The following is a 115,343-nucleotide window of genomic DNA, read 5'->3' as shown; positions in this document are numbered from 1 at the left end:
GCCTGACGATAGGCTTCGACGGCCCGCGTGAAATCGCCGCGGCCATGGTGCAACGCCCCGATGTTCGAGAAGGCCTGCGCTGAGGGGCGGATGGCAATGGCCTGTTCGTAGTTCTCGAGCGCCAGGTCCACCTTCCCCACTGTCTGGTAGGCCGTGCCCAGTCGTTGGAAGCCGATGTAGTTATCGGGCTGCAGCTCGGTCGCCTTCTGAAAGGCGGCAATCGCGTCGTCGTAGCGTGCCGCCCCAAGAAGCATGAGGCCCATGGAACCATAAGTGCTCGAGGAGTTCGGCGTCAGCGCGAGCGCCTTCCGGTACTCCGCCACGGCCTCGTCGACCCGCCCCTGGCGTCCCAACACCTGCCCAAGTTGGCGGCGGGCGTCATCGTAATTGGGCTGCATCGCCAGCGCCCGGTGCAATTCCTCGATCGCTTCGTCTGGCCGGCCGCTCCCAGCGAGCGTGACGGCCAGCGTGTAACGGACCTCCGCACGATTCGGGTCGAGGCGCAGCGCCGTGAGTCCCGCCTCGGTGGCCTTCTGCGCCCACGACGGCTCGCGCGTGTCCACATACTGCGTCCAGAAGGCTTCGCCGAGGGCGGCTTGCGCGACGGCAAAGCGCGCGTCCAGCGCCAGCGCGCGGTTGAACGCGGTGACGGCGGCATCCAGGTTGCCCTTCACATCCCGGCGGTCGAGCAGGGCCCGCCCCTGCCAATAGGCATTGAGCGCCTCCGGACTGGTGGTGACCTGCGAATTCATGCGCCGACGCTCGGCCGCGGACACGCGCACGTCGAGCGCGGCCGTGAGCATCACCGCCAGGCGCGACTGCAGGTCAAAGATCTGATCGATGACGCCTTCGACGTTGTCGGCCCATGCCACCGAGCGGTCGGGCCTGACCAGGTTCAGCGAAACGCGCAGCCGCCCGCCCGACTCCTGCACGCTGCCCTCGACGAGGTAGGTCGCGCCCAGGTCACGCGCGAGCGCCGATGATTCCGGGGTGCGGCTGCGCGCCTGGGTCACCGAGGCCCGTGACAGCACGGTCACGGTCGGCAACGCCGCCAGGCTCGAGATCAGGCTTTCGGCGATGCCCGCCGCCAGGAAGTCTTTCGACCCGTCGCCGCTGATGTTCGCGAGCGGCAGCACCGCCACGACCGGCGGCGAGTCGGGCCGCTCGCTGCTCCGCCGCAGCGGGCCCCACACGCCGAGTGACACGAGCGCGGCGAGCACCAGGGCGGTCGCCAGCACGGGCACCACCACCCGGCGCTTCGACGCCGGCGCCGGCGCGGTTGTGCCCGGCGAGCCATCGATCGCCCTCAGCCGCGCCAGCACGTCGGCGGCCGAGGCCGGCCGCTCATCGCGCTCGCGCGACAGCAGCGAGGCCACGAGCCGCTGGAGTTCGCGCGGGACCAGGGCGCCGGTGGCCGACAGCGGCGGCGCGTCCTTGCCGAGTTTCGACGACGCCAGGGCGATCGGGTCGCTGCCCGTGAAGGGACGACGGCCGCTGATCATCTCGAACAACATGACGCCGAGCGCGTAAAGATCCGCGCGCTCGTCAACCGCGCCCGACACCATCTGCTCCGGCGCCGCGTACGCCGGCGTCCCGATCAAGCCGATGCCGGTGGCGGTGTGGCCGTCGCCGGTCTTCGTGGTGCCAATTGACAGGATGCGCGCGATGCCAAAATCGAGGACTTTGACCTGCCCGCCGGCGCCGGTGATGACGTTGGCGGGCTTGAGGTCCCGATGCACGACGCCGTGCGCGTGCGCCGCCACGAGCGCGCCGGCGATCTGGCAGGCGATGTCGATGGCGGCAGGCACCGGCAGCACGTCACGCGCGAGCCGCGCGGCCAGCGTTTCGCCCTCGACGTACTCGAACACGATCACGACGTGCCCGTCGTTTTCGAGCACGTCGTAGACGGCGGCAATGTGCGGATGGTTGAGGGCGGCGGCGGCGCGCGCCTCGCGCATCAACCGCGCCCGGGCGGGCGCATCGTCGTCGTCCGCGGGCCGGAGGGTCTTGAGGGCAACCTGGCGATGCAGGCGGGTGTCTTCGGCGAGCCAGACCGATCCCATGCCCCCTGATCCGAGGTGGCGCAGGATCTGGTACGGTCCAACGGCGCTGCCAATCTGCACGGGACTACGGGGATGAAGCAGCGCGAGGATAGCACCGAAACGCCACCGCGGCAGGACCCCTCCTCGGATGCCCTGCCACGGTGTGCAATTGCGTCGTTATCGCCGGATCGACCCTAGTTCCAGGGAATTTCGATCTCCGGATCTTCGGTGTAGCCGTTGGCGGTCACGTTGTACTTGTAGCGCCCGTCTTTCGCGCCCACGCAACTGACACGCGCGTTGCCGTTCTTGATCGGAATCGGGTGGCTGCCCCACGGTCCCCCGTTCGGCCACGAGATCTCCACGTCAACCGGATCATCCGACGCCAGATTCACCACTGTCCATTCAATGAAGCCAGGGCCCGCCGGCAACAACTGCGGCGAGGTCCGCACGCGCGGGCCGGCCGGCGTGTTGTAGAGGAAGATGGTGGCCGCCGCGGTGCGGTTGGACGCGGGGGCGGCCGCTCGGGCCGCGGTCGTCCTGGCCGCCGCCTTGCGGGCAGGAGCCTTCTTGCGCGCGGGCGCCTTCTTCTTCACGGGCGCCTTCCTGGCGCTCTTCTTCGCGGGCTTCTTCTTACTCATCGTTTCACCTCAGTTGGGGTTGAGACCATGGCCGCAAAACGCGGCATGGTTCGGAGCCTGGCAAAGTCTTCTTCATCGGCCACCGACCGTGGCGTCGCGCCCGCGGCGATGGCTTGCCCGATCGCGTCCAGTGCGTCACTGACGCGGCCGGCAAGGGCGTGGACGACACCGGCACGCTGGAACACCTGTTCGTCCTTCGGCGCCAGTTCCTGCGCCCGTCGCAGGCTCCGCATGGCCGCCGTATCATCGCCGGCCTTAGCTTGATAGACGGCCAGACGGGCGATTGCTCTCGCGTCGGCGGGACTGACCGACACCTCCGCCTCGGCGCGCGCGACCGCCTGCTGGTACGCGCGTTGCGCGTCCTCGCGGCGCCCCAGGTGCAAGTAGGCGTCACCGAGGTTGCGGTGGGTAATCGCACTCAAGGGGCGAATCAGGAGCGCGCCTTCGTAGGCGCTGGCGGCCTTCGCGTAATCGCCCAGGCCGTAATAGATCGTGCCCATGTTGGAAAACGTCTCGGCCCGCGGCTGGATGGCATTGGCCCGTTCGTAGAACTCGAGGGCGCGCTTCTGGTCGCCCATCTGCTGAGCGGTGCTGCCGGCGCGGGTCAGGTTGATCGACGAGCTCGGCGAGAGGGCGATGGCCTTCTCGAACGCCTCGAGCGCCTCGGGAAAGCGGGACGCGGTGTAGAGGGCCAGTCCCAGGTCGCTGAAGAGCGAGACGGAGCTGGGCCGAATGGCCATCAACTTCTTGAACTCGTCGAGGCCGCGTTCCACCTCGCCGCGCCGCACCGACACGGTGCCGTGCAGGCGGATGGCGTCCTCGTAGGTCGGCTGCAGTTGGAGGGCGCGCTCGAGTTCCGTGTTCGCCTCCTCGAACCGTCCGCCGCGGAACAGGGTCAGGGCCGCGATGTATCGCACGCTGGGACGGTCGGGCTCCAGCTGAATCGCGGTCCTGGTTGAGGCGATCGCCTTCTCCGCCCATGGCCTGTCGTTGGTCTGCGCGTACATCGCCCATTGGGCCTCGCCGAGGCCGGCATGGGCGAGGGCGAACTTCGGGTCGGCGGCCACCGCATCGCTCAGTTCCTTGATCGCCGCCTGGGTGCTGCCGGTCAGGTCTCGCCGGTCGAGGTGCGCCCTGCCCTTCCAGTAGGCGATCTGCGCCGGCTCGCTGGCGGTCGCCAGCGCCGCCGGCGCGGTGCGCGGTGCCGAGGGCCGCTGATCGGCAATCGCATCGCTCAACGCGGTGGCCAACTGCGACTGCAACGCAAACAGGTCGCTCATCGGGCCCTCAACGGTGTGCCCCCACGCCACCGACGCATCCGGGCGCTCGAGGTTCAGCGTCACGCGCAGGCGCTCGGCCACCGCCTGCACCGATCCGGTGACCAGGTAGCTGGCGTCGAGCGAGCGCACGAAGCTGGCGCGATCCGGATTCTGCTGACGGCTCTCCTCCACCGCCGAGCGTGAGAGCACGGTGACCTTCGGCACCGAGGCCAGGCTCGTGATCAGGCTCTCGGCCAGGCCGGCGCCCAGGTAGTCGTTGGACGCGTCGCCGCTCGAGTTGGTCAGCGGCAGCACCGCGACCACGGGCGCGTCGGGCCCGAGGGGCCGCGTGTTCCACTGCTGGCGAATCACCACCGCGGCGACCACCGCCAGCGTGAGGGCGGCCACCACCAGCGTGCTGGCCGGCACCCGCTGCCGCAGCAGCACCGTGCGCCGCGCCAGCGGCGACAGTTCCGTGTCGCGCAGCGGGCTCAACTCGACCAGCAGTTCTTCGCCATTCGCCGGGCGGCGCGCCGGCTCGCGCTCGAGCAGGCGCTGCACCAGGTCGGCGAGTTCCGGCGGCACCCACAGCCCGTTGCTGGTCGCCAGCGTCGGCGCGTCATCGCGCAGCACCGCGGTGACGAGCTGGATCGCGTCGTTGCCGGGAAACGGCCGGTGGCCGGCGATCATCTCGAACAGCATCACGCCGAGCGCGTACAGGTCGGCGCGCCCGTCCACATTGCGCGACAGGTACTGCTCGGGGGCGGCGTACCCCGGAGTGCCGACCAGACCGCCGCCGATGGTGCCCGGGACGTTTTGGGACATGTCGGCGCCGGCCGGTACCAGCCGCGCGATGCCGAAGTCCAGCACCTTGGCGCGGCCGTCGGGGCCCAGCACGACGTTCGACGGCTTCAGGTCGCGATGGATGATGCCTTGGGCATGCGCGGCCGCGAGCGCGTCGGCAAGTTGCCAGGTCACTTCAATCGCCTCGGCCACGGTCATCGGCCCGCGCTGCAGGCGGGCGGCCAGCGTATCGCCCTCGACGTACTCGAACACGACCACGACCTGGCCATCGACGTCGAGGACGTCGTGCACGGTGGCGATATGGGGATGATTGAGGGCGGCCGCGGCGCGGGCCTCGCGCATGAGGCGCTGGCGGCCTTCGGCGGTCTCCGCGTCGGCGCCCTTGACGGTCTTCAGGGCGACCTTGCGCTGCAGGCGGGTGTCTTCGGCCAGCCAGACGACACCCATGCCGCCAGCCCCTAGCTGGCGGACGATCTGGTAGGGTCCGACGGCTCGTCCGGGGTGCACGGCTCTGTTGGTCTCCGAGGGAAGGAGAATAGCACTACGAGCCGTCATTACGCGTGATCAGCCGGACGCTTCGCTGGTAGGTGAGGTAGGCCGTGGCCCACTGCAGCAGCACCGAGAGCCGGTTGCGGAAGCCAATCAGGAACATGATGTGCACGAACAGCCACATCATCCAGCCCATGAACCCGGAAGCCCGCAGGAACCCGAAGTCGGCAATCGCGTTAGCGCGGCCGATGGTGGCCATATTGCCGGGATCGAAATACCGGAACGGGCGCGTCGCTTCGCCGCGAATGAGACGGGCGATGTTGCGCGCCGCCTGCGTGCCCTGCTGCATCGCCACCTGCGCCACCCCGGGCAACGGCTTGCCCGTTTGATGAGAAAAGCTTGCGAGGTCGCCCGCCACGAACACGCCCGGGTGGCCGGGCGCCGACAGGTCCGGCTCGACGTTCACGCGTCCGGCGCGGTCGAGGGAAGGACCGAGGTCGCGGCCGATCGAGGCCGCCGCCACGCCGGCGGCCCACAGAATGGTGTGCGCGGCGATGCGCGCGCTGCCCATGGTGACGGCGCCGTCCTCCACCTGCGTCACGGCGGTGCCTTCGCGCACCTCGACGCCCAGCCGCACCAGGGCCCGCCGCGCTGACGCCCGCAGGCTCGCCGGAAACGCCGGGAGAATGGACGGACCGGCCTCAATCAGGATGATCCGGGCCGACGCCGGATCGATGGCGTGAAACTCCGATCGCAGCGCCTGCCTGGCGATTTCCGCCAGGGCGCCGGCCATCTCCACACCCGTCGGCCCTCCACCGATGATCACGAAGGTCAGCAGCAACCGCTGGCGCGCCGCGTCGTGCTCGCGCTCCGCTTCTTCGAACGCCAGCAACAGCCGCCGCCGGATCGCCAGTGCGTCATCCAGGGTCTTGAGGCCGGGCGCCGCACCGCGCCACTCGTCGTGGCCGAAGTAGGAATGGGTGGCGCCGGCGGCCACGATCAAATAGTCGTACGACACGGCGTCGCCCCCGTCCATCCAGACCTGGCGGGCGCCAGGGTCGATCCGCTCGACGGTGCCCAGCAACACGCGGAGGCGCGGCTGCGTGCGCAGGATCCAGCGGATCGGCGACGCGATATCGCCGGGCGACAGGCCGGCCGTGGCCACCTGGTACAGCAGCGGCTGGAACACATGGTGGTTGTGACGGTCGATGATCGTCACTTCGCAGTCCACCTGCTTGAGCTGCCGCGCGGCGGCGAGACCGGCAAAGCCGCCGCCGATGATCACCACTTGGGGCAAGCGAGCCATCTCACCTATTCTAAAGGGCATGGCGAAACCCGGCGCGGCTCCGACGGAATCCAACGTTCAAACCGCGTGTCCACTTGATTGTCCGGACGCCTGCACGCTTGACGTGACGCTGCGCGCCGGCCGCATCACCAAGATCGACGGCTCGAGAGACAACCACATCACCAACGGCTACATCTGCGCCAAGGTCCGGGGCTTCCACGAGCGCGTCTACGGCGACGACCGGCTGCTCTACCCCGCCGTGCGCCGCGGCGCCAAGGGCTCGGGACAGTTCAAGCGCGTGACGTGGGACGATGCCCTGGATTTGATCGCCGCGAAGGTGCGCGGCGCCCGCGAGGCCGGCGGCGCCGAGACGATCCTGCCGCTGTGCTACGGCGGCTCCAACGGCTTCCTGACGCAGGACTACGCCGACGCCATCCTGTTCCGGCGGCTCGGCACCTCGCGGCTGCTCCGCACCGTCTGCGCGGCGCCGACCGGCGCCGCCAACCTGGGCCTGTACGGCAAGATGGCGTCGGTCAGCTACGAAGACTATCCGTCAGCCAAGCTGATCATCATCTGGGGCGTGAACCCCGGCGTGTCGGGCATCCACCTGATGCCGTTCCTCAAGGACGCCCGCGACCAGGGCGCCTACGTGGTGGTGCTGGATCCGCGCGCGACCACCGTCGCGCGCCAGGCGGACCTGCACCTGGCGGTGCGGCCCGGCACGGACCTGCCCGTGGCGCTGGCCATTCACCGGTATCTCTTCGAAGAAGGCCTCGCCGACCAGGCTTTCCTCGATCAGCACACCAGCGGCGCCGCCGATCTGCGCGAGAAGGCCAGTCCCTGGACCTTCGAACGCGCGGCCGACGTGAGCGGCATCAACGCCGCGCAACTCCGCGGCCTGGCCGAGCGCTACGCGAAGACGTCCCCGGCGCTGGTCAAGTGCGGTTGGGGACTCGAACGCAACCGCAACGGCGGCAGCGCGGCCGCGGCGGTCCTGGCCCTGCCTTCGGTCGCCGGCAAGTTCGGCGTGCGCGGCGGCGGGTTTTCGATGAGCAACTCCGCCTCGTGGGACATCGACCGCACCTGGCTGGCCGACGCCGAGCCGGCCACGCGCGCGGTCAACATGAACAAGGTCGGCCGCATTCTCTCCGAACCGGAAGGCACGCCGGTCAACCTGCTGTTCGTCTATAACTGCAACCCGGTGGCGACCCTGCCCGACCAGCGGCGCGTGATCCAGGGGCTCGAGCGCGAGGATCTGTTCACCGTGGTCTTCGACCAGGTGATGACCGACACGGCGATCTACGCCGATGTCGTGCTCCCCGCCACGACCTTTCTCGAACACTACGATTTCGCGCGCGGCTATGGCCCCATCACGCTGCAGCTGGGCAAACCCGTGATCGACGCGGTCGGCGAATCGCGTCCCAACAGCGACGTGTTCCTCGATCTGTCCCGCCGGCTGGAGTTGTCGGTTGCGGGCGACCCCGACGACGATCTCGAATCGATGCTGGCGGTGCTCGGCCACCTGCCGGAGAAGGTCGGGAGCGATCTACGGGAAAACTGGACGGCCAGGCCGCCATACGACGGCCGCCCGGTCCAGTTCGTTGACGTGTTCCCGAAAACCCCGGACCGCAGGGTCGATCTCTTTCCACAAATCCTCGACCGGCAGGCCCCGATGGGTCTGTATGGCTACCAACCGGACCCCGCCACGACGGAATTCCCGCTCGCGCTGATCTCGCCTGCGAGCGAGCGCACGATCAGCTCCACGCTCGGCGAGCTGCCGCGGCCCGACGTGCGCCTCGAGATGCACCCCGACGATGCGGAGGCGCGCGGCGTGGGGGAAGGTGACACGCTCCGCGTCTGGAACGCGCTCGGTGAAGTGCGCATCAAGGCGCACCTCACGGCCCTGCTGCGGCCGGGCACCGTGGCCATGCCCAAGGGCCTGTGGCGCCGCAACACGGCGAACGGTTACACGTCGAACGCGCTGGTGCCGGATTCGCTGTCGGATTTAGGGGGCGGCGCGTGCTTCAACGACGCCCGGGTGCAGGTCGAGAAAAGCGAAACGTTGAAAGTGAAGAGCAGGAAGTGAGGAGTGCCGGCCAGGGGGTAGGTTGGCGCAGCACTGCTCTCTTCCCGGGAGTGGTTCTTACAAACGCTCCGGAGAACTACTCGACCGACGGCAACTTGCCCCGTCCACCGCGGCTGGCCTGACCGCCCTTGCGTCCAGCCCGACGCGCTTCATCGGCCGACCATTCGTGCGCCGTGCCCTTGGCGTGAGCGGCACGGCCACCCTTGCTGGCAATCTCGCGCTGCTTCTCTTGTGACATCGAGGCAAAACCCCGGCGTGCCTTTCGGATCTCAAACACTGTGACCTCCCATCGGTCGAGGACGCGTATACCTGCTTCCTTCCTAGCGAATAGCGTGCCAGCTCAACAGACTCAGAGATCGCATAAGATGTTATTTATCAGGTAGTTACATCGATACAATTAGAGACAAAATAGGGTCTAACCCATCCACGTGCATCAAATCACTACATATTGGGTAGATACTGCCGAGGATCAATACAATCCGATGATGTCCAAATCAAAGCTGGCGCTGGTGCTGGGGGTGGCTCTGCCGTTGATTGCGACCGCCGGCTTTTACAGCCCGCGGGGCCAGGCATTCACGAAGTACCTCGCCGAAAATCGGCGGTGCTGCCAGCTCCCGCTGAGCCGGGCGTTCGCGATCGCCCTTCAGGAGACGCTCGGCAACCAGCCGTACCCCTCGGAAATCGGGCAGGACAAGTGGGTGGCCGGAGCCATGTTCCCCGGCGTTGTCAACGGCGTGTTTCTCGACGTCGGGTCCGGTCACGGCCAGATCGGCTCGAACACCAGGGCGCTCGAGGATCTCGGGTGGACCGGCATTTGTGTGGATCCCTTCCCTACCGCCATGGAGGGACGCTCGTGCCAGATGTTCAAGGAAGTCGTCTCGAACGAGGCCGGCAAGACCGTGCTGTTTCATACCCATGAGGGGCTGGGCGGCATCGCCGACACGCTGGGCAAGTGGAAGGACGAGGCGGCAAAGGCCCCCACCGTGGAGATGACCACCGTGACGCTGGCCGAGGTGCTCGCGCGGGCGAAGGCTCCCGCCTTCATTCACTTCCTCAGCCTCGACATCGAAGGCGCGGAACTCGACGCGCTGCGCGGCATCCCCTTCGACCGCTACCGGTTTGGCGCGATGGCCATCGAACACAACGAAGAAGAACCGAAGCGGACCGACATCATCAGGTTCCTCGAGGCGCGGGGCTACCGGCGCGTCCACACCTACAAGCAGGATGACTTCTTCGCGCCGGTCTCGCCGAAGGGCTAAGATTCCGCGGCCGGCGGGCGCTCCATCCGGCGGGCCTTGAACACGTCGCAGTCTTCGCAGTTCCGCAGGTCGAACTCATAGCGCACGACAGGCCAATACATGGGGTGGGCGCAGTAGACGAGCTCGCCGTCAACGATGGTGTGCGAACCCAGGTCTTCGGGCAGTTCCGCGGTGCGCCGGCCGTACCAGCAACAGCGGTGACGTTCCTCGGGATCCACAGGGCCGATCATAGCCGGGAAGCAGGGCCGGAGTAAGATTGGAGCGGAGGCGCGAGCGATGAGTATGTGTGGAGGTCCGACCGGCCCGGCCAACGAGCAGGCCGGCAACAAGTCCGGCCGCATGGTCTTCTGCGTGAAGTTTCAGAAGGAACTGCCCGGCCTCGACAGGGTGCCATGGCCCGGAGAAGTCGGCCAGCGCATCTACGAGAACGTGTCGGCCCAGGCCTGGAAGCTCTGGGAGGATCGCCAGAAGATGATCCTCAACGAATACCGCCTCATGCCCTGGCAGAAAGAGGGACAGGAGCTGATCCTCAAGCACATGGAGGATTTCTTCTTCGGCGCCGGCTCGGCGCTTCCGCCCGACTTCGTGCCCCAGCAAAGCAAGTAGCCGCGCCGGGCGCGGCTAGCCCGGCAGCAGTTCGATCAACGGGTCGATCGTCACGCGCAGGCAGCCGTGCGCCGCCCGCACGGCCTGCTCCGCGGCCTGGGGCGTGGCCGCGTGGGCGAAGATGAAGCCCAGGTAGCTCGCCCCCTCCGGCAGCGCCAGCAATTGCTGGTCCGGCTTCGCCGTCACCCGCACGTCATCCACGCCGGCCACCTGCTTCGCCTCGTCCACACCGGTCACGCCGCGGAAGACACCGCTGCGCGGGATGGGGATCATCATCACCGCCGAGGCATCCGGCTCGCGGGTCCAGTCGCCGATCGGCTCGCCGATGGCGTGCCGCAGCAGCAACTGCCCGAGGCCAATCGCCGTCGCGCCGGGCCGCGTGAATCGCAGCGCCCGCGCGCAGAGGCCGCCGATCGGCCGCGCCGCCACTTCGAGCACGTAGACCCCCCGACTGTTGACCCGGCACTCGGCATGGACCGGACCGTGGTGCAAGCCGATGACCTTGGCGGCGCGCCTCACGACATCCTCGATCTGCCGCTCGATGCCGGCGCCGGCCCGCGACGGCGTGACGTAGACCGATTCCTCGAAGAACGGGCCCTCGAGGGGATCCGGCTTGTCGAAAATCGCCAGCGTATGAAAGACGCCGTGCTCCAAGATGCCCTCCAGCGCGTATTCGGCGCCAGGGATGTACGACTCGACCTGGATCACCTCGCCTTCGGGATCGCGCAGCTCGCGCACGTCGCTCGAGGCGAGCAGGCGTCGCACCCGGTCAAACGCCGTCACGAAGCTCAGCTCATCGTCGGCGCGAATCACGCCGCGGCTTCCCGATAACACCGTCGGTTTCACCACCGCGGGAAAGGTGACGCGAGACAGCACGGTCGCGGGATCCAGGCCGGACGACACCGCGAACCACTCCGGCACCGGAAAACCGCCGCTCTTGAGGCGCGCGCGCAGCAGCCGCTTGTCGCGGGCCACGCCCGCGGCGTCGGGCGGATGGCCGGGCAGTCCCAGCAGCCGCGTGAGGTAGGCCGCCAGCACGATGGGGCGGTCGCCCACCACCAGCACGCCCGACACCGGCCGCGATTCAAGGGCCTTGAGGATGGTGTCTACCGACCGCCACTCTTCGTGAAAGCGAATCGGAATGGCGCCATCGCGCCACGGGTCATCCAGTTGATCGCAGCGATCGGTGGCGTAGACGATCTCCACACCGAGCGCCGCCGCCGCGTCGCTGAACATCCGCGTCTGGTAGCCGGTGGTCGTCGCCAGCAACAGGACACGTCTGGGTTGGGAGGGAGGCCCCTCGGCGTTCATAACAGAGCCACCTGCTCTGCGCTGGGTTCCGCTCAACAGTACCAGGGCTCGTTCATGTAGGGGATGTCGGTCCGCGGACGTGGCAGAGTGCTTGGGTGCTTCGGTGCCGGAATGCTCGGGTGCGCAGATGCCAGCAAGCGTCGAATCCGGTCCATGGTCTCATGACGCGGGCGGTTGGTTTGCACACCAATGAGGTTCATCACGCCGGCCTGCAGCGCGTCCACGCGCGGGTCGCGATGACGCCAGGGGAACGTCAGCGACGCCCGATCGAACGGTCCGATCAGTTCGCGCACATCCGGCAACTCGAGCAGCCGCGATTGCGCGGTGACCAGCAGCCGGATGCCCCACTGCACCGGCGCCACGTTGTGGACCAGATCCAGTTCTTCCACCTGGTCCAGCAGATCCACATAGCCGTCGATCGTGGTCCAGGGTGTGAACGCGACGAACGTCGGCACCAGGGTCAGCCCGGCATCGCGGCAGAGGGCCGCCGCCGCGATGAAGTCGGCCCGCGTGTGGCCCTTCTCGAGCTTCGCCAGCACCTCGTCGTCCACCGACTCGACGGCGCTGGTCACGAACAGGCATCCCGTGCGCGCCAGCAGCGGCAACAACTCGCGATGCTGCAGCAGGTGCTCCACCTTGATGATGGCGTCGTAGGTGAGCGAGGCAAACTCGGCGTGCAGCGCTTCGACCAGCTTGCGGGCATGGGCGGGCCCGTTGAAGAAGTCCGGATCACCGAAGGTGATGTGGGCCGCGCCCTGCGCCACCTGCGCCCGCACGTCGGCGAGCACGACGTCCACCGGGACGACGCGAAACTGGCCATCGTAGACAGGCACAATCGGACAATGCCGGCACCGGTGCTTGCAGCCGCGGGTCGCGTCGGTCGCGCCCACCACCTTGCGCGTGCCATCCGGCATCTGCAGGCTCGCGTAGCGATCCAATGCCGGCAGGCCGGACCGGTCGGGCTGGATGAACTGCAAACGTGCCAAGCGCCCGTCGCCGCGGCCAGAGGCCGCTACAGCGAGGTCTCGCCGAAGCTCGCCCTGGTGTTCTGTGCGAGCGAAGGCGGATGCCACAGTGCCGGGTGCGAGCGAGGCGATGGCGGCCGCCACCAGATCGCTTTCGCTCTCAGGACCGAGCACTATCGACACACCATGCTCGCGCAAGAGCGCTTGGTTCAGCGGAGCATAAAGGCCATACGCGGCGATCGTGAGCGCCGGATTCAGGGCGCGCAGTCGCGCGATGACCGGGATGGCCAGCCGCGTGGCCGTGTGCATGGGCAGGTAGAACGCGGCGAGGCCGGCGTCGGCGACCGCGTCGGCCGCGAGCTTGTCGCGCGACAGGTCCACGCACGTCACCTCGAACCCGGCCCGCCTCAACCACGCTGCCGGCGAGGCCAGGCCAAACGGCTGGTGGCCGAGGTCGTAGGTGGAGATCAACAGGACCGGCACGGCGCATCCATTGTCCTCCAGTTGCGAGCCGGACTGCCGATTCCAGGATAGGTAGCGAGAGCGAACAACATGGCCATCCTGGCGATTCTCCTGGCGATAGTCTGTGCCGTGGCGGTCTACGACCTCCTCCAGCGGCGGCACGCCATCCTGCGCAATTTTCCGATCGTCGGTCACTTCCGGTATCTGCTGGAATCGGTCGGCCCTGAGCTGCGACAGTACATCGTGACGAGCAACACCGAAGAGCGGCCCTTCAGTCGCGACCAGCGGCGCTGGGTATATGCGTCGTCCAAGCTTCAGAACAACTATTTCGGATTCGGGTCCGATCGCGACCAGGAGTCGTCGCCCAACTACCTGATCGTCAAGCACTGCGCGTTTCCACAACAATCGCCACATCCGGGTGACGCCGACTTCGACCCCGCCTACCGGATTCCGTCCGCGAAGGTCCTCGGCGGCTTTCGCGGGCGGCCCAAGGCCTTCCGGCCCGAGTCGGTCGTGAACGTCTCGGGAATGAGCTTCGGCGCCCTGAGCGGTGCGGCCGTGGAGGCGCTCAACCGGGGGGCACGACTCGCCGGCTGCCTGCAGAACACCGGCGAGGGCGGCGTCTCACCTCACCACCTGCATGGCGGCGACTTGATCTATCAGATTGGCACGGGCTACTTCGGCTGCCGCGATCTGGACGGCCGGTTCAGCTTGCCGCGGCTCAAGGACCTCGTCGCCGCCACGCCGCAGATTCGCGCCATCGAGATCAAGTTGAGCCAGGGTGCGAAGCCGGGGATCGGCGGTGTGCTGCCGAAATCAAAACTCACGGCCGACATCGCGCGCATTCGCGGCGTCGATCCCACGCGGGACTGCATCAGCCCGGCCGCCCACACCGCGTTTCGTGATGCCTCGTCCCTGCTCGACTTTGTCGAGCAGGTCGCCGGCGAGACGGGCCTGCCGGTCGGCATCAAGTCGGCGGTGGGCGACATCGAGTTCTGGCGGGACCTGGCGCGCCACATGTCGGGACATCGCGCGGTCGACTTCATCACGATCGATGGCGGCGAAGGCGGCACCGGCGCCGCTCCGCTCGTGTTTGCCGATCGCGTGGGGCTCCCGTTCAAGGTCGGCTTCAGCCGCGTGCAACACGTGTTTACGGAGCGAGGCCTCCACGACAACATCGTGTTCATCGGGTCTGGAAAACTGGGCTTCCCCGAAACGGCCCTCATGGCCTTCGCGCTCGGGTGCGACTTGATCAACGCCGGCCGTGAAGCGCTGCTGTCGATCGGCTGCATCCAGGCCTTGCGGTGCCACACCAATCACTGCCCGACGGGCGTGGCCACGCAGAACCCGTGGCTCAGCCGCGGCCTGGTCCCCGAACTGAAAGCGGTTCGCCTGGCCAACTACATGGTGTCGTTTCGCAAGGAACTGCTGGCCCTTAGTCATGCCTGCGGTGCGCGGCATCCCTCACACGTCACCGCGGACCAACTCGAAGTCATCGACGATCGCTTCGGCGGGCGTTCGGTGGCCGAACTGCTCGGCGGACGCGGGCGCGGCATCCCGGCCGAACACCGCCGGCTCTCGCCTTACGCCGACCAGCGCCGGGCGAGCTGACCCTGGCCGCGGGCCAGGGACTTGACCGGCCCGCCGCTACTGCCGCGCGGCCGGCGCGCCCATGAGCGGACGCAATGATGGGACCAGCGCCAGCAGCACCAGCCCCAAGACAATCGCGGACGCCGCGACGACGCCAAACAACGTGGGCAGCGCGAGCGACTCGTAGAGTCCGGAGACACGGCCGCCGATGAAGTTGCCGACCGAGGTGGCGAGGAACCACACGCCCATCATCAGGCCGGCAATGCGCGCCGGCGCCAGGGTGGTCATGGCGCTCAATCCCACCGGGCTCAGCACCAGTTCGCCGATCGTGTGCAGGAAATAGGTGGCGGTCAGCCACATCGGGCTGACCAGCGCGCCCTGCTCGGCCATGCGGGCAGGAATCACGAGGATCAGGAATCCGGCGCCGACGAAGATCAAGCCGAACGCAAACTTCGTCGGGCTGATGGGCTCCTTGCCGGTCGACGCCAGCTTGATCCACAGCCATGCCAGGACCGGCGCGAACGCGAAGATGAATAACGAGTTCATCGACTGGAACCAGCTGCTGGGGTACGCCATGCCGAACACTTCATTCCGCGTGCTGCGGTCGGCAAACAGGTTGAGGGTCGAACCGGCCTGTTCGAACACCGACCAGAACAGCGACGCCGCGAAGAACAGCACGGTGATCACGTAGAGGCGCTTCTTCTCTTCCGGCGTCCACCCGCCCGAGAACATCAACCAGCCGAAGAAGCCCACGACGACGAGCAACAGGAAGACACCGGCCGCATCGCTCACCTGCGTGGCCGACACGTTGACGAGGCCCGCGTAAACCGCCAGCACGATCAGTACGACGAACGCGGCGCTGCCGCCGACCCAGGTTTGCACCTGGCGCTTCCACTGCGCTGCGATGGCCGGGGTTGGCGCCGGCGCCGGCGCGATGCCGGCATCGCCGAGGTTCTTGCTGCCCATCACGTACTGGATCACGCCGATCAGCATGCCGAACCCGGCCGCGGCGAAGCCCAGGTGCCAGCTCACCTGCTGGCCGAGGTAGCCGCAAACCAGCGGCGCCAGGAACGCGCCGAGGTTGATCCCCATGTAGAAGATCGAGAATCCCGCGTCGCGGCGAATGTCGGCGGCGCCGTAGAGCTTGCCGACAATGACGCTGACGTTGCCCTTGAGCAGGCCCGTGCCAATCACGATCAGGAACAAGCCCAGGTAGAAGGTCGCCAGCGACGGCACCGCCATGCTGAAGTGCCCGGCGGCGATGATGATGCCGCCATACAGCACCGCGCGGCGGGGACCGATCAGCCGGTCCGCAATCCACCCGCCCGGCATCGTCGCCAGGTAGACCATCGACGTGTACAAGCCATAGATGGCACCGCCTTGCGCGGCGTCAAAGCCCAGACCGCCGGCCGTGAGTGGCGCGGTCATGTACAACAGCAGCAGCGCGCGCATGCCGTAGTAACTGAAGCGCTCCCACATCTCGGTGAAGAACAACGTCGAGAGCCCCCGGGGATGGCCGAAGAACGCGCGGTCGTGGGCGGTCGGTGTGCTCATGCGAAGCGTATTCTACCCTTCGGCCGTTGTATTCTGCGTAGCGAGTGGCCCTCGAGCATTACCGGAAGAAGCGGGATTTCACCAAGTCGCCGGAACCGGCCGGCGCGCCATCGCCGAAAAAGAAAAAGGCCGGCGCCCCGCTGTTCTTCTGCGTCCAGAAGCACCTCGCCTCTCACCTGCATTACGACCTGCGCCTGGAATGGAACGGCGTGCTGCTGTCATGGGCCGTGCCCAAAGGGCCGTCGATCGACTCGCGCGACAAGCGGCTGGCGATGCACGTGGAAGACCACCCGATCGAATACGGCACCTTCGAGGGCGTGATCCCCGAAGGCTATGGCGCCGGCATCGTCATGCTGTGGGACGTCGGCACCTGGGAACCGGAGGTGGACGTCGATGAAGCCTTCCGCAAGGGCGACCTGAAGTTTCGCCTGAACGGCTACAAGCTCAAGGGGTCGTGGGTGCTGGTCAAGACGCGCGGCTTCGGTGGCGCGCCGAACAGCTGGCTGCTGATCAAGCACAAGGACGAGTGGTCCGGTCCGATCGATATTGCCGAGTTCGCGCCGCTGAGCGTGAAGACTCCGCATGCGGACTTCGCGGAAATCCTGCAGGGCCGCACGCCGGACCTCTGGCTGAGCAACGCGCCGGCGAAGACCGGCGACACCGGTCAGATGTTCGCCAGGATTATCGAACGGGCCTTGACGATGAAGGCGCCGGCCAGGGCGCCAGGGGCCAAGGGCGCCACGGCGCCAAAGAAGAAGGCCGCCAAGGCCACCGCCAGGAAGCGACGCCGCTAACGCTTCGGCGCAAACTCCGCAAACCAGTTCTGCACCACGGTAATCCGCGGGCGGAGCTTGCCGCGGTCGACATCGCGCACCAGGAGGAACTGCCCGCCATCGGGCGACGGGGCATAGCCCTGCGACAAGTGACCGCGCGCCACCGATTCGGAAAACAGCGTGACCGGCTTGCCCGGCTGTCCTGACGGGTCGATGGTGACGGCCTGCAGATTCCCGGTGCCGTCGAGATAGAACAGCTCCCCGCCGCGCGGGTTCCAGCGCACTTCGGCGCCGGCGCCCGTCGACACCTGCCAGCGCCGCCGCGGCACCGGGTAGTCGGCAACATACACTTCCGGCTTGCCGGACTCGGCCGACGAATACGCGACAAAGTGTCCATCGGGAGACACGCGAGGGCCGAAGTCGAAGGCGGGCGTCTGCCGGATGAGCGTGGCCGGCGACGAGCCATCCGCCGGTGCGGTCCACAGATCGGTGCGCGTGTTGGGATCCAGGAGCAGATACGCCAGGTGCAATCCGTCCGGCGCGTAGTCCGGCTGGCTCGCGCCAGGAATGACCACCGCGGGTTCTCCGCCGCCGTCGGCGCTCACCACGCACACGCCGCCGTCGCGCCCCGTCGCGCCACAGCTATACGCAATCCGGCGGCCTTTCGGATCCCATGCCGGGTCGCCGCGCACGCCGGTGGAGGTCAACTGGGTCGCCGACCCGCGGCTCACATCCACCACGAACAAGTCGTCGCCGACGCCACTCGGGGCGACCATCACCACGCGGTCACCGGCCGGCGACAGCGCCGGATGGCGCATGCCCGCCCGCGGGTCGCCCACGTTCGACCGAATCTGCCCGGTGCGGTCCACGAAGCTCAATTGCACGCGGCCCCAGGTTTCGTCGGTCACGTAGACCAGGGTGCCATCGTCGGCGACGCTGGGCCGCAAGCCGCCGGCCGCCACCAGGAACGGCTCGCCGCGCTGCAGCAGCGTCCGCGGCTCCACCGGCACGCCCCACACGCCGGGGCTGTTGCCGACGCGCTGATACACCAGGTGCCCGTCGCTCGAGAACGCGGCATGCCGGATGACTTGCGCGACCGGCCCGAACAGGACCTCCCGGCTCGTCCCGTCCACACGATCGATCGAGAACTGGCTGTTCGTGTAGTGCGTGATGATCATCGGCCGGCCGCCGGCCATGGTGGCGTCGTGATAGTCACGCACGCCCGGCTCGATATCGATCACCATCGCTGGATCGCCGCCCTCGGCCGGCACCTTCCACATGCCGCCGTTGCCGGTCGTGTAATACAGCACGCCGTCGTCCGACCAGGCGATGCCGCCGGCTTCGGCAAACCCGCCCGGCACGGCGGCGACGCGAACCGCGGCGCCGCCGGAGATCGGCGACTTGCGCAGTTCCGCGCCGACGGCGTACGCCACCCACGAGCTGTCGGGCGACCAGCTCGGCGCCGCGGCCTTCTCGGTGCCGTCGAGGGCCCGCGATGCCAGCTCGCTCAGATCGCGCACCCACAGGCGGCCGGACGCGGGATAGACAATGCGGCGACCATCGGGCGAAATCACGACGCCGGCGCCCGGCCCCGACTCCGCCGTGAACGTACCGGGCTGGTCACCAAGTCCGTCCACCTGCACTTCGAACTTCCGCAGCGGCCCCGCCTCGCGGCCGCGCGCGAAGTAGAGCACCGTGCCGGCCAGGAGGAGGGCCGTCACGATCGGAATGGCGAAGAGCAGCGCCCGGCCCAGGTTCCGGCGCCGCGCCGTCGCCACGGCGCCGACAAACGCGCTGTTGGTGGCGCCGTAGTCGAAGCTCGCATCCCCCAGGTCGCGCAGGCGCTGCCGGATGTCGCGTTGCAGGCACCGCTCGAGCAGCGCACGCAACCCCGGCGGCGTGTCGGCCGGCAGCTTGCTCCAGTCTGGTGTGGAACTGAGGATGGCGACCACGGTGTCGGCGGGCGTGGGGCCGTAGAAGGCGCGCGTGCCGGTCAGCATCTCGTAGACCGTGCAGCCGAACGCCCAGATGTCGGTGCGGCGATCCATTTCCATCCCGCGGGCCTGCTCGGGACTCATGTACGGCGCCGTGCCCATGATCGATCCGGTGGTGGTCACCGACTGCAGGTTCTGCGTGCTCGGGTTGTCGTCCACGACGATGGCCTTGGCGAGGCCGAAGTCGAGGACCTTCACCGCGCCGTCCGGCCGGAGGTGGATGTTGGCGGGCTTGAGGTCGCGATGCACGATGCCGCGATCGTGCGCGGCGCACAGCGCCTCGGCCACCTGCTTCGCAATGCGGACCACTTCGGCCGGCGGGATGGCCCCTTCAAACAGCCGCACGGCCAGCGTCTGGCCCTCGATCAGCTCCATCACGATCGCGGGTGTGCCCTGCCAGTCTTCGATGCCGTGGATGGTGGCGATGGACGGATGGTTGAGCGAGGCCAGCAGCCGCGCTTCACGCTCGATGCGTGCGAGCAGGACCGGATCCTCCGAGACGCGGTGCGCCAGGATCTTGATCGCGACGTCGCGCCCGAGCCGCGTATCGTGCGCCCGATACACTTCGCCCATCCCGCCGATCCCCAGCAGGCCGACAATCTCGTAGGTCCCGATCCGCGTGCCGCGAGGAAGGGCCAAGCTACTTCCGATAGTCGAGCGCCGGCTTGCGGTCCGCCAGCCGGGTCGTGTACTTGAAGTTCGGACCGCGGCGCTTGTCGAACTCCTCGCGTGCCTTCACCAGATGCGCCGGATCGGAGAACAGGTCCATGGCCATCAGGCTCATCGACTTCGCCGCCACCATCATCCCCTTGACGCCAATCGACATGCCGCCGGCGGCGACCGCCTGCCAGCTGTGCGCGGGCGTGCCGGGGACCCACGTCGCCGCGGTCAGCTGCACGGTGGGCACGCGCCAGCTGACATCACCAAGGTCGGTGGAGGCGCTACCGATGCCCGCTTCCGGCGCGAACACCGAATTGGCACTGTCGATCGGCGGCAGCTCGCCGTCGAGGGTCTTGCGGATGCCTTCGGCAAACTGGCGTTCCACCGGCGTGTACTCGTAGCCGCCGACCTTGCGGAGGTTCTCCTGCATGAGACCGACGAGATAGCTGTTCGGCAGCACGTTCCACACCGCGCCGGTCAGCTCCAGTTCCATGGTGGTCCCCGTCCCCAGCGCGGCGCCGCGGGCGGCGTTGGTGATGCGTTCCCACAGGCCTTCGAGCACCCGCATGTCGTTGTGGCGGGCGTAGTAGTAGGACTCGGCGAAATCGGGCACCACGTTGGGCGCGCGGCCGCCGTTGGTGATAACGTAGTGGATGCGCGCGTCGGAGGGCACATGCTCGCGCATCAGGTTGACCATGGCGTTCATCGCCTCCACCGCGTCGAGGGCCGAACGCCCGCGATCGGGCGCGGTCGAGGCGTGCGCGGAGATGCCGCGGAACCGGAACTTGCCGGTGATGTTGGCCAGCGTGCTCGACGCGCTCGAGGCATTGCGATCGCCCGGATGCATCGTCACCACCGCGTCGACGTCGTCGAAGAGGCCGGCGCGGAGCATGTAGACCTTGCCGGCGCCGCCTTCCTCGGCCGGCGTGCCATAGAAGCGTAGGGTGCCCGAGCGCTTGTTGGCGCTCAGCCATTCCTTCACGGCAATCGCCGACGCGGTGGCGGCGGTGCCGAACAGGTGGTGGCCGCAGCCGTGGCCGGCACCGTCGGCGACCAGCGCATGGCGGTCAGCCTCGGCGGCCTGCGACAGGCCCGGCAGCGCGTCGAACTCGCCGATGATGCCAATGACCGGCTTGCCCGAGCCCCAGGTGGCGGTGAAGGCAGTGGGAATCTCGGCGACGCCGGCGTTCACCGTGAAGCCGGCGGCCTTCAACTGCTCCTGCAGGAGGACGCTGCTCCTGGTTTCCTGATAGCCCACTTCCGCGAACGACCAGATCTTGAGCGCGACGTCGCGATAGGCCGCGCCCTTCGCGTCGATCGAGGCGAGCACGGCGTTGGCGTCCATGGTCTGCGCCGGCGCGGCGGCCGCGGTCATGGCGATCAGGAGCGCCGCGACCATTCCGGTTTTCAACTGTGAATTCATCATGACAGCAGTCTCCGTGACAACACCGACCACACCGCGTACGACAGCCGCTGCCGATCGTGGCGCGCCATTTCCGATCGCCAGAAATCCCCGACCACCACTTCCGTGCCCGGCGGCGGCGCACCCACGGCGAGCGGATGCTTGTGCTCGGCCGCATAGCGGGCCAGGCCTTCGGCGGACGGCCGGCCGTCGTTGGCGATCACGACGTCCACGGGCCGGCCGATGGTGCGGCTGACCCACGACACGGCGTCGGCGGCCGTGAAGCCCTGCATCCCCTGCCCTTCGGTCAGCAGGTTGGTGACCACCACGATGGGGCCCTTGACGTCGGCGAGCGCGTCGGCGACGCCGTCAACCAGCAGCGTGGGCAGCAGGCTGGTAAAGAAGCTGCCGGGGCCAATCACCACCGCGTCGAACGTGCCGATGGCCGCCTTGACGCCGGGATGGATGCGCGCCGGCGGCTCGAGCCAGACGCGCGTCACGTGATGGCCGCGGGCGTGGCCGGCGTCCACTTCCACTTCCCCGCGCGTCACCTCGCCGTCGGCATACTCGGCGCACAGCGTGGCCTGTTCCACACTCACCGGCCAGACGAAGCCGCGGCAGCCGAGCAAGGCGCGCAAGCCGTCCACGGCCGCCAGGAAGTCGCCGCTGTAGCGCTCCATCATCGACAGCAGCAGGTTGCCGCCGGTGTGGCCGCCGAGCCGCGCGTGTTCGAGCGTCGGCAGGCGTGCCAGCAGCACGCGGCGCGCTTCGCCTTCGTTGCGCGACAGCGCGAGCGCGCACCGCAGCACGTCGCCGGGCGGCAACACGCCCAACTCGTCGCGCAGCTGGCCGGAGCTGCCTCCCGAGTCGAACATGGTGACCACGGCATTCAGGCGCAGCCAGGGATTGCGTTTGAGCCCGCCGAGCAGGCTCGGCAGGCCGGTGCCGCCGCCAAAACATCCCAGATTGATCTCGCGAAGGCGCATATTCGAACAGCTGACCCGGAAGAGTCGTATTCTACAAGAGATGGACAGTTCGCACGGCGGACCACTCGCCGCCACCCTTCACGATCTTCAACTCATCTTCGGCGACCGCCTGACGGCGTTTGTGGCCTACGGCCACCAGCCCGAGGGGCCGGCGCCGAGCGTGGCGCTCGTGCGCACGCTTACCGCCGACGACTTGACGGCCTGCGCGGCGCGCGCCGCCTCCTGGCACCGCGCCGGCAGCGCCACGCCGCTCCTGCTCACGAAAGATGAGTTCGCCGGCTCGCTCGACGCGTTTCCGATCGAGTACGGCGAAATCATCGAGACCCACCAGGCACTCTTCGGCGTCGATCCGTTTGCCGGGTTGTCGATTCGTCCCGACGACCTGAGGCGGGCGTGCGAGGTGCAGGTGAAGAGCCACCTGCTGCACCTCCGCGAGAACTTCGTCGAGTGCGGCGGACGGCCGTCGCGGGTGGCGTCACTCGTCACCGACGCGGCGCCGGCGTTTGCCGTGCTGCTCCGCCGCATCGCGCAACTCGACGGACACGCGGCGGCCAGCGCCGCCGATCTCGGCGCCTTCGCCGGACGGCGGCCCCAGCTCGATCCCCGCGTGGTCGGAGATGTGCTGGCGCTGGCGTCGGGGGCCTCCGCATCGGGTGTCGATCCGGCGCGGCTCTTCCCCGGCTATCTCGCCGCCGTGGAGCAACTGTCGCACTTCATCGACACCTGGAAGCTGTCGTGATCACGCTCGCCTCGAAGGGCTTGCCGCGCCGAAGCCCTGGGCGAAGGCGGGCGGCCTTCGGCCGCCTGTGTCTCGGCTTGTGCCTGTGCCTGAGCGCGAACGTGGCGCGCGCGCAAACCGCGCCGCCCGAGCTCACCGCGGCGGTCAACGATTTCGCCAACACGATCGACGCCGGCAGCGAGCGTGAGATCGAAGCGCTGATCCGGCAGCTGCAATCGGCCACCGGCGACGTGATGGTGGTGACGACCGTCAAGACCTATCAACCCTGGGCGGATCTCAAGACGTACGCCGTCGAGATGTTCGAGAACGGCGGCAAGGGCATTGGCACGAAGGGCAAAGACAACGGCGTGCTGATCGTGCTCGCCCTCGAGGATCGCCAGGTCTGGATCGAAACCGGCTACGGGCTCGAGGGCTTCATCACCGACGGGTTCGCCGGCGAAACCAGCCGCGGCATGGTGCCGTTCTTCCGCGAAGGCGACTACGGCCGGGGACTCCTGGCCGGCGCCCAGAGGGTCGCCCAACGGGTGGCCCAAGGCCGTAACGTCAACCTCGACATCGCGCCCATCGCGGCGCCGCAGGTGGAGCCGCGCGGCAGCCGCACCCGGTTTCCGATCGGATTGATCGTCATCCTGTTGATCATCTTCCTCAACATGATGAACGGCGGCGGCCGCGGACGGGGCCTCCGGCGCGGCAGCCACTGGATCAGCGGCGTGGGACCGTTCGGCGGCGGGTTCGGCGGCGGTGGCAGCTGGGGTGGATCAGGCGGGTTTGGCGGTGGATTCGGCGGCGGCCGCTCCGGCGGCGGCGGTGGTGGCGCCGGCTGGTAACTCGGTGACGATGTAGCCTCCGGCTTTAGCCGGAGCACAGTGGAATCTGATAGAAAGGTAGCTATGAAGAGTCTCAAGCGAATGCTCGTGGTTGTGGCCCTCGTGAGTGCGGCTGTCGCGACGTCGGGCTGTTCGTACAACAAGTTCGTCAGCCAGGAGGAGGCCATCAAGACGCAGTGGTCCCAGGTGGAAAACCAGCTCCAGCGGCGAAACGACCTCATTCCCAACCTGGTCGAGGCCACCAAGGGCTTTGCCCAGCAGGAACGGGACGTCTTCCAGTCGATCGCCGACTCGCGCGCGAAGCTGGCCGGCGCCACCACCCCCGAGGCGAAGATGGCGGCGGCCAACGAGCAGACCTCGGCCCTCGCCCGCCTGCTAGTGGTCGTGGAGAACTACCCCGTGCTCAAGTCCGACGCCACCTTTGCCCGGCTGATGGACGAGCTCGCCGGCACCGAAAACCGGATTGCCGTGGAGCGCATGCGTTACAACGAGACCATCCAGGCGTACAACACCGCCCGCCGGCAGTTCCCGGCCAACATCACGGCTGGCATTTTCGGGTTCAAGGGCGACTACAAGCTGTTCGAGGCCCCGGAATCGGCCAAAGTGGCGCCGAAAGTGGACTTTACGAAGAAACCGTAACCGGGTCGGCCCCCTCTTGGACTGGCGGCTCGGGGCCAAACCCGGCCGCCGGTTCCAACCCTTCCGTCTCCCCTATCATCCAAACCAGTGCCGGTGAACGACGTCGTCCTTGCTACCCAAGGGGATACGGCGGCTTTCGAACGGGTCTACCGGGCCCATATGCCGCGGATTTTCAATCTCGCGCGGCGCATGGCCGGTCCCGACGCAGCCGACGAGCTGACGCAGGACGTGTTTGTCCGCGCGTGGCAGAAGCTCGCCCTCTTTCGCGGTGAGTCGTCTTTCGCCACGTGGCTTCACCGGCTGGCGGTGAACGTGATCATCGAGCGGTTCCGGACGCTCGGCACGGCCCGCCAGCGGTTCCTCGCCGACGGCGAGGCGGTGCTGGAGGTGGCGCCCGCGGCGCGCACCAAGCACCTGGACCTGAGCATGGACTTGCAGGCGGCCATCGAGCAGCTGCCGCACGGCGCCCGCACGGTGTTCGTGCTGCACGACGTCGAAGGCTACCGCCACGAAGAGATCGGCGAGATCCTCGGCGTAGCGCCGGGGACGTCGAAGTCGCAGTTGCACCGCGCGCGCCAGACGCTGCGCGGGTTGTTGTCGAAGAAGCGGGGATAGGTCCGGCTAAAGCCGGACGCCACATGTAGCATCCGCCTTTAGGCGGATTAGGGCCGGAAGAAACGCTATGACGGAACAACGACAGTTCGGGGAAGGCGACCACGAGCCGCTCGCGGCCGACGACGTCCTGTCGCAGGCGATCGGGCAGTGGCGCGACGAGCAGCCGGCGCGCGACCTGTGGCCGGGCGTCGCCACGAGGCTCGAGGTGCGGACGGCGCCGCGCCGCGGGCAGATCTCCTTTACCCTGCCGCAGCTCGCCATGGCCGCCTCGCTGTTGATCGCCGTGGCCTCGGGCGTCACGTGGCTCGCGGTGCGCCAGCCGGCGGCACCGGCCGACACCCAGCGAATGGTGGTGGCCGAGAGTGAAGCGATCGGCGAAGTGGAAGGCGATGTCGTGAATGCCAATTTCGCCGACGCCCAGTTCAACGCCGCGGTGACCGACCTCGAACAGATCCTTCACGAAGAACGGGACCGCCTCGACCCCCGCACCGTGCTCGTGATCGAACGCAACTTGAAGACCATTGATGCTGCGATCCAGGAAGCGCGGATGGCGCTCGACCACGACCCGGCAAACCCCTATCTGAATTCCCATTTGGCCGACGCGCGGCGGCGAAAGCTCGACTTGCTGCGTCATGCCACGACCCTCGCGTCCGCTGGAGGAGACTGACCGATGACCCGATTGCTTCTGACCGCTGCGCTCGCACTGACGTGCAGCGCCCCGTCGCTCGCGCAGCCGCGCGAATCGGCGCCCGACGGCCAACAGCCGATCCAGGCCCGCCCCGGCGGCCCGGAGACCAACCCGAAGACCGACCAGACCATCGACGTGGTCAAGGGCACGCGCCTCGTGCTCAGCAACAACGCCGGTGAGGTGGTCGTGCGCTCGTGGGACCAGGACAAGGTCCGCATCCAGGCCACGCACGGCGCCCGCGAGACCGTGACCGCGGAAACCACCGACATGACGTTGCGCGTCCGCACGCAACGACAGGCGCGTGGCCCCATGCCGGGCCTCGCCGACTTCCAGATCACCGTGCCGCGCTGGATGGCCGTGAACTTGTCGGGCACGTATCTCGATGCGACCATCGAAGGGACGGCGGCCGAAGTCACGGTCGAAACCGTACATGGCAACGCCCGCATCACCGGCGGCACCGGCTCCGTCACGGTGCGGTCGGTTGAAGGCGTCATCACCATCGACAAGGCCAGCGGCCGCGTGCAGGCGACCACCGTCAACGAAGGCATTCGCGTCACCAACGTGACCGGCGAGATCACCGCGGAAACCACCAACGGCGACATCGTCATCGACAACGCGCAGACCTCGAACCTCGAGGCGTCAACGGTCAACGGCGACGTCACGTTCAACGGCACCATCCGCGACAACGGCGTCTATCGCCTGACCACGCACGGCGGCGACATCCGCGTCGGCCTGGGCGGCGCCACCAACGCCACCATCTTCGTCCGCACCTTCCAGGGCGACTTCTCCGCCGACTTCCCCATCCAGTTGCCCGACGGGCAGAACCCGCGCAGCGGCAGCAAGCGCTTCAACTTCACGCTCGGCAACGGCAGCGCGCGCATTGAGACCCAGTCGTTCAACGGCGATATCATCCTCGCCCGCAAGGCGATCGTGAGCAAAGACGACGAGCGTCAGCGTCGCCGCATGGGCATTCGGCCGGCTCCGCCCGCGCCACCGGCACCACAGGCTGCGCCGGCACCTGCGCCGGCGCCCAAGCCCAAGCCGCCAGCTTGGGATGACTTCGATTTCGACTTCGACTTCGAGCAGTTCGAGGCTGGTGTTGAAGCCTTCGGCCAGCAGTTCGAAACCACATTTGAAGAATCCTTCGGCGAGGACTTCGCCAAGGACTTCGAAGCGACCTTCGAAAAAAATTTCGAGAAGAACTTCGGCAAGGCGTTCAAGGACAAGGGTCCGGCCAAGCCAAAGCAGTAGGACGCACTAGAATGCCGGGATGCCGCTGATTGACACGCTGCTTCCCGAGTTCGACCGCGAGATGGGCCAGACCCGCAAGGTGCTGGACCGCGTGCCGGATGGCCAGTTCGAGTGGCGCCCGCACCCCACCAGCATGACGCTGGGCCGGCTCGCCGAACACCTCGCCGAGTTTCCGCTCTGGGCCACCATGACGATGACCCAGAGCGAACTCGACGTGCTGACGCCGCGGCCGGCCGACCATCAGTCTCCGGCGACGCGGGCCGCCGTGCTGGCGATGTTCGACGGCAACCTCAAGTCCGGCCGCCCCAACCTGGTCAACAAGACCGACGCCGAATTCGACGCGCCCTGGACGCTCAAGGCCGGCGGCAAGGAAGTGTTCACCATGCCGAAGGCGTCGGTGATGCGTGCCTTCGTGCTCAACCACATGGTCCACCACCGCGGCCAGATGACGGTGTACCTGCGGATGCTGGGCGTGCCGATCCCGTCCATTTACGGGCCATCTGGCGACGAGCGGCCGCAGATTTAGGACAGCCACAGATTCGACGCAGATTATTCACAGATTCTAGAAAGGCTTTTTTGTTCTGTGCCTAATCTGCGTCCAATCCGTGGCTGTTTTGGGTGTAATCTGCGGCGCATGACTGCACCAGTATCCCGCCGAGATTTCGCCCGTCTATTTGCCATTGGTGGCTCCGCGGCCCTGTTCGCCGACCCGGTCTGGGCGAAGACGGCGCCACAAGCGCCGGCCTTTGCGCCCGGCGGCGCGGCCGGCGGTGAAGCGTTCTGGAAATCGGTGCGCGAGCAGTTCGTGATGCCGCCGGACCTCGGCGTGCTGAACGCCGCCAACCTCTGCCCCTCGTCGCGGCCCGTGCTCGAAGCGCTGCGGCGCGAGACCGACAGCGTCGATCGCGACCCGTCGGGACAGAACCGCGCGCGGCTGACCGGCGAGAAAGAGAACACGCGCAAGGCGCTCGCCGCGTTCCTGCGCGTCACCCCCGAAGAGATCGTCATCACGCGCAACACCAGCGAGGCCAACAACATGGTCTCGAGCGGCCTGGATCTCAAGGCCGGCGACGAAGTGATCGTGTTTCACGACAACCACCCGAGCAACCTCGTGGCGTGGCAGGAAAAAGCCAAGCGCTTCGGCTTCACCGTCGTCGAGATTGCGCAGAAGAATCCCCACCCGGGGATGGAGTACTACGTGGACGCCTACAAGAAGGCGATCACCGCGAAGACGAAGATCCTGACCTTCACGCATCTCACCAGCACGGTCGGCGACCTGTTTTCGGCGAAGGAACTCTGCGCGCTGGCCAGGGAGCACGGCGTGCTGTCGCTGGTGGACGGCGCCCAGACCTTCGGCCTGCTCGACGTCAACCTCGCCGACATCTCGCCCGACTTCTACACGGGCAGCGCCCACAAGTGGCCGTGCGGCGCGCGCGAGTGCGGCGTGCTCTACATCAATGCGCGGGCACAGAAACAGATCTGGCCGTCGATCTACAGCGCCTATCCCGGCGCCGTGGGCATCTCGAAGACGTTCGAGAGCTTCGGACAACGAGACGAGGCGACCATGATCGCGCTGCGCGAGGCCCTGGAGTTCCAGACCAAGGTCGGCCGCGCCGCCATCGAACAGCGGTCACGGGCACTCGCGAATCAGTTGATTGAAGGATTGTCAAAGCTGCCGGACGTGAAGGTGTGGACGTCGCCCAACCCGGTGCTGAACGCCGCGGTGGTGTCGTTCCTGCCCGGCTCCCTCAACGCCCAGAAGCTGGGCCAGGTGCTCTACGAGAAAGACAAGATTGGCACCGCGGGTCGCGGCGGCGCCGACCGCGGCGGCCTGCGCGCTTCGCCCCACTTCTACAACTCGCCTCAGGAGGTCGATCGGCTGGTGAGCGCGGTGGCGCGGTACCTGAAGTCCGGCGTCTAAGGTTCTTAGTTCTTTCTTAGTTCCTGACTCTGCAGTTGCGTCGGGCGGTCGGATTGCGTAACCTTTCGGTCGACCCTTCTCTACTGGAGGCCCCCCTTATGCTTCGTCGGCCGAACTGCGCTCGGTTCCTGCCCGCTTTCATACTCACACTCACCCTCGCATCGCCCGCCCTCGCGCAGAGAGGGCGCGACGACGAGCGGCGGCCGCAAGGCCCGTCGGCGGCGCCTGCGCCCACGGCAGTCTGCGTGGCACGGGCGACCGGCTTCGTGCGGTTCATCAGCGGCAACGACACCTGCCGCCCGAACGAGATCCGCGTCTCGATGGACGCGTTCACAGGACCGCAAGGCCCGCCTGGGCCGATGGGACCGGCGGGACCCGTTGGGTCCCAAGGGCCCGCAGGGGCGACCGGGGCCATTGGACCTCAGGGCGCGAGCGGCGCCGACGGCGCCCCCGGACCGCAAGGACCGGCAGGGCCGCAGGGTCCGGCCGGCGCGGATGGACGGGATGGCGCACCGGGAGCGCAAGGTTCAGCGGGACCGGCGGGACCCGTTGGGTCCCAAGGACCCGCGGGGGCGACCGGGGCCATTGGACCTCAGGGCGCGAGCGGCGCCGACGGCGCACCGGGACCGCAGGGACCGGCAGGGTCGCCGGGACCGACTGGCGCTCCAGGCGTGAACGGCCAGAATGGCGCGCAAGGACCGCAAGGTCCGGCCGGACCTGCAGGACCAACCGGACCTGCCGGCCCACAGGGCCCCGGTGGCGCTGCGGCGGCCGTCCGCTTGGCGACGGTGGCCGAGTGTCCGACCGGCGGCATCGTCGTCTCTGACGGAACCTCGGCGGTCCCGGTCTGCAATGGCGGGCAAGGACCCGCGGGCGCCGTGGGCGCAACCGGCGCGCCCGGTTCCGCCGGTGCGACGGGCGCAACCGGCCCGGCGGGCCCCATGGGTCCGCAGGGCCCGGCGGGTCCGGCCGGTGGCGGCGCCCCTCTCGATGAGAACGCGGCGATGGCCGCGGTGTCGAACCTCCGCGTCAACATCGACGGACTGCCGAGCTTCCGGCCCAACGCTGTTTCGCGACTCGGCTTCAACGTGGCCGTCAGTTCCCTCGGACACATAGGGAGTATCGGGCAGACTTCATTTCCCCAAATCACGATGATGCTGGGCAGCGACGCGCCCATATCGGACCTGCGCAACCTCTGGAACAACATCCTGAATGGAAGCTTCGCTCCGCTGCTGGTCACCGTGACGGTCCAGGCACGCGACCCCGTCAAGGGTGCATTCGTCGACATGGTGAACTTCCAGATGACCGGTGCCCTGCTCACGCAGTTCTCCGACGGGTCGCTCGCACCGGCCTCGCTTGTGCTCCAACCCAACAACATCCAGATCAGCCGGATTAACTCCACGCCGAGCCTGTATGGTTTGATCGACCTCCCCGTCCAGCCCTCGCCGACCCTCCAACTCGCCGGCGCGCCGGAGGTGTTGGGGCTGCACTCGTTCAGCGGCGGCGGCTCGCAACTGCAGGTGGTGGAAGGCCCGGCCCCAGACGGCGGGACCGCCTATTATCCAGGCGGCATCGGGATCGCGGATTTCTCGCTCGTGGCGGTGGCGACAATACAGAGCGGGCTCAAATTCGTCACCGACGTGCAGAACTTCGACGCGCTGGAACAGTGGCTGAGTCTCCTGGCCGCGCAGCAGGGGTTGGAAAAGAACCTGACGTTGACCACCGTCGTCAGCGGCAAGCCCACCGCGGTGACGACATACGAGTACTGCGTGCCTGTCCGAGTGAGCCTGATCAACCCGCTGCTGGTGGACCAGGATGGGATGGTGCCCTACGTCTACAGCCTGACCCTCCGGCCCCAGTCGGTGCGGGTGCAGTAAAGCCGGCAAATAGAACAGGAGGCCAGAAGATCGGCTTCTGGCCTCCTGGAGTCCTGTCAGCGTTCGTTACTGCCGCAGCGTTGGGTACTTGATGCCCAACTGCTCGAGGTAGGTCCCGAACTTCGTCGGGTCGTAGTAATACTTCTTCATCTCCTCGCGGTACTTCTCCAAGATCGCCTTGTTCAGGTGCGTCGGCGCCGGCGTGTCCCTGGTGATGAACGGGATGTACTTCACGTCCTTGGTCTGCACGTCGTTGAAGTAGGCCCAGGCCTGCTTCACCAGTTCAGGCTTGGTCAGCAGATCCAACACGGTCATCGCCTGCGCCTTGGCACCGGCGACCACGCCCTTGTGGGCGATGGGCGTCGCGCTGGCGATGCCGCTCGACCAGTTGTGGCCGGGCAGGCCGGGGATGTTCGCCGGGTAGCTCAGCGTGATGGCCGGCATGTTCCACGAGATGTCGCCGATGTCGTCGGAGCCGCCGCCGTTGTTGTCTTCGAGCGCCACCGGCTTGCCCAGCTCACCGAGCTTCACCGCGAGGCCGTTCTGCGTGGCATTGCCAAGTTCCTTCTGCAGTCCCTTCGCCAGCGCCTGATCCTGCTCGCTCCAGGCCGGCAGGCCCACGGCCTGGATGTTCGCCCACATCGTCTCGGCGACGACCTTGTTCATGTGGCGCGGATACGCCGTGCCGAGGATGCGCGAGGTGACCTTGGTGTTGGTCATCAGGGCCGCGCCTTCCGCCATCTTGTTGCCGATCTCGACCAGTTCCTTGATGTGCGGCTGATCGATCTCGCGGAAGTAGAACCAGATGCTGGCGTTGCGCGGGACCACGTTCGGCTGGTCGCCGCCGTTGGTGATAATCGAATGCGAGCGCTGCGACAGGCGCAGGTGCTCGCGGCGGTACTGCCAGCCCACGCTCATCAACTCGACCGCGTCGAGCGCCGAGCGGCCGCGCCACGGGGCGCTGGCGCTGTGCGCCGTCTCGCCCTCGAACGTGTACTCGATCGAGACGAGGCCGGTGCCGCCCTGCTGGCCCCAGCTCGTGCTGAGATTGGCGCCGACGTGGGTGAAGAGGTTGACGTCCACGTCCTTGAACATGCCGTCCCGGACGAACCACGCCTTCGACGCCACCAGCTCTTCGGCGACGCCCGGCCACAGCATGATGGTGCCGGGCAGTTTGTCGCGCTCCATGATCTTCTTCACGGCGATGGCGGCGATGATGTTGAGCGGCATGCCGGTGTTGTGGCCTTCGCCATGCCCGGGCGCGCCTTCGATGATCGGGTCGTGATACGCCACGCCCGGCTTCTGCGACGACTGCGGAATGCCGTCGATGTCGGAGCCGAGCGCGATCACCGGCTTGCCGGATCCATAGGTCGCCACCCACGCCGTCGGCATCCCCGACTGGCCGCGCGTGACCTTGAAGCCGAACTTCTCGAGCTGCGCGGTGAGGTACTTCGAGGTCTCGACTTCCTGCATGCCCAGCTCGCCGAAGCTGAAGACGGAATCGACCATCTCCTGCGCCAGCTTGGCCATCTCGTCAACGCCCTTGACCGCTTCCTTTTTGTACTCGGCCAGCTTGGCTGTGTCTTGAGCAGCTGCCGGAATCGTGCCCAGCAGCATCATGAGGGTGACCACTATCGAACGTCGCGTACGCGTCATGAACTCTCCGTGATTCTTGATGCACGAAAAAAGGAGACCAAGAGGTCAGGAGCATCTTGATCAAGGCTCCTGACCTCTTGTTCTCCTGATCTCCTGTTTGTCTTCTACTGACGGACCGTCGGGTACTTGATGCCGAGCTGTTCCAGGTAGGTCCCGAATTTGGTCGGGTCGTAGTAGTACTTCTTCATCTCGTCGCGGTACTTGGCGAGGATGTTGGCGTTCAGGTGCGTCGGCGGCGGCGTGTCTTTCCTGAGGAACGGGATGTACTTCACGTCCTTGGTCTGGACGGTGTTGAAGTAGTCCCACGCCTGCTTCACCAGTTCCGGCCGCGTCAGCAGGTCCAGCACGGTCATGGCCTGCACCTTGGCGCCGGCGACCACGCCCTTGTGGGCAATCGGCGTCGCGCTGGCGATCGCGCTCGACCAGTTGTGGCCCGGCAGCCCGGGGATGTTGGCCGGGTAGCGCAGCGTCACCGTCGGGTAATTCCACGACACGTCGCCGATGTCGTCGGAGCCGCCGCCCATGTTCTCGCGATCGGGATTGGGCACGCCCAGGTTGCCGAGCTTGGTCGGCAGCCCCTCGATCGTGGCGTTGCCCAGTTCCTTCTGCAGCGCCTTGGCCAGCGTCTGGTCAGCCTCGCTCCAGGCCGGCAAGCCAACCGTCTTGATGTTTTCGTACATCGTTTCGGCGACCGTCTTGTTCATGTGCTGCGGGTAGGCCGTGCCGAGAATGCGGGACGACCACTTGGTGTTGGTCATCAGCGCCGCGCCCTCCGCCACCTTGTCGCCGATCTCCCACAGCTCCTTGATGTGCGGCTGGTCGGTTTCGCGGAAGTAGAACCAGATGCTGGCGTTGCGCGGGACCACGTTGGGCTGGTCGCCGCCGTTGGTGACGACCGCGTGCGAACGCTGCGACAGGCGGAGGTGTTCACGCCGGTACTGCCAGCCCACGCTCATCAACTCGACGGCGTCGAGCGCCGAGCGGCCGCGCCAGGGCGCACCGGCGCTGTGCGCGGTCTCGCCTTCGAAGGTGTACTCCACCGACACCATGCCGTTGCCGCCGCCTTCGCCCCACGACACGCCGAGGTTGTTGCCGACGTGGCTGAAGAGGACCACGTCCACGTCCTTGAAGATGCCGTCGCGGACGTACCAGGCCTTCGACGCCAGCTGCTCCTCCGCCACACCGGGCCACAACATGAGAGTGCCCGGCAGCTTGTCGCGCTCCATGATCCGCTTCACCGCGATCGCGGCAATGATGTTCATCGGCATGCCGGTGTTGTGGCCTTCGCCATGACCGGGCGCGCCGGCGATGATCGGATCCGGGTAGGCCACGCCGGGCTTCTGCGACGCCTGCGGGATGCCATCGATGTCGGAGCCCATGGCAATCACCGGCTTGCCGGAGCCGTAGGTGGCCACCCAGGCGGTGGGCATGCCGGCGACCCCGCGCTGGATCTTGAAGCCGAACTTCTCGAGCTGCCCGGTCAGGTAGCGCGAGGTTTCGACCTCCTGCATGCCCAGCTCGCCGAAGCTGAACACCGAGTCCACCATCTCCTGGGCGAGCTTCGCCATCTCGTCGACGCCCTTGACCGCTTCGGTCTTGTAGCCCGACAGCTTCGCGTTGGTCTGGGCCGCCGCGGGCGCGCCGGCCATCACCACCGATAAGCCCACCATCACACACACATGCTTCAAATTCATTGCAACTCCTCCACCGCGCCAAGTGAATGACGGCACTCAGTTTAGCCGCAGATTACACAGATTACACGGATACCGAGGCACCAACGGCAGCCCGGCGGCGGAGCCGCCGACGATGGCCCGTGGCCACGGCTCACAAGCCGCATCGACCGTCTGCTGAGCGGCTTGCGAGCCGCGGCCGCGGGCCATCGCTTCGCGCGCGCAAAGCGCGCGCCGGCTGCCGTTCTCGTCTGCGTTATCGGCGTCATCTGTGGCCCTGGATTACTTGAACATCGGCGTCACCCCCAGGTTGAACATGATGAAGGCGTAGATGTCGGCGGTCGCCTCGATCTGCTTGGTGACGTTGCTGGCGCCGTGGCCCGACCTGGTGTCGATGCGAATCAGCACCGGCCGATCGGCGCTGGCGTGCTTCTGCAGCGTCGCCGCATACTTGAAGGAGTGCGCCGGCACGACGCGATCGTCGTGATCCGCGGTGGTCACCAGCGTCGCCGGGTAGTTGCCGCCCGGCTTGATGTTGTGCAGCGGCGAGTAGGCGAACAGGGCCGTGAACTCGCCGGCGTTGTCGCTCGAGCCGTAATCGGCAATCCAGTTCCAGCCAATCGTGAACTTGTGAAACCGCAGCATGTCCATGACGCCGACTTGTGGAATGGCCACGCGGAAGAGATCGGGCCGCTGGTTGATGACGGCGCCCACCAGCAGGCCGCCGTTGGAGCCGCCCTGCGCCGCCAGCTTCGCCGGCGACGTGTATTTGTTCGCGATCAACCACTCGGCGGCGGCGATGAAGTCGTCGAACACGTTCTGCTTCTTCAGCTTGGTGCCGGCATCGTGCCAGGCTTCACCGTATTCGCTGCCGCCGCGCATGTTCACGCTGGCATAAACGAAGCCCTGCTCGAGCAGCGCGATGCGCAGCGAGTTGAAGCCCGGCGTGGTCGCGATGTTGAAGCCGCCGTAGCCGTACATCAGCGTGGGGTTGCTGCCGTCGAGCACCAGCCCCTTCTTGTGAACGAGAAACATCGGCACCTTCGCGCCGTCCTTGCTCGTCACAAACACCTGCTTGGTGTCGTACTGGTTCACGTCGAGGCCAGGAATCTCGGGCGCGCGGAACAGCGCGCTCTTCCGCGCCGCCACGTCGTAGCGGAAGATCGACGTCGGATACGTGAACGACTGGAACGTGTAGAACAGCGAGGTGTCGTCCATGTTGCCGGCGAAGCCGCTGGCGCTGCCGAGGCCGGGCAGGTCGATCTCGTTTTCGAGCGCGCCTTCGAGGTTGTGCACGTAGGCCTTCGACGCCACGTCCTTCATGTAGGTAACAATCACCTTGCCGGCGGCGACGCGCACGGTGTCGATGGTGTCGGACTTGGGCGCGATGATGGTCTTCCAGTTGGCCGGCGCGGGATTGGCGGGGTCGATCCGGACCACGCGGCCGTTCGGCGCCTGGTTGTCGGTGAAGACGATCAGCTCGCCGCGGACGCTTTCGAGCACGCTGTAGGTGTCGTCGCCAATGTCAGGAATGAGCGGCGTGAACTTCGCGCCCGGCTTTGACAGGTCCTGCACGAACACGGCGTTGCCCTGCTTGCCGGTGCCGCGGTCCGAGAGGTCGAGCACCGCGAAACGCTCGTCCTCGGTCGTGTCGAGCGTGTGGAACCGCTGCGGGTTCTTCGGATCGCTGAACACCAGCTCGTCGGCCGACTGCGGCGTGCCGATGCGGTGGTAGTAGACCTGGTGGTTCTCGTTGATCGACGACAGCTCCTTTCCCTTCTCGGGCTGCGGATAGCGGCTGTAGTAGAACCCGTTGCCGCGCCAGGCGATGCTCGAGACCTTGACCCATTCCACCTTGTCGCCGAGCGTCTTGCGCGTCGACAGGTCCATCACGTTGTATTCCTGCCAGTCCGAGCCGCTGCGCGACACGCCGTAGACCGCGAGCTTCGCATCCCTCGAGGGCGCAAACCCAGCGAGGCGGACCGTGCCATCGGCCGACCAGGTGTTCGGGTCGATCAGCACCTCGGGCGCACCGGTGAGGCCCTTCTGGATGTAGAGCACGCTCTGGTTCTGCAGGCCGTCGTTCTTCGAGAAGAAGTAGTACTCGCCCTTGCGCGACGGCGAGCTGAACTTGGCGTAGTTGTAGAGCGCGTTGAGCCGCTTGGTGAGCGCCGCGCGATAGGGAATCGTGTCGAGATAGGCGAAGGTGACCTTGTTCTGCGCCTCGACCCACGCGGCAGTCTCGGCGGAGGTGTCATCTTCGAGCCAGCGATACGGGTCGGGCACCTTCGTGCCGTGGTAGGTGTCAACGTGATCCACCGCGCGGGTCACGGGATATTGGAGGCCCTGTCCGGCCGCCGTTGACGACAGCGCCAGTACGCTCAAGGCAATGCGCAAAGGGGTCTTCATGGGCGCATTATGCCAAAATTGGAGACATCGCCTCTTACACCCCACTTCCGCGCTGGGCCGGCGGGCACAAGATGACGCTCTACGCGTGGGCGCGCCGCCGGACCTTTCCGGCACTCGCCGCCGCCGAGTCTCGCTACTTCGACGTCGCCCCGGACGCCCGCGTGCTGGCCCACTGCAACTGGCAGCCGGACCGCGCCTCGGCGCCGACCCTGCTGGCGCTGCACGGCCTGGAAGGGTCGAGCGAGGCCCATTACATGCGCGGCCTCGCCGACAAGGCCTTCGCCGCCGGCTTCAACGTGGTCCGGCTGAATCAGCGCAACTGCGGCGGCACCGAACACCTGTCGCGCGGGCTCTACCACTCGGGCCTGACCGCTGATCCGCTGTTCGTCCTGCGGGAACTGCGCGATCGTGACGGCCTGTCGCGCTTTGCCGTCGCCGGGTATTCACTCGGCGGCAACATCACTATGAAGCTCGCCGGCGAGCTGGGCGCCGCGGAGTTTCCGGAGGTGCGGGCATTCGCCGCGGTGTCGCCGGTGATCGAACTGGAAGCCTGCATGCAGTCGATCGAGCGGGGTGAGAACCGCATCTACGAGTGGAACTTCTGCCGCAACCTGCAGGGCCGCATGCGGCGCAAGGGCCGGGCGCACCCCGGCCTGTTCGAGCTGTCTGGATTGTGGAAGGTGTGGTCGATCCGGGCGTTCGACGACCGCTACACGGCGCCGCACCACGGGTTCGCGGGGGCGTCCGACTACTACCACCGCGCCAGCGCCATGCGGGTCATCGATCAGGTGGCCCGGCCGGCCCTGATTCTCAGCGCCGCGGACGACCCGTTCGTGCCGCCGCACATCTTCGACGCCCCGGCGGTCCGGAACAATCCCCACATCACCACCGTAGTGACCTCCCATGGGGGCCACTGCGCCTTTGTCGAGCAGGCAAACGGTTATGATGGCTACTTCGCGGAACGAACCGTTGTGGACTTTTTGAGGAACCAACTATGAATGCTCTTCGAATCGCCGTCGCGAGTGTCACGCTCCTGCTGATCGCCGCCGCGGCCCACGCCCAGAACGCCGCCGTCGGCGCGTGGGACATCACCACCATTTCGCCCGAAGGCGAGTTCCAGTCGGTGCTCGAAGTCCGGGAAGAAGCCGGCAAGCTGGTGGCCGTCGGCAAGAGTCCGCAGGGCGAACGCCCGTACGACAGCGTGGCCGTCGAAGGCTCCAAGATCACGCTCGTGATCACCATCGCCTACAACGGCTCGCCCATGGTGATTACCTACATGGGCAAGATCGACAAGACCAAGATGGAAGGCGAAGCCGACTACGGCGGCCTCGCAACCGGCACCTGGTCGGCGGTTGCGCGCAAGTAGCTGACGGGTAGCTGAGGTCTGGCGCATGCGGCCTAATCCCGGCAGCGGGGTGGGCCGATACGCCTACCATGATGGCACCCAGCTCAGCCGAGGCGACACCCGCCTCCCTGCCGGGCGAAGAGGTGCAATCCTATGAAGAACCGGACGCCCCCGTCCTGGAACTCCCGCCCACCGGCGAGGAGCTAGCGCTCGATTGGCAACCGGAGTTGGATTCCGCGCTCGAAGCCATCGACTCGTGCCTTCCCGTCAAACGCCGGCGCTCGACCGATCCGCCCGGCACGCCGCCCTTCCCTCGCCGCGAAATCAGCGTGCTGACCTTCACGCCGGAGATCCTGGATGCGCTGGCGTCCCGGGTCGCGGACAAACTGAAGGCCGTTGCCCCGGCGGCGCGCCCGGCCGCTGAGGCCCCGCGAATGAAGTCCGGCGCGGTCATCTCGATCCGTTACCGGTGGCCGCTGTTCTCGCTGCCGTTCACCCGCCGCAGCCGGCGCTCTAGGGCGCGAGGGTAGCCTTGTATTCGGGCGCCTTGCGCGCCCGTGTCGCCTGCTCGAGCGCGTAACCGAACCCGATCAACTCACCCTCGCTGTAGGCCGGCCCCATGAACGTCACGCCGAGCGGCAGGCCCTGGCTGTCGCCAATCGGTACGGTCAGGCTGGGCGTGCCGGCGACCGCCGACATGCCGTAGCCCGCGCCCACGAAGTGATCGCCCAGCACGTGATCCGTCGGCCACGCCGGCGACAGGCTGGGGGCAATCAGGGCGTCGAGCTTGTCCTTGGCGAGCGCGGCCAGCAGACCATCCTTCCCCGCCAGCCGGCGCGCCTCGGCGCGCGCCTTCTTGTAGGCCGCGTCGCTCAACGGGCCCTTGGCCTGCGCCTGTTCGAAGATCTCCTGCCCGAAGAACGGCATCGCTTTAGGGGCGTTCGCCTTGTTCCACGCGATTAACGCCTCGAGCGACGACTGCGGCGAGCCGCTCTTCTTCAAGTAGGCGTTGAGCCCATCCTTGAATTCGTAGAGCAGCACGCTGAACTCGGGGTCGTTCCAGGCGTTGTAGGTGGCGATCTTGACGTCGATCACCTCCGCGCCCGCGGCCTTCAGCGCGTCGATGGCCCTGGTCATGGAGGCGTCCACGTCCGGGTGATACCCCATCGCCTGCCGCACCACGCCAAAGCGCTTGCCCTTCACCGCATCGGCCTTCAGGAAGGTCGTGTAGTCCGCGGCGATCCTGCCCTCCGCAGCGGGACCCGACGGGTCCGTCACGTCCACCGCGGCCATGCCGTTAAGCATCAGCGCCACGTCAGACACCGTTCTCGCCATCGGCCCCGCCGTGTCTTGTGAAACCGAAATTGGAATGATGCCGTTGCGGCTGACCAGGCCCACCGTTGGCTTGAGGCCGGCGATGCCGTTCACCGACGCCGGGCAGATGATGCTGCCGTCGGTCTCGGTGCCGACGCCAATCGCGCCGAGGCTCGCGGCAATTGCCGCACCCGTCCCCGAGCTCGAACCGCAGGGGTTGCGATCCAGCACGTACGGGTTCTTCGTTTGTCCGCCCCTCGAGCTCCAGCCGGACGACGACCGCGTCGAGCGGAAATTGGCCCACTCACTGAGGTTGGTCTTGCCGAGAATCACCGCGCCCGACGCCCGCAGGCGCGCGACCAGGAAGGCATCGTTCGCGGGCTTGTTGTCGGCCAGCGCCAGCGAGCCGGCGGAGTTCACCATGCCGGCGGCGTCGATGTTGTCCTTCAGCAGCACCGGAATGCCGTGGAGCGGACCACGGATCGTGCCGGCCTTGCGCTCGGCGTCGCGCGCCGTCGCTTCGGCCACGGCCTGCGGGTTGATCTCGATCACGGCGGCCAACGCCGGGCCCGCGTCATCCACCTTCGCAATGCGATCGAGATACGCCTGGGTCAGCGCGAGCGAGGTGAGCTCGCCGGACGCCATTCGTGCCTTGGCATCGGTCGCGCTCAACTCGACGACGTCGAGTGTGGGAACAGGGGGAGGCGTGGTTGTTGGTGGAGTTGACGAGCAACCAGCCAGCACCACCACGCCCGCAATCAACCATCGATTCATCATTCAACCATCCCTAAATTACGAAGCATCTGTTGTCCGAACGCCGCTCCCTTGCCTTCATCCTCGTGCTTGAAATACACGAACACATCGGAGCAGGTGGCATCCAGTTGTTTGGCGGTCTCGGTCCACCGCGCGATGTCGGCATCGCCGTAGCCTTCGTCGCGCAGGCGGAGGTAGGCGTAGTTGGCGGTGGCGACGGCCGGGGTTTGCCGCGCTTCGCTGTCGGCGATGCACAGAGCGATGTTGCGCGCCGTGAGCGCGGCGTAGACCTCGTCATCCAGCCACGACGCGTGGCGGAACTCGAAGGCGGCCGTGGTCCTGGGCGGCAGCAGCGACAGGAATTCCGACAGCAGCCCGATGTCCTTCTTCAAGTTCGGCGGCAACTGGAACAGGAGCGCCGCCAGGCGCGGCCCGAGCTCGCCGGCCACCGACACGAACGCGCGCAGCGCATCCGCCACGTCCGCGGCGCGCAGGCGCTTGTCGTGGGTGATGCGCTTCGGCGCCTTCAGCGTGAACCGGAACCCGGCCGGCACTTGCGCCGCCCAGCCGTTGACGATCTTCGACGTCGGCATGCGGTAGAACGTGTAGTTGATCTCGACCGTGCGGAACTTGCTGGCGTAGAACGGCAACATCTTCGATGCGGCCAGGTCCGCCGGATAGAAACTGCCCTTCCACTCCGGGTAGTTGTAGCCGCTGGTCCCGACGAGAATCATGCGCGGTACGCTACCACGCGACCATCGCGTCTTCGAAGAGCCGGCTCAACTCCTCGGGGCCGGCCGGGCGCGGCGACAGCTTCGTGACGCGGTGTTGCGGCAGCGTGCCGGCGACGAGGTCCGGGATGTCCGAGGTGGTGTAGCCGAGCGCCGCCAGCCCGTTCGGCGTCTTCAGCCGCTGCATGAACCACGTGATGCGATCGGCAAGAATGCGCCCCGCATCGTCCGCCTTCGCCCGCGAGACATCGACGCCCAGCGCCTCGGCGGCTTGCAGGTGGCGGGCCGGCGTGGAGGGCGCGGTAAAGCGAAACACCGCGGGGGCGTTGAGGATCACCGAGAAGCCGTGCGGCACCAGCGGATGATCCGCGGCGTAGCCGGCGGCGTGGTAGCTCTTGACGCGGCCCGACACCGGGTACGACATGCCGTGCGGCAGGTGCACGCCGGCGTTGCCAAACCCCACGCCGGCGTACGACGCCGCCAGCAGCATGTTGGCCCGCGCTTCGTCATCCGACGGGTCCTCGACCGCCCGGACGATGAACTCCGAGACCATGCGCAGGGCCTGCAGCGACCAGATATCGCTGATCGGATTCGACCCTTGGTACGCGGGCCGCAGCGCCGGCCGCTCGGGCAGCGGCCGGCCGGTGAACGGCAACGCCGTGAACGACTCGATGGCGTGGCTGAGGATGTCGAGGCCCGTTGACGCCGCCACCTCCGGCGGCATCGTCCTGGTGTTGTCCGGATCGAGCAGGCCCAGCGTGGGCTTCAACCGGCGGCTCGCGATGCCGGTCTTGGCGTGCATGCGGCTGAGGTCGAAAATGGTGACGCCGGTGGTTTCGCTGCCCGTGCCCGCGGTGGTGGGGATCGCGATCAGCGGCTTCAACGGCCCCGGCACCGGGAGGCCCTTGCCGATCGGCGGATTCACGTAGTCGAGAAAGTCGGCGGGCGGATACGTCGTGTAGAGGTTGACCGCCTTCGCGGTGTCGATCGTGGATCCGCCGCCCACGGCGACAATGGCGTCGAACGGCTGCCGCCGGGCGAAGGCAATCGCGTCCAGGAACGACTCGTCGCTCGGTTCGATGCGGACCCGGTCGTAGAGCACGAATGGAATGCGATTGGCGTCGAGCGACTCCAACACCGTTCGCACCGGGGCCAGGACGCGCAGGACCGGGTCGGTGATCACGAGCACGTTGGTGACGCCCAGTTCGGCAAGGTCCGCGCCCACCTCGCGCGTGACACCGGCGCCGAACCGGACGGCCGACGCCGCCATCTCGAATGCAAAGTCGTTGGCCATGAAACGAACGGGAGACTATCACTTAAGATGGTCGGGATGCATCGATGGGTGTCCGTCCTCCTCGCCGGCCTGGTGGCCGCGGCCGGCTGCAGCCGCGCCCCGGAAGTGCGCAGCTATCAACTGCAGGGGCAGGTCCTCGCCGTCAAGCCCGAGACCAACGAGATCCTGGTCAAGCACGGCGATATCGCCGGCTTCATGCCGGCGATGACCATGCCGTACACAGTCAAGGATCCCGCGCTGCTGAAGGACCGCGTGCCGGGCGACCTGATTACCGCCACCCTGCAGGTGGCGCCGGACCTCGCCTGGCTGTCGGCCATCACCAAGACCGGTTCGGCGCCGCTGCCCGACGATGCGCCGACGAAGATCCCTGCGGCCGCCGGGGTGCACCTGCTCGCGGCCGGCGATGAGGTTCCCGGCACGACGCTGGTCGATCAGAATGACCAACCACTGGCGCTGTCGGCGTGGCGCGGCTCGGCGGTGGTCGTCACGTTCATCTACACGCGCTGCCCCCTGCCGCAGTTTTGCCCGCTGATGGACAAGCGCTTCGCGGAGATCCAGTCGCTGGCCGGCGCCGACGCCGCCCTGCGCGGCAAGGTGCGGCTGCTGTCGATCAGCTTCGACCCGGCGACCGATCGGGCGGCGGTCCTGCGCGCGCATGCGGCCAAGGCCGGCGCCGATCCCGCGGTGTGGCGGTTCGCCACGGCACCGGAAGAGATCGTGGATCGCCTGGCGGCCACGTTCGGCGTCAACGTCATCCGCGAGACCGACGGCACCATCACGCACAACCTGCGGACCGCCGTGATCGATCCGCGCGGCCGCATCGTCTCCATCCACGACAGCAACGCGTGGTCGGCGTCCACCATTGTCGATGAACTCAAGGCTGCCGTTCGCGCGCGCTGAACGCGCCCTAATCGCGCGGCTGAACACCCCCGCGAAGGTCCAACGCTGGCTCAACGCGCTGCGCTACAACACCGAGCAGCACGGCGAGACCCTGCGGACCTTTCGCCCGGTCGCGCGCCTGAAGACGGCGCATTGCCTCGAGGCCGCGCTGTTCGCGGCCGTCGTGCTCGAGCAGCACGGCTATCCCCCGCTGGTGATGAGCCTCGAGTCGCAAGACTGGCTCGATCACGTCATCTTCGTCTACCGGCACAACGGGAAATGGGGATCGGTGGCGCGGTCGCGGGACCCGGGACTGCACGGGCGCAAGCCGCAGTTCGCGTCGCCGCGCGCCCTGGCCCGGAGCTACATCGATCCGTACGTGGACTTCACCGGGCGGGTCAAAGGCTTCGGTGTGGCCAACCTGGCGGAGGCGCTGCCCCACTACGACTGGCGGCTGTCGAACAGGAACGTGTGGAAGGTCGAGCAACTGCTGATCGACTGGCCGCACAAGAAGCTGAAGAGCTCGATCCACCGCTATCGGCAGTTGCTGCGCCGCTATCGCGCCTACCGGAAGGCGAACGACGACCGCAAGCCGATCTACTACCGCGGCCGGGAAAAGTGGAAACCCATTCCAGACGCCTTCCGCTAGTCCAGATCGAAGCCGCGAAGTGGCTTCGTGGCGGGCTCCTTCTTCGCTTCTTTCAACGCCTCTTCGAAGCGCTTCGAGAGCGCGTCGCCCTTGTTCTTCTCGGCCTCGAAGGATTGGGCAAAAAGGGCGTCGCGCCTGGCGGCCTGCTCGGCGAGGATGCGGTGCGCGTTGTCGAGTTCCGGCCGATTGGGATTCGGCGGCGAATCGTGGCTGACAATGCGGCCGAGGTTGAGATCCACGGTCAGGACCGCTCCGCAGCACGGGCAGGTCAGTTCGCGTTCGCTCTCAAGCTTGGCCATGGCTACAGCTTACAACTAGGATGGACGTGATGACAGACGACGAGCCCAAGCGGACGCGGACGGTGCGTGTGGCCACCTACAACATCCACCGCGGCCGCGGGCTCGACGGGCGGACCCGCCTCGAGCGCATCGCCGGCGTGCTCGCCGGCATTGACGCCGACATCATCGCGCTCCAGGAAGTGGTGGGCGCGAGCCCGCTGAAGGCGGGACAGGCGGCGGAACTGGGTGCGGCGCTGGGCATGGGCTGGGTGATGGCGCCGACGCGCCACCTGCGGACGGCGCTCTTCGGCAACGTCGTGCTCACCCGCTTCCCTGTGCGCCATCACGTGCAGTACGACCTGACGTGGAAGACCTGCGAGCATCGCGGCGTCCAGCGCGTGGACGTCGCCCTCGAAGACGACACGCTGCACTTCTACAACGTGCACCTCGGCACATCGCTGATGGAGCGCCGGGCTCAGGCGGCGCGGCTCGCGACGCTGGTCCACGACCGCCGGGTGATGGGCCCGAAGATCGTGCTCGGCGACTTCAACGAGTGGGCGCGCGGCATCGCCAAAGACGTGCTGGCCGAGCGGCTCCAGAGCATCGACCTCAGCAAACACCTCAGCCGCCGGCGCACCTATCCGGGCTTCTTCCCCATCCTTCACCTCGACCACATCTACTACGAAGGTAAGGTGGACGTGCTCAAGGTCACCCTGCCGAGGGATCGACTGGCGCTGATGGCGTCGGATCACCTGCCCCTGGTCGCCGACCTCAGCATCGGTTTCGACTGAAAACGGCCCATTTTCTGCCTACTTGACAACTGATATCTATGTGATATCAAATTGCAATCGTCAAGGAGGACCCGTGTCCATCATTCGCGAACGCGCTCACAACGGCCTGCCCGGTCTGCCCGTGCTCTTCGTCCTGATCCTGGCCGACGCCGGCCTGATCTGGATGCTCGCCATGAACATCCGCTCCGAGTCGGCACCCGAGATTGTCGCTGCCGCCGTCGGTCTGGCCCTGGTCACCTTCATGTCGGCCGGCCTGTTCATGGTCAACCCGAACGAAGGCAAGGTGCTGCAGCTCTTCGGCGCCTATAAAGGCACCGCCAAGGAGCAGGGCCTGCGCTGGGCCAACCCGTTCCTCGCCAAGAAGAAGGTCTCGCTGCGCGTGCGCAACTTCGAGAGCTCGCACTTGAAGGTGAACGACATCGACGGCAACCCCATCGAGATCGCAGCCGTCGTCGTGTGGAAGGTGTTCGAGACCGCGGAAGCGGTCTTCGAAGTGGACGACTACGAGCACTTCGTGAAGGTGCAGAGCGAAGCGGCGCTGCGCAACCTGGCGACCAGTTATTCCTACGACGCGCACGACGATGCGCAGGTGTCGCTGCGCGGGCATACCGGCGCGGTGGCGGATCATCTCAAGCGCGAGATTGGCGACCGGCTCGTCAAGGCCGGCGTGGAAGTGATCGAGGCGCGCATCAGCCACCTGGCCTACGCCCCGGAGATCGCCGCGGCCATGCTGCAGCGCCAGCAGGCGGGCGCCATCATCGCCGCGCGGCAGAAGATCGTGGAAGGCGCCGTCGGCATGGTGGAAATGGCGCTCGACATGCTATCGAAGAAGTCGATCATCCAGCTGGACGAGGATCGCAAGGCGGCGATGGTCAGCAACCTGCTGGTCGTGCTGTGCGGCGATCGCAACACGCAGCCGGTGATCAACACGGGCACCATCTATCAGTAAGAACCGTGGCTGAACGGAAAGCGTTTCTCCTTCGTGTCGACCCTGCCCTGCTGGAAGCCGTCCAGCGCTGGGCGAACGACGATCTGCGGAGCCTCAACGGGCAGATCGAGTTCCTCCTGCGCCGCGCGGTCCAGCAGGCAGGCCGCATCAAGGAGCCGGGCGAAGAGCCCGACCCGCCGAAGGGCTGATCCAGCCGCTCGACCCCCCAAACCGCCCGCACGTCCGTTTCCGGCGAACGCGCACCGGTTTTTGCGCGTCTTTACCTATTGTTCGCAAATGATTTGAATTTCGCCTTTTGTTCGCATAGCATCGAGCGTTCCAGGCTTGTCGATCCGCGTGCGACCCGTTCGACGTGTTTTCAAGGGACCCGAATCCGTGGCTGATCCAATCGACGACTTGTCTGCCTTGCGCATCGAGCGCGAGCCCCTGAACACGACCGGCGGCGGCTGGGTGAAATGGGTCGTGCTGTTGCTGGTGCTGGGCGCCGCCGGTGGCGGCGCCTGGTACTGGCTCACCCGCGAGCGGCCCATCGAAGTGGAAGTGGTCGCCGTGACGGAACGGGCGGCCGGCACGCAGGCATCGGTGCTGAACGCGTCGGGCTACGTCACCGCCCGGCGGCGCGCCACGGTCTCGTCGAAGGTCACCGGCAAGGTGATCGAGGTCAACGTCGAGGAAGGCATGGCCGTGCGCGAGGGCCAGGTACTCGCCCGCCTGGACGATTCGACGCTGCGCGCCTCGATCGCGCTCGCCCGCGCGCAGTTGGAGGCGGCGCGACAGGCGGTTCCCGAAATCGACGTGCGGCTCGCCGAGGCGCGGGTCAACCTGCGCCGGCAGGATCAACTCATGAAGGACGGCCTGACCACGCCGTCGGCCATCGACCAGGCGCAGGCCGAGGTCAACTCCCTGATCGCGCGCCTGGCGTCGATGCGCGAGCAGATCAACGTCGCCCACAGCCAGGTGGCCCTGCAGCAGACCGCGATCGACGACATGGTGATCCGCGCGCCGTTCAGCGGCGTTGCCATCTCGAAGGATGCGCAACCGGGCGAGATGGTCTCGCCGGTGTCGGCCGGCGGCGGCTTCACGCGCACCGGCATCAGCACCATAGTTGACATGCGGTCGCTCGAGATCGAGGTAGACGTCAACGAGAGCTACATCAACCGCGTCAGTGCGGGCCAGCCGGTGTCGGCGGTGCTCGACGCTTATCCCGACTGGCAGATCCCGGCGAAGGTGATCGCGGTGGTGCCCACGGCGGATCGGCAGAAGGCGACGGTGCTGGTCCGCATTGGCTTCAACGCGCTCGACCCGCGCATCCTGCCCGACATGGGCGTCAAGGTCACGTTCCTCCGCGAGGCCGATGCCGCGGCGCCGGTGGCGCAGGCCATGACGCTGGTGCCCAAGGGCGCGGTGAAGGCCGACAACGGCGCCAGCTACGTGTATCTGGTGCAGCAAGACACAGTCGAGCGGCGCGCCATCAAGACCGGCGGCACCGACGGCGACCGCCTCGAAGTGACGGCCGGCCTCAAGGGCGGCGACCGCGTCGTGGTGTCACCGCCGGCGGAGCTCGCCGAGGGCGTCAAGATCATCGTCAAACGGTAGTGCCAGAAGGCCGGCACTTCAGTGCCGGCCGTGAGGGAGCAGCGTCATGGATTCACTCGTCACAGTCAGCGGCGTGCACAAGTACTTCACACGGGGAAGCGAACGCATCGACGTGCTGAAGGGCGTGAACCTCGAGATTCCGAAGGGCGACTTCCTCGCGCTGATGGGACCGTCAGGCTCGGGCAAGACGTCGCTGCTCAACCTCATGGGCGGGCTCGACCAGCCGTCGGCCGGCACGATCGAGGTCGGCGGCACCAACATCGCCGCGCTGTCGGGGGGCATGCTCTCGAAATGGCGGGCCAACAACATCGGCTTCGTCTTCCAGTTGTACAACCTGCTGCCGGTGCTGACCGCGGAACGCAACGTCGACCTGCCGCTGCTGCTGACCAGGCTGTCGAAGGCCGAGCGCAAGAAGCGGGTGGACATCGCGCTCAAGGTGGTGGGCCTCACCGATCGCGCCAAGCACTATCCGCGTCAGCTGTCGGGCGGCCAGGAACAGCGCGTCGGCATTGCCCGGGCCATTGTCACCGACCCGACGTTGCTGCTCGCCGACGAGCCGACCGGCGACCTCGACCGCAAGTCCGGCGATGAAATTCTGGACCTGCTGCAGGCGCTCAACCGCGACCACGGCAAGACCATCGTGATGGTCACCCACGACCCGCGGGCCGCCGAGCGCGCCAAGCGCACGCTGCACCTCGAGAAGGGCGTGCTGATGGAAGGAGTGCACGCATGAAGTTCCTGCCGCTCCTCTGGAGCAGCCTGTGGCGGAAGAAGATCCGCACCATCTTCACGCTGCTCTCGATCTTCGTGGCCTTCCTGCTGTTCGGCCTGCTGATGACCATCCGGACGGCCTTCACGTTCGGCGTCGACATCGCCGGGCTCGATCGGCTGGTGTTGATCCACAAGGTCAGCCTGATCATGCCGCTGCCGGTCTCGTACCTCGACCGCCTGAAGGCGACGGAGGGCGTGACGCTGGCGACGCACCAGTCGTGGTTCGGCGGCGTCTACCAGGACCCGGCCAACTTCTTCGCGCAGATGGTCGTCGAGCCGGAACCGTTCATGCAGATGTATCCGGAATTCACGATCTCGCCGGAACACCGGGCGGCGTGGCTCGCCGACCGCCAGGGCGCCATTGTCGGCATCGATCTGGCGAAGCGCTTCGGGTGGAAGGTGGGCGACCGCATTCCCATCCTGGGCACGATCTGGCAGCCGAAGGAAGGCCAGATCTGGGAGTTCAACATCGCCGGGACCTACGACGGCGGGCCCGGCGTGGACAAGACGCAGTTCTTCTTCCGCTACGACTACCTCGACGAGAACCGCCGCGGCGGCGAAGGCCTCGTCGGCTGGTACGTGGTCAGGATTGACGACGCCGGCAAGGCGCAGCAGATGGCGTCGACGTTCGACTCGATGTTCGCCAACTCGTCGGCCGAAACCAAGACCACCACCGAGAAGGGCTTCGTGGAAGGCTTCGCCAAGCAGGTCGGCGACATCGGCAGCATCATGATCGCGATCACGATCGCGGTGCTCTTCACCATGATCCTGGTGGCCGCCAACACCATGGCGCAGTCGGTGCGCGAGCGGACCAGCGAGGTCGGCGTGCTCAAGACGCTCGGCTTCTCCAATGCCTCGATCCTGGTGCTGGTGCTGGGTGAATCCCTGCTGATCGCGGTGCTCGGCGGCGGGCTCGGATTGCTGGCGTCGTGGCTGTTCGTGCAGCAGGGCGACCCGACCAACGGCATGCTGCCGGTGTTCATCCTGCCGGCGCGCGACCTCGTGACGGGGGCCGCGCTCATTCTCGTGCTCGGCGTGCTCGCCGGTCTGCTGCCGGCGGTGAATGCCATGCAACTGAAGATCACCGACGCCTTGAGGAGGGCCTGACGTGTTCAACTGGATCAGCCAGACCATCGCCGTCACCGCCCTCAACCTCCGCACCGTCCCGCAGCGCCTCGGCTCGTCCGGGGTCGCCATTGTCGGCATTGCCGGCGTGGTGGTGGTGCTGGTGTCGGTGCTGTCGATCGCCGCGGGCTTCACGGCGGCCATGCAGGGCTCCGGATCGCCGACGCGCGCGCTGGTGATGCGCAGCGGCGCCGACAGCGAGATGACCAGCGGCCTGTCGGGCCCCGAAGTGGACATCATCAAGCAGGCGCCCGGCCTGCGGCGCGACGGCCAGACGGCGATCGCCTCGGCCGAGCTCTACGTGATCATCGACTTCCCCAAGAAGTCCACGAACACCTCGGCGAACGTGCCGATGCGCGGCGTCGACCGCACCGCGCTGCAGGTGCGCAACGAGGTGTCGATCATCGAAGGACGCATGCTGGAGTTCGGCACCAACGAGGTGGTGGTCGGCCGCGGCGCCAGCGGCCAGTTCGCCGGCCTCACCGTGGGCAACACGCTGCAGTCGGGACAGAACACCTGGAAGGTAGTCGGCGTGTTCGAGGCCGGCGGCGGCGTCAGCGAAACGGAAGTGTGGTGCGATGCGCGCGTGCTGCAGGGCGCCTATCGCCGCGGCAACAGCTACCAGGTGGTGCTGGCGCAGCTCGACTCGAGCGACAGCTTCAACACCTTCCGCGACTGGCTGACCGCCAACCCGCAGGTCAACGTGCAAGTGCGGCGGGAGGCGGACTACTACGCGCAGCAGTCGCGCGCCCTCAGCAGCCTGATCCAGGGCGTCGGCTTCGGCATTGCGGCGCTGATGGGCATCGGCGCCGTGTTCGGCGCCATCCTGACGATGTACACGGCGGTGTCCACGCGCTCGAGGGAAATCGCGACGCTGCGCGCGCTCGGCTTCAACACCACCTCGGTGGTGGTCTCCGTGCTCGCCGAGTCACTGGCACTGGCGGCGATCGGCGGCGTCATTGGCGGCGTGGGCGCCTACCTGGCGTTCAACGGCTACCAGACCTCGACCATGAACTTCTCCACCTTCAGCCAGGTGGCATTTGCCTTCCAGGTAACACCCCGGTTGCTGGTTATGGGTCTGGTCTATGCCCTGGCCATGGGGTTGATCGGCGGCCTGTTCCCCGCCGTGCGCGCGGCGCGCCTGCCAATTCCCACCGCATTACGCGAGTTGTAGGTCAATTCCGGGCGTCGTCTTGATGAGGCGGCGCCCGGGTCCGCTTCTTGCAGTCTCATGCGGCATGAGACTGCAGCACCTCGGCCTGATCGGCGCGCTGACCCTTGCGATGCTCCCCTCGCCCGCGCAAGCGCAGCCTGAATTCATCAAGGACAACGTCACCAAGCTGGTCCGCAAGATCGGCGTGCACGCCAACGTCAGCGTGCGCGAACCGCTCGACAGCGACGTCACCAAGGGGACGACGTTCGGCGGGTCGATTGGGCTCAGTCCCGGTCGCACCAACGGCTGGCGCTACCCATTTGCGTTCACGACGTTCAGCGAGGACCTGCACGCGCCGGGCGGGGAGGAGTTTGCGACCTTCAAGTCGCGAGCCATCTTGGCCGGCATCGGTTACGGATGGCATTTTGGCAGGTTGAGCACCGGCCTCTCGTTGCAGGCCGGCTGGGGGTTCAATCACGGCACCTTGATCGGCAACCCGGCGCGCGCGTTTGGCTCGGCGGACGGACCGTCGTCAATCCACGTCCAGAACGCACCGCTGCTGCGGCCGCAGCTGAAGTTCGAGTACTTCCTGACGCCCAAGTTCACGCTGCGGACCTCAGCGGACTACATGTTCCTGAGGCCGTCGATTTCGGTGGTGACGCCGGATGGGGCGCAGGCAGACCGCTGGCACACCAGCAACTTCCACGCGAATTTTGGGATTGGGTTCTACCCGTTCCGGAAGTGACAGATGTCCGCCTAAAGGCGGACGCCACATTGCCTGAAGGCGGGCGCCAGAATAGCGGACGCCACAATGTAGCGTCCGGCTTTAGCCGGACCTAGCTCTCTTCTTCGAACTCTTCTTCGCCCGGAGGGCCGAGGCGCGTGGACGGGCGCAGGGCCTCGCGGTAGTCGTACAACGGGAGGCCCGACACGTGGCGCGGATTCATGCAGCCGGTGGACTTCGTCTCGAGCATGACGAGCACCGGGCTGCCGGCGGAGCCGTCACGAAACCCGAGCTGGCACCCGCAAGCGAGACGAGCGTGCGCGAATCCCTTCAACATGATGCGGTGATCATACTACCGACGCGGACAAACCAAAAGGTCTGTCCCCACCGCTACATCAACGCGACAATTTCTTTTTCAAACACCGACTTGGGCGCAATGCCCAGGTGCTTGCGGCAGACCAGGCCGTCCTTGCTGATGAGGAACGACGCGGGGATGCCCCAGATCGGCCCGTAGGCGTCCTGCACGTCTTCACGCCCTTCGCCCAGCAGGATGGGATAGTTCATCTTGTATTCGGCGGCGAACGCCTTGGCCTTGTCGGCGGGATCGTCAACCGAGAACCCGACAATCACGAGGTTGTCCTTGTACTTTTCCTGCAGCTCGACGAAGCCCGGAATTTCCGCCTTGCAGGGGCCGCACCACGTCGCCCAGAAGTTCAACAGCACCACCTTCCCCTTGTAGGACGCGAGCGACACGGGCTGGCCCTCGAGGTCCTTCAGGGTGAAGTCGAAATTTGCCGGCTTGGCGTTGGCCATGCACGCATCGGTGCCGGCCGACGCGGTGGTGTCGTGCGACGCCGCCGGGGTCACGTCGCTGGCCAGTGTGGCGGCCGGCTCCGACGCCGCGCCCTGTTGCCACACGAACGGGATGCTGATCGCCAGGAGGGCCACTGCCGTGGCGCCGATCGCCACGAGCCGCATCTTGGACGCAGGGGCGGTGGTGGCCGCCGGAGCAACGTCCTGGGAACTGTCGGTCGAGCCGTCGTGCTGATCCATCTGGCTATCTTGCCTCATTCTGGAGGTAGGACGCCACGTGAGCCAGCCCGGCCTTGGTACCCGCGCCGACACGAGCATGTAGGTACGATCGCCCCTTGTCGGCCGTCGGCCAGAAAACATGGAGAATCCGGGCAGACTTTGGAGAAAACTCCCGGGTGAGCCCGTTTATTCCCGGCGGGCGCGTGAGGACGGAGTGAACCCCGTCCCTGGATCGTCGCGTCCCAAGTATAGGACGAAGGACGACGGCTCGCTTCTTGCTCTGCGGAACGCGGGCCCCGCCGTCGCCAAGGCTACGGCGTGGCAAGCCGTTGATTGCGGCCTTCGTCAGAGGATCGGTAAGATGCACCAAGGAGAGACTATGCGCACCCCGCAGCGGAAAGCCTTGACGCCCTTGGCCCTGGCCCTATGTTCCATCCTGGCCGTCGCCACCGTGGCGGAGGCGCAAACCGGCTATGTCCCGTACTTCGGGAAGAACCAGATCCGCTACGACAAGTTCGACTGGCACACCTACCAGACCGAGCATTTCGAGATCTACTACTACCCCGAGATCGAGCCGCACCTGGAGCGCATTGCCGGCTACGCCGAAAGCGCGTATCAGCACGTCAGCTCCGAGCTGAAGCACGACCTCTCGATGAAGCTGCCGCTGATCCTGTTCTCGACGGCCAGCGAGTTCTGGCAGCAGAACGTGATTCCGGGCGCGGCGCAGGAAGGCGTCGGCGCCTTCGCCGAACCGGGCCGCTACCGCATGGTGATGCCGATCGACGAGCCGCCCGATCTGCTCTACCGCCTGATCGTCCACGAGCTCACCCACCAGTTCCAGTTCGACATCATTCCCACCGGCCTGATTCGCCGCAACATGCCGCTGTGGACCATGGAGGGCATGTCGGACTACATGACCGGCTACTGGCGTCCGCTCGACATCATGACCGTGCGCGACGCGGCGGTATCGGACATCGTTCCGAAGATGAGCGAGATGCAGGACTACGGCGGGTTCAGCAACCCGCGCCTCATCTACAACCTCGGTCACGCCGCCTTCGAGTTCATGGAATCGAAGTGGGGCAAGGAAGGCGTGCGCGCTTACGTCTTCGCCCTGCGCCGCTCGGTGATCGGCGGCAGCGACGACGCCTACCAGGAAGCGTTCCAGATTACGCCCGAGGAATGGGACCAGCAGTTCGACCGCTACCTGAAGGAGCGCTTCAAGCCGTTCCGCGACAAGGAACGGCCGGCCGACTACGGCCGTGACCTCGCGCCGGATCCGCGCAAGGGCAAGTTCTCGAACGTGCTGTCGATCGAGCCGTCGCCGTCGGGCGACCTGATCGCCGGCATGACCGGTAACGGCCGCGATCGCGAGTACGACATCGTGCTGATTTCCGCCAAGGACGGCGCGGTGATCCGCAACCTCACCGGCGGCTTCGACCAGAGCATGGGCTTCGAGTACCTGGCCACGCCCGGCGGGCGCTGGAACTCGGTGCCGTGGATGTCGTGGTCCCCGTCGGGCGATCGGATCGCCTACTTCGTGCGCACCGAGAAGGACCGCTCGCTGATCGTGCAGAACGTGGTGTCGCGCAAGATCGAAGTGCGCGTGCCGCTCACCACGATTGACGCGCCCGAGTCGCCGGACTTCTCGCCCGACGGCAAGCTGATCGTGTTCTCCGGCATGCGCGACAGCCAGGCCGATATCTTCACGATCAACCTCGACACCAGGGAGATCGTCAACCTCACGAAAGACCCGTTTGCCAACTACGCGCCGACCTGGGCGCCCGACGGCCGGTCGCTGGTCTACCTCGTGCGGGTGAGCGGCAACGAGAAACTCTTCCGCATGGACGCCAGCGGCGCCAACAAGGTCCAGCTGACCTTCGGCACGCACGACGAGAGCGGCGCCCAGTTCCTCGACGCCAACACGCTGGTCTTCGCCTCGACGGCGGTGAACCCGGCCGAGCCGATCGAGCCGGACGTGGCCAAGAACGGCCAGATCTACAACCTGTGGACGCTCGACCTCAAGACCAACGAGTTGAAGCAGTACACGGACGCGCTGGCCGGCAACCTGTCGCCGGTGGTGCTGCGCGACGGCGCCAACAACAAGCTGGCGTTTGTCACTTACTTCAAGGGTGAATACGGCCTGCACATCCTCGAACGCAAGGACGAGATCACGAAGGTGGCGACCGCCGACTTCGGTTCGCCCGGCCCGATCGTGGACTTTCAGGCGCCGCTCAGCCACACGCTGGTGGCCGACAACAAGAAGAAAAAGGGCAAGTTCGAGAAGCTGTTTCTCGAAGGCCGGCCGCCGGTCAGCCTGGGCGTGACCAGCGGCGGCGACGTGTTCGGCGGCACGCAGGTGGTGTTCACGGACGTGCTCGGCGACCAGCAGTTCAACCTGTTCGTGTCGTCGGTGTCGCAGTACCGCACCATGCAGTTCACCTGGGTGAACATGGAGCGGCGGCTGCAGTGGGCGGTGCAGGGCTTCAACACCACGCAGTTCTACTACGGGCAGCTCGAAGGCGTCTTCTACGACCCGGCCTTCAGCGGCCTGATCGATCGGGACCTGGCCACCGCGACCCGCACCATGCAGGGCGGCACCATGTTCGCGATCTACCCCTTCAACCGCTACCGCCGCGTCGAGCTGTTCGGCGGGTTCAGCCGCTACCAGGAGCGCTACAACGACCCGAACCTCGAGGCCTACTCGAACCAGTACCAGCAGCAGCAGTTCGGCCGCTCGCTCTTCAACAACGGCAACATGGTGCCGGTCGGCGCGGCGTTCGTACAGGAAACGACGATCTTCCGCGAGTTCGGGCCGCTGTCGGGCAGCACCATGCGCCTGTCCTACGAAATCGCGCCGAAGATCGGCAACTCGCTGTCGCGCCAGACCCTCGACGGCGACGCCCGCAAGTACTTCCGCCTGGGCGCCACCGGCCTGCTCGCCTTGCGGGCGCGCGGCTTCAAGAGCTGGGGCAGCAACCCCGACTACACCTACTTCGGCGGCAACTCGGAACTGCGCGGCTACGAGTACCTGCAGTTTGTCGGGCAGAACGCGTTCTTCACCAACGCCGAGCTCCGCTTCCCGCTGATTGAAGCCATGGCGACGCCGATCGGCGTACTGGGCGGCGTGCGTGCCACCCTGTTCGCCGGCCTCGGCGGCGCCAGCTTCGGCGACACGCCCTTCAAGGTGTTCAGCCGCGAGACCACGACCGAACGGCCGGTGGTGGACTACGACGATAACGACCTGCCGATCTACGGCGCGCCGGTCACCATCTCCGGCAACCGCCTGATCGACGCGCGGGCCTCGTACGGCATCAGCCTGGCGACCTTCGCACTCGGCTTCCCCGTCCACTTCGACTGGTCGTGGAAGACCCTGATGAACCAGCAATGGGAAGACGTGGTCTTTGCGCAGCAGGGCGGCAGTGAAGCCTTCCGCAAGGTCAAGTTCTCACTCTGGATTGGTTACGATTGGTAAAGCCAAAGCGCTGGCAGGACTCGACGGCTGAAACCGTCCAGGTCGTCCTGCCCAACGACTCCAACCCGCTCGGGTTCATCCTGGGCGGGACGGTGATGCACCTGATCGACATCACCGGGGCGATTGCCTGCCACCGGCACACCAACACGCTCGCCTTGACGGCGGGCGTGGACGGCCTCGAGTTCATCCACCCCATTAAGGTCGGTGACCTGATCCTGCTCAAGTCGCGCGTCACCTGCGCGTTCAGCACGTCGCTCGAAGTGGAAGTGGAGGTCTTCTCGGAGGAGATTGAGACCGGCACGCGTAAGCTGACCAGCCGCGCCTACCTGACGTTCGTGTCGATCGACAAGAACGGCAAGGCGCAGAAGGTGCCGCCGCTGCTGGCGGAAACGCCGGACGACGAGGAACGGGTCCGGCAGGCGCACGAGCGGCGCGCCGACCGGCTCCGCCGGAAAACCGAACGCGGCACCCCGTAAGAAGCGGCACCCCATGAAGGGGTGCCCGACGAGAGCCGGTTAGTTCATCGCCTTGGTCATGCGCAGCTCGCTCCGGTCCAGATCGAGCGAGACGCGATACGGGCTGAGGAACTTGTGGCCGACGATGCCGCCCACCTGGAAGCCGAGCAGCACGCTCGGCGCCCGCAGGTTCAGCACCACCACCGCAAAGTTATTGAAGGCGATGTCCTGGAACTTCAGGTTCACGCCCGGCATCAGGAACGCCTCGCGGTCCCACCCCGACGTGCCATACACGCGCAGCGCAATCTTGCGCGGCATCGCCTGGTTGATCTCGTCGGCAGTCGCCGTGCTGATGGAAATCACCTCGCCGCCGGTGTCCACCACGAAGTAGGTGGGGCGGGTCTGGTTGATCATGCCGCGCACCATCGACAGGCGATGGTGGCGCATGGGCAGCGTGAACTCCGACCGTTCGTCGGGCAGGTGGCGGCCCAGCGACAGCTTGTGGGTCGCGTAGTCGATGGTCGTCGACAGCCCGAGGCCGAGCGGCGAGAAACTCTCGGTCTCCCGCTTGGGAATGCCGCGCAGCGCCGGCGCCTTGATCAGCGCGGGCACGTTGCTCAGCTTGAGCGTGCCGATCTCCAGCGTATCGAGCCGGCCCAGCTGCAGGCCGCGCAGGCCCACTTCGCCGACGCCGGCGCTCAGCGTGTAGGTGATGGGACGCACGCCGCCGCTGGAGGCGGTCTGGCGGGAAATGGTCGTCAGTTCGGAGCCGGTGTCGAGCACGAAGTCCTGCAGGCGTCCGCCGTTGACCTTGGCCTTGACGATCACCTTTTCGTCCACGATCCGGAAGTCCACGGTGTGCAGGCCCGCGGCCGCGGTCTCGTCCATGGCGATGGGTTCGCGCTCGCCGAACGAGCGCAGGAAGCGAATCTGCGATCGCGACCACGACGCCTTGTCGCTGCGATCCTTGTTGGGGAGCAGGTTGACGTAGTTGCCGTAGGCGGCCGCCGCCTGCTCGTAGCGCCGCATGCGCTCGAAGATGGCGCCGACGGTGTGATGCACTTCTTCGTCGCGGGGCGCCAGCCTGAGGGCGGCCTGCGCTTCGTTGAGCGCTTCGTCCAGCTTGTTCTGCGAGGCCAGCGCCCGGGCCAGGCCGTGATGGCCGCGCGACAGTTCCGGGGACAGCGCCAGCGCGTCCTTGAATTCCTCGTGCGCCTCGTCGAAGAGGCCGGCCGACCACATCGCGTCGGCGTGGACGGTCAGGACCTCGGGGTCGGTGGGCGCCTGCTGCTTGAGGGTTTGCGCTTCTTTCTGCGCGTCGAGAAACTCGCCGAGCCGCAGCGAGGACTTGACCACGCCGATCCGCGCCTGCAGGGCGATCGACTTGCTGTCGGCGCCCACCGCCTTGCGGAACGCCTCGAGCGCCTCACGATAGCGCGTCTCTTCGAACAGCAGCGTGCCCAGCTGAAACTGGAGTACGGCATCGTCTCCGGGCGCGCGCCCCTGAACACCCGAAACCAGCGCCGCGAGCACCGCCGCGGCCACCCACGCCATGCGAGGTCGAATCGGCATAGACCCTCTTCCACAGCATCGCTTGTCGGCAGGCGACGCGGCAAAATCACGAGATCACAAGATGCTCACCCCGGGGGCGCAACCGGGGAGTCAGAGCCCGATTCTAAATGCAAATCCCGGCCGGGCCGCCCTTTATTTCTGGAAGTGCTTGGCGTTGATCTCGATGTAGGTCTTCCACTTTTCCGGCACCTCGTCCAGGGCGAAAATCGCCTCGACTGGGCAGGCCGGGACGCACGCGCCGCAATCGATGCACTCGTCGGGGTGAATGTAGAGCTGGGTCTCGGCCTCGAAATCGCCCTCGTCCTTGCGCGGGTGGATGCAGTCCACCGGACACACGTCAACGCAGGCCGAGTCCTTCGTGCCGATGCAGGGTTCCGTGATGATGTAAGCCATTTCTGATCCTTGTAGGTGAAGAGTGCTGAGTTAAGAGTTGAGAACTACGCGGTGCTCTCCAGCGCGCTGGGGGGCACGTGGCCGAGTCGCATCGAGATGCGGCGCGCCAGGTCCCAGGCGCCGCGGTGGTGTTCGGTCAGAATGGGCCGGTCGTCGGCGCCGTGGCCGAAAACGCCCACGCGGGCGACTTCATGTCCGGTGTAGTCCCTCACCGGCGCGCAGGTGCAGAACAGCCGCTGCAGGGCGTCGGGCTCCATCGGCGGCGGTCCCATGCGCACGACCGTCGCTTCGGGCCGGGTCAGTTCGGCGGATGCCGCGAGCCGCAGGCAACTGAGCCGGCGCGTCGCCTGCCGCGGTGAAAAGTAGATGGCGCAGTGCCCCGGCATCTCTTTGCCGTACACGGTGCGCATGGCCACTTCGTCCGGGCCCGTGCTCCACACGTACGTCACTTCCCCGCTGGCGGGAATGGCGATGAACCCGCGATACGGCGTGCGCAGCACGTACTCCCGCATGATCGGGTAGGCGTGCAGCCGCAGTTCCGACTGTCCGAGCGACCGAAAGCTCAGGTCGAGCATTTTCAGCGTGAGCCCGTAGCGCTGGGTCTCGTCATCCTGGCGCACGTAGCCGCGACGCTTCAGGACGCCAAGCAGGCGATGCACGGTGGATGCGGGCTGGCGGAGGGCACGAGCGAGGTCCGAGAGGTTCATGCCGCGCGGCACGCCGCTCAACACTTCGCAGACTTCGAGCGCCTTGTCGATGGAGGTGAGGGCGCCGGCCGACCGAGGGGATGGCTCTGGAGTTGATTCCACTATGCGGAACGACGTTTCAGATAATTGACTGTACCGCTCACCCCCTTCCCTGTCAAGGCGTTACAGGCATACGATGAACGTCCGCATCGTGCCGAATTCCCTGATTGGCCAGACCCTCGGGCACTACCGCATCGTGGACCAGCTTGGCGCTGGTGGCATGGGCGTCGTGTACCGCGCACAGGACCTCAAGCTTGGCCGCCAGGTGGCGCTCAAGGTGCTGCCGGCCGCAAGCAGCGACAACGAAGAGGCCATCGAGCGCTTCAAGCGAGAGGCGCGCACCGCCTCATCGCTGAACCACCCGAACATCTGCACGATCTACGGCTTCGACGAACACGAAGGCCAGCTCTATCTCGTCATGGAGCTGCTGGACGGCGAGCCGCTCGATCACCGCCTGTCGGGCAAGCCGCTCGACCTGCGGCTGATGCTCGACATCGCCACGCAGGTCGCCGACGCGCTCGACGCGGCGCACACCGAAGGCATCCTGCACCGCGACGTGAAGCCGGCCAACATCTTCATCACGCGGCGGGGCTCGGTGAAGGTGCTCGACTTCGGCCTCGCCAAGCTGTCGCCCGAATATCGCCGCTCGGCGCGGCGCCTCGACGCCGCCAACGAAACGCGCGTGCCCGAACACTTCACGAGCGTTGCCGGCACCACGGTCGGCACCATCGCCTACATGTCGCCGGAACAGGCGCGCGGTGATGACGTGGATCCGCGGACCGACCTCTTCTCGTTCGGCGTCGTGCTGTACGAGATGGCCACCGGGAAGCAGAGCTTCCCCGGCCACACCACCGCGGTGGTGTTCGACGGCATCCTCAATCGCGACCCGGCGCCGCCAAGCACGCTCAACGCCTCGGTGCCCGGCGAGCTCGATCGCATTGTCTCAAAGGCGCTCGAAAAGGACCGGTCGCTGCGCTACCAGACCGCCGCCGACCTCGGCGCCGATCTCAAGCGGCTGCGCCGCGATTCCGGCTCGCGGCAGATCACGGTGTCGGCGGCCGTCGCGTCGAGCAATCCGGATGCGCCGACCGTCGTGCTCCCGTCGGGGACGACGCAAGTCGCCTCGGGATCCGGCGCGCCGCCGGTGATCCCATCCGCCGCCGGCATGGCCCCGGCCTCCGCATCGGTCCCGCCGGCGGCGTTGCAGTCGGGCGTGAGCAAGCCCTGGGTCTTCGGCGCCGGCATGGGCGTGGTCATCATCGCGGCCATTGCCGCCGGCCTCGGCGCGTATTTCGCCAGCCGCAGCGGCGTCGCGACCGAAACTACGCAGCAAGCGGCCGCACCGGCGCCCGATGCCTCGTCCGCGGCGGGCACACCCGCCGCTCCGCCACCGGCAACGCCAGCGGCCGCGGCGCCTGATCCCTCCGCCAAGGCGCCGGCTCCGGCCAGTGGGACTGCGGCGAAGCCGGCCGGTCCCGCGGCATCAACCGCCAAACCGGCGGCCAAGCCGGCGACGGCGGCCACGGCACCCGCGCCGGCCGCCTCTCGCGACGCCGAGGCCATGCAGCGGCTGGAAGTGGCCCGCGCCAAGGCCGCCAACAACCTGAACGACCAGGCGCTCGCCGACCTCAAGCAGATCATCGTGGACTATCCCGGCTCACGCGCCGGCGCCGAGGCCTCGCTGCTGGCGGCGGAGCTCCACGAGAAGACCGGCCGCCTCGACGATGCGATGGCGGCGTTGGTGGAGTTCGAGAGCCGCTTCGCCGGGGACCGGCGGGCCGCCGACAGCAAGCTGCGCCGATCGCAAATGCTCAGCCGCCAGCGCCAGCCTCGCGCGCAGATCCAGTCGCGCGAGCTGCTCGCGGAAGTCGCGCGCGACTTTCCCGGAACCCCGCAAGCCAACCTGGCGCTGCAGACGAAGTTGCGGATCGAGACCGAGCGGAAGGATCTGCGCGAGATCGATCCGGTCATCAAGATCGAGGTGCCGGCGGTCATGGTGACGCTGCGAACCGTGATCGAGCAGTTTCCGGATACGCCGCAGTCGATGGCGGCGCGCAACCGGCTGGCCGCGATGCTCGGCGGCATGAACCGGCACCAGGATGCCGCGCACGTGCTCGAGGACCTGGCCGCGCACTTCCCCGACAATCCGATGGACGTGTGGTTCCGCCTCGGCGAGATCTACGAACGCCGGCTGAACGACCCGGTCAAGGCCAAGGAGACGTATGCGAAGGTGCCGCAAGGCTCGGCGCGCTACGCCGAGGCCCAGCGCCGGCTGAATCGCCGGTAGCCTCCCGCCGCCTACGGGCTGCGGATGTCGATCGTGCCGGTGACGACATCGAGCGAAATCACCGGCTCACCCTTCCCGAGCGTCGCCTCGCCCCACCGCGGGCCCCACGTGTCTTTCATCGTCAGCGGGATGGCCGACGTGATGGTGCCGTTCAGCGCGAGCGCCATGATCCGCGCATCGGCCGGGCGTTCGCTGAGCCGCAGGCGCACCGCGCCGTTGAAGGCGCGGGCCCGCAACAGCCCTCCGGGCAACAGCCGGGCGGCGGTGATTGTGATCGGCCCAATGCCGGTGTCGAGCCGGAGCGTGCCCGATACGTCGGTGGCGTCGATGGGGCCCCGGCGCAGATCGGCGGTGAGGCTGCCGCGGAAGCTGTTGATCGCGATGCGGCCTTCCATCACCCGCACCATGTCGATCAACGCCGCACGGGGCACGCGCAGCACGATGTCCACGCGCAGCGACGGGTCGGTCCCACCGTCGGCCTGCACGGCTCGGATCACCAGGCGTGACGGCCCGTCGTCAATCTCGATCGGCAATCGTGCCTGATGCGCGGGCGTGGGGACCCGCCGTTCGATGGTGATTTCAGCCTCGGGTTTGTCCCAGCCGTCGATGCGCACGGAGCCCACCGTCGCTTCGATGGCGATCGCGCGCCCCTCGGGCAGCGGCACGGTGCGGGTCTGTCGGTCCGTCGTCTCAGCCAGGGCGGCCAGCAGCGGGATCAACAGGGCGAACCACACCCGGGCATTATACTTTCGGGGTGTTGAGAGGCTTGAGGCTTGGGGCTTGGGGCTTGCGGGCCCGGGGCCTCGTGGGCGTCGGCGCCGGTCTGATCGCGATCGTGTTTGCGGAGCCAGCGGCGGCGCAACTGCTGCCCGAGCAACCGCTCTCGATCGCGGGCGGGCGCGTCGTGATCGGCGCGGAAATCACCGGGACGTTTGCACCGGACGATCCCGGCTTCTACAACTACACGAGTTACGAATTCAGCGCGCTCCGCAACTTCCGGCTGGGCGTGTCGGCCGAGCTGCGCGCGAACGACTACGTGCAAGTGCTCGGCGAGGTCCGGCTCGATCAGGGCCATCTCTTCGAAGCATATGGGCTGTTCGTGCGGGTGCGGCCGTGGCCACGGCGGCGCTTCGATCTGCAGGCCGGGCGCATCCCGCCGACCTTCGGCGCCATGACGAGGAGCGCCTACGGCAGCGGCAACATCCTGATCGGCCAGCCGCTGGCGTATCAGTACCTCGCCTCGATCCGGCCCGACGCGTTGCCGTCCAACAGCGACGACCTGCTGCGGATGCGGGGGCGCGGCTGGCTCTCGAACTTCCCGGTCGGCAACGCCGCGGCCGGTCCCGGCCTGCCAATGGTCAACACCAGCCGCTGGGACACGGGGGTGCAGGCCCACGGCGTGTTCAGCCTGTTCGAGTGGACCGGCGCCGTGAGCACGGGCTCGCTGTCGGATCCGCGGGTGCGTGACAACAACAGTGGCCGGCAACTGGCGGGCCGGCTGGTCGCGCGCCCGCACGCGTCGATGGTGCTCGGCGCCTCCGCGTCGAGGGGCGCGTGGCTCAGTCGAACCCTCGAAACGGAAGTGCCCAGCGCCGCGGACGTGCCTCATGCGCGGCAAGTGGCCTTCGGCGGTGATGCCGAGTATTCCGCCGGGCGCGTCCTGGTTCGCGGCGAGGTCATTCGCTCGACGTGGGACATGCCGCGCGTGACCACGCCGGCCATCGGCGATGCGCTGGTCGCCACGTCGGTGCTGGTCGAAGGCCGCTACAAGGTGATGCCGGGGTTCTACCTGGCGGCCCGCGGTGACCGCATCGACTACAGCGAGATCCTCGGGTCGCGCCTTCGCAATACCTGGGATGCCGACACCTGGCGCCTCGAGGCCGGCGCCGGCTACTCGGTGACGCGCAACATCATGCTCAAGGGCGCGTGGCAGCGAAACCGCCGGGACGGCGGCCGCGTCCGCCACGATGACCTGGTCGCCGCGCAGGTGCTCTATTGGTTCTGAGGGCGCGCGACCTTCGGCCGCGCGTGGGGCTCGGGCCTGCGGCCCTCGTAGGGGTCGGCCGCTTTCGCGGCCTCCTGGGGGTCGCGCCTTCAGCGCTCCTGGGGGTGCTCCTCCTTTTCCCCACCCACCCCACGAGCGCCGTGGGCGCGAGCCCAACGAGGGGCGCAGCCCCGAGTCCTATGCCGGCGCAAGCCTCGCCCGCCGGCACCGGCATCCGCGGCCGCCTCGACATCCGGCGCCTGGCACGGCCCGCCGAGCGGCGGCCCGACGTCGCCTCTCCGGGCGCGCCGGGGCCGCGTGATGTCGCCGACCTGCGCCGCGGAGTCGTCTACCTGGAGTCGGCGCCGCGCGCGGCGTTTGACGAGCGCGAGCCGGGCCGGGCGGTGATGGACCAGCGCAACGAGCGCTTCGTGCCCCACGTCCTGGCCGTGATGGTCGGCACCCTCGTGGACTTTCCCAACAACGATCGCACGTACCACAACGTCTTTTCGTTGTCGCGGGCGCGGCGCTTCGACCTGGGCCGCTACGCCGCGGGCAAGTCCAAGGCGGTCCGCATGGACCGCCCCGGCGTGGTCCGCGTCTTCTGCGACATCCACTCGCACATGAACGCGTTCGTGCTGGTCTTCAATCACCCCTTCTTCGACGTGACCGAAGATGACGGCCGCTACGTCCTGCCCGCGGTACCCGCCGGCACCTACTCGGTGGTCGGGTGGTACGAGGGCGAGCCGCGCCTCACGCGCTCGGTCGTGGTGCCGGCCTCCGGATGGGCCGAGGCCGATCTGGTGGTGCCGTGATGCGCGTGCTGGGCTCGATCACCAATCGCATCTTCCTGGCCAGCGCGCTGCTGGCCATGCTGTCGATCGGCGCCGCGGTCTATTTCGTCAGCGCGCGCATGACCAGCCAGACGGAAGCCGAGCTGCAGCGCGACCTCACCGAGGCGGCGACGCTGGTGGACGAGCAACGGCGCACGCAGTTCGAGAATGTCAGCCGCACCGCGCGGCTGATCGCCGACCTTCCCAAGTTCAAGGCCGTGGTCGAAATTGGCGACCGGCCGACGCTGCAACCGATCGCCGCCGACTACCGGCTGCAGGCCGGCGCCGACCTGTTGATGGTCAGCGGTCCCCACGGCGAGCTGCTCGGCCTGGCCGGCGAACCGGCCACGCAGCCCGCCTCGGCGTCGGCGGCCGATCTCAAGCTGGCCCTCGAAGGCAAGGTGACGCCGGCGTTCTGGCAACATCCGAGTGGCGTCCTGGAAGTGGTCAGCGTGCCGGTCACGCTCGGCCTCGAACGCCCGGAGGTGCTCGGGGTGCTGAGCATCGGCTACCTGCTCGACGACCGGCGCGCGGCCCAGTTCAAGGCGCTGACCGGCGCCGACATCGCGTTCGCCATGGGCGGCGCGGTCCGCGCCTCGACCCTGGGGCCGGCATCGCGCGAGGCCCTGGCGGCCCTGCTGGCGGGGTCGCACCCCGGGCGCATCGTGATCGGCACCGAGGAGTACGTGGCGCTCACGCAGCCGCTGGGCCCCGGCGGCGCGCCGCGGGACCCCGCGGCCATCGTGCTGCGCTCGCGCAGCGAGCGCCTGCGGTCGCTCGGCGCCATCCAGGCCGCCCTCGCCGGCATCGCCCTGGGCGCCACGCTGCTCGCCATTGTCGTCAGCTACGGCGTGGCGCGCACCATTTCCCGACCGCTCGCCACCATCACCGATCACATGCGCCAGATCGCGGCGACCGGCGACCTCACCCGCAAGATCCCCACCCGGCGGCAGGGCGGCTGGGATGACGACGATGCGCACATGCTGGCGACGACGTTCAACCTGCTGACGGACTCGATCGTCCGGTTCCAGCGCGAGGCCGGTCAGCGCGAGCGGCTGTCGTCGCTCGGCCGGCTCTCCACCGTCATCGCCCACGAGGTCCGCAATCCGCTGATGATCATCAAGGGCGCGCTGCGCACGCTCGCGCGTGACGGCGCCACGGCCGCCGACGTGCGCGATGCGGCGACCGACATCGACGGCGAGATCGACCGCCTCAACCGGCTGGTCAACGATGTGCTCGACGTGGCGCGGCCGATCCGCTTCGACCCGGCGCCCACCGACGTCAACCGGGTCTGCCGCGACGCGGCGGCCGCCGTCGCCGCCGGCCAGGGCCAGCCGGTCGCCCTCGAGCTCGGCGCCGGCTTGCCGGAACTGGTCACCGACGGTGAACGCCTCCGCACCGTGCTGATCAACCTCCTGGCCAATGCCCAGCATGCCGTGGAAGACACGCCGGGCGCCGCCGTCGGGCTGCTCACGCGCGCCACCGGCGACCGCCGCATCGCCATCACCATCCGTGACAACGGCAAGGGCATCGCCGACGAGGACCTGCCCCGCATCTTCGACCCGTACTTCACGACACGGCGCGCCGGCACCGGCCTCGGCCTGGCCATCGCCAAGAACATCGTTGACGGCCTCGGCGGCGCCATCACCGTCGCGACCCGGGCCGGCGAGGGCACCGAGTTTCGGGTCGAACTCGGCGACGCCCCGGCACGAAGTGAAGGCTGACGCGCGGACGCGGTAGGCTATACAACAGACATGGCCGGCAGCATCCTCCTCGCCGACGACGAAGCAAAGATCCTCAAGACCCTCGGCCGCGCCCTGCGGGACGAGGGTTACGAAGTGACCACGGCGTCGAATGCGCGCGAGGCCGCGCGCTGCCTGAGCGAGCGCGCGTTCGACCTGCTGATCATCGACTTCCTGATGCCGGACCGCACCGGCCTCGACGTAATCCGCGAGCTGGCGGCGTCCACGCCGGAGGCCGAGCGCCCGGCCATCGTGATGATGACCGCGCACGGCAGCATCGAAAGCGCGGTCGAAGCCATGAAACTGGGCGCCCGCGACTACCTGCAGAAGCCCTTCGACGTGGACGAGCTGCTGGTGCTGACCCGCCGCGCCCTCGAGGATCAGCGCGCCCGCACCGGCCTGCGCTACCTGCTCAGCGAGCGCGACGCGGAGTTCGATCACTACGGGATCATCGGGCGCAGCCGGCCGATTCGCGACGTCATCACCCGCGCCGAGATGGTCGCCGAATCCAAGAGCACCGTGCTCGTCACCGGCGAGACCGGCACCGGCAAGGAGCTGGTCGCGCGCGCCATTCACGCCCGCAGCGCGCAGCGCAACATGCCGATGATCAAGGTCAACTGCGCGGCCATCCCCGAGACGCTGCTGGAGTCGGAGCTGTTCGGGCACGTTCGCGGCGCCTTCACCGGCGCCACCTTCACCAAGAAGGGCCGCTTCGCGCTGGCCGAAGGCGGCACCATCTTCCTCGACGAGATCGGCACCATCACGCTGTCGGTCCAGGCCAAGCTGTTGCGCGTCCTGCAGGACCGCGAGTTCGAGCCGCTCGGCGCCGAGCGCACGCAGCGGGTGGACGTCCGCGTGATCGCCGCCACCAATCGCGACCTCCGCCAGCTGGTGTCGGAGGGACGGTTCCTCGAGGACTTGTTCTATCGGCTGAACGTGATCCCGATCGAGATGCCCCCGTTGCGGGAACGGCCGGAGGACATTCCCCTCCTCGTTGACCACTTCGTGCGGCGGTTTGCCGAACGGACCGGGAAGAAGATCGAAGGTGTGGACGAGAAGGCGATGGCGGAGCTCGCCGGCTACGGCTGGCCGGGCAACGTGCGCGAACTGGAGAACACCATCGAGCGCGCCGTCGTCCTCGCCACCAGCACCCGGCTGACGAGCCAATCGGTGTGGCTGATGAGCGCCACCGCGACACCGGCGACGGCGGCGGTCCCGTCCCTCAAGCTCCACCAGAATCTCGAGTGGGCGGAACGGGAAACCATGCGGCGGGCCCTGGAGCAGGCGCGAGGGGTCAAGAAGGACGCCGCCGAGCTGATGGGCATCAGCCAGCGCGCCCTCAGCCACTACCTGGCGAAGCATCGCCTCGAAGGCTGAGCGCCTTACGTCGACCGTAAGCGCTTACGCCGCACGACGGCCCCGGACCACGTTTTGGCCGCTGAGACCCAGCATGGCCCTATGAAGCGCCCCGCCGCCGAGTCGGCATCAGCCTTGCTATAGGTCAAGTCAGGTGACCGCCCTCACGACATTTATTGCAGATTCAGTTGCCGCGGCGGGGACGGCGCTCCTGTTGGGTATGGCAGTGATGCCACCGGCCCAACAGGACCCCGCCGCGGCTTCTGCGCCACGGATCATCGAAGTGGTGGCGAAGAAGTTCGCGTTCGAGCCGGCCCGCATCGAGGTGACCGAAGGCGAGCACATCCGGCTGGTCGTAACCTCGGCCGACGGCGTCCACGGAGTCGCGATCAAGAAGTTCAAGGTCGAAAAGACCGTCCCGCGCGGCGGCACCGCCGTGACAATCGACTTCTTCGCCTTGGCCCCTGGCGAGTTCCCCATCCTCTGTTCCGAATACTGCGGCAAAGGCCACGACGACATGCAGGGCCTGCTCGTAGTCACGACGCGAAAATAAACCCAGGAGAAGGCCATCCATCCATGATTCCGTACCGGCACATCGCGCTGTTTGCCGTCCTCACCATCGGCCTCGCACCTTCGATTGCCTGCGACGAACCCCTGCGGGACGTCGCCGGGCCGACACCGAACCTGCAACCCACGCTCTCGAGCATCCAGCGTGAGATCTTCAGCGCCAGCGACGGCAGCGGCCGCCTGCCCTGTACGCAATGCCACACCTCCGTTGGCCGCACGCCGAGCGGAGGCCTCAACCTCGTCGAGGGGCAGGCCCACCAATCGCTCGTCGGACAGGCCAGCCGCACGAAGGCCGGTGCGATACTGGTGGTACCGGGCGATCCGGAGGGCAGCTACCTGCTCAAGAAACTGGAGGGCGCGCCGGACATCGCCGGCGTGCGCATGCCCCGGAGCAACGGACCGTACCTGACGTCCGGACAGATCAGTATCATTCGCCGCTGGATTCAGCTCGGCGCGAAGAACGACTAGGAGACGCTGTGAGAATCCTTCGACTGTTCATGCTGTGGTTGGGATTTGCCATGGTGGCCGCCGCGCCGGCCCTGGCCCAGACGCCTCCGGGGACACCCCCGGCGGCCGGCGCCCAGGAAGACGATCCGGACCAGGATCCCAACAAGGCGCAGCCCGACTTCGGCCTCGCGACGCTGGCGACCAACTTGCGGCTGCCGCGCCACAAGATGGCATTCCGGATGACGCATCGATTCGCCCGTCCGCTCGGCCAGGGCGACCTGTCGGATCTGGTCGATGATTTCTTCGGGTTCGACTCAGGCGCGCTGATCGGCCTGGAAGTCCGCTACGGCCTGGTGCGAGGCGGACAGATTGGCATCTACCGCACTTCCGATCGCACGATCCAGTTCTTCGGTCAGTACGAACTCAAATCGCAGAGGAACTTTCCCGTGGGCGTCAGCGTCCTCGCCACCGCCGAAGGGACCGACAACTTCCGCGACAGTTACTCGCCGGGAATCGCCGCCGTGATTTCACGCGAGATTGGTGACCGCGCGGCGCTGTACGTGCAGCCGGCCTGGGTCAACAACTCCAATCCGCAGCCGGCCGAGTTGGTTGACGACAACGACACCACCATGGTCGGCCTGGGAGCGCGCGTACGCGTGCGCAAGTCGACGTACCTGGTGTTGGAGGCCACGCCACGGGTGGCCGGCCACGATCCCGGAGCCACCCTGGTGTCGTTCGGCATCGAGCAGCAAGCGGGCGGACACCTGTTCCAGATCAACTTCTCGAACGGGGTTGGAACGACGCTGGCCAACGTCGCACGGGGCGGCAGTTCACACGATGACTGGTATATTGGATTCAATCTGTCGCGGAAGTTCTACTAGGAGTTCACGCAGTATGAAGCAGTCGATCTGGGCCGGAGTGGGCGTGGCCGTGTTGGTCGCCGCCTCAGTGGCAGCTTGCGGTGGTGGCAGTTCGTCGACCCCCACCACCCCGACCGCCACCACCCCGACGCCGACCACACCAACTACCGGTACGCCGAGCGATACGGCCACCATCACTATCGGCGCGAACGGCGCCGTGAGCCCGGCCAGCGTGACGATTGCGCGCGGCGGCCGCGTCACCATCGTGAACAACGACAGCCGCGCCCATGACATGTCGTCCAACCCGCACCCTGAACATACGCAGTGCGTCGAGATCAACCAGATCGGGTTCCTGACGGCGGGACAGCAGCGGACCTCGGGCAACTTCAACACCGCCCGGAGCTGCGGGTTTCACGACCACAACCTGCCCGACAACGCGGGCCTGAAGGGCACGATCATCATTCAGTAGTCGTAAACGCCCTTGCCGGCCTTGCGGCCCAGCCGTCCGTCGCGGACGTGCTGCTCGAGCAGGGGGCAGGGGCGGAACTTCTCGCCGAGCGTCCGGTGCAGGTACTGCAGGATGCTCAGGCGGGTGTCGAGCCCCACCAGGTCCACCAGTTCGAACGGCCCCATCGGGTGGTTCAACCCGAGCTTCAGCGCCTTGTCGATGTCGCGCGCGCTGGCCACGCCTTCCTGCAGCATGTAGAACGCTTCGTTGCCGATCATCGCGTTGATGCGCGAGGTGACGAAGCCCGGTGACTCCCTGACCAGCACCGTCTCCTTCCCCATCTTCGCCGACACCGCTTCCATCACCGCGATCGTCTCGGGCGTGGTCTCGAGCGCCTTCACCACTTCGATCAGCTTCATGCGATGCACGGGGTTGAAGAAGTGCATGCCGCCCATGCGGCCGGGGTTGGCCAGCACCGCGGCCATCTCGGTGATGCTGAGCGCCGAGGTGTTCGAGGCCAGCACGGCGTGGGCCGGCGCCGCCGCTTCCACCTCGCGGAAGAGCGCCAGCTTGAGGTCGATCTTCTCCGGCGCCGCCTCGATCACGATGTCGGCGTCGCGCACGGCGTCAGCGACGACGGTGCACGACCGGAGGCGCGCGCGCATTGACGCCGCCTCATCAGCCGTGACCTTGCCCAACTCGACGCCCTTCTGGATCACGGCGTCGATCGCGGCCTTGCCCTTGTCCAACTGCGCCGGCGAGACATCGTAGAGCGCCGTGGCGTAGCCGGCGGCCATCGCCGCATGCGCAATGCCGTGGCCCATCGTCCCGGCGCCGAGAACCGCAACCGTCTTAACGTCCATCGCAGTCCGGCTTTCGCTTCTCGGTGATGGTGGCTATGCCGTCGAAAGTTCGATACGAGATCTTGTTTGCGTCCATGCTTCGGTCCGACAGGCCTTTCGCAGAAGGATCTCTGTGCCTCTGTGGCCCGTTCGTGATCAGGCCTCCGTCCGAACGTACTCGAAGTCGATCGGCTGCCGGTTGATGCCACGCTGCGGCGGCGCGATGTAGTTGGCGAACTGGCCCGGCTTGTAGACCGGGGTGGCCTGGATGCTGTGGAGGAACTGCTTGTCCTCGGGCGAGGGCAGCCACTCGTACTTCTTGCGCTCCCACTCTTCGGTGGTCAGCGGGTTGCCGTAGGGGTCGAAGTGCTTGCCGGCATAGACACCCACCTTGCGGTGGAACTTGCGCGACGGCAGCACGATGCGGTCCGACATGCCGTGCGCCTCGAGCACGCGCTTGTTCCAGCGATCGACGCCGGCCTGGCAGTCGCCGACGTACCAGTCGCGCAGCACCTCGTTCAGCGCGTTGCGCATCGGCACCTCCTCGCGGATGATGCGGCCGCTGTCGTCCATCATGTCGAGCACGTACATGTTGGCCGCCAGCACGTGGTCGTCGTCGAACTTGTCTTCTTCGGCGCGGCCCTTGAGGCCGTTCGAGAAATAGGCGGCGGCGTTGCTCGACACTTCGCTGCCGTGCAGGTCGAGGCTCTGGCTGAACCAGAAGTTGACGAACTTCTGGATGAGCGGCAGGTCGATGCCGCCGGCCCGGCGGACGTCGCCGGAGAAGCCGGACTCGCGCAGCAACTGGCAGGTGCGCTCGAGGATGCGGGCGATGCCGGTCTCGCCGACGAACATGTGGTGCGCCTCTTCGGTCAGCATGAAGCGCGTGGTGCGCGACAGCGGATCCAGCGAGCTTTCCGACAGCGACAGCAGCTGCGACTTGCCGTCGCGATCGGTGAACATCGTGAAGGCGAAGAAGTCGAGCCAGGTGTCGATCGGCTCGTTGAATGCCTCGAGCATGCGCGGGGTGTCGTCGTTGCCGCTGCGGCGCTCGAGCAGCGCTTCCGCTTCCTCGCGGCCGTCGCGGCCGAAGTGCGAGTGCAGCAGGTAGACCATCGCCCAGAGGTGACGGCCTTCCTCGACGTTCACCTGGAACAGGTTGCGCAGGTCGTAGAGGCTCGGGCAGTGCGCGCCGAGCGACCGCTGCTGCTCCACGCTCGCGGGCTCAGTGTCGCCCTGGATGACGATCAGCCGGCGGAGCTGGTTGCGGAACTCGCCCGGCACTTCCTGCCAGACCGGCTGGCCCTTGAAGTCGCCAAAGCCAATGCGGCGATCGTGCGTCGGCTCGGCCAGGAAGATGCCCCAGCGGTATTCGGGCAGCTTGACGTAGTCGAAGTGCGCCCAGCCCGCGGCGTCGACGCTGACGGCGGTGCGGAGGTAGACCTGGTGGCTGTCCTGGAACCCGGGCGGCCCCATGTCGCGCCACCAATCGAGGTAGGCCGGCTGCCAGTGCTCGAGCGCGCGCAGCAGCCGCTTGTTGTCGGACAGGTTGACGTTATTGGGAATGCGTTCGGCGGAAATCATGGACGCGCCCTCGTGACTAGATCTGCGTAATCTGCGAAATCTGCGTAATCTGCGGCCCTGGCCTTCGGCGTCATCTGCGGCCTACGTCCGCTTGAAGTCGAAAGTCGGCCGGCCTTCGCGGCCGTAGGTCATCAGCGCGCCGCGCTCACCCACCGCGTTGGGCCGCTGGAAAATCCAGTTCTGCCAGGCGGTGAGGCGCCCGAAGATCTTGGTCTCCATCGTTTCCGGTCCGGCGAAGCGCAGGTTGGCCTCCATGCCGGTCAGCGCGTCGGGCGAGAACGCCGCCCGTGCCTCGAGCGCCATGCGCACCTCGTCGTCCCAGTCGATGTCGTCGGGGGCCGAGAACACGAGACCGGCCGCCAGCGCTTCCTGCGCGTCGAACGGGCCGTCGTGCGAGAGCGCCGTGCCCACGGAGTCGGGCTCGCCAAGGAACCGCACCTGCAGGCGCGTGATGCCGTTGCTCATCGGATAGGCGCCGCCGTTCATCACCGACAGTGCGATGGAGTTCGGCTCGTCGGGATGGTCGAGCATGTAGACGCGATCGGCGGCGAGCGCGAGCTCGAAGAGCGTGCCGGCAAACGCGTTGCCCGGCTCGATCAGCGCGAAGAAGCTGCGCGAGGTCAGGTCCACGCGCTTCAGCGTGCGGCGAATCAGGCTGACGATCTCGCGCACGAGCCAGTGGGACTTGTGGGCGTCGAGCGAGGCGTCCACCGCGAGCACCGCCTTCGGGTCGCCCGTGGCGCGCAGCACCACGGTCCCGATCTCCGGCTCGTTGAGCCGCAGCCGCAGCAGCGCGTCGTCCAGTTCGCGGAACGCGCGGATGGCCCACGACTGATCGCCGGCGGCCAGGAATTCATCCGGCGTGGCGGGCTGGGGCGAGTCCGGCGCGGCGATGGTCAGCGCGCACCGCCGCTTGGCGCGATCGATCACCACCTTCACATACTTGTACTGGATAGTGTCGCCGTCGATCGACGGGTTGAGCGGGCCGAGCGTGACGCCGGGGCCCGCCTGCGGCCGGTCGGATTGCGCCGCCAGCTCGTTCGCGCGCCTGGCGACGGCCTCCTGGAACTTGCTGGTGGGATACACCGCGTCGACAAAGCGGCCTTCCACGGCGCGCTTGCCGCGCACGCCTTCGACCAGCGTGCTGAAGTCGTCGGCGAGGTCGCGCCGCACCTTGCGCTTGTCAACGACGCGGGTCAGCCCGCCGGTGCCGGGCAGCACGCCCAGGAGCGGGGTTTCCGGCAGCCCCACCGACGCGCTGCCGTCGTCCACGAGCAGGATCTCATCGCAGGCCAGCGCCAGCTCGTAGCCGCCGCCGGCGCAAATGCCGTTCACGGCGGCCATGAACTTGATGCCGCTGTGGGCGCTCATGTCTTCCATGCCCAGCCGCGTCTCGTTGGTGAACTTGCAGAAGTTCACCTTGAAGGCGTGGCTCGAGGTGCCGAGCATGAAGATGTTGGCGCCGGCGCAGAAGATGCGCGGCTTGAGGCTGGTGAGCACAACCGCGTGGACCTCGGGGTGTTCGAAGCGCAGCCGCTGGAGCACGTCGGCCAACTCGATGTCGACGCCGAGGTCGTACGAATTGAGCTTGAGCTTGTAATCGTTGGGCCGCATGCCGCGGTCTTCGTTCACATCCATGGCGAGCGTCGCGACATTGCCGTCCACGGTCAGCTTCCAGTGCTGGTATTGCGCGGGAGAGGTCTCAAAGGTCACAGACGGGGCCGTCACGGTGTGTTCCACCAGGGCAGTTTACTACGTCCTTAAACGCTCGTTCAAATCGGAAAAACGGAAGCTCGATCGGTTCGACCTGGGCGGGCGGCGGCGGCCCTGCCGCCTGGTTCGCCGGCAGTTCAGTGAGGTAACGGCACCTCGGCGGGAATCTCGACCTCTGTCGAGACGATGGTGAGGTCCACGGCCGTCGACAGGTCGACGACCTGAGGGGGTATCAGCTCACCTGCGGCATTCACGACGACGCGGATGATGGGCGATATCACATCCCCCAATTGCACCTCCTGGACCAGGCCGCCACGGCCGTCGGAGAGCCGGACCGGGGTGCCGGGTGGATACGGGGCTACCGACGACTGAAAGACACTGACCACCTCGCGGTCGAAATCTCGATCGGCGCGGTCCACCACGAAGTCGTAGGCCTCGCGCAGCGGCATGGCCTTGCGGTAGTGCCGATCCGAGGTCAGCGCATCGAACACATCCGCCACGGCCGCGATCCGGGCGAACAAATGAATGGCGGTCCCAGCCAAGCCGTCGGGATACCCGTTACCGAGCCACCGTTCGTGGTGTGATCGCACGACGGCGCGCGAGAGGAGACTGATGCCGTCGGCCTTTGAGAGAATCTCGAAGCCCAGCGTTGGGTGAGCCCGCATTGCGGTCCACTCTTCGCCTGTCAGGGGCCCTGGTTTTCGGAGGATCTCCGGGGGCACGGCCAGCTTGCCGATGTCGTGCAACAGTAGGCCGACCCCGAGTTCCAACAGGCGGTCCTCGATGCCGTCGAAGCGCCGGTGGCCATCGCCATCGGTCCATCCGTACTTCCGCATCACCCGCGAGCCCAGCACGAGGCCGAGGGTGGTTACGGCAAGCGAATGCTTGAGCGTGTAGGAATCGGCGTTGGCGAGGTCGCTGAGCGCGAGCGCCGAGTGGACATTCTGCTCCACGTCCCCGACGATCAGTTCAGCCACCCCCCGCATGTCCCGGACGGTGTCTCTCGATAACGTGCCTCCGGTCGCCAGCGTCTCGGATGCCTCTCGAAGCGCGTCGGCAATCGCTCCCCGCGCCTTCTGCTTGGTGGCCTCGGCTACCATCTCGATCGGCTCGATGCCCGCCGACAGCCCGTCATCGATCCAGACCGCGGTAATCCCCGATCGCACGAGGGACCGCTTATAGCCGTCCGATACCCGGATTCCCGCCCGCAGCAGCGGCAGCGCCTCAGGTCGGGCGAAGATGTCCCGGCCCAGCCGGTCGCCGGCTCGCAGTTCCTCAATGCGTACCAGTCTCATCGAGCCTTGACGAACACGACTCTGCGGATGGTCACGCCTGGCACAGCGGTAGACGCCACAATGAGCTAATCGACCCGTCGCGGCAGACCTTCAGGACTCCGCCGGTGGATGCCACGTGCGGGGCCTACCACATCCCTAAACGCTCGTTCAAATGTATGCTATAACCAGCTTGTCCCCTATGGCCAAGTCAGCCTCGGCGTCGGACCGCCGGACGGAAATCCTTAAGAGCGCCGCCGCCGCGTTCCGCCGGCGCGGCTATCACGGCGCGAGCGTTGACGAAATTGCGTCGGCGCTGGAAATGACCAAGGGCAATCTCTACTACTACTTCAAGAACAAGGAAGAGATTCTCTTCGCCTGCCACGATTACTCGCTGGACCTGCTGCTCACGCTGATGGCCGACGTGCAGGCGGAAACGTCCAGCCCGGACGCCAAGCTGCGCAAGCTGGTGCTCGCCTTCGTGCACCTGATCCTCGACGAACTCCACGGCACCGCCCTCACCCTCGACCCGGAAGCGCTGTCGCCGGTGCTCTTCAAGCGCGTGATCGTCAAGCGCGACCAGTTCGACCAGGGCGTGCGCGCGATCATTCAGCAGGGCATCGACGAGGGGCTGTTCAAGCCCGGCGACCCCAAGCTCATCGAGTTCGCGATGATGGGCGCCATCAACTGGATTCCGAAGTGGTTCGCTCCCGAAGGCCCGGCGACGTCCGATCAGATCGGCGACGCCTTTGTCGACTACCTGGTCGGCGGCCTTCTCAAGAAATAGTCCGGATTTCGCCCTGCTCTATCACGCTGGCGGAATCGCCTCCATCAGGATGCCGACCGCCTTGCGCAGCGCGCGGCCGCCCGGCGCCACGCCCTTGTAGTGCCCCAGCCGGACGATCGCGAGCTGGTGCGACGGGATCATCAGCACCGTCTGGCCACCGACACCCGACATATAGAAGGCTTCCTTCGGCGCGGGGAACGTGCTGTCGCCGTTGATCCAGAACAGACCGCCGTAGATCGGGCGCTGGTCGGCTTCCCAGGCGGGCGCGAGCGTGCGCACGAACCTGGCGTAGCCTTCCGGCAGGATCCGCTCGCCGTTCCACACGCCGTCCTGCAGATACAGGTTGGCAATGCGCGCCCAGTCGCGACCCGAGCCCAGTTCGTAGCCGTGCGTAAGGAAGTTGCCGTACGGATCGGTGTCCATCACCATCGTGCGGATGCCGAGCCGGTCGAACAGCGCCCGCTGCGGGAAGGAATGGTAGTCCTCCTTGCGCTTCTCCACCGCCAGGCGGATCAGGTAGTTGGTCAGCACCGGATCGGTGTTCCGATACCGACCGACCGTATTCGGCGGCCACTGCAGGGGACGCGTCGCGGCGTACTTGTACGAATCAATGCTGCCCGTATAGAGGTAAAGGTGATCGGGATACGGCCCGTTCTCGTCGTAGTCCGGATCCAGCGGCGCGCGGATGCGAAGCCCGCTCGACATGTGGAGGATGTCCATGATGCGGATCTTCGCGCGCGGATCGCCGGGCGCCTGCCACTCGGGAATGGGAGCCGGCTGTTCGAGCGTGTAGACGCCCTGCTTGATCAGCACACCCATCAGCGTGCCGCTGAGGCTCTTCCCCATCGACCAGCTCTCGAGCGGCGTGGCCGGCGTGATGTTGTCGCCGTAGCGTTCGGCGATGATACGCCCCTTGTAGGTGACGACGAAGGCGGCGGTCATGCCGGCTGGGTCGAAGGCCGCGTCAACGGCCTGCTGCACCCTGACCATGTCGACCCCGGCGGGCGCAGCGCCAGTCGGCATCACGTCGCCCATCGGCCAGGGCTGCGTCTTCGGGTCGGGCAGCGCGCTCTTGACGATGGACGGCGTGAAGAACACGTCGGTCTTGCCAATCGGGAGCGTGACGCATCCCTGGCTGCCGACCTGTTTCGCAACCCGCACGGTGCCGTTTGGCATGGTCACTTCGACCGTTCGCCTCGCGCGATCGACCTTCGGCGTGCCGAGCTTCGCGCGCTCGGCGTACGGCGCGGTGAAGTAGCCGACGTTCTCGGCGGCAAACGCCGGATCGAGACCGCTCACGAAGACGGCCGAACACATGATCTTCGCGTAGCCAGAAGCATAGTGTTCCAGCGGGTCTCCCGGCGGCGGCACGTAGGGCGTGTTCAACTCGAGCGACTTGGCGCGGGCCACCAGCAACTGCCGCGCATCAGTCGGCGTCTGCGCGATGGCGGCAACCGCCGACACGGCAATGCCAAGGAGGACGGCCCATGTCTTTGTCATGAGGCCGCATTATAAGACCAGACGCCGCATCCTACTGGGCGGTTTCGCCCGGCTTCAGCTTCAACACCTCAATCCCCGACCCCGCCAGGTGCTGCTCGAGTTGTTCCGGCGTGCCGGTGAGCAGCGGGAACGTCGCGTAGTGCATCGGCACCACCTGTTTCACACCGAGCCATTTCGCGGCGATGGCGGCGGTGTCGGGCCCCATCGTGAAGCGATCGCCTATCGGCAGGAACGCGATGTCAGGCTGGTAGAGCTCGCCGATCATCTTCATGTCGCCGAACAGCGAGGTGTCGCCGGCGAAATAGATGGTCTGTCCGTTCTCGAGCTTGACGATGAAGCCGCCCGGCTCGCCCAGGTAGACGATGCCGTTGTCGTCGAAGCTGCTGCTGTGCCGCGCATCGGTCATGGTGACGCGCAGGCCCTTCACGGTAATCGTGCCGCCCTTGTTCATGGGCTCCATGTTCTGGACGCCCTTGCTGCCCAGCCACGAATAGATCTCCCAGTTGCCGACAACCGTGGCGCCGGTGGACTTGGCCATGGCGGCGGCATCGGTGATGTGGTCGCTGTGGCCGTGGGAGACCAGGATCAGGTCGGCCTTCTTCGGCCGCGCCGATTCCGGAAACGACGGATTGCCGGTGTACCAGGGGTCAAACAGCAGTTCCTTGCCCCCAGGCGTGCGGATGCGGAACGACGAGTGCCCCAACCACGTGATTGCCAGGTTTGCCATCGGGAAACTGTAACCTGTCCACCTTTCAGTTACACTGGAAAGGAGATGATCGAAGCGCCGTTACATTTCGTGAAGCCGGCCGCCGCCGCTGACGCTGCGGCGCCCAAGCGCGAGCCGAAGCCGGAATGGCTCAAGGTCCGGGCGCCGGGGTCGGAGAACTACCTTCGCCTGCGCGGCATCATGCGCGACCTCAAGCTCAACACGGTCTGCGAAGACGCGCACTGCCCCAACATCGGCGAGTGCTGGCACCACGGCACGGCGACCTTCATGATCCTCGGCGACGTCTGCACGCGCGCCTGCACCTACTGCGCGGTGGCGCACGGCAAGCCCGCCACCCTCGACATCGACGAGCCGCGGCGCGTCGGCGAGGCCGTCGAGCAGATGAACCTGAAGTACGCGGTGATCACCTCGGTCGATCGCGACGACCAGCCCGACGGCGGCGCCGGCATCTTCGCGGACACCATCCGCGAGATCAAGCAGCGCCTGCCCGAGTGCCGCGTCGAAGTGCTGATCCCCGACTTCAAGGGCGAGGCCGGCCCGCTCGAAATCGTGCTCAACGCGAAGCCCGACATCCTCAACCACAACACCGAGACCGTGCCGCGCCTGTATCGGGCCGTGCGCTCGGGCGGCAAGTACGCGCGCACGCTCGCACTGCTCGACCGCGCCCGGCACTTCGCGCCCGGCATCCCGACCAAGACCGGGATGATGATGGGGCTCGGCGAGGAACACGAGGAAGTGGTCCAGGTCTTCAAGGATCTCCGCAATGTCGGCGTCTCGATCCTCACGCTTGGGCAGTACCTGCGGCCGTCGAACGACCACGCCGTGATGACGCGGTATTACCACCCGGACGAGTTCCGGGAACTCAAGCGCATTGCGCTCGGCCTCGGGTTCGTCCACGTCGAAGCCGGCCCGCTGGTCCGCAGTTCGTATCACGCGCACGAACAGGCTGACGCCGCTACCGCTGCTCTCGCTCGCTAGTTAAGTCGGCCGTTACGGCCCCGTCGGGTATTGCCGCCCCGTCAAGAGGTGTCGCCCCGACAAGAGGGTTCCCTCCCGTCAGGCTCCTAGCAGGAAACGCACTTGTGATTGTTGATGGCGCCCAGGCTCTCGAGCAACTTGATGGTTTCCGGATACGGCTGCGTCCGCTGCACCGGCCCATTGGCGACATCGATCGTCGTCTGCCCCGCTCGATTGATCTTCTTCACATCCGCGCCCTTTGACACGAGGTAGCGCACCATCTCGGTGTCGCCTCGCGCCGCCGCGTTGTGCACGGTGGTGTTGCCGTCCTGATCGACAACATTCACATCGAGGCCGAGTTCCTCGACGAGGTACTTCACCGCCGGCAGCATGCCGCTCGGCGAATGATGGTGCGAGTTCCCGGCAAAGCCCATGGCGTAGCCCGGTCCCGCGGCGGCCAGCAGAGGCGACGCACCGGGACCACCGATCGGGACCACCGGCAGGCCGGACTTGTCGGTGCCCGCAGCCGGATCCTCAGGCCCCCGGCGCGAGAACAGCTTGATGGTGGGGATGAGCGGATCGGCGCCATACGACACCAGCAGCTTCATAGCCGCCACGTCCGCGGCATAGGCGGCGCGCCAGAACGGGGTCGCTCCCACTTCGTCCACGCCGGACTGATCGAAGTTGTAGCCGGAGTACCACACCTTTCGACGCACGCGGACATTGGGATCGGCGCCCTTGTCGAGCAACAGCTTCATCACATCCAAGTAGCCGCGCGACTGCTGCAGGTGAGCGCGCGGCTGGGGGTACGCCGCAATCGGCGCCCACTGCACGTTGAGCGTGGCGTAGAGCGGCGACACGCCGGCATCGCTCACCAAGTTCGGGTTGGCGCCCTTGTCCACGAGGTAGGCCGCGACATCGAAGTGCCCGTTGATGAGCGCGACCAGCAATGGCGTCGCCCGGTCGCCGGGACTGGGTGCATTCACATCGACCCCGCCTTCGGCCAGCGCGCGCACCGCGTTGGCGCTGCCCTGCCGGACGGCGAAGTGCAACGCGGTGAGCCCGCCCTGCGCGCCAATCAACTCGTTGTAACGATAGCCGCGCGTGACGCCGGGCACGTCCACGCGTGGCGCCGGGCCCCCGGCCGCTGGACCGCGACCTTCGCCATCGATCGGCGCGGTGAGCGCCTTCAGGTCCACCACGGTCGACGCCATTTTCGCGTCGGCGCCCTTGGCCAGCAAAAGGCGGACGACGTCGGCGCGGTCGAGGCCGGCGGCCACCATCAGCGCGGTTTGCCCGTAGGTCTTCTCCTTGGCGTTGATGTCGGCGCCCACTTCGACCAGGCGCGTCACCGTTTCGGTGTTGCCGGACCGCGCCGCCAGCATCAGCGGCGTCGCCCCCGTCGTCGTCGTGAGATTCGGCTCGGAGCCCGCGACAATCAACGCGGCGGCCACTCGCGCCTGCCCGCCCTGGGTGGCGAGGTGCAGCGCGGTGATGCCGCCCAGGCGCGTGGTGGCGCGCACGTTGGCCCCGGCCGCCAGCAGCATCTGGGTCATCGCCACGTCGCCGTTGGTCGCGGCCCAGTGGAGGGCGGTCATGCCGTCGCCTTGCGCGGCGTTGACGTCGGCGCCCTGCTTGAGGAGGGCCTTCACCGTGGCGGCATCACCGCTCTTGGCGGCGTCAGCAACGGTGGTATCGGCGTGGAGGCCGACCGCGAGGGCCAACGCGATACAGCCGGTCGCAACGGTCCGCCTAAAGGCGGACGCCACATTGAGCGTCTGCCCAAGCCCCAAGCCCCAGGCCCCAAGCCCCTTCTTCATGACTTCACCGCGTTCACGTCGAGGGCGGCGGTGCTGTCGCCGAACTGGTTGAGGTCAACGCCGAGGCCGCGCAGCGCCGTCAGCATGGCGTTGGCCATCGGCGTGCCGTCTTCGGCGCGGACGTGACGGTTGCCCTTGAGGGCGCCACCGGCGTGGCCGGCGAAGAACAGCGGGCAGCGCTTGTGGTTGTGGAGGTTCGAGTTGCCCATCGCCGACCCGTAGATCACGAGCGAGTTGTCGAGCACGTTGCCGTCGCCGTCGGGAATGCGCTTCAGCTTCTCGAGCAGGTACGGCACCAAGCCGACGTGATACGTGTTGATCTTCTGGAAGTCGGTGATGCGCTCGTCGCGATCGAGGTGGTGCGAACCGGTGTGGAACGCGGCCGTCGAGCCGCTGCCGGGGAAGACCCGATTCGACACGTCGCGGCTGAACTTGAACGAGAAGATGCGCGTGGTGTCGGCGGCGAAGGCCACCGCCTGCAGGTCGAACATCAGCTTGACGTGCTCTTCGAACGAATCCGGAACGCCGACCGGCGCCCCTGGCAGCTCCCGAGGCTCGCCGGTCTTGTTGGCGCTCTCCACCTTCTGGATGCGCCGCTCGATCTCGCGCACGTCCTCCAGGTAATCCGCGAGGCGGGCGCGATCGGCGGGACCCAGGCGGCGCCGCAGGTCGGCCACCGATTCCGACACCCAGTCGAGGATGCTCTGGTCGTCGCGACGACGGGCGCGGCGCGCTTCGGGGGTGGCGCCCACGCCGAACAGCTGATCGAACACCGCGCGGGGATCGCGAATCATCGGCAGCGGATCGGTGGGCGACGCCCAGCTGATGGTGTCGGTGTAGACGCAGGAGTAGTTGTAGGAGCAGCCGCCGGCCTGATCGACGTTCTCGATGCACAACTGCATCGACGGGATCGGCGTGGCCTGGCCGGACGTCTGCGCGTAGATCTGATCGAACGAGGTGCCGGCGAACACGTCGGAGCCCTGTGTCTGCTTCGGCTTCGACTGGGTCAGGAACACCGCGGCGGTGCGGAAGTGATCGGCGCCAATCTCGGGCGCCGCGAAGGCCTCGGCGTTGCGCGCGTCGGTGTTGCTGACAATCGTCAGGTAATCGCGATAGGGCTCGAGCGACTTCATCGCCGTCGGGCTGAGGTCAAAGGCGCTGCCCGTGTCCGCGGGCGCCCACATGTTCTTCTTGATGCCGAAGGTGGTGCTGCCGGCGGCGCCGTGCACCATCTCCATGGCGATCAGCCGGACCGGACGCTTGCCGGCCTGGGCGAACGCGGTGCCGGCCGGGGTCATGGCCTCGAGGAACGGCAGGGCGACGCTGGCGCCCATGCCTTTGAGGACGGCGCGACGGGACAAGTGCTGCTTGGTAATGAACATGATTATTCCTGCCGTGCCTGAGCGGAAGCCGGGGCCATCGTCGTGGTTGAAGGTTCCGAGGCTTGCGCGCGGGCCATCTGGAACGCACTCGACTGGATGACGCCGTTCACAAACGCGCTCATCCGGTAGTTCTGCGCCTCGGCGGCGCGAATGACCTTGCGCACGGCCGGCATGTCGGCGGCTTCGATGCGGCGGCCCAGCGCGTAGGTCATGAAGCTGCGCGTGAAACTGAGAAGGAACGCGTCCTTGTGACGCAACACCGCAGCACGCAAGCCGGCGGGGCCGTCGATTTTGGTGCCATCGAAGAGGACGCCCGAGGCATCCACGACCGCGCCGCCGTCTTTCACGCGCCATTTGCCGGTGGCGTCGAAGGGCTCGAGCGCGAGGCCGAGTGGGTCGATCACGCGGTGGCACGAGGTGCAGGCCGGGTTGCTGCGGTGCTGCTCCATCCGCTGGCGCACCGACAGCGCCGCGCCCGTGTCGGTGGTGCCCTTGGTCTCTTCGAGAGCCGGCACGTTGGGCGGCGGTGGTGGCGGCGGCGACCCGAGCAGCACTTCCATCACCCACTTGCCGCGCATGACCGGCGAGGTGCGATCGGCGATGGAGGTGAGCGTGAGCACGCTGCCGTGGCCCAGAATGCCGCGGCGTTCCTCGGGCACGGGCACGCGGCGGAAGGCCGGGCCGGTGACGTTGGGGATGCCGTAGTGGCGCGCCACACGCTCGTTGGCGAACGTGTAGTCGGCGGTCAGCAGCTCGAACAGGCTGCGATCCTCGCGGACCAGGCTGTCGAAGAACAGCTCGGTCTCTTTCTTGAGCGCGAGGGACAGCGTCCGGTCGGAATACGGATACAGGATCGGATCCGGTATCACGCGTTCCAGATCCTGCAGACGCAGCCACTGCGCGGCGAACCTGGTCGCCAGCGCATCCGCGCGCGGTGACGCCAGCATGCGGCGCGCCTGCTTCGTCAAGGCACCCGGCAGGCTGAGGCCGCCACGGCCGGCCAGCTTCAGCAGTTCGGAATCGGGACCGGTCCCCCACAGGAAGAACGACAGCCGCGAGGCCAATTCGTAGTCGGCAAGCCGATAGTTGCTGGTGGCCAGGCGCGCCGGCTGCTCTTCCACCCGGAGCAGGAACTGCGGGCTGGCGAGCACGGCTTCGAGCGCCTTCGTGATCCCGAACTCGAAGTTCTTCTCCTTGCGGCCGCGGGCATAGAACGACAGCAGCCGTACCAGGTCCTTCTCAGCCACCGGTCTCCGGAACGCGTGCGTGGCGAGGCCGCGCACGATCTGCGCGGCGCAGACGTCTTCATCGGCCGCCGACATCGGCCGGCACGTGAACACCTGGCGCCGGCTCGGCGTATCCGACACGCCGGTCACCTTGTGCGGCCCGACGACACTCAGGCTACGCAAGTGCGGCAGCGTGGTGATGCCAAAGGCGGTGCCGATCTCGGTATCCGCCATCGTGTGATCGATCGGCGCGATCAGGTCGTTGATCAGGCCTTCGTAGCGCTGAATGAACGCCGCGGTCACGCGATGCGGGCCGGCCTTGACACTGAGCGGCGCGGTCTTGACGGTGAGGCCGGTCTTCTCCTCGCTCATCTTCGGGTCGATGGTGAACACCGCGAGCCGGGCACCGTCCAGCGACACTTCGATCTGCTCACCGGTGACCGTGTTGCCAAACAGGAACCCGAGCGGCTCAGCGAAAAAGTCGAGGCTGAACACGTACTCGCCGTCCGCCGGGAAGATGTGCTCCACTGAAATGCCGCCGCGCGTGCCGGGCGGCGCGCCGTCCACACGTTCCATCTGCGACGCGGTCTTGGGCAGCTTGAAGGTGGCCTGGGTCGCGGTGCTCTCAGGGTCGCCGATGGCGAGCATGGCGATGCGGCTGGCGGCGCGCAGGTAGCCTTCCATCAAGGTCGGCGAGAAGGTCTGCACGTCGGCGACGTTGTCGAAGCCGTCGCTGATGGTGTCGGCGGGCAGGAACGCGGTGACGTCGACGTCGAGGCCGAGCAGGTATTTGATCTCGCGCGCGTACTCGGCGCGGTTCAGGCGCTGGAAGGGACGCCAGCCGGGATTCGGATCCGCGGCGGCGATGGCATCCATCCGCGACTCGAGCGCGCCCACCAACTGCGCCATCACGGCGTCCGCCGGCCGCTTGGCGCCGCTCGGCGGCATCATGCCGGCGCGCAGCTTGTGAATCATCTTCTCGGTGACGTCGCGGTGATCGGAGGCCCGCTTGGTGTCCCACCCCGCCAGTGACAGCCCGCCGGCCTTGCCGCGCTCGCTATGGCAGGTCGCGCAGTATTGCGACACCACCTCGACCTGCGTCGTTGCCGGCATGGCCACGGCGTGCGACGCGGCGGGCGTCGGGATGGGCTTTGCGGGGGTCTGTTCCCGGGCGGCCAGGGGCAGCGCGAGGAGACACACCAATATCGGAATCGAGAGAAGGCGCTTCACTGCCGCAGGAGTATAGGACGTTTAAGGTGCCTAGGGGTGCCTAGGGGTGCCTGAGGTGCCTAGGGTGCGGAATTCCTCTTGACTTACTTCATGTAAGATCGATAATCACTGCCGTGAGCGAGATACTGCCAAAGTTTTCGACCACCGAACGCCTGATTGTCGAACTGCTGGCCCACCAAGGCGAGTTGTTCGGCCTGCAAATGGTTGAGCAATCCGGCGGCCAGCTGAAGCGCGGCACGGTCTATGTGACGCTCGGCCGGATGCACGAAAAGGGCTACCTCGAGTCGCGCCAGGAGGCCATGCCCGAAGGCGCCATCGGCCTGCCCCGACGGCTCTATCGCCCCACCGGGTTGGCCATGCGCGTGCTGGCCGCCTGGCAGGCGGCCGAGTCGTCTTTCGCGGCCAACGCAGAGCCGCAGGGAATCTGATGATGCCTGGTAGCCGACAGCTCGCGTTCGCGCGCCTCTGGTTCTCGCCAACGGTCGTCGCGAACGTGTTTGAGCCACTAGTGGCTGACTGGCAACGCGAGTGGCACGATAGCCCGGCGCCACGCCGTCCCTGGGCCACAGCTCGAGGCCTGGCGGCATTCGTTTGCGCGGCGATTGTCTCAAGCCCGCACCTGGTCAGCACTCCTGCGCCGTCTACCGTCACGGATCGCGTGGTGAGGAGGATTGCCGGCATCACGCTCACGATCGCAGTCATCCTGGCCATTCAAATGTCGATGCAGATCGACAATGTCTGGTCGCTCGGACTGCTGAATCTCGCAATCTTGCCCTCGACCATGACGTCGGTGTTCCCGTTCGCGATGGTCGCGGCTGTCGACGCCATTCGCCGCTACGAACCACTTCCCGAACACGTGCAACGGGCCACCGCGCTCAAGCTCGGCATAGTGGCCTTCGCGTTGATGATGCTTTTCTGTGGCTGGGTCGTTCCGGCGTCGAACCAGGTCTGGCGCGTGGCGGTTGCGAGGGAAGGGCGCCATGGCTACCCCGCGCCTGGCCTCCGTGAGCTTTCCACTTCCGCGCTCATCGCCGATCCGTCGAGGGCGTCTGCGGCGACGCGTTTCAACCGCGCGGGTTATGTCCGCAAGGAGCTGAACCAGCGCGCCGTGCTGGCGATACTGCCAGTGCTCCTGTTGTGGCTGCGATGGGTCGGGCTCGAGCGGCCGCGTAACCACCGTTACTCGCCTGTGCCGGCCAGCGTCGCGACCATCGCCGCTTACGCCGCATTCTACGGCCTCTTTTTTTCGGGACTCAGTTTCGAGAACCGGCTTGATTTGCTGCCGGGCACCGGACTCTGGCTGCCGGTTGTCGGATTCGGAACGATGGGCCTCCTTCAGCAATCGCGGTCAAGACGACTCGAGGCGCGGGCGTGACGCGCCTGCTCGCACTTGCGACGTGGCTGTGCGGTGAATCCTCAGGACGGCAGGTCTTCGAGCCGCTGCTCGCGGATTGGGACCGCGAACTTCGCCACGCGCATTCATCCTCTGCTCGCGCGGCGGTCATCGCGCGCGGCTCTCTCGCGTTCATGTTGACGGTGGCGAGCTGCGGACTGCGGCACGCGCTCACGGAGGACACCGGTATGTGGAAGTACAGCCTGCTCGCGTTGGCCACGGCGATGGGCCTGGGCATTGCGTCCGAGATGGCCATCGTCAATGCGCGCGCGACCGGCGCCGACTTTCCGGCAGACGTGTTGCTGGAACTCGCCCTGCGCAGCGCAGTCGTCACCGCGTTCGCGACGGCGTTGCTGCCCGCCCTGTTCCTGTTGCGGCGTGACGCGCGAGTCACCGGCCGAACGGCCACGCTCTGGCTGGCAGCCGGAGCGCTCTTCACCGCAGCGGCGATCGTCGTGCTACCAAGCCCCGATGGCTATCAGCTCACCGCAGAACAGAACGAGCGGATGTACCAGAGATCCCTCGCCAACGATCGTGCCGGCCGCTACCAATATCCTGGCTCCGTCTACCGGCACCTTCGCGAGCCATCAACCCCAGAGACCCGCCGAGCCAGCTACGAGAAGTTCCTCACGTGGGCCGAGACCCAACGGGTCGATCACCCGGAGCCCACACCGTGGCAGCGCCTGCTGCGATCGAGCTTGCCGATGCTCGCGGTGCTGTTCGGGATCATCGGCTGGAACCTGGCCGGCGTGCTCCGGCCCACCGTGATGCGCGCGTTCGTGTGGTGGGGTGTCGCGTGGTTCGCGATGCTAGCCATGGATGGCCGCATCGCCTCGATCTTCAGGGTAGCGAACTTCCGGCGGCCGGCGTGGTGGGTGCTGCCGCTGATGACCGGGCTTGCTGCGCTCGCTGTTACGATCGCAAGCACCCGCCGGCACCGCGGCACCAACCCCTTAGGCACCCCAGGCACTCTTCGCACCCAAGGCACCGGCTGGTTTCTAAACTTTCCGTTTAGGTTTATAAACGTGCGTCGCCTGGCCGAAGAACATCTCGGCCGCCTCCATCACCGTCTCCGACAGCGTCGGATGCGGGTGGATGGTGAGCTTCACGTCTGACGCGGTGGCGCCCATCTCGATCGCCAGCACGCCCTCGGCGATCAACTCGCCCGCGCCCGATCCGACGATGCCGACGCCGAGAATGCGCTCGGTCTCCGGCTCGATCAGGAGCTTGGTCATGCCGTCGGTGCGATCGATGGCAATCGCGCGGCCTGAGGCCGGCCACGGGAACTTGGCCACGTCCACCTTGATGCCCTGCTTCTCGGCATCGGCTTCCGTGAGGCCCGCCCACGCGATTTCCGGATCAGTGAAGACGACCGCGGGAATCGCCGCGGGTTCGAACACCGCCTTGTGGCCCTCGATGGCCTCCACGGCGACGCGCGCCTCGTGCGACGCCTTGTGCGCGAGCATCGGCTCGCCCGCCACGTCGCCGATGGCGAAGATGGTCGGCTCGGCGGTGCGGCGCTGGCCGTCGGTCTCGATGAAGCCCTTGGCGTCAACCTTGACCTTGGTCTTGTTCAGGCCCGCGATAGTGGCATTCGGACGCCGGCCAATCGACACCAGCACGTAATCGTAGGTGGCTTCCTTCGGCGCGCCCTCGCCTTCGAACGAGACCGTGACCGCGTCCTTCGACGCCTTCATCGACGTCACCTTGGTCGAGACCATCACCTTGTCGTAGATCTTCTCGATGCGCTGCGACAGGAACTTCACCAGGTCGCGGTCGGCGCCGGGCAGCAGCCCGGGCGTCATCTCGACCACCGACACCCTGGTGCCGAGCGCCGCGTAGACCGAGCCCAGCTCCAACCCGATGTAGCCGCCGCCGACGACGAGCATGGTCTTCGGGATTTCCGGCAGGTCCAGCGCGGTGGTCGAATCCAGCACGCGCGGCGAGTCGATCGACAGCGACGGGATCTTCGTCGGCGTCGAGCCGGTCGCCACGATCATGTAGTCAACGGTGATGGTCTCTTCCCCGCCATCCGCCTTCTTCACCTGGATGGTCTTGGCATCGACAATCGACGCCCAGCCCTGGACGTAGTTCACCTTGCGAAACTTCGACACCTGGCCGGTGCCGCTGGTCAGCTTCTCGACGACGCGGTTCTTGTAGTCGCGGAGCTTGTTGACGTCAATCTTCGGCGCGCCGAAGTCGATGCCCCAGTCCGTGGCGTGCTTCGCCTCGTCCAGCACCTTGGCGACGTGCAGCAGCGCCTTGGACGGAATGCAGCCGCGGTACAGGCACACGCCGCCCGGGTTCTTCTCGTTGTCGATGAGGGTGACTCGCAGACCCAGGTCCGCGGCGTAAAACGCTGCGGCGTAGCCTCCCGGCCCGGCGCCGATTACTGCAACGTGATGCGCCACGGTCAACCCCTGAGAGCCAGCGTGAAGGGATTCTCGAGCGCTTCGGCGACCCAGCGCAGGAAGCGAATGGCGTCCGCGCCATCGATCAAGCGGTGATCGTAGCTGAGCGAGAGCGGCAGCATCTGCCGGGGCTCGAACGTCGTGCCGTTCCACACCGGCTCGAGCACGCCGCGCGAGATGCCGAGAATCGCGACCTCGGGCCAGTTGATGATCGGCGTGAACGACGTGCCGCCAATGCCGCCCAGGTTCGAGATCGACATCGAGCCGCCCGACATGTCGTCGAGCGTCAGCTTGCGCGCCTTCGCCTTGTCGGCGAGCTGGTTGATCTCCACCGACAACTCGATCAGGTTCTTCTGATCGGCGTTGCGGATCACCGGCACCAGCAGGCCGTTCTCGGTGTCCACGGCAATGCCGACGTTGATGTACTTCTTGTAGACAATCGCCTCACCCGCCGCGTCCACCGACGCGTTGAACTGCGGGAACGCCTTGAGGGCGGTGGCAATCACCTTGGCGGCGACGGCGGTGACCGTGAGGTTGCCGCCGGCCTTCTCGGCCTCGCCACGGTACTTCTTGCGCATCTGCTCGAGGCCGGTGATGTCGGCCTTGTCGAACTGGGTGACGTGCGGGATGGTGTTCCACGCGTGGCTCAGGTGCTCCGCCGTCTTGCGGCGAATGCCCGACATGGCCTTGCGCTCGACCTCGCCCCACTTGGAGAAGTCCGGCAGCGCCGGACCGGAACCCGCGGGACGGGCCGCCGCGGCCGCCTGGCCGCCGCTACCGAAGCTGTTCATCACCCGCTTCGCGAATTCCTTGACGTCGTCCTGGGTAATACGTCCACCAGGACCGGTGCCCGTGACCTGGCTCACGTCGACGCCGATCTCGCGCGCGAGACGCCGGACCGATGGCGCGGCCGGTGCCGACGTCAGCACTGATGCGGCCGCCGGTGCCGGCGCCGCAACCGGCGCGGGGGCCGGACGGCCCGCGGCGATATCAACCACCTTCGGCCGGTCCGCGGCCACGGGTGCAGCCGGGACTTCGGGTGCAACAGGTGCAGCAGGTGCCGCACTCGATGCACCTGCCGAGGCCCCGTTCTCCATGATGAGAACGACCTGGCCCGGTTTCAGCTTGTCGCCGGCCTTGGCGCGAATTTCCTTCACCGTGCCGGCCACGTCGGATGGCACTTCGATGGTCGCCTTGTCGGTTTCGAGTTCGACCACCGGCTGATCGACTTTGATGGTGTCGCCGACCTTGACCAGCACCTTGAGGACGTCGCCCTGGGCGACGCCGTCACCGAGATTCGGGAGAATAAAATCGGCCACGTTTAGCTCACCGCCGGGTTCGACTTCTCGGCGTCGATGCCGAGGTCCTTGATCGCCTGAGCCACGACCTTCGGCTCGATCTGCTTGTCTTCCATCAACGAGTGCAGGGTCGCCAGCACGATGAAGCGTGCGTCCACTTCGAAGAAGTTGCGGAGCGCGGCGCGGGAGTCGCTGCGGCCGAAGCCGTCGGTGCCGAGCGCCTGCAGCGGCCGCGGCAGCCAGCGGTCGATCGCGTCCGGCAGCGTCTTGAGGTAATCGGAGGCGGCCACGAACACGCCGGGCGCGTCCTTGGTGACCCGGGTGACGTACGGCACGCGCGGCGCCTCGGTCGGGTGCAGGCGGTTCCAGCGGTCGCAGGCGTGACCGTCGCGATAGAGGTTCACGTAGCTGGTGACGCTCCACACGTCGGCGCCGACGTTGTACTTCTCCTCGAGAATCTTCTGCGCCTCGAGTGCCTGCAGCAGGATGGTGCCGCTGCCGAACAACTGCGCGCGCAGCTTGGCCTTCGGCTTGCTGGTCGGCTTGCAGACGTACATCCCCTTGAGGATGCCTTCCTGCACGCCTTCCGGCATCACCGGGTGCTGGTACTGCTCGTTCATCACGGTCAGGTAATAGAACACGTCTTCCTGATCGTGATACATGCGCTTGATGCCGTCTTCGATGATCACCGCCAGCTCGTAGGCGAAGGCGGGATCGTACGACTGGCAGGTCGGCACCGGCAGCGCCAGCACGTGGCTCTGGCCGTCTTCGTGCTGCAGGCCTTCGCCGTTGAGCGTGGTGCGGCCGGCGGTGCCGCCCACCACGAAGCCCTTCATCCGCATGTCGGCGCCGGCCCAGATCAGGTCGCCGACGCGCTGGAAGCCGAACATCGAATAGAAGATGAAGAACGGGATCATGTTGATCCCGTGCGTCGCGTAGGAGGTGCCCGCGGCGATGAACGACGACATCGCGCCGGCCTCGTTGATGCCCTCTTCGAGGATCTGGCCGTCGGCGGCTTCCTTGTAATACAGCAGCGTGTCGCGGTCCACCGGCTCGTAGAGCTGGCCGCTGTGCGCGTAGATGCCGACCTGGCGGAACAGCGCTTCCATGCCGAACGTGCGCGCCTCGTCCGGGACAATCGGCACCACGAACTTGCCGATGTGCTCGTCCTTGAGGAGCTTCGACAGCATCTTCACGAACACCATGGTCGTCGAGGCCGTGCGATCGCCGGTGCCCTGGTGGAACTCGTCGAAGGCATCGCCTAACTCGGTCTGCATCGGTGCGGTGCGGACCACCCGCTTCGGCACCGAACCGTGCAGCGCCGCGCGGCGCTCCTGGATGTACTTCATCTCGACGCTGTCGGGCGCCGGACGGTAGAACGGCGCGTCCTTGACGTCGTCATCCGAAATCGGGATGCCGAAGCGAGTGCGGAACGCCTTGATTTCCTCGTCGTTGAGCTTCTTCTGCTGGTGGGTGACGTTCTTGCCTTCGCCGGACTCGCCGACGCCGTAGCCCTTGATGGTGCGGGCGAGCACCAGCGTCGGCATGCCCTTGGTTTCGGTGGCGCGCTTGAACGCGTTGAACACCTTCTCCGGGTCGTGGCCGCCGAGCGTGAGCTTCTTGAGCTGCTCATCCGAGAGGTGCTTGACCATCTCGAGCAGCCGCGGGTCGGCGCCCCAGAAATGCTTGCGGACGTAGCCGCCTGATTCGACGGCGTACTTCTGATACTCGCCATCGACGATCTCGCCCATGCGCTTGACGAGCAGGTTGTCGGTGTCTTTCTCGAGCAGGGCGTCCCATTCCGAGCCCCAGATGCACTTGACGACGTTCCAGCCAGCGCCACGGAAAATGGCCTCGAGTTCCTGGATGATCTGGCCGTTGCCGCGCACCGGGCCGTCGAGCCGCTGCAGGTTGCAGTTGATCACGAAGATCAGGTTGTCGAGTTTCTCGCGCGACGCGAGCGTGATGGCGCCGAGCGACTCGGGTTCATCGGTTTCGCCGTCGCCGAGGAACGCCCACACCTTGGCGTCGGTCTTCGGCTTGAGGCCGCGGTCTTCCAGGTAGCGGGTGAAGCGGGCCTGGTAGATGGCCATGATCGGGCCGAGGCCCATCGACACCGTCGGGAACTCCCAGAAGTCGGGCATCAGCCACGGGTGCGGATACGACGACAGGCCGCCGCCCGTGGCAAACTCGCGGCGGAAGTTCACCAGCTGCTCGTTCGAGAGCCGGCCCTCGAGGAAGGCGCGGGCGTAAATACCCGGCGAGCCGTGGCCCTGGAAGAACACCACGTCGCCTTCGTTGCCATTGTCGCGACCGCGGAAGAAGTGGTTATAGGCCACCTCGTAGAGTGTCGCGGACGAGGCGAAGGTCGAGATGTGACCGCCAATGCCGTCTTCGACGCGATTGGCGCGCACCACCATGGCCATGGCGTTCCAGCGAACGAGGCTCTTGATGCGGCGCTCGATCTCGCGGCTGCCCGGGTACGGGACCTGCTCGTCGGCGTTGATGGTGTTGATGTACGGCGTGTTGGCCGTGAAAGGGAGGCGGACACCCGACTTCTGGGCATGAATGCCAAGCTCGCGAAGCAGGCTGCCGACGCGGGCCGGGCCGCCGTGCTTCATTACGTCGTCCAGCGAATCAAGCCACTCCCGGGTTTCGAGGGCTTCGAGCTGGGCGGCATCGGTAGGAGCGGTATTTCTCATGGCCGACTATTACCTTCCTTATAGGAGCGAACTTTCCCGTCGTTTGGATAACCGGACCATTTTACCGGGATTGGGGGGGAAATGAAAGCGGCGAGCCGGGCTAGACGGCTTGTAACATGCTGCAACGCATACACATGAGCCATTCTCGCGGTAATCGCCCCCTTGTTCTGTCGGCCGTTCGGACCGCCATCATTAGCTGCGACCGCTGCCCACGCCTGCGGACCTATTGCCAGGAGGTCGGCCGGGTGAAGCGGGCCGCCTACCGCCAGGACACCTATTGGGCCCGCCCGGTGCCCGGGTTTGGCGACCCCATGGCCCGCATCCTGGTGCTGGGCCTGGCGCCGGCGGCCCACGGCGCCAACCGCACAGGGCGGGTCTTCACCGGGGACGGCACCGGCGGATCCGGCGACTTCCTGATGGCGGCCCTGCAGCGCGCCGGCTTCGCCAACCGCGCCACGTCGCAACGCGCGGACGATGGGCTGGTGTTGGAGGATGTCTACATCGCGGCGGCCGTGCGGTGCGCGCCGCCGGCCAACAAGCCGTTACCGGAGGAAGTGGACCAGTGCCTCGATCACCTCGTGAACGAGGTCGCGGCGTTGCCCAATCTCGAGATCGTCGTGGCGCTCGGCAGGATCGCCTGGGAGGCTTGGATGAAGCTGCTGGTGCGACGCGGCGATGCTCTTCCCCGCCCGCGACCGGCCTTCGCGCACGGCGCGACCTGGAGCAATGACGGGTTGACGCTGGTGGGGATGTACCATCCGTCCAGGCAGAACACCAATACCGGAACCGTGACGCCGTCGATGTACGACACCGTCCTTCGCAAGGTCAGAGGTAGAATTTCCGCTCAATGAAGACGCCGCGACTCCGAATCGCCATCGCGGCCGCCTTCTTCGTCTACGTCCTGCTGATTCGGACCTACGACATCACCAGCACCTTCCTGATGCTGGGCGATCAGATTCGCGACTGGACGGTGGCACTGAGTAACTGGCGGGACTTGCCGCTCACCGGCCCTCCCAGCCTGGCCGGCGGGCACACGCTGGGGCCGATCTTCTACTGGCTGCTCTGGCTCGGCCGCGTGATCATCGGTCCCTTCACCGACAACCTCCCCCACACCGGCGGCATCATCGTGGCGGTGCTGCAGACCGCGGGCGACACCTGCCTGCTGTTCGTCCTGCTGCAGCGCCTGCCAATGGCCCTGGCGCTGGCGACGTCACTGTTCGTGGTGTCGGCGCCGTTCGACCTCGGGCTGTCGGCGGTGATCTGGAACCCGCCGGTCGCCGCCGCGCTGGCCAAGATGGCCATGGCGCTGGTGCTCACCCTCGGCAAGGAGCCGGCGCGCTGGCGCATCGCCGTCACGGCGGCGGTCGCCTGGATGGCGCTGCAGGCGCACTCCACCGGCGCCTTTGTCGGCGTCCCGATCCTGGCGGCGCTCGTGGCGATGCCGCTCGCCGGCCGGCAGTGGCGCCGCGCGCTCGAGGCCGCGGCGCTGGTGATGGCGGTGGTGGCCGCGCTGCAACTGCCCTACCTGGTGGCGCAGATCCGCGATCTCGGCACGCCGCTCGCGCCGACCGTTGTCATCGACAGCTTCACCCAGGCGTCGTCGGTCAACGTGCTCAAGAGCTATTCCATGGTCGTCGACACGACCGGCGATCTGCTGGTGCGCCAGATGGGCGCGTGGACGTTCCGGTGGCCGACGCTGGCCGTCATGATCGTCGTGCTGGCGCGCTGGCGACGCGACATCCCGCTGGTCGCGGTGTCGGTGGGATGCCTGGCGACGGCGGTCGTGCTCTTCGCGACCTGGACGCGGCCGTACGACAGCTACTGGTTCCTGACGCTGACCACGTCGATGGCCCTCGCCTACAGCCTCGCGATCGCGGCGCTGCCGTGGCCGAGGGTGGTGCAGGGCATCGGCCTGGTGCTGCTCGCCGGCGTGCTGGTGCTGCAGCCGGCGCGGATTGCCCAATCGAAGCTGACGTTCAAGTACCCGGAGTATCGAGCGATGCTGATTGGTTCGAAGAGCCTGGCGGCGCAGGCGCCGGTGTTGCGCGATATCCGCGTCACGTTCGCGGTGCACCCGTCGATGGACAAGTACTTCATCTACACGATCCTCGGCGGCCGCATCGACCCGGCCGCGCCCCACCGGGGGTTCATCGAGCCGGACGGCCGCGTCAGGATCGAGTAGGCACTTCGCGAATCGCCTTGGGGCCGCCCTCCAGTCCCGTCAGGGACATCGCCACGAGATTGGCCACCGCCACGGCAAACGTCTGCTCGTCGTAGGTCCACCGTCGCACACCGCCGGTGTGCTCGCAGCAGATGACGCCGAACACCCCGCCTCCCAGCCGGATGACGGCGTCCATCATCGAGGTAATGCCCAGCGGCGTCAGGTAGCCCGGCGAGAACTCCGCCGTGCGCGGGTCGCGGTGCGCATCGTCGGCCGCCAACACGTCCGCCTCGGTGAGCGCCTGGAAGTACGGCGGGTTGTCCGCCGTTGAGAGTTCGCTACCGGACGAATGGCGATTGGCCTCGCGCTCGTACAAGTCGAGACAGCGAATCCCCGTCTTCGGCCCCGTGAAACGCCAGATGCTCACGCGCTCCACGTCCAGTGTGCGGGCCGCGACCTCAGTCAGTTGCTGGATTGCCCGGGTCAGGGATTCATCGTCCTTGGGCGGCGCGCTGGTGGCCAGTTGGATCAGCGCGTTGCGCTGGCGTTGATAGCGTTGGTCCTCGGCCAGGCGCGCGTGCTCGGCCGCCCGTTCGGCGGTGATGTCCTGGATGCTGCCCACCATGCGCAACGGCGTGCCGTCGGGGGCGTAGTCAACGCGGGCCCGCCCATGCACCCATCGCTCCGCATGACCGCGGGCTTGGATGATGCGGTACTCGCGATCGAAGTGTCCACGAGCGGCCAGGAGCCCTTTCAGGTACGCCCCCATCTCGTCACGGTCGGCGGGATGCACCACCTGCAGCCATCCGGCGACCGTCCGCGGATGCTCGGGGCCGATGCCCAGCACGCGATCGAGGTTCTCCGAGCTCCTCCACGAGTCGGCCGGGATGTCGAACTTGAAGCTGCCCAGTTGCCCCACCGCCTCGGCCTCGCGCAGCAGCTGGTCGTTCTCACGCAGCGACTCATACAAGCCGCGAAACTGGCCGGCCTGCCGGCTCCGGTAGAACGAAGCGAGCCCGGCGGCGCACGCCAGGACCATCAACGTGACCAGGGCCACGGCGACACCGGCCCGGTAGCGGGCCTCGGCCCACACCTCGTCGGCGTCGAGCTTGGCGATGAGAAACCAGTCAGAATCGGGCACCGGGCGAAGGTCGGCCAGCACGGCCACGCCCCGATAATCGATGCCTTCAGACGGCCCGACGCCCCCGAGCACGGCTTTCACCGCCGGCATTTCCGTGCGGGTGATGGGTTCTCGAGCGCTCAGCGCGCTGCCGGGGCGGTGGCGCAGCTCGTTGAGAAACACGACCTCGTCTCCGTCCCGCCGCACCAGCACGGTTTCGGCGGTCGGGCTGGGCGTGGGCCAGGTTTGCAGCATGGGAAACAGCGCCTGTTGCGCGTCGGTTCGCAGCACGACGACGCCGAGCGGGCGACCGAGGTTATCGCGGACCGCGGCCGCGGTGTCCACGTACACGCGCCCGTCCTCGCCTCGGAAGAACGCCCCCATGACCGAGCCGGTGCCCGCGAGGGCGGCGCCCACGGTGGGAGAGTTGCCGGGGCCGGCCCCCTGGCCGCCGGCCGCCAGCAGCGCCTGCCCGTCCGGTGACAGCACATAGGCGGCGGCGTATCCGTAAGTCTCGGTACCCGTTGCCATCACGGCGCGAGCCCTGCTCATGTCGGCATCGGGCCGCCCCTGACGAGCCGCCAGGTCGCCGGCCACCGAGGGCGCGCGGACCAGGGCCTCCGCGTGGTCGAGGCGAGTCTGCCGCCACTGCTGAAGGTGCTCGGCTTTGAGGGTGCCGATGGCCGCGATAGCCTCATACCGCTCCCGGTGAATCCGGCCGGATTCGTTGCGGTAGTACGCGTAGCCCATGGCGCCCAACGCCACGGCAAACGCCACGAGCACCACCGCCCATCGCCCCACACGAACCATGGCGGTTACTTCTTGATCAACGGGTTGACGTAGCCCGCCGCGAGCACGCGGTCCGGATCCGGCCGCACGCTCAGGTAGTCCACGTGATCGGCAATGTCGGACCAGCCATGTGGCACGCCGGCGGGGATGATGATGATGTCGCCGGTCTTCACCACCTGCCGGACGACGTCGGCACCGGCAATGGCGCCGCTGCAGGACGGCCCGTTCAACACCTTGGTGACCGCGCTTTCGGGGGCCGACTTGCGGCCATTCACGATGTGGCCGCCGGTCACGAGCGTGCCGCCGCCGGAGACGATGATGTAGGTTTCGGTCTGGCCGTCGTGCGCGATGCCGCTCGCGGTTCCGGCCGGCGGCGCGCTGCCGGCCCTCTCACCGCAGGGTTCGGCGGGTGCGGCCGGTGCAGCGGGTGCAGCGGGTGCAGCGGGTGCAGCCGGTGCAGCAGACGCAGCAGGTGCGCCGCTTCGCCCGCGGTGGATGATGCCCACGGCGAGGTTCAACTTGCCGATGTCGACGTTGACAATCTGCCGATCGACGCCGGGACCGGCGTTGATCGCCTTGACCTGCTCGTCGGTGATGTAGGTGGCGCCCTTCGGCGACTGGGCCAACGCCGCCGCCGGCAACCACGCGAGAACGACCGCCGCAATGACTCGTGTCTTCATGTCCATGCCTCCCCCATGGGTGCCACTATAGCGCCGGTCCTTCGATCGGCGTCGTCGGATCGATGGCGAGCCAGGCCAGCGCGCCCAGCGCGTAGATCGCGGCGGCAATGTAGAACGGGATGACCCACGACTGCCACTCCTCCACGACGACACCCACGACGAGGGGGCCGAGGAGGCCGCCGAGGTTGCCGAGCGTGTTCATCCAGCCGGTGACGACGCCGGCGTGTTCGGGGGCGATGTCGAGCGGCACGGCCCAGGCCGCGCTCAGCGCGAAATCCGCGGAGGCCAGCGCGAACGCCAGCAACACGGCCTTGGCGACCGGCGAGCCGATCAGGGTGGACCCGAACAGCAGGACCGCGCACATCAAGAACGAGGCGCAGCCGAGATAACAGCGGCCGACACGGAGGCCGCGGGTCCGCGACAGGTGGTCGGTCAGCCAGCCGCCCGCCACGTCGGCGATGCCCGCCAGCAGGAACGGTAATGCGGCAAACGCGCCGCCGGCCAGCGTCGAGAACCCGAGCACGGTGATCAAATAGGTGGGCAGCCAGGTGAAGTAGAAATACAGCCCGTAGCCGAACGCGAAGTACATCAGGCAGATGGCGTAGAGGTTCCGGCTCGCGAACATCGCGGCCCACGGCGTGGCGTGCCGCGTCGGCGCGCCGCCGTCCTGCTGAATCCACGCCACTTCGGCGGCGGAAATCGCGGGATGGTCTTCCGGCCGATCGCGATACCAGGCAAACCACGCCGCGGCCCAGGCAATCCCGATGCTGCCGAACAGGACGAAGGTGATGCGCCAGCCCCACTGCGTGATGCAGAACAGCGCGATCGGTGCCGACAGCATGCCGCCAAAGCGCGAGCCGAGCAGCATGACGCCGTTGGCGCGGCCGCGCTCGCGCAGCGGGAACCACCGCGACAGGCTCCGCGCCAGGTTGGGGAACGCGCCCGCTTCGCCGGCGCCGAACAGGAACCGCACGGCCAGCAGCGACCGGAACCCCTGCACGACACCGGTCGCCATCGTGAACGCCGACCACCAGATCACGATGCGCATGAGCACGCGGCGCGGGCCGATGACATCGCCCAGCCAGCCGGATGGCACCTCGAAGAGCGAATACGACAGGGTGAACGCGCTGAAGACGGCGCTCATCTCGAGCACGCTCAACCCGAGGTCCTTCATCATGAAGGGCGCCGCGGCCGAGATGCAGATGCGATCGAGATAGGTGATGGCGGTGAGCGAGAACGCGAAGCCCAGCACGCGCGTGCGCACACGCGATGCGGGCGCCCCAACCGGATCGGTCAAAACGACCCGCCCGCTCCGGCGCCGCCCGACCGGCCGCCACCGCCCACGGGGGGGGGAGCGGCCGGGGACGGTGCTTCGCTGACCGGCACCTCCGCCTGGGTCGCTGACACCATCGCCAAGGCGCCGAGCTTGCCCTTGTCGGAGGCGAGGAGCCGGGAGGCCGTGTAGCCGTGGCGCATGCCGCCTTCTCCAGAGGCGAGCCAGCGCCGCACGGCAATCGCCACGCCCATCAGCAACAGGCCGAACACGATCGGATCCCACTCGTATCGCGGCGACCCCAGGTACTCCTTGTTCGACAGCAGCGTGGCGAGCGCCATCACAATGCTGACCATCAGCAGCGGCCGCTCGCGTCCGCGCAGCGCCACCCAGAGACCGGCGGCCGGCAGCATCCAAATGCCGGCATACGTCACCCAGTAGAGCGTGGCTCCCCTGCCGATGTGCGTGAAGCCGGTTGACGCCAGCAGGTTCACCAGCAGGTAGATGCCGAGCCACGCCGCGGCCTCGATCACGGCGAAGTCATCGCCGGGATAGTCGTCGCCGTACTCGTCTCGCTTGAACCGGAACGCTGCGGCGATCGCGGCCAGCACGATCACTGCAGTCACCCGCTGGATGAATTCGGAACCGCCAAACTGAAACGGGATCGCCGCGGCGGCCGCCATGGCGAGGACGGCGGCGTAGACATACCCGAAGCGGTAGTAGAGGAGGGCCAACCCCGCCGCAGCCACCGCCAACCCGACGATGATCGGCCAGTTGCCCTGGTCGGCAATCAGGATCGCGGCGCCTGCCGCAGCCAGGCCCACCGCGCCAAGCGCCACTGCCTCTTCGACGCCGAAGCGATAGAGGTTGTAGCGGCTCACCAGTTGCGATGCCAGCCAGAAGCACCCGCCGCCGGCCAGCAGGCACAGCACGGCCGCGACCGTCTGGTTCAAGAACGCGCCGATGAAGATGGCGACCAGCCCAAGGCCGGCCTGCAAGATCATCCCCCCAAACAGGAACAGCGTGATCCGCAGGAAGAGGTTGGTGCGTCGCAGATCGACGTGCACCTGCGGCATCAGCACCTCGCGCTGTTCGGTCGTCAGCAGGCCCGACCGCGTCCAGTCCTCCACCAGGCGGCCGACCCTGATGTCCTGTTCATCGTCCGGATCGTATGCGTTCATTCGTCGCGGCCAAACCGCCGCGCCAGCACGACCAGCGCGATCAGGACCAGGGAACCGGTTACGAACAGGTAGAGGAAGTGCGCCGTCACCCCGCCGATGCTCTCGAGCACCTTGAAGCTGATGCCGCCGTATCCATACAGCGTCCCGTAGAGCACGAAGGCAAAGCGCCGGTAGCGAACACCGAGGACGATGGCGGCGCCACACAAGGACAGGAGGCCCGCCAGGTAGGCCAGGCCCATGGCCGGCTCGCCGATGCCGGACGCCAGCGCCGCCAGCACGACGTTGGTGGCCAGGTGCAGGTAGACCTCGAGAAAGTGCGCCTTGATCTGCTGCCGGTGCAGCCAGGTGCCGATGCCGGCCACGAATGCGGCATACAACAATGCGGTGGCGCGCAGCGGATCCGCCGACACCAAGGTGAGGCCCGATATGCGCAGGCCCAGCCATCCGGCCAGTGACGACAGCGCCAACGACAGGACGAAGCGATTGTCGAAGCGATACGCGAGGCCGCCGAACACCACGCTCGCGATCAACAGATGGTGATGCCAGTTGTCGAAAATGTGGAAGCGGTACTCGATGTAGCCGATCTCCGCCGACAACACCAGGCACCCCAGGTAGAGGACGTAGTCCATCGCCAGATTCGGCGATTCCGCCTCGGTGTTGGCGTACGGCTCCGCCCTCGTGAAGCAGTAGTAGAAGGTGGCCGCGACGAGCAGCGACATGAACGAGAGAATCGCGGCATCGCCGAGGTCGGCGACGTAGGCGCGAAACGTCCAGATCAGCCCGCCGACGAACGACAGTACGCCGATGTACAGGAGCGCGCTCAGCTCGACGTAGACCGACACGCGCTCCTTGCGGACCAGGGCCGTCAGCGTGAGGTGCTGCGCGTCGGTGATGGTGCCCGCGGCCTTCCACGCATTGAGCCGGTCGAGGGTGGTCACCCGACGATCCACTTCAACTTGGCTTGATCGAGGTTGCCGCCGCTCATGATGCAGACGACGCACTGTCCTTTGAGCTGGTCCTTCAGCTTCATCGCCGCGGCCAGTGATGCCGAGCCGGCGCCCTCGGCCAGGTTGTGCGTGGCGCGCAGCGCCAGTCGCACGCCGCCGGCCAGCTCGTCTTCGGTCAGCAGGATGAAGTCGTCCAGGTGCTGCTTGAGGATGTCGAAGGTCAAGTCAAACGTGACGCGCGTGGCCATGCCTTCCGCGAACGTGTTGGCCGACGCGCCGATGACGCGTTCGGGACCACGCCATGACTTCTCGACGCCGTCAGCATTGACGGCACCGACGCCGATGATCCTGGTCTTCGCGCCCAGCGCGTTGCGCACCGTGATCAGGCCGCAGGCGCCGGAGCCGCCGCCAATCGGCACCAGGATCACGTCGGCCCGCGGCAGGTGCTCGAACACCTCCAGCGCGTAGGTGCCGACGCCGGCCAGCAGGAGCGGCTCATTGGCGGAATGCACGTAGCGCGCGCCGGTCTCGGCGGCCCGCCGCTCGCACCGCTCGCGCGCCTCGTCGAAATCCTGGCCGCCCTCCTCCACCGTGGCGCCATAAGCGCGCATGGCGGCGTTCTTCTCGGGGTTGTTGCCCTCGGGCACGAACACCGTGCAGGCGACCCGGTGAATCCGCGAGGCCAGCCCGAGCGACTGCCCGTGGTTGCCGGTGCTGGCCGTGACGATGCCGCGGGCCTTCTCCTCCTTGGAGAGTGCGCCCACCAGGTTGAGGCCGCCCCGTACCTTGAAGGCGCAGGTTGGGTTGTGGTTCTCGTGTTTCACCCAGGTCGACAGGCCGGTGGCCTCGTCGAGGAGCGGATGGCGCAGCAGGGGCGTGCGTTGCAGGTGCGGCGCAATGCGCTCGCGCGCGGCGTAGACGTCGTTCAAGGTCGGCGGGATCATGCTCATGCTGGGGTTTGGCGCTCGTTATACCACGCGGCGTTGACCGGCACCGCGACGTCGGGCCGATCGGAGATCAGGCCATCGACGCCCCAGTCGAGCAGCCGGCGGATGTCGGGCTCGTCGTTGACCACCCACACCTGGATCACCTGTCCCTCGCGATGCACCTGGTCCACGAACGCCGGCGTCACCACGCGCAACCGTCCCGCGCGCTCGGGGACCTGAAACGCGACGTACGGGCGCGGGCCAATCCACGGCCAGCGCACCCACGAGCGGTGCAGGGCCCACCGCGCCTCCGGCTGCGAGGCGCTGGTCACGATCTCAGGCGCCTCTTCCCGCAAGGCTTCGATGGAGGCCTGGTAGAAGGAGCCAACGCATACACGATCCACGGCGCCGGCGTGCCGCACCTCGTGCGCCACGGCCCGCGCCAGTTCCGGCTCGCCACCCTTCATCTCGATGATGACGCGCGTCTCGGGATGCCGCGCCAACACGGCGCGCAGCGTCGGGACGCCGATGCCCTGGCCGCGAAAGGGAAACGCGCCGTCGCGCTCGAACCGGTGGCCGGCGTCGACGCGCGCCAGTTCGTCGGCGGTGAAGTCGTGCACGGCGCCCACCCGGTCGGTAGTCCGGTCGAGCGTCTTGTCGTGGATGACCATGGGCACGCCGTCCGCCGACAGTTGGACGTCGATCTCGATGCCGTCGGCGCCCAGGGCCAGGCCGTGGTCGAGCGCGGCCAGCGTATTCTCCGGCGCAAGCCTGGCGCCGCCGCGATGGGCGAACACCAGAGGGCGTGGCGACTCGAAGACCGGCACGGGCACGACGTCATGTTCGCATGGGTCGCCCTTATACTCCACCCGTGCGGCCCTTCGTCGATGCGGTCCTCGCCATTGTCCCGTCGCTGCTGCCGCGGCGGCACTGGGACGCGATCGATCTGCCCGTGCAGGCCATGGTGCCGGTCTCGGGCCTGCTCACGCTGCTGGCCGGGCTCGGGTTCGGCCTCGAGGGCTTCGTCGCCTACAGCCACCAGGTCGCGAACACCGCGGGGATTGAGTTCATGCCGCCGCCGCTGATGCTCCTCACCGGCTTCACCTTCGCGTTCTTCACGCCGGCCGGCCTGTTGTGCGGTTATCTCATGGCCAGCGGACTCATCCGCGCCGTGTCGTGGTGGACCGACGAGCCGTTCGGCGACCCCATCCTCACCGGCATCGACACGCTCATCCACCGCACCCGCCATGCCGCCGCGGCGCGGTCCTCGCATCGCACGCGAACGGCCGCCGAAGGCACCGACGAGCCCGATCGCCGGTATCCCGGGCCGTGGGCGGACCTCCCGGACGTGGATTTCGTGGTGGTGGCGTCGCGCCGCAAGGCCGGCTGGACCGCAGGCACGTTCGTGATCACCCCTGACGGGTGGTTCCGGCTCGGCCAGCCGTTCGACCGGCCCATGCCCAACGGCCTCCGGACCATCTATCCGCTGACGGCGTTGCAGACGTTGGATGTGCTGCGAAAAGGCGTCTCGTACGAATTGCCGCCGCTCCGGCCGTATTCGCCACGGCGCGCGGTGGCGCCGGCTGAACCTTCGGGAAGGCGCGGCGAGTCATAATAGCCGGATATGTCGTCTTCGCCCCGTCTCGAGACCCTCGGACATCTGAAAGCGGCCATCGCGCGCGGAGACGTTCGCCGGCGTCCGGTCCGCGACGAAGTCCGCGAGAACCTCGCGGAACGCTTGCGCCGCAAGGAGACGCTGTTCCCCGGGATCATCGGCTACGACGACACGGTCGTGCCGCAACTGGTCAACGCCGTGCTGGCCAAGCACCACTTCATCCTGCTCGGCCTGCGCGGCCAGGCGAAAACGCGCATCCTGCGCGCCCTCACCACGCTGCTGGACGAGTGGCTGCCGGTCATTCCGGGCAGCGAGATCAACGACGACCCGATGGCGCCGCTGTCGGCGTACGGCCTGGCGCGCGTCAAGGCGGAAGGCGACGACCTGCCCATCCGCTGGTTGCCGCGCGAGGCGCGCTATGTGGAGAAACTGGCGACCCCGGACGTGACCATCGCCGACATGATCGGCGACATCGATCCGATCAAGGCCGCCAAGGGCGGCCTGCAACTGGGCAGCGAGCTGTCGATGCACTTCGGCCTGCTGCCGCGCGCCAACCGCGGCATTTTCGCCATCAACGAACTGCCCGACCTCGCCGGCAAGATCCAGGTCGGCCTGTTCAACATCCTGCAGGAAGGCGACGTCCAGATTAAGGGCTATCCGGTGCGCCTGCCGCTCGACGTGCTGATCGCCTTCACCGCCAACCCCGAAGACTACACGGCGCGCGGCAAGATCATCACGCCGCTCAAGGACCGCATCGGCGCCGAGATCCGCACCCACTACATGCAGAGCCGCGTCGACGCGATCGAGATCACGTCGCAGGAGGCGTGGGTCGCGCGCGGCGGCGACATCGAGGTCCCCCGCTTCGTCCGCGAAGTGGTCGAGGAAATCGCCTTCCAGGCCCGCGGCGAGCGGAAAGTGGACAAGCGTTCCGGCGTCAGCCAGCGCCTGCCGATCAGCGTGCTCGAGACCACGGTGTCGAACGCCGAGCGCCGCGCCCTGGCGACCGGCGAGACGCCGACGGTGGCGCGGGTCACCGATATCTACGCGGCGCTGCCGTCGATGACCGGCAAGTTCGAGCTGGAATACGAAGGCGAGCTGAAGGGCGCCGACCAGGTGGCGCGCGACCTGGTGCGCGCGGCCGTCTCGAACGTGTTCGACGGCTACGTCCGCGACTCAGACTTGAAGCCGGTGATCGAATGGTTCGACCTCGGCGGCGCGCTCAGCCTGTCGGACACCACCTCGTCCGCGGAGCTGCTGGCGCAGGCCAGGCGCGTGCAGGGCTTGCTCGAACTGGCGCACCTGGCCGGCATTGCCCCGGACGCGCCAGTGCCGGTGCTCGCCGCCGGGATCGACTTCGCGCTCGAAGGGCTGTACTCGCAGAAGAAGATCAGCCGCAGCGACGAGCGCGGCTACCACGCCACCGAACCGGTCCGGCGCCCTCAACCGCAGCACAGCCGCGCGCCGGTGCTGACGCCGGATGATGACGACGACAGCCCGACCGGCAAGAAGAAGAAGCGGTACTACAACTAGTCGGGGATCAGGGATCAGGGCCCCCGGCAACATGAAATACAAATACACGAAGTACGTCCCCAACCTGCTCGACGACCTCGACATGGACGAGCTCATGTCGAAGTTGTCGGACCTGCTGATGTCGAGCGGGTTCGGGAACCCGCGCGACACCGGCGACGACAGCGACCGCACCATGCAGGCGCTGCACGACGCCATTCTCGAAGCGCTGTTCAACGGCGGGGTGCTGCCCGAAGACACGCTCGAGAAGATGTTCGGCGACCCCTTCGACTCGGCGGCCGAAAGCGACCGCCTCGCTCAGGGCAAGCAGCTGGAGGATCTGATCCAGCAGATCATCGAGCGCATGAAGGAGTCGGGCTACATCACCGCCCCGCCTGACCTGGATCCCGAGAAGGCCCGGCGCGCCCAGGGCGGCGGTCCCGGCGAGGGCGAACCCGGCGAGGTGAAGTTCGAGGTCACCGACAAGGCGCTCGACTTCCTGGGCTATCGCGCTCTGCGCGACCTGCTCGGTTCATCCGGCCACAGCAGCACCGGCCGTCACGACACGCGCGACCTGTCCACCGGCATCGAAACCAGCGGCGCGCCGAAGCCGTATGAGTTTGGCGATGTCATGAACATCGACGCCACGGCGACGATTCTCAACGTCGTGCAGCGCGCGGCGGAGGAGCGGACTGCAGCGGCGGCCGCCGCCGGCGAGGGCGAGGCCCCGGCCGTTCATACGTCAGGCATCGACATCGACTATTCGGACCTGATGGTCGCGCAAGGCGAATATCAAAGCTCCTGCGCCACCGTGCTGATGCTCGACTGCAGCCACAGCATGATCCTCTACGGCGAGGATCGCTTTACCCCGGCCAAGCGCGTGGCCCTGGCGCTGTCGCACCTCATTCGAACGCAATATCCCGGTGACACGCTTCATGCCGTGCTGTTCCATGACAGCGCCGAAGAGATCCCGCTGCGGGAACTCGGGCGCGTGCGCGTCGGGCCGTACTACACCAACACGCGCGAAGGCCTGCGCGTGGCCCGCCGCATCCTCGAGCGCCAGCGCAAAGACATGCGGCAGATCATCATGATCACCGACGGCAAGCCGTCGGCGCTGACCCAGCCGGACGGCAGCATCTACAAGAACCCGTTCGGCCTCGATCCGTTCGTGATCGGCGAGACCCTGGCCGAAGTGTCGGCGTGCGCGAAGGCGGGGATCATGATCAACACCTTCATGCTGGCCCGCGACTACGACCTGGTTGCCTTTGTCCGCCGGGTCGCCGCGATGTGCCGCGGCAAGGCCTACTTCACGACGCCCTACACGCTTGGGGAGTACGTGCTGATGGACTACATGGACAAGAAGACCAAGACGATTCACTGATCATGTTTCCGTCGTCACTCCCGATCTTTCCCCTCCCGACCGTGATCCTGTTCCCGAATGTCTTCCTGCCGCTGCACATCTTCGAGCCGCGGTACCGGCAGATGGTGGCGGATGCGCTCGCCGGCGATCGCCTGATCGGCATGGTGTTGCTGCGTCCGGGGCACGACACCAACTACGAAGGGCGGCCGCCGGTCTACGGCGTCGGCTGCACCGGCCTCATCACCCACGCCGAGCGGCTGGACGAGGGGCGGTTCAACCTGGTGCTGCGCGGCCTCGATAAGTTCACGATGCTGGGCGAGGAGGATCCGGCCATCGGCCAGCTCTATCGCCGGGCCATCATCACGCCCATCGACGAGACCTTGTCAGCCGGCGACAAGGATGAATTGAAGGGGGCCCGGCGCCAGCTTGAGTCGCTGCTGGCCCCGCTCTTCGAGGGGACGATGGAGAGCCGGCTGCCGCAGAACATGCCGGACGAAGACCTGATCAACGCGCTGGCGCAATACCTGGAGTTCGATCCGCTGGAGAGGCAGGCGCTGCTCGAGCGCCACGGCCCGCTGGCGCGCTGCCATTCGATGATCGAGCTGCTGGAAATGAAGGCGCTGCTCAAGCATTCCGCCGGCGACGCCGGTATGATTCACTAAGGCATCTTCGACCCTCTGCGATCCCTTGCATGCGCGCGGTCATCTGTCTGCTGTTCTGCTGCCTCGTGGCACGACCCGCGCCTGCCCAGAGCCTGGCGGCGGGCCAGGCGGCCCATCCCATCGACTACGCCACCGCGCACCTGGAACGCGTCGTTGACGCCGTTCGTATCGACGAGCCGATGCGAGTCGACGCAGTGCTTGACGAACCGGCATGGAAGCGCGCCAGGCCGGCCACCGATTTCATCCAATGGGAGCCTCGGCCCGGCCAGCCGGCCAGCGAGGTCACCGAAGCGAGGTTCGTGTACGACTCGCGCAACCTCTACGTCGGCGTCTGGTGCTACGACTCGCACCCCGAAGGCATCATTGTCAACGAACTGAAGGAGGACTTTGCCGGCCAGGAGGGCGACGGCTTCACGCTGTTTCTCGACACCCTGGGCGATCGCCGGTCGGGATTGCTCTTCGCGATCAACCCCGCCGGCGCGCGACGCGATTCCGAAATCTTCAACGACGGCGACCAGAACAACCAGGACTGGGATGGCGTCTGGGAGGCGAAGGCGCGAATCACCAGCGAGGGATGGTTCGCGGAAATGGTGATCCCGCTCAAGACGCTCCGCTTCAAGAGTCCGGCCTCGCCCGAGTGGGGCATGAACATGACCCGGCGCCTCCGCCGTGCGAACGAAGACAGCCACTGGTCGCCGCTGCCACGACGGTATCGCGTCTTCAAGGCCTCGCTGGCGGGCACGCTACGCGGATTCGACGGCCTCGATCAAGGACGCAACCTGACGGTCAAGCCGTACGTGCGAGCCGGCCCGCGCGAGTCGTTCTCGCAAGGCACCGTCACCTCGGCGTTCGACTTCGACGCCGGCCTCGACCTCAAGTACGCGCTGACGCCATCGGTCAAGCTCGACCTCAGCTACCGCACGGATTTTTCGCAGGTGGAAGCCGATCAGCAGCAGGTGAACCTGACCCGCTTCAGCGTGTTCTTTCCAGAGAAGCGGGAGTTCTTTCTTGAAAACCGCGACCTGTTCAACTTCGGCGTGCGCGGCGGCGGCGCCGGCGGGAGTGGCAACAACCTGCTACCGTTCTTCAGCCGGCAGATCGGCCTGAGCGCGAGCGGAACGCCCATTCCCATCACCGGCGGGGCGCGCGTGTCGGGCAAGGCGCGGACCTACGACATCGGCCTGGTCGCCATGCGAACGGAGGCGACCGACACCACGCCGGCGAACACGTTCCTCGTCGGCCGGCTCAAGAAGACCCTCTTCACGAACTCGTGGATTGGCACCATTGTGACCAATCGCAACTCCACCCGCCCCGGCGATTACAACCGCGTCGTCGGGGTCGACGCCAACTTGCAGTTTCTTCAGAAGCTGGACGTGACGTCGTACTGGCTGCACAGCCAGACACCTGGCGTCGCCGACGGCGACGCGGCCAAGGCCGTCGGCGTCAGCTGGCGCGACAACGATTTCACGGTGTCCGGGCAATACGAACAGGTGCAGGCTCACTTCAACCCCGAGGTCGGCTTCGTCCGCAGGCGCGACAACGACCACTACGCCGCCAACGTCACGGTGCTGCCCCGGATTCACCACAAGTACATCCGTAACTTCAACGTCACGGCCGGCGCCGACTATTACGCGAAGTGGCGCGGCGGCGTTGAAACGCGACAGCAGGACATCAGCGGCGGCGCCCAGTTTCACAACTCGTCGAGCATCACCTACAAGGCCACGCATAACTGGGATCGGCTGATCGAGCCATTCGACATCCGCGCCGACGTGTCGATACCGGCCGGCGATTACGACTACATGCAGCAGGAGGTGAACTTCAGCCTCGACCGCAGCCGGAGGGCCAGCGGCGGCGGCAGAGTGATCTGGGGTGAGTTCTGGGATGGCCAGCAGACATCGGCCGGCGTCACGCTGGACTTGAAGCCGAGCCATCGTTTGAATCTCGACGTGAACTACACGGTCAACAAGGTGACGCTGCCCCAGGGTCACTTCACCACGCACTTGGTCGTCACGCGCGGGTTGTACGCGTTCTCGACGCACCTGTTTCTCAATTCGTTCCTGCAGTACAACGCCGACACCCACCAGTTCAGCTCCAACGTCCGCTTCAACTTCCTCTACCGGCCGCTCAGTGACCTCTACGTCGTCTTCAACGACCGGCGCGACACGACCTCGGGCCGGCTGCTCGAGCGCGCGTTGACCGTCAAGCTGACGAACCTGATTAGCTTCTGAGCCGTTGCCTGGGATGATTCACCAGCATTCCGCTACTGCGGCGGCTTCTTCTGTTCGGCCGCCTGCCGCTCGCGGGACCGCTCACCCGACAGGATGTTCGACATGGCGTGGTTGCCCTCGTGGCAGGCGTACTCGTAGACCATCTCGTCAATGCGGTTGAACGGCAACTCGCCGGTAAAGGGCGCGGTGTAGGTCTGGGGGTCTTCCATCGTAAAGCGATACTTGATGGTGTCGGGCCCGGTGCGCGTGAAGCGCTCGGTCACCGTCAGGTTCTCCGACGCGCCGCGATACGCCCACAGGATGCTGGTCTGGTTCAATTGCATGGGATTGATGTTGGTGGTCTCCACCACCAGCGTGTCGCCTTCCCAACGGCCGATGGAATCGCCGAACCACGGCTGGAGGCTTGCCGGTCCATGCTCCTTCGCATTCAGGCGGATGATGCGCGCGTCGTGGTTCATCTCCGTCAGGATCATCACGTGATCCCTGGTCTGCACGATGGTGTAGTTGTTGTTGTAGAAGTAGTTCGGCAGCATCGGCGGCCCGGCGTTCGACCCGAACGAGAGCAGGCAGCGGTCGGACAGCGGGCGCATCTCGGGGTGATCGAACTCGCCGAACTTCTTGCCGCGCGCGGCAATCTCGGCCAGGCGCTTCTTGCCCGCGTCGGTGAGTGGCGGCAGCCGGCCGTTCGGCGGATCGATGATGATCGAGCTGCGCGCGACGCCGTCGATGCGGATGACGCTCAGGCCGGGATCCAGCCAGAAGCCGTTGTACCCGCCAACCGCACCGCCCGCGGCCTCGGAGATGATTTCGATGAACGATTGCTGGCCCGGCGCGGAGAACCCGCCGGTGCCGCCGCCCTTGGGCGGGATGCCACGATTGGGATCGCTCGGCTTGTCGCGGATCTCTTCGACCAGTTGCGCGCGCGATTCGATCGCCTTGGCCTGCTCGTCGGTGAGCGTCGTCCCGCCGGCGCCCATCCGCTCCAGCGGCGTTTGCGTCTCGTTGGTCCAGTTGCCCTGCAAATCGGGCTTGCCGTCGGCGGTGCGCGGCACGACCCAGCCCTTGGCCTTCGCCGGCGGCGCCTGCCCGCTGGCCGGCGCGATGGCGGCGACGACACAACCCAGCACGAGCGCGACGACGGCACCGATTGACTGCTTCGAACGACCGCTCATGTTCGCCTCCCGGACGCTGCGCATTCTACGCCTGTTTCAAGCCGTCGAGCACGGTTCTGATTGCGGCCGGAATCGAGACCGGCCGGCGCGTGGTCCGGTCCACGTAGACGTGGACGAACCGGCCCACGGCGCACGGACTGTCGTTGCCCTCCCGGAACAGCGCAATGCGGTAGACCACGCTCGTCGTACCCAGGCGTTCGACGTCGATGCCGGCGTGGATCGTGTCCGGAAAGGTCACCGCTTCAAGGAACCGGCACCCCGACTCGGCGACGATGCCGATGGCCGGCAGGTCGCGGATGTCGGAGCCGGTCGCGTCGATGAGGAATCCGTTCACCGCGGTGTCGAAGAATGAATAGTAGGCGACGTTGTTGACGTGGCCGTAGTGATCGTTGTCCATCCAGCGAGTGGGGATGGGACGGAGCACCTTGAACTGCGATCGGTGAGGGTGTGCCTGGGAGCTCATCGAAGGCGTATTATGCGCCTCAACTGGCGGCGGCGACGCTCACAACCGTTTGCCACTCACCAGCATGACAATCAGCACGATGAGAATGAGGCCGCCAAGACCACCGCCCACGGCCGGGCCACCGAGGTAGAAACCTCCTCCGCCGAACAACAACAGAAAAATGATTAGCAGAACGATGAGATTCATGGCGAACTCCCTCTCTAATTTCCGGTGAGCCGGTTAGTGGGAACTGCTCAGTGCACAACGCCAGTCAAGCAGCCCATGAACGACACTACCTCTTGCGGCGCCACTTCGGCTGTTCCTGATTGCACACAACCCAGCCCTGCGAAGAGACACGAAATCTGGGCCTCTGGGCCTCTGTGGCCAACGTCCGGTGACGTCAGTGGGTCATGCCGTAGAGAACGACGTCAAGGCCGACGGCGTAGCCTTGCGGCGAGAAGCTGAAGAAAAACCGCGGGTCCTCCGCTTCCCTCTCCCACGCGTCCGAGATGTCGGTGTTGTGCGTCATCACCACCATCAGCCGGCCGTGCTCGTCGGCGATGCCGCGCAGGTGCGGCTCCTCGCTGAGCTCGTAGCGCTCCGAGGTCTGGCCGCCGTTCCGGCGCCAGAAACTGATCGACGGGATCTGCGGCAGGTCGGTGAACTCGAACAGCGTGCGGCGGATGGGATGGTCCATCGCGATGTCGCGAATCGGGAACTGCGCCGGTGACAGCACCTTGCTGATCTGGCCGACCCAGTTGTCCCACGCGTACGGGCCCCAGAAGTCGTCCACCCACAGAAAGCCGCCCTTGAGCAGGTAGTTGCGCAGCGTCTCCGCTTCCTGATCGGTAAAGAACGCGGTGCCGACGTCAGTGGCGCTCAGGAATGGACACTGAAAGATCAGCGGATCTGAAATCCGCACCGACAAGTGGTTCGGCGTGCCGCCTTGCTGCCGGCTGATGGTGGTCTTGGTCAACTCGCCGAGGCGCGTCGAGAAGTTGATGTCGGCATCCCAGTAGTCGGTGGACCAGCCCGAGCCGCCCTCTTCCCGGCGATCGCTCGTGTAGATCAAGCGGCAGAAGTTGAAGCCGCCGTCGAAGCTGGTGGGCGTCGGGTAGCGCGGCGGGAAGCGGCGGAAGCCGCGATAGCCGCCCCACTGCTCCTGTGCCGAGGCCACGGTGGCGACGAGCACGAGGGCGACGGCGAAGGCGCGGGCGACGCGGACCATGTCAGTGCGTCATCGCGTAGACGAGCGAGTTGAGGCCGACGGCGTAGCCGTTCGGCGAGAAGTTGAAGAAGAACCGCGGGTCCTCGCCTTCGCGTTCCCACGAATCGGCGATGTCGGTGTTGTGCGTCATCAACACCATGATGCGGCCCTGTTTGTCGGTGATGGCGGCCATGTGCGCCCGGGCGCTGTCTTCGCCCATCTCCGAGGTCTCGCCGCCGCTGCCGCGCCAGAAGTTGATCGACGGCACCTGGGGGATCTGCGTGATCGGGAACACCGTGCGGAAAATCGCATGGTCCGGCGTCAGGTCCTTGATCGGAAACTCGCCCGGCGGCAGCACCTTGGCAATCTCGCTGGCAAATGATTCCCACGCATACGCGCCCCAGAAGTCGTCGACCCAGAGAAAGCCGCCCTTGTCGAGATACTCGCGCAGGCGGTCGGCGTCGGCCCCCGAAAATCCCGCGCTCCCCGGATCAGAGGCGATCACGATGGGGCACTGGAACAGCGCCTCGTCGGTCGGCCGGACGACGAGGTGATTGGGGTTGCGTGCGCCGTCGAACGCCACGGTCGTCTTGGTGAGCTCGGAGAGCCGGATCGACAGGTTGATCTCGGCGTAGGGATAGTCGGTGCCCCACCCCATGCCGAGGTTCTGCTGGCGGACTTGCGTGTACATCAGCCGGCACAGGTGGAACTTGCCGTCGAAGTCGGCCTCGGTGGCGAACTTCGGCGGCGCGCCTGATTCACTGCCAAACCGGCCGCGACCGCCGCGGAACCCGCGCTGCGCCTCTGCCAGCGTGCCTGCCAGCAGCAATGCAACGACGAGAGCGCAGCCGATGCGGGTCATTGACGCGGCTTGGTCCTCGACAGCGAGCGGTAGTACTCCTCGACCAGCGCCTTGAATTCAGCCGGCACTTCGTCGGATCCGTTGACCAGGGCGCGGTCCGTTTCGTCGCCGACCTTGCGGCGCAACCCGTACTCGAACCGCTTGAGCCCTTCGGCGACGAAGGTCTGCAGCCGCTCGAGCTCGGCGACGTCCTGGTAGACACGCTCGGAGTCGAGCTCACGGAGCCGCTTCATGATCTCGTCGAGTTCCTTCGGGTCCAGGTTCTGCTCGCGCAGCATGTTGCGCAGTGCCTGGCCTTCCTGCGCCCAGCGGCGGGCCTCGCCGCGAAACTGGCGGATGTCATCGGGCGAGAAGCTGCCCGGACGCCGATCGCTGCCCGCCCACCCGCCGTCGCCGAAGCCGCCGAGGCTCGCGCGGCCACCCAGGTCTTCGCGGCCGCCGCCACCCTGCTGACCAGGCTGGCCCTGTTGTCCGCCCTGGCCTGACTGGCCACTCTGGCCCTGCTGTCCGGACTGCCCGCTCTGTCCCTGTTGGCCGCTCTGCCCCTGCTGGCCACTCTGGCCTTGCTGCCCTGGCTTGCCCTGCTGACCGGACTGACCTTGCTGTCCCTGCTGGCCCTGCTTGCCGTCCTGGCCTTGCTGGCCCTCTTTGCCGGGCTGGCCCTGCTGCCCTTCAGCACCCTTGGCACCGTTGGCACTATTGGCACCTTTGGCACCCTCGCGTGAGCGTTCCGCCATTCGCTGGCCCATCGAATCCAGGCCGCGGGCGAGCTCGCGCGCCTTGTCGAGCGCTTCGGTGCTGCGAGCGCGGCCCTGCTGGCCCACCGTGTTGGCCGCTTCGCCCAACTTGTTGCGCAGCGCCTCGATGTTGGCGCCGATCTCTTCCTCGAAGTTGCGCGCGTACTGTTCGGGCGCGCCCGAGCTGAGCAGGCTCTTCGAGTAGCGGATCTTTTCCTTCACCTTGTTGTCGCGAATGCCACTGACCGCTTCCGACAACTTGCGGGCGGTGTCTTTCGCGTCCTTGGTCTGCTCGCCCACCATGCGATCGAGCTGCTTCTCGAGCCCGGCTACCTTGTTTTCGAGCGCGTCCTTGCGCTGGCCCAGCAACTGCGACTGCTGCAGGCGATCGGGACCGGCCTGCGGCAGGCCGCGCGCATCGGCGGCGATGTCTTTCTGTTCCTCGGCAATCTCTTCCGCCTGGCGTTGCGCATCCCGCACGTCACGTTCGCCGCGCGCCTGCTGGTTGCCGGTCAGTTGCCGCTGCGCCTCGCGCAGACGTTCGGCGGCGGCCGCGGCCTGCCCGCCCGCGGACGGGTCGCCCTTGGCGGCCGCCCGCTTCATCGCCTCGGCGGCGCTTCGCAACTGGCGGGCGGTGTCGGCGAGATCCTGCCGTTGCTGATCGCGCGAGAGCTTCTCGAGCTGCCGCGCCGCTTCTTCGGCCTGCTCGGCGAGCGCGCGCTGGAGGTCACCGCCGGAGTTGCCGGCCGACTGGCCCGACGCGAGCCGGCGCTGGCGCTCGATCTCCTGCTCCTGCCGGCGCGCCAGCTCCTTCAACTTCTCGGCCAGCTCGTCGATCTGCTGGTCCTGCTGCTGGGACGAGGCCTGCGAGTTGGTCTCGTACTGATTGGCCATCTTGTCCAGTTCGAGCTTGAACAAATCGGCCAGGTCTTCGGCAATCGAGCCGGCACCGCCGCCGCCACCACCGCCGCCGGCCTGGCGTCCGGTCTGCACCTGCAGCTCGAATTCCTCTTCCGCCTGCTGGAGGAACTGCAGCGCGAGGTTCTCGGGCGGCAGCGCGCCGTCAGGCTTCTGTGCCTGCAGCTGCTTCTCCGCCAGGGTCATCTGCTCGGCCGCCTTCGGCAGCAGCTCGGCGATCTTCTTGAACGACGGATCCGACACCACGAGCCGGCTGTTCATGCGCTCGACCAGGCCCTTGACCTGGTCGCGCAGCTTGCTCTGCGCGAGCGTCAGCACCACCATGTCGGCGCGGAACTTGTCGGACTTGATCGTCTTGCGATCGCGCTGGATGTTGAAGGTGCCCGAAATGATCTGCCGCTGCTGCTGCGACAGCGCGCCCACTTCCTGGCCGCCGCCACCACCGCCACCGCCGCCGCCACCCGACATCGAGGTCGCCGGCTTGAAGTTCTTATCGAACGGCCGGATGCGCAGGAAGAAGATGTCGCTGGTCGCCTGCTTGGCGCCGGCGACCGCGTCGTTGTCGGTGGCGCGGGCGTAATACGACACGGAATCCCCGGCCTTTACGCCGAGCTCCTCCATGTAGAAGGTGTGGCCGGCCGTCACTTCCGGCACCGGCCGCGCGCCGTCGAACAGGCGGATGGTCTTCTCGGGCCCGCCGTTCACCGAGTACACCAACTGCAGGTTCTTCACCGCGTAGTCATCGTCGGCCTTCGCCTCGACGAAGAACTCCTGCACGGGCGTGGCGTCGGTGTCGCGCCCGGGCTTCGACAGCTTCACCGTGGGCGCGAGGTCCGACAGCAGGTCAACCGTGTACTGCGGCGAGGCCGGCAGGCGTTCGCCACTCGCCGAGTCGAGCTCGACGTGATAGAAGCCGTCGTGCTGCGCCTTGAACTGCGCTGACAGGGTGCCGTCGGCGTTGGCCGCGAGCGGCACGCTCTCGTTGTCGTCCGCCTCCGCGGCCGAAGGCCGCTTCGGCGAGACCTCGCCGAAGCTCCCCGCCGACCGGGCGAGCGAAGGCGGGCCCAGCACCAGGCGTCCGCCCTTCGACGCCATGGTCGGCGTGACCGTGACGCGCACGTCGGTGCCCTTGAGCACCGCAACGTCGCCGCCGTCTTCGATCGTTCGCGGCTCGAGGCCGGTGTAAGCGGGATAGGTGTATTCGAGGTCGAGCTTCTTCACGTAGGGCAGCTCGACGACGTTCAGCTTGTACAGCGGCGACCGCACGCCGGCCGCTTCGACGACGTAGTCCAGCGGTTCGGCGAGGTCGAACAGCATGCCTTCATAGGCGCCGTTCTCGCCCTTCACCATCGGCACCTTCTCGAACGCGGACGTCGAGGCCTTGCGGATCAGGATGGCGGCGTCCGCGGCGTCGAAGCCCGAGATGGTGGCGTTGATCATCTGGTCCGCGCCCTTCGGGACCTTGGCGTTGCCGGGCGTCACCTCGATGCGATACGGCGCCGCGGCTTCGAGGTCGCGCGAGATCACGAAGATCGCCGACAGCGTGTGGCGCAGGTAGGCGGGGCCGAACGTGAACAGGGCGAGGGCCGCCAGGGCGACGCCGCCGGCGACCCACGCGTAGCGTGCCATCGAGTCGCGCTCGATGCGCTGGCCTTCGTGGATCTCGCGCACGCGGTCGATGGCGTTTTCGACCAGCCGGCGGATCAACTCG

Annotated in this window: 100 protein-coding genes (2 of these 100 running past the window's edge); 50 read left to right on the top strand and 50 right to left on the bottom strand. The window is 67.0% G+C overall.

Annotated features, from left to right (window positions below):
- The 4 genes from WC815_06910 to WC815_06895 all read right to left on the bottom strand — a co-directional run.
- Window positions 1–2,123, bottom strand: the 5' portion of a protein-coding gene (locus WC815_06910) for a tetratricopeptide repeat protein (GenBank protein ID MFA5908487.1). It extends 427 nt beyond the left edge of the window; 2,123 of the gene's 2,550 nt are visible here — the first part of the coding sequence; the start codon lies at window positions 2,121–2,123; its stop codon lies beyond the left edge, outside the window.
- Between the two features lie 113 nt (window positions 2,124–2,236).
- Window positions 2,237–2,680 (bottom strand): hypothetical protein, encoded by a 444-nt coding sequence (locus WC815_06905; GenBank protein MFA5908486.1) that lies wholly within the window; start codon window positions 2,678–2,680, stop codon window positions 2,237–2,239.
- The gene (locus WC815_06900) at window positions 2,677–5,298 is read right to left on the bottom strand and encodes a protein kinase (protein ID MFA5908485.1); all 2,622 of its coding nucleotides are present in this window, start codon (window positions 5,296–5,298) and stop codon (window positions 2,677–2,679) included. Before WC815_06900 ends, WC815_06905 begins: the two co-directional genes overlap by 4 nt.
- Window positions 5,285–6,538, bottom strand: coding sequence for an NAD(P)/FAD-dependent oxidoreductase (locus WC815_06895; GenBank protein MFA5908484.1), 1,254 nt, complete (start codon window positions 6,536–6,538; stop codon window positions 5,285–5,287). Before WC815_06895 ends, WC815_06900 begins: the two co-directional genes overlap by 14 nt.
- A 19-nt stretch (window positions 6,539–6,557) precedes the next feature.
- On the opposite strand from WC815_06895, the gene WC815_06890 reads away from it, so the two are divergent.
- Window positions 6,558–8,603 (top strand): molybdopterin-dependent oxidoreductase, encoded by a 2,046-nt coding sequence (locus tag WC815_06890; protein ID MFA5908483.1) that lies wholly within the window; start codon window positions 6,558–6,560, stop codon window positions 8,601–8,603.
- A gap of 76 nt (window positions 8,604–8,679) precedes the next feature.
- Here WC815_06890 and WC815_06885 read toward each other — a convergent pair whose 3' ends face one another.
- Window positions 8,680–8,880 (bottom strand): KGG domain-containing protein, encoded by a 201-nt coding sequence (locus WC815_06885; protein MFA5908482.1) that lies wholly within the window; start codon window positions 8,878–8,880, stop codon window positions 8,680–8,682.
- Between the two features lie 205 nt (window positions 8,881–9,085).
- Between WC815_06885 and WC815_06880 the strand changes: the two genes are divergently transcribed.
- A complete protein-coding gene (locus WC815_06880; protein ID MFA5908481.1) occupies window positions 9,086–9,862 on the top strand; it encodes an FkbM family methyltransferase in 777 nt (258 codons plus the stop codon).
- Here the strand turns inward: WC815_06880 and WC815_06875 are convergent.
- A complete protein-coding gene (locus WC815_06875) occupies window positions 9,859–10,080 on the bottom strand; it encodes a hypothetical protein (protein ID MFA5908480.1) in 222 nt (73 codons plus the stop codon). The two genes, WC815_06880 and WC815_06875, sit on opposite strands and share 4 nt — an antisense overlap.
- 58 nt (window positions 10,081–10,138) lie before the next feature.
- Here WC815_06875 and WC815_06870 point away from each other — a divergent pair, with 58 nt between their 5' ends.
- Entirely contained in the window at window positions 10,139–10,468 is a 330-nt protein-coding gene (locus WC815_06870) for an oxidative damage protection protein (protein MFA5908479.1), read from the top strand.
- Window positions 10,469–10,483: 15 nt separating this feature from the next.
- Here WC815_06870 and WC815_06865 read toward each other — a convergent pair whose 3' ends face one another.
- The gene (locus tag WC815_06865; GenBank protein ID MFA5908478.1) at window positions 10,484–11,737 is read right to left on the bottom strand and encodes an ATP-grasp domain-containing protein; all 1,254 of its coding nucleotides are present in this window, start codon (window positions 11,735–11,737) and stop codon (window positions 10,484–10,486) included.
- A 74-nt stretch (window positions 11,738–11,811) separates the two neighbouring features.
- A complete protein-coding gene (locus tag WC815_06860; GenBank protein MFA5908477.1) occupies window positions 11,812–13,227 on the bottom strand; it encodes a CUAEP/CCAEP-tail radical SAM protein in 1,416 nt (471 codons plus the stop codon).
- Window positions 13,228–13,296: 69 nt separating this feature from the next.
- Here WC815_06860 and WC815_06855 point away from each other — a divergent pair, with 69 nt between their 5' ends.
- Complete coding sequence (locus WC815_06855; protein ID MFA5908476.1) at window positions 13,297–14,817, top strand: FMN-binding glutamate synthase family protein; 1,521 nt, start codon at window positions 13,297–13,299, stop codon at window positions 14,815–14,817.
- Between the two features lie 36 nt (window positions 14,818–14,853).
- Here WC815_06855 and WC815_06850 read toward each other — a convergent pair whose 3' ends face one another.
- Window positions 14,854–16,350, bottom strand: coding sequence for a peptide MFS transporter (locus WC815_06850; GenBank protein ID MFA5908475.1), 1,497 nt, complete (start codon window positions 16,348–16,350; stop codon window positions 14,854–14,856).
- 44 nt (window positions 16,351–16,394) lie between these two features.
- On the opposite strand from WC815_06850, the gene WC815_06845 reads away from it, so the two are divergent.
- Window positions 16,395–17,144: a DNA polymerase ligase N-terminal domain-containing protein gene (locus tag WC815_06845; protein ID MFA5908474.1), complete on the top strand. Its 750-nt coding sequence runs from the start codon at window positions 16,395–16,397 to the stop codon at window positions 17,142–17,144.
- Here the strand turns inward: WC815_06845 and WC815_06840 are convergent.
- From WC815_06840 to WC815_06830, 3 genes are read right to left on the bottom strand one after another with little or no spacing between them, the layout of a single operon-like run.
- Window positions 17,141–19,756 carry a protein kinase gene (locus WC815_06840; GenBank protein ID MFA5908473.1) on the bottom strand — a complete coding sequence of 872 codons (2,616 nt, stop codon included), beginning with the start codon at window positions 19,754–19,756 and terminating at the stop codon, window positions 17,141–17,143. The two genes, WC815_06845 and WC815_06840, sit on opposite strands and share 4 nt — an antisense overlap.
- Before the next feature lies 1 nt (window position 19,757).
- Entirely contained in the window at window positions 19,758–21,203 is a 1,446-nt protein-coding gene (locus tag WC815_06835; protein MFA5908472.1) for an amidohydrolase, read from the bottom strand.
- The gene (locus WC815_06830; GenBank protein ID MFA5908471.1) at window positions 21,200–22,165 is read right to left on the bottom strand and encodes a gluconeogenesis factor YvcK family protein; all 966 of its coding nucleotides are present in this window, start codon (window positions 22,163–22,165) and stop codon (window positions 21,200–21,202) included. Before WC815_06830 ends, WC815_06835 begins: the two co-directional genes overlap by 4 nt.
- Window positions 22,166–22,205: 40 nt before the next feature.
- Here WC815_06830 and WC815_06825 point away from each other — a divergent pair, with 40 nt between their 5' ends.
- From WC815_06825 to WC815_06785, 9 genes are all read left to right on the top strand, one after another.
- Window positions 22,206–22,904: a hypothetical protein gene (locus tag WC815_06825; GenBank protein MFA5908470.1), complete on the top strand. Its 699-nt coding sequence runs from the start codon at window positions 22,206–22,208 to the stop codon at window positions 22,902–22,904.
- Entirely contained in the window at window positions 22,901–23,731 is an 831-nt protein-coding gene (locus WC815_06820; GenBank protein MFA5908469.1) for a TPM domain-containing protein, read from the top strand. The genes WC815_06825 and WC815_06820 overlap by 4 nt, the downstream gene beginning before the upstream one ends.
- A gap of 63 nt (window positions 23,732–23,794) precedes the next feature.
- Window positions 23,795–24,370 carry a LemA family protein gene (locus WC815_06815; GenBank protein ID MFA5908468.1) on the top strand — a complete coding sequence of 192 codons (576 nt, stop codon included), beginning with the start codon at window positions 23,795–23,797 and terminating at the stop codon, window positions 24,368–24,370.
- An 87-nt stretch (window positions 24,371–24,457) separates the two neighbouring features.
- Window positions 24,458–24,985 carry an RNA polymerase sigma factor gene (locus WC815_06810; GenBank protein MFA5908467.1) on the top strand — a complete coding sequence of 176 codons (528 nt, stop codon included), beginning with the start codon at window positions 24,458–24,460 and terminating at the stop codon, window positions 24,983–24,985.
- 67 nt (window positions 24,986–25,052) lie between these two features.
- Window positions 25,053–25,652, top strand: coding sequence for a hypothetical protein (locus WC815_06805; GenBank protein ID MFA5908466.1), 600 nt, complete (start codon window positions 25,053–25,055; stop codon window positions 25,650–25,652).
- A gap of 3 nt (window positions 25,653–25,655) precedes the next feature.
- Entirely contained in the window at window positions 25,656–26,924 is a 1,269-nt protein-coding gene (locus tag WC815_06800; protein ID MFA5908465.1) for a DUF4097 family beta strand repeat-containing protein, read from the top strand.
- A gap of 19 nt (window positions 26,925–26,943) precedes the next feature.
- Window positions 26,944–27,450, top strand: coding sequence for a DinB family protein (locus WC815_06795; protein MFA5908464.1), 507 nt, complete (start codon window positions 26,944–26,946; stop codon window positions 27,448–27,450).
- 108 nt (window positions 27,451–27,558) lie between these two features.
- Window positions 27,559–28,845, top strand: a complete 1,287-nt coding sequence (locus tag WC815_06790; GenBank protein MFA5908463.1) for an aminotransferase class V-fold PLP-dependent enzyme — start codon at window positions 27,559–27,561, stop codon at window positions 28,843–28,845.
- A gap of 788 nt (window positions 28,846–29,633) precedes the next feature.
- A complete protein-coding gene (locus WC815_06785; protein ID MFA5908462.1) occupies window positions 29,634–30,722 on the top strand; it encodes a collagen-like protein in 1,089 nt (362 codons plus the stop codon).
- Window positions 30,723–30,788: 66 nt separating this feature from the next.
- On the opposite strand, the gene WC815_06780 is transcribed toward WC815_06785, so the two are convergent.
- From WC815_06780 to WC815_06770, 3 genes are all read right to left on the bottom strand, one after another.
- A complete protein-coding gene (locus WC815_06780; GenBank protein MFA5908461.1) occupies window positions 30,789–32,378 on the bottom strand; it encodes an amidohydrolase in 1,590 nt (529 codons plus the stop codon).
- A 104-nt stretch (window positions 32,379–32,482) separates the two neighbouring features.
- Window positions 32,483–34,048, bottom strand: coding sequence for an amidohydrolase (locus WC815_06775; protein ID MFA5908460.1), 1,566 nt, complete (start codon window positions 34,046–34,048; stop codon window positions 32,483–32,485).
- Between the two features lie 282 nt (window positions 34,049–34,330).
- Window positions 34,331–36,457, bottom strand: a complete 2,127-nt coding sequence (locus WC815_06770; GenBank protein MFA5908459.1) for a prolyl oligopeptidase family serine peptidase — start codon at window positions 36,455–36,457, stop codon at window positions 34,331–34,333.
- Between the two features lie 71 nt (window positions 36,458–36,528).
- Here WC815_06770 and WC815_06765 point away from each other — a divergent pair, with 71 nt between their 5' ends.
- From WC815_06765 to WC815_06755, 3 genes are all read left to right on the top strand, one after another.
- Entirely contained in the window at window positions 36,529–37,455 is a 927-nt protein-coding gene (locus WC815_06765) for an alpha/beta fold hydrolase (protein ID MFA5908458.1), read from the top strand.
- A complete protein-coding gene (locus tag WC815_06760; protein ID MFA5908457.1) occupies window positions 37,452–37,823 on the top strand; it encodes a hypothetical protein in 372 nt (123 codons plus the stop codon). Before WC815_06765 ends, WC815_06760 begins: the two co-directional genes overlap by 4 nt.
- A gap of 68 nt (window positions 37,824–37,891) precedes the next feature.
- Window positions 37,892–38,332 carry a hypothetical protein gene (locus tag WC815_06755; GenBank protein ID MFA5908456.1) on the top strand — a complete coding sequence of 147 codons (441 nt, stop codon included), beginning with the start codon at window positions 37,892–37,894 and terminating at the stop codon, window positions 38,330–38,332.
- Here WC815_06755 and WC815_06750 read toward each other — a convergent pair.
- From WC815_06750 to WC815_06740, 3 genes are read right to left on the bottom strand one after another with little or no spacing between them, the layout of a single operon-like run.
- Window positions 38,316–39,893, bottom strand: a complete 1,578-nt coding sequence (locus WC815_06750; protein ID MFA5908455.1) for an amidase — start codon at window positions 39,891–39,893, stop codon at window positions 38,316–38,318. The genes WC815_06755 and WC815_06750 overlap by 17 nt on opposite strands.
- Complete coding sequence (locus WC815_06745) at window positions 39,890–40,603, bottom strand: DUF72 domain-containing protein (GenBank protein MFA5908454.1); 714 nt, start codon at window positions 40,601–40,603, stop codon at window positions 39,890–39,892. The genes WC815_06750 and WC815_06745 overlap by 4 nt, the downstream gene beginning before the upstream one ends.
- A 10-nt stretch (window positions 40,604–40,613) precedes the next feature.
- A complete protein-coding gene (locus WC815_06740) occupies window positions 40,614–41,894 on the bottom strand; it encodes a hydroxyacid-oxoacid transhydrogenase (GenBank protein MFA5908453.1) in 1,281 nt (426 codons plus the stop codon).
- A 48-nt stretch (window positions 41,895–41,942) separates the two neighbouring features.
- On the opposite strand from WC815_06740, the gene WC815_06735 reads away from it, so the two are divergent.
- Both WC815_06735 and WC815_06730 read left to right on the top strand, forming a co-directional pair.
- On the top strand, window positions 41,943–42,794 hold the full coding sequence (locus WC815_06735; protein ID MFA5908452.1) for an SCO family protein: 852 nt from the start codon (window positions 41,943–41,945) through the stop codon (window positions 42,792–42,794).
- Window positions 42,763–43,422 (top strand): hypothetical protein, encoded by a 660-nt coding sequence (locus tag WC815_06730; protein ID MFA5908451.1) that lies wholly within the window; start codon window positions 42,763–42,765, stop codon window positions 43,420–43,422. Before WC815_06735 ends, WC815_06730 begins: the two co-directional genes overlap by 32 nt.
- Here WC815_06730 and WC815_06725 read toward each other — a convergent pair.
- Window positions 43,419–43,721, bottom strand: a complete 303-nt coding sequence (locus tag WC815_06725; GenBank protein MFA5908450.1) for a hypothetical protein — start codon at window positions 43,719–43,721, stop codon at window positions 43,419–43,421. The two genes, WC815_06730 and WC815_06725, sit on opposite strands and share 4 nt — an antisense overlap.
- 29 nt (window positions 43,722–43,750) lie before the next feature.
- Between WC815_06725 and WC815_06720 the strand changes: the two genes are divergently transcribed.
- The 8 genes from WC815_06720 (at window position 43,751) to WC815_06685 (ending at window position 50,830) form a co-directional block, all read left to right on the top strand.
- On the top strand, window positions 43,751–44,491 hold the full coding sequence (locus tag WC815_06720; GenBank protein ID MFA5908449.1) for an endonuclease/exonuclease/phosphatase family protein: 741 nt from the start codon (window positions 43,751–43,753) through the stop codon (window positions 44,489–44,491).
- A 73-nt stretch (window positions 44,492–44,564) separates the two neighbouring features.
- Window positions 44,565–45,440 carry an SPFH domain-containing protein gene (locus WC815_06715; GenBank protein ID MFA5908448.1) on the top strand — a complete coding sequence of 292 codons (876 nt, stop codon included), beginning with the start codon at window positions 44,565–44,567 and terminating at the stop codon, window positions 45,438–45,440.
- Between the two features lie 5 nt (window positions 45,441–45,445).
- A complete protein-coding gene (locus WC815_06710) occupies window positions 45,446–45,628 on the top strand; it encodes a DNA-binding protein (protein MFA5908447.1) in 183 nt (60 codons plus the stop codon).
- 187 nt (window positions 45,629–45,815) lie between these two features.
- A complete protein-coding gene (locus tag WC815_06705; GenBank protein MFA5908446.1) occupies window positions 45,816–47,036 on the top strand; it encodes an efflux RND transporter periplasmic adaptor subunit in 1,221 nt (406 codons plus the stop codon).
- A 46-nt stretch (window positions 47,037–47,082) separates the two neighbouring features.
- A complete protein-coding gene (locus tag WC815_06700; GenBank protein MFA5908445.1) occupies window positions 47,083–47,769 on the top strand; it encodes an ABC transporter ATP-binding protein in 687 nt (228 codons plus the stop codon).
- Window positions 47,766–48,914, top strand: a complete 1,149-nt coding sequence (locus WC815_06695; protein MFA5908444.1) for an FtsX-like permease family protein — start codon at window positions 47,766–47,768, stop codon at window positions 48,912–48,914. Before WC815_06700 ends, WC815_06695 begins: the two co-directional genes overlap by 4 nt.
- Window position 48,915: 1 nt before the next feature.
- On the top strand, window positions 48,916–50,106 hold the full coding sequence (locus tag WC815_06690) for an ABC transporter permease (GenBank protein MFA5908443.1): 1,191 nt from the start codon (window positions 48,916–48,918) through the stop codon (window positions 50,104–50,106).
- Window positions 50,107–50,170: 64 nt separating this feature from the next.
- Window positions 50,171–50,830, top strand: a complete 660-nt coding sequence (locus WC815_06685; protein MFA5908442.1) for a hypothetical protein — start codon at window positions 50,171–50,173, stop codon at window positions 50,828–50,830.
- Window positions 50,831–50,921: 91 nt separating this feature from the next.
- Here the strand turns inward: WC815_06685 and WC815_06680 are convergent, their stop codons facing one another.
- Both WC815_06680 and WC815_06675 read right to left on the bottom strand, forming a co-directional pair.
- Window positions 50,922–51,146 carry a hypothetical protein gene (locus tag WC815_06680; protein ID MFA5908441.1) on the bottom strand — a complete coding sequence of 75 codons (225 nt, stop codon included), beginning with the start codon at window positions 51,144–51,146 and terminating at the stop codon, window positions 50,922–50,924.
- 53 nt (window positions 51,147–51,199) lie between these two features.
- Window positions 51,200–51,862: a TlpA disulfide reductase family protein gene (locus WC815_06675; GenBank protein MFA5908440.1), complete on the bottom strand. Its 663-nt coding sequence runs from the start codon at window positions 51,860–51,862 to the stop codon at window positions 51,200–51,202.
- Between the two features lie 358 nt (window positions 51,863–52,220).
- On the opposite strand from WC815_06675, the gene WC815_06670 reads away from it, so the two are divergent.
- Window positions 52,221–55,313 carry a hypothetical protein gene (locus WC815_06670; protein MFA5908439.1) on the top strand — a complete coding sequence of 1,031 codons (3,093 nt, stop codon included), beginning with the start codon at window positions 52,221–52,223 and terminating at the stop codon, window positions 55,311–55,313.
- On the top strand, window positions 55,307–55,789 hold the full coding sequence (locus WC815_06665) for a hotdog domain-containing protein (protein MFA5908438.1): 483 nt from the start codon (window positions 55,307–55,309) through the stop codon (window positions 55,787–55,789). The genes WC815_06670 and WC815_06665 overlap by 7 nt, the downstream gene beginning before the upstream one ends.
- A gap of 39 nt (window positions 55,790–55,828) precedes the next feature.
- Here WC815_06665 and WC815_06660 read toward each other — a convergent pair whose 3' ends face one another.
- The 3 genes from WC815_06660 to WC815_06650 form a co-directional block, all read right to left on the bottom strand.
- Window positions 55,829–57,340 carry an aspartyl protease family protein gene (locus tag WC815_06660; GenBank protein MFA5908437.1) on the bottom strand — a complete coding sequence of 504 codons (1,512 nt, stop codon included), beginning with the start codon at window positions 57,338–57,340 and terminating at the stop codon, window positions 55,829–55,831.
- A gap of 132 nt (window positions 57,341–57,472) precedes the next feature.
- The gene (locus WC815_06655) at window positions 57,473–57,733 is read right to left on the bottom strand and encodes a ferredoxin family protein (protein MFA5908436.1); all 261 of its coding nucleotides are present in this window, start codon (window positions 57,731–57,733) and stop codon (window positions 57,473–57,475) included.
- Between the two features lie 44 nt (window positions 57,734–57,777).
- Window positions 57,778–58,542 (bottom strand): helix-turn-helix domain-containing protein, encoded by a 765-nt coding sequence (locus tag WC815_06650; protein MFA5908435.1) that lies wholly within the window; start codon window positions 58,540–58,542, stop codon window positions 57,778–57,780.
- Window positions 58,543–58,615: 73 nt separating this feature from the next.
- On the opposite strand from WC815_06650, the gene WC815_06645 reads away from it, so the two are divergent.
- Window positions 58,616–60,766 carry a protein kinase gene (locus tag WC815_06645; GenBank protein MFA5908434.1) on the top strand — a complete coding sequence of 717 codons (2,151 nt, stop codon included), beginning with the start codon at window positions 58,616–58,618 and terminating at the stop codon, window positions 60,764–60,766.
- A gap of 11 nt (window positions 60,767–60,777) precedes the next feature.
- Here WC815_06645 and WC815_06640 read toward each other — a convergent pair whose 3' ends face one another.
- Complete coding sequence (locus WC815_06640; protein MFA5908433.1) at window positions 60,778–61,500, bottom strand: hypothetical protein; 723 nt, start codon at window positions 61,498–61,500, stop codon at window positions 60,778–60,780.
- Between the two features lie 101 nt (window positions 61,501–61,601).
- Between WC815_06640 and WC815_06635 the strand changes: the two genes are divergently transcribed.
- The 8 genes from WC815_06635 (at window position 61,602) to WC815_06600 (ending at window position 69,024) form a co-directional block, all read left to right on the top strand.
- Complete coding sequence (locus WC815_06635) at window positions 61,602–62,771, top strand: hypothetical protein (GenBank protein MFA5908432.1); 1,170 nt, start codon at window positions 61,602–61,604, stop codon at window positions 62,769–62,771.
- Between the two features lie 179 nt (window positions 62,772–62,950).
- Entirely contained in the window at window positions 62,951–63,565 is a 615-nt protein-coding gene (locus WC815_06630; protein ID MFA5908431.1) for a carboxypeptidase regulatory-like domain-containing protein, read from the top strand.
- Entirely contained in the window at window positions 63,565–65,307 is a 1,743-nt protein-coding gene (locus tag WC815_06625; GenBank protein MFA5908430.1) for an ATP-binding protein, read from the top strand. The genes WC815_06630 and WC815_06625 overlap by 1 nt, the downstream gene beginning before the upstream one ends.
- Before the next feature lie 30 nt (window positions 65,308–65,337).
- Window positions 65,338–66,702 (top strand): sigma-54 dependent transcriptional regulator, encoded by a 1,365-nt coding sequence (locus WC815_06620; protein MFA5908429.1) that lies wholly within the window; start codon window positions 65,338–65,340, stop codon window positions 66,700–66,702.
- 133 nt (window positions 66,703–66,835) lie between these two features.
- The gene (locus tag WC815_06615; protein ID MFA5908428.1) at window positions 66,836–67,234 is read left to right on the top strand and encodes a cupredoxin domain-containing protein; all 399 of its coding nucleotides are present in this window, start codon (window positions 66,836–66,838) and stop codon (window positions 67,232–67,234) included.
- 23 nt (window positions 67,235–67,257) lie between these two features.
- Window positions 67,258–67,716, top strand: a complete 459-nt coding sequence (locus WC815_06610) for a hypothetical protein (protein ID MFA5908427.1) — start codon at window positions 67,258–67,260, stop codon at window positions 67,714–67,716.
- A gap of 8 nt (window positions 67,717–67,724) precedes the next feature.
- Window positions 67,725–68,576, top strand: coding sequence for a DUF5777 family beta-barrel protein (locus WC815_06605; GenBank protein MFA5908426.1), 852 nt, complete (start codon window positions 67,725–67,727; stop codon window positions 68,574–68,576).
- A gap of 13 nt (window positions 68,577–68,589) precedes the next feature.
- Entirely contained in the window at window positions 68,590–69,024 is a 435-nt protein-coding gene (locus WC815_06600) for a hypothetical protein (protein MFA5908425.1), read from the top strand.
- On the opposite strand, the gene WC815_06595 is transcribed toward WC815_06600, so the two are convergent.
- From WC815_06595 to WC815_06580, 4 genes are all read right to left on the bottom strand, one after another.
- Entirely contained in the window at window positions 69,018–69,866 is an 849-nt protein-coding gene (locus tag WC815_06595) for a 3-hydroxyacyl-CoA dehydrogenase NAD-binding domain-containing protein (GenBank protein ID MFA5908424.1), read from the bottom strand. The genes WC815_06600 and WC815_06595 overlap by 7 nt on opposite strands.
- Window positions 69,867–70,001: 135 nt before the next feature.
- Window positions 70,002–71,429, bottom strand: coding sequence for a benzoyl-CoA 2,3-epoxidase subunit BoxB (gene boxB, locus WC815_06590; GenBank protein MFA5908423.1), 1,428 nt, complete (start codon window positions 71,427–71,429; stop codon window positions 70,002–70,004).
- An 81-nt stretch (window positions 71,430–71,510) separates the two neighbouring features.
- Window positions 71,511–73,169 (bottom strand): 2,3-epoxybenzoyl-CoA dihydrolase, encoded by a 1,659-nt coding sequence (gene boxC / locus WC815_06585; protein ID MFA5908422.1) that lies wholly within the window; start codon window positions 73,167–73,169, stop codon window positions 71,511–71,513.
- A gap of 110 nt (window positions 73,170–73,279) precedes the next feature.
- The gene (locus WC815_06580; protein MFA5908421.1) at window positions 73,280–74,437 is read right to left on the bottom strand and encodes an HD-GYP domain-containing protein; all 1,158 of its coding nucleotides are present in this window, start codon (window positions 74,435–74,437) and stop codon (window positions 73,280–73,282) included.
- Between the two features lie 178 nt (window positions 74,438–74,615).
- On the opposite strand from WC815_06580, the gene WC815_06575 reads away from it, so the two are divergent.
- Entirely contained in the window at window positions 74,616–75,200 is a 585-nt protein-coding gene (locus WC815_06575) for a TetR/AcrR family transcriptional regulator (protein ID MFA5908420.1), read from the top strand.
- A gap of 21 nt (window positions 75,201–75,221) precedes the next feature.
- On the opposite strand, the gene WC815_06570 is transcribed toward WC815_06575, so the two are convergent.
- Together WC815_06570 and WC815_06565 are read right to left on the bottom strand one after the other, a co-directional pair.
- The gene (locus tag WC815_06570) at window positions 75,222–76,700 is read right to left on the bottom strand and encodes a serine hydrolase (protein ID MFA5908419.1); all 1,479 of its coding nucleotides are present in this window, start codon (window positions 76,698–76,700) and stop codon (window positions 75,222–75,224) included.
- A 31-nt stretch (window positions 76,701–76,731) separates the two neighbouring features.
- Entirely contained in the window at window positions 76,732–77,427 is a 696-nt protein-coding gene (locus WC815_06565) for a metal-dependent hydrolase (protein MFA5908418.1), read from the bottom strand.
- A 45-nt stretch (window positions 77,428–77,472) separates the two neighbouring features.
- Here WC815_06565 and lipA point away from each other — a divergent pair, with 45 nt between their 5' ends.
- Window positions 77,473–78,405, top strand: a complete 933-nt coding sequence (gene lipA, locus WC815_06560) for a lipoyl synthase (protein MFA5908417.1) — start codon at window positions 77,473–77,475, stop codon at window positions 78,403–78,405.
- An 86-nt stretch (window positions 78,406–78,491) separates the two neighbouring features.
- Here the strand turns inward: lipA and WC815_06555 are convergent, their stop codons facing one another.
- From WC815_06555 to WC815_06545, 3 genes are read right to left on the bottom strand one after another with little or no spacing between them, the layout of a single operon-like run.
- A complete protein-coding gene (locus tag WC815_06555; protein ID MFA5908416.1) occupies window positions 78,492–80,204 on the bottom strand; it encodes an ankyrin repeat domain-containing protein in 1,713 nt (570 codons plus the stop codon).
- Window positions 80,201–81,586, bottom strand: coding sequence for a DUF1552 domain-containing protein (locus WC815_06550; GenBank protein MFA5908415.1), 1,386 nt, complete (start codon window positions 81,584–81,586; stop codon window positions 80,201–80,203). Before WC815_06550 ends, WC815_06555 begins: the two co-directional genes overlap by 4 nt.
- 2 nt (window positions 81,587–81,588) lie before the next feature.
- Window positions 81,589–84,042: a DUF1592 domain-containing protein gene (locus tag WC815_06545; protein ID MFA5908414.1), complete on the bottom strand. Its 2,454-nt coding sequence runs from the start codon at window positions 84,040–84,042 to the stop codon at window positions 81,589–81,591.
- A 113-nt stretch (window positions 84,043–84,155) separates the two neighbouring features.
- On the opposite strand from WC815_06545, the gene WC815_06540 reads away from it, so the two are divergent.
- The 3 genes from WC815_06540 (at window position 84,156) to WC815_06530 (ending at window position 86,550) form a co-directional block, all read left to right on the top strand.
- Window positions 84,156–84,470, top strand: coding sequence for a PadR family transcriptional regulator (locus tag WC815_06540; protein MFA5908413.1), 315 nt, complete (start codon window positions 84,156–84,158; stop codon window positions 84,468–84,470).
- Window positions 84,471–84,703: 233 nt separating this feature from the next.
- On the top strand, window positions 84,704–85,417 hold the full coding sequence (locus WC815_06535; protein ID MFA5908412.1) for a hypothetical protein: 714 nt from the start codon (window positions 84,704–84,706) through the stop codon (window positions 85,415–85,417).
- A complete protein-coding gene (locus tag WC815_06530) occupies window positions 85,414–86,550 on the top strand; it encodes a hypothetical protein (protein ID MFA5908411.1) in 1,137 nt (378 codons plus the stop codon). Before WC815_06535 ends, WC815_06530 begins: the two co-directional genes overlap by 4 nt.
- Here the strand turns inward: WC815_06530 and lpdA are convergent.
- From lpdA to aceE, 3 genes are read right to left on the bottom strand one after another with little or no spacing between them, the layout of a single operon-like run.
- Window positions 86,434–87,846: a dihydrolipoyl dehydrogenase gene (gene lpdA / locus WC815_06525; protein MFA5908410.1), complete on the bottom strand. Its 1,413-nt coding sequence runs from the start codon at window positions 87,844–87,846 to the stop codon at window positions 86,434–86,436. The genes WC815_06530 and lpdA overlap by 117 nt on opposite strands.
- Before the next feature lie 2 nt (window positions 87,847–87,848).
- Window positions 87,849–89,165, bottom strand: a complete 1,317-nt coding sequence (locus WC815_06520; protein MFA5908409.1) for a 2-oxo acid dehydrogenase subunit E2 — start codon at window positions 89,163–89,165, stop codon at window positions 87,849–87,851.
- Between the two features lie 2 nt (window positions 89,166–89,167).
- On the bottom strand, window positions 89,168–91,846 hold the full coding sequence (gene aceE / locus WC815_06515) for a pyruvate dehydrogenase (acetyl-transferring), homodimeric type (GenBank protein ID MFA5908408.1): 2,679 nt from the start codon (window positions 91,844–91,846) through the stop codon (window positions 89,168–89,170).
- A 245-nt stretch (window positions 91,847–92,091) separates the two neighbouring features.
- Here aceE and WC815_06510 point away from each other — a divergent pair, with 245 nt between their 5' ends.
- A complete protein-coding gene (locus tag WC815_06510) occupies window positions 92,092–92,697 on the top strand; it encodes a uracil-DNA glycosylase (protein ID MFA5908407.1) in 606 nt (201 codons plus the stop codon).
- Entirely contained in the window at window positions 92,694–94,028 is a 1,335-nt protein-coding gene (locus WC815_06505) for a hypothetical protein (protein MFA5908406.1), read from the top strand. The genes WC815_06510 and WC815_06505 overlap by 4 nt, the downstream gene beginning before the upstream one ends.
- Here the strand turns inward: WC815_06505 and WC815_06500 are convergent.
- From WC815_06500 to WC815_06470, 7 genes are read right to left on the bottom strand one after another with little or no spacing between them, the layout of a single operon-like run.
- A complete protein-coding gene (locus WC815_06500; protein MFA5908405.1) occupies window positions 94,015–95,937 on the bottom strand; it encodes a GAF domain-containing protein in 1,923 nt (640 codons plus the stop codon). The two genes, WC815_06505 and WC815_06500, sit on opposite strands and share 14 nt — an antisense overlap.
- A gap of 5 nt (window positions 95,938–95,942) precedes the next feature.
- Window positions 95,943–96,596: a hypothetical protein gene (locus tag WC815_06495; GenBank protein MFA5908404.1), complete on the bottom strand. Its 654-nt coding sequence runs from the start codon at window positions 96,594–96,596 to the stop codon at window positions 95,943–95,945.
- Between the two features lie 25 nt (window positions 96,597–96,621).
- A complete protein-coding gene (locus WC815_06490; GenBank protein MFA5908403.1) occupies window positions 96,622–97,893 on the bottom strand; it encodes an MFS transporter in 1,272 nt (423 codons plus the stop codon).
- The gene (locus WC815_06485; protein MFA5908402.1) at window positions 97,890–99,050 is read right to left on the bottom strand and encodes a hypothetical protein; all 1,161 of its coding nucleotides are present in this window, start codon (window positions 99,048–99,050) and stop codon (window positions 97,890–97,892) included. Before WC815_06485 ends, WC815_06490 begins: the two co-directional genes overlap by 4 nt.
- Complete coding sequence (locus WC815_06480) at window positions 99,047–99,988, bottom strand: DUF2157 domain-containing protein (GenBank protein MFA5908401.1); 942 nt, start codon at window positions 99,986–99,988, stop codon at window positions 99,047–99,049. Before WC815_06480 ends, WC815_06485 begins: the two co-directional genes overlap by 4 nt.
- Window positions 99,985–100,947: a threonine dehydratase gene (locus WC815_06475; protein MFA5908400.1), complete on the bottom strand. Its 963-nt coding sequence runs from the start codon at window positions 100,945–100,947 to the stop codon at window positions 99,985–99,987. The genes WC815_06480 and WC815_06475 overlap by 4 nt, the downstream gene beginning before the upstream one ends.
- A complete protein-coding gene (locus WC815_06470; GenBank protein ID MFA5908399.1) occupies window positions 100,944–101,756 on the bottom strand; it encodes a glycerophosphodiester phosphodiesterase in 813 nt (270 codons plus the stop codon). Before WC815_06470 ends, WC815_06475 begins: the two co-directional genes overlap by 4 nt.
- Before the next feature lie 38 nt (window positions 101,757–101,794).
- Between WC815_06470 and WC815_06465 the strand changes: the two genes are divergently transcribed.
- From WC815_06465 to WC815_06445, 5 genes are read left to right on the top strand one after another with little or no spacing between them, the layout of a single operon-like run.
- Complete coding sequence (locus tag WC815_06465) at window positions 101,795–102,538, top strand: hypothetical protein (GenBank protein MFA5908398.1); 744 nt, start codon at window positions 101,795–101,797, stop codon at window positions 102,536–102,538.
- A 9-nt stretch (window positions 102,539–102,547) separates the two neighbouring features.
- Window positions 102,548–104,068: a hypothetical protein gene (locus WC815_06460; GenBank protein ID MFA5908397.1), complete on the top strand. Its 1,521-nt coding sequence runs from the start codon at window positions 102,548–102,550 to the stop codon at window positions 104,066–104,068.
- A 31-nt stretch (window positions 104,069–104,099) separates the two neighbouring features.
- Window positions 104,100–105,425: a VWA domain-containing protein gene (locus tag WC815_06455; GenBank protein ID MFA5908396.1), complete on the top strand. Its 1,326-nt coding sequence runs from the start codon at window positions 104,100–104,102 to the stop codon at window positions 105,423–105,425.
- Window positions 105,426–105,427: 2 nt separating this feature from the next.
- Window positions 105,428–106,066 (top strand): LON peptidase substrate-binding domain-containing protein, encoded by a 639-nt coding sequence (locus WC815_06450; protein ID MFA5908395.1) that lies wholly within the window; start codon window positions 105,428–105,430, stop codon window positions 106,064–106,066.
- A 29-nt stretch (window positions 106,067–106,095) separates the two neighbouring features.
- Entirely contained in the window at window positions 106,096–108,294 is a 2,199-nt protein-coding gene (locus WC815_06445; protein MFA5908394.1) for a DUF5916 domain-containing protein, read from the top strand.
- A 32-nt stretch (window positions 108,295–108,326) separates the two neighbouring features.
- On the opposite strand, the gene WC815_06440 is transcribed toward WC815_06445, so the two are convergent.
- From WC815_06440 to WC815_06415, 6 genes are all read right to left on the bottom strand, one after another.
- Window positions 108,327–109,466 carry a hypothetical protein gene (locus tag WC815_06440; GenBank protein ID MFA5908393.1) on the bottom strand — a complete coding sequence of 380 codons (1,140 nt, stop codon included), beginning with the start codon at window positions 109,464–109,466 and terminating at the stop codon, window positions 108,327–108,329.
- A 25-nt stretch (window positions 109,467–109,491) separates the two neighbouring features.
- Window positions 109,492–109,929, bottom strand: coding sequence for a thioesterase family protein (locus WC815_06435; GenBank protein ID MFA5908392.1), 438 nt, complete (start codon window positions 109,927–109,929; stop codon window positions 109,492–109,494).
- A 39-nt stretch (window positions 109,930–109,968) separates the two neighbouring features.
- Window positions 109,969–110,115 (bottom strand): hypothetical protein, encoded by a 147-nt coding sequence (locus WC815_06430; GenBank protein ID MFA5908391.1) that lies wholly within the window; start codon window positions 110,113–110,115, stop codon window positions 109,969–109,971.
- Window positions 110,116–110,308: 193 nt separating this feature from the next.
- Window positions 110,309–111,136: a DUF4159 domain-containing protein gene (locus tag WC815_06425; protein MFA5908390.1), complete on the bottom strand. Its 828-nt coding sequence runs from the start codon at window positions 111,134–111,136 to the stop codon at window positions 110,309–110,311.
- 1 nt (window position 111,137) lies between these two features.
- Window positions 111,138–111,977, bottom strand: coding sequence for a DUF4159 domain-containing protein (locus WC815_06420; protein ID MFA5908389.1), 840 nt, complete (start codon window positions 111,975–111,977; stop codon window positions 111,138–111,140).
- Window positions 111,974–115,343: the 3' portion of a DUF4175 family protein gene (locus tag WC815_06415; protein MFA5908388.1), read on the bottom strand. Its footprint extends 359 nt past the window's final position; only the last 3,370 of its 3,729 coding nucleotides appear in the window; the start codon falls outside the window, past its right edge; it ends in the stop codon at window positions 111,974–111,976. The genes WC815_06420 and WC815_06415 overlap by 4 nt, the downstream gene beginning before the upstream one ends.

Source organism: Vicinamibacterales bacterium (assembly GCA_041659285.1).
Lineage (GTDB): Bacteria > Acidobacteriota > Vicinamibacteria > Vicinamibacterales > UBA2999 > 12-FULL-67-14b.
The sequence above is the reverse complement of the archived record's forward strand: the minus strand, read 5'-3'. Positions and strand labels throughout refer to the sequence as shown.

What these genes read in the sequence shown, in the direction of transcription:
- WC815_06500 (MFA5908405.1), bottom strand. Translation starts at nt 95,937, where the DNA reads ATGGTTCGTGTGGGGCGATGGGCGGTGGTGCTCGTGGCGTTTGCCGTG.
- WC815_06725 (MFA5908450.1), bottom strand. Translation starts at nt 43,721, where the DNA reads ATGGCCAAGCTTGAGAGCGAACGCGAACTGACCTGCCCGTGCTGCGGA.
- WC815_06440 (MFA5908393.1), bottom strand. Translation starts at nt 109,466, where the DNA reads ATGAGCGGTCGTTCGAAGCAGTCAATCGGTGCCGTCGTCGCGCTCGTG.
- lipA (MFA5908417.1), top strand. Translation starts at nt 77,473, where the DNA reads ATGATCGAAGCGCCGTTACATTTCGTGAAGCCGGCCGCCGCCGCTGAC.
- WC815_06495 (MFA5908404.1), bottom strand. Translation starts at nt 96,596, where the DNA reads ATGAAGACACGAGTCATTGCGGCGGTCGTTCTCGCGTGGTTGCCGGCG.
- WC815_06805 (MFA5908466.1), top strand. Translation starts at nt 25,053, where the DNA reads ATGACGGAACAACGACAGTTCGGGGAAGGCGACCACGAGCCGCTCGCG.
- aceE (MFA5908408.1), bottom strand. Translation starts at nt 91,846, where the DNA reads ATGAGAAATACCGCTCCTACCGATGCCGCCCAGCTCGAAGCCCTCGAA.
- WC815_06720 (MFA5908449.1), top strand. Translation starts at nt 43,751, where the DNA reads ATGACAGACGACGAGCCCAAGCGGACGCGGACGGTGCGTGTGGCCACC.
- WC815_06595 (MFA5908424.1), bottom strand. Translation starts at nt 69,866, where the DNA reads ATGGACGTTAAGACGGTTGCGGTTCTCGGCGCCGGGACGATGGGCCAC.
- WC815_06660 (MFA5908437.1), bottom strand. Translation starts at nt 57,340, where the DNA reads ATGCCGATTCGACCTCGCATGGCGTGGGTGGCCGCGGCGGTGCTCGCG.
- WC815_06505 (MFA5908406.1), top strand. Translation starts at nt 92,694, where the DNA reads ATGAAGACGCCGCGACTCCGAATCGCCATCGCGGCCGCCTTCTTCGTC.
- WC815_06420 (MFA5908389.1), bottom strand. Translation starts at nt 111,977, where the DNA reads ATGACCCGCATCGGCTGCGCTCTCGTCGTTGCATTGCTGCTGGCAGGC.
- WC815_06750 (MFA5908455.1), bottom strand. Translation starts at nt 39,893, where the DNA reads ATGATGAATCGATGGTTGATTGCGGGCGTGGTGGTGCTGGCTGGTTGC.
- WC815_06485 (MFA5908402.1), bottom strand. Translation starts at nt 99,050, where the DNA reads ATGAACGCATACGATCCGGACGATGAACAGGACATCAGGGTCGGCCGC.
- WC815_06900 (MFA5908485.1), bottom strand. Translation starts at nt 5,298, where the DNA reads ATGACGGCTCGTAGTGCTATTCTCCTTCCCTCGGAGACCAACAGAGCC.
- WC815_06730 (MFA5908451.1), top strand. Translation starts at nt 42,763, where the DNA reads ATGAACTCAAGGCTGCCGTTCGCGCGCGCTGAACGCGCCCTAATCGCG.
- WC815_06670 (MFA5908439.1), top strand. Translation starts at nt 52,221, where the DNA reads ATGCGCACCCCGCAGCGGAAAGCCTTGACGCCCTTGGCCCTGGCCCTA.
- WC815_06450 (MFA5908395.1), top strand. Translation starts at nt 105,428, where the DNA reads ATGTTTCCGTCGTCACTCCCGATCTTTCCCCTCCCGACCGTGATCCTG.
- WC815_06755 (MFA5908456.1), top strand. Translation starts at nt 37,892, where the DNA reads ATGATGGCACCCAGCTCAGCCGAGGCGACACCCGCCTCCCTGCCGGGC.
- WC815_06460 (MFA5908397.1), top strand. Translation starts at nt 102,548, where the DNA reads ATGTCGTCTTCGCCCCGTCTCGAGACCCTCGGACATCTGAAAGCGGCC.
- WC815_06645 (MFA5908434.1), top strand. Translation starts at nt 58,616, where the DNA reads ATGAACGTCCGCATCGTGCCGAATTCCCTGATTGGCCAGACCCTCGGG.
- WC815_06675 (MFA5908440.1), bottom strand. Translation starts at nt 51,862, where the DNA reads ATGGATCAGCACGACGGCTCGACCGACAGTTCCCAGGACGTTGCTCCG.
- WC815_06815 (MFA5908468.1), top strand. Translation starts at nt 23,795, where the DNA reads ATGAAGAGTCTCAAGCGAATGCTCGTGGTTGTGGCCCTCGTGAGTGCG.
- WC815_06765 (MFA5908458.1), top strand. Translation starts at nt 36,529, where the DNA reads ATGACGCTCTACGCGTGGGCGCGCCGCCGGACCTTTCCGGCACTCGCC.
- WC815_06425 (MFA5908390.1), bottom strand. Translation starts at nt 111,136, where the DNA reads ATGGTCCGCGTCGCCCGCGCCTTCGCCGTCGCCCTCGTGCTCGTCGCC.
- WC815_06610 (MFA5908427.1), top strand. Translation starts at nt 67,258, where the DNA reads ATGATTCCGTACCGGCACATCGCGCTGTTTGCCGTCCTCACCATCGGC.
- WC815_06430 (MFA5908391.1), bottom strand. Translation starts at nt 110,115, where the DNA reads ATGAATCTCATCGTTCTGCTAATCATTTTTCTGTTGTTGTTCGGCGGA.
- WC815_06565 (MFA5908418.1), bottom strand. Translation starts at nt 77,427, where the DNA reads ATGGCAAACCTGGCAATCACGTGGTTGGGGCACTCGTCGTTCCGCATC.
- WC815_06620 (MFA5908429.1), top strand. Translation starts at nt 65,338, where the DNA reads ATGGCCGGCAGCATCCTCCTCGCCGACGACGAAGCAAAGATCCTCAAG.
- WC815_06855 (MFA5908476.1), top strand. Translation starts at nt 13,297, where the DNA reads ATGGCCATCCTGGCGATTCTCCTGGCGATAGTCTGTGCCGTGGCGGTC.
- WC815_06685 (MFA5908442.1), top strand. Translation starts at nt 50,171, where the DNA reads ATGAGACTGCAGCACCTCGGCCTGATCGGCGCGCTGACCCTTGCGATG.
- boxB (MFA5908423.1), bottom strand. Translation starts at nt 71,429, where the DNA reads ATGATTTCCGCCGAACGCATTCCCAATAACGTCAACCTGTCCGACAAC.
- WC815_06655 (MFA5908436.1), bottom strand. Translation starts at nt 57,733, where the DNA reads ATGGCTTACATCATCACGGAACCCTGCATCGGCACGAAGGACTCGGCC.
- WC815_06580 (MFA5908421.1), bottom strand. Translation starts at nt 74,437, where the DNA reads ATGAGACTGGTACGCATTGAGGAACTGCGAGCCGGCGACCGGCTGGGC.
- WC815_06745 (MFA5908454.1), bottom strand. Translation starts at nt 40,603, where the DNA reads ATGATTCTCGTCGGGACCAGCGGCTACAACTACCCGGAGTGGAAGGGC.
- WC815_06770 (MFA5908459.1), bottom strand. Translation starts at nt 36,457, where the DNA reads ATGAAGACCCCTTTGCGCATTGCCTTGAGCGTACTGGCGCTGTCGTCA.
- WC815_06850 (MFA5908475.1), bottom strand. Translation starts at nt 16,350, where the DNA reads ATGAGCACACCGACCGCCCACGACCGCGCGTTCTTCGGCCATCCCCGG.
- WC815_06905 (MFA5908486.1), bottom strand. Translation starts at nt 2,680, where the DNA reads ATGAGTAAGAAGAAGCCCGCGAAGAAGAGCGCCAGGAAGGCGCCCGTG.
- WC815_06435 (MFA5908392.1), bottom strand. Translation starts at nt 109,929, where the DNA reads ATGAGCTCCCAGGCACACCCTCACCGATCGCAGTTCAAGGTGCTCCGT.
- WC815_06775 (MFA5908460.1), bottom strand. Translation starts at nt 34,048, where the DNA reads ATGGTGGGCTTATCGGTGGTGATGGCCGGCGCGCCCGCGGCGGCCCAG.
- WC815_06700 (MFA5908445.1), top strand. Translation starts at nt 47,083, where the DNA reads ATGGATTCACTCGTCACAGTCAGCGGCGTGCACAAGTACTTCACACGG.
- WC815_06890 (MFA5908483.1), top strand. Translation starts at nt 6,558, where the DNA reads ATGGCGAAACCCGGCGCGGCTCCGACGGAATCCAACGTTCAAACCGCG.
- WC815_06830 (MFA5908471.1), bottom strand. Translation starts at nt 22,165, where the DNA reads ATGCGCCTTCGCGAGATCAATCTGGGATGTTTTGGCGGCGGCACCGGC.
- WC815_06445 (MFA5908394.1), top strand. Translation starts at nt 106,096, where the DNA reads ATGCGCGCGGTCATCTGTCTGCTGTTCTGCTGCCTCGTGGCACGACCC.
- WC815_06555 (MFA5908416.1), bottom strand. Translation starts at nt 80,204, where the DNA reads ATGAAGAAGGGGCTTGGGGCCTGGGGCTTGGGGCTTGGGCAGACGCTC.
- WC815_06630 (MFA5908431.1), top strand. Translation starts at nt 62,951, where the DNA reads ATGCCGGCGCAAGCCTCGCCCGCCGGCACCGGCATCCGCGGCCGCCTC.
- WC815_06835 (MFA5908472.1), bottom strand. Translation starts at nt 21,203, where the DNA reads ATGATGAATTCACAGTTGAAAACCGGAATGGTCGCGGCGCTCCTGATC.
- WC815_06795 (MFA5908464.1), top strand. Translation starts at nt 26,944, where the DNA reads ATGCCGCTGATTGACACGCTGCTTCCCGAGTTCGACCGCGAGATGGGC.
- WC815_06680 (MFA5908441.1), bottom strand. Translation starts at nt 51,146, where the DNA reads ATGTTGAAGGGATTCGCGCACGCTCGTCTCGCTTGCGGGTGCCAGCTC.
- WC815_06870 (MFA5908479.1), top strand. Translation starts at nt 10,139, where the DNA reads ATGAGTATGTGTGGAGGTCCGACCGGCCCGGCCAACGAGCAGGCCGGC.
- WC815_06550 (MFA5908415.1), bottom strand. Translation starts at nt 81,586, where the DNA reads ATGTTCATTACCAAGCAGCACTTGTCCCGTCGCGCCGTCCTCAAAGGC.
- WC815_06625 (MFA5908430.1), top strand. Translation starts at nt 63,565, where the DNA reads ATGCGCGTGCTGGGCTCGATCACCAATCGCATCTTCCTGGCCAGCGCG.
- WC815_06475 (MFA5908400.1), bottom strand. Translation starts at nt 100,947, where the DNA reads ATGAGCATGATCCCGCCGACCTTGAACGACGTCTACGCCGCGCGCGAG.
- WC815_06760 (MFA5908457.1), top strand. Translation starts at nt 37,452, where the DNA reads ATGAATGCTCTTCGAATCGCCGTCGCGAGTGTCACGCTCCTGCTGATC.
- WC815_06455 (MFA5908396.1), top strand. Translation starts at nt 104,100, where the DNA reads ATGAAATACAAATACACGAAGTACGTCCCCAACCTGCTCGACGACCTC.
- WC815_06790 (MFA5908463.1), top strand. Translation starts at nt 27,559, where the DNA reads ATGACTGCACCAGTATCCCGCCGAGATTTCGCCCGTCTATTTGCCATT.
- WC815_06600 (MFA5908425.1), top strand. Translation starts at nt 68,590, where the DNA reads ATGAAGCAGTCGATCTGGGCCGGAGTGGGCGTGGCCGTGTTGGTCGCC.
- WC815_06880 (MFA5908481.1), top strand. Translation starts at nt 9,086, where the DNA reads ATGATGTCCAAATCAAAGCTGGCGCTGGTGCTGGGGGTGGCTCTGCCG.
- WC815_06575 (MFA5908420.1), top strand. Translation starts at nt 74,616, where the DNA reads ATGGCCAAGTCAGCCTCGGCGTCGGACCGCCGGACGGAAATCCTTAAG.
- WC815_06895 (MFA5908484.1), bottom strand. Translation starts at nt 6,538, where the DNA reads ATGGCTCGCTTGCCCCAAGTGGTGATCATCGGCGGCGGCTTTGCCGGT.
- WC815_06695 (MFA5908444.1), top strand. Translation starts at nt 47,766, where the DNA reads ATGAAGTTCCTGCCGCTCCTCTGGAGCAGCCTGTGGCGGAAGAAGATC.
- WC815_06800 (MFA5908465.1), top strand. Translation starts at nt 25,656, where the DNA reads ATGACCCGATTGCTTCTGACCGCTGCGCTCGCACTGACGTGCAGCGCC.
- WC815_06825 (MFA5908470.1), top strand. Translation starts at nt 22,206, where the DNA reads ATGGACAGTTCGCACGGCGGACCACTCGCCGCCACCCTTCACGATCTT.
- WC815_06740 (MFA5908453.1), bottom strand. Translation starts at nt 41,894, where the DNA reads ATGGCCAACGACTTTGCATTCGAGATGGCGGCGTCGGCCGTCCGGTTC.
- WC815_06780 (MFA5908461.1), bottom strand. Translation starts at nt 32,378, where the DNA reads ATGACGCGTACGCGACGTTCGATAGTGGTCACCCTCATGATGCTGCTG.
- WC815_06570 (MFA5908419.1), bottom strand. Translation starts at nt 76,700, where the DNA reads ATGACAAAGACATGGGCCGTCCTCCTTGGCATTGCCGTGTCGGCGGTT.